Raw genomic sequence first — 113,765 nt, forward strand, 5'->3', positions numbered from 1 at the left:
CAGACGAGGTGTTGCATGAAATACTTCATGCACTGGCTTTTAACACACTGTTGAGTTCTCAAGAAACGGACGCGTTTTTCAGCGGCTCATTTCGTATTTCTATAGTTTCACCCGGTTTGCTTCCTGTCAAATCCGAGAATTTGACGTTTCACAAATTCCGAGCAGCAAGAAACCCTCAAAAACGTACCGTGCCATCATGGGCGTGTCGAATCAACGGAGTTTTCCGGTGGCTCTACGCGTACCCGAGACGGAGTCTCAAGGGGCTTGTGCCCTGGGGCCCGTCCGCCTGACATGGCGTCCGGATCGCTCCCGGGGCGAAAACAAAGACTAGGTCGCGATCGGCGAGACGTCAAATCACCACGTCGGCGCGGCGCCGACCAGCTTCCTGACCTGCGTGGCCGACGTGAACACCTCGGCCGCCATCCCCGCTGCCCGCGCCGCCCGCACGTTCACCTCGCTGTCGTCGAGGAACAGGATCCGCTCCATGGGCACCCCGAGCTGCCCGGCCGCCACCTCGTAGGCACGCGGGTCCGGCTTGGCCACGCCGATCCGGCACGAGAAGGTCCGTGCGGCGAAGCGCTTCAGCCAATCGCTGCGCTCCCACACCGGCACCAGGTCCTCGATGATGTTCGACAGCAGACCGAGGGTGCGGCCCTCGTCGGCCAGTTCGTTCACCAGCGCCACCATCTCGGGGTCGGACTGCGACCAGCTGTCCAGGTCCGCGGCGGTCAGCGCGGGCACGTCGGCGAAGGTGGTCCCGAGCCGGGCGGCCACGTTCTCCCAGTACGCTCCGCTGCCGAGCCCCGCGTCGTAGTCCGGCCGGCAATCCCAGTAGGCAGCCCAGAACCGCTCCCCCGGCACCCCCGCGAGCTCCACGAGGCGCTCGCGCGCCTGCTCAGTCTGTGTGCGGGCGATAACCCCATAAAGGTCGAACAGAATCACGTCGCTCATGTTTCGAGCGTATTCTTCCCCGGTGACTGCCACGATCATCCGCCCAGCCCCGCCGGCGACCCGCTCGTACGCCTGGCTCCCCTGGCCGATGGCCGCACTGGCAGCCGCGGTGGCGCTGTCCGGCTCCGGAGTGGCCTCGCTCAACGGCGACGAACTCGCCACGGTCAGCGCGGCCAGACGCTCCATCTCCGGACTGTGGGAGCTGTCGCAGCACATCGACGGCCATTTCCTGCCGTACTACGTCTTCATGCACCTGTGGGTGAAGCTCGGCACAGCGGAGCTGTGGCTGCGCCTTCCCTCGGCCCTGGCCATCGGTGTCGCCGCCTGGTTCCTGACCGATCTGGGCCGCCGCCTGCACGGCATCACCGCGGGCGTGACGGCGGCGGTGATCTTCACGGCGCTACCCTCCGTGTCCTATTACGGCGCCTTCGCCCGCTCGTACGCGTTCGCCGCCGCCGCGGTGGTCTTCGCCTTCTGGGCGCTGCACCGGGCGATCGAGGAGCCGCGCCGTACCGGCCGCTGGGTCCTTTACGGCGGGGCGGTCGCGCTGGTCTGCTGCACTCATCTGTTCGCCGTGCTCACGCTGCCCGCGCATCTGCTGCTCGCGCGCCGCGCGACCTGGTCGCGCATGCTGGCGGCGCTCGCCATAGGCGGCCTGCCCGCCGTCGCCCTCGGGCTGATCGGGTACGGCGAGCGCCACGCGATCAGCTGGATCCCGCAACGCGGCCCCGACGTGCTGCTGAAGTTCCCCAAGATGGCGGCGGACTCGATGGAGGTCGGCCTGTTGCTGTTCGCGGCCGCCCTGCTCGGGGCGGCTCTGACATGGCGTTCGAAGGAGGCCCCCGCGCTGCTGGCCTGGCTGGTGCTGCCGCCGGTCCTGTTGCTGGCGGTCTCCCATCTGGTGACACCTGTGTACGTCGACCGCTACCTCTTTGTCACCACACCAGCGCTGGCCCTCCTGGCGGGCCTGGCCGCGGCCGGCGTGCCGCGCCTGCCCGTCGTCGCGGGCGCCGTGCTGGCCGGGGTGACGGTCGCGCTGGCCGTACCGACGCATCTGGACGTGCGCGACTACAACGGGCGGTACGCGGACTTCCCCGGAGCCCTCGCCAGGATCAAGCCGCGGCCCGGCGACGCCCTCGTCTACGGCCAGAGCTCCGAACGCAAGGGCGTCCTCTACTACGCCACCAAGCCCCTGCCCGACGACGTGCTCCTGGCCTCGCGGGAGCCAGAGGCGCACGGCTTCGCCTGGCCCGAGCGCGACGACGTCGCCGCCGCGCTGGAGGGGCGCGAACGCGTCTGGATGTTGTGGCGCGGGGCGAGGACGGCGAAACTCCCGCGGATCGCGGCGGTACGGGCGGCCGGCTTCGAGCAGACCTCCGCCTGGCATTCGGCCGAGATCCCCGGCATCACCGTCGCGCTGTTCACGCGTCGCTGAAAACCGCCGGACTCGCACAGTGAAAGAAACCGCCCGACTCGCACCGTGAAAGAAGCCGCCGGGAGCCGGGTTGTCATCGGAAGTTTCGCGATTGTTGGCTCAACCGGAGGTTTCGGTCCTTACCATAATCGCCGCGGTGATCGACCGGTGAGAGTCTCCGGCGATGGCGCCGCAGGGAGTTCCACGTGCGAAAGATCGCAGCGACCACGCTCGCCGTCCTGACCCCTCTCACCGGAGCGGGAGCGAGCGCGGCCACCGCCGCCGACCACCGTCCCGAGCGTTCTCAGGTCGTCGTCATCGGCCACCGCGGCTCGGCCGGGCATCGCCCCGAGCACACCCAGGGCAGCTACGAGCTGGCGGTGGCCATGGGCGCCGACTGGATCGAGCCCGACCTGGTGCCGACCAAGGACCACGTGCTGGTCGTGCGGCACGAGAACGAGATCTCCGGCACCACCGACGTCTCGGCGCGACCGGAGTTCGCCGGGCGCAGGACCACCAAGGTCGTCGACGGGCGCGACGTCACCGGCTGGTTCACCGAGGACTTCACGCTGGCCGAGCTCAAGACGCTGCGCGCCGTGGAACGGCTGCCGGCCATCCGCCAGCGCAACACCGTCTACAACGGCTACTACCAGGTCATGACCTTCCAGGAGGTGCTCGACCTGGCGAAGAAGCTCTCCAAGAGGTACGACCGGGAGGTCGGCGTCTTCCCCGAGACCAAGCATCCGACCTATTTCCGCTCGATCGGCCTGCCGCTGGAGGAGAAGCTGATCGAGACGGTCCGGCGCAACGGGCTGAACCGGCCGCGCGGGCCCGTGGTGGTGCAGTCGTTCGAGCCGTCGAGCCTGAAGCGGGTGGCCGGCGCGCTGCGGGTGCCGCTGTGGCAGGCGCTGGGGACGACGGGCCAGCCGTACGACCTGAAGGCGGCGGGCGACCCCACCACGTACGCCGACATGATGAAGCCCGAAGGACTGGCGAAGATCGCCGGCTATGCCCAGTGGATCGGCCCTGACAAGTCCTCGGCCATCCCCCTGAACCCGGACGGCAGCACCGGCGCGCCCACCTCGCTCGTCTCCGACGCGCACAAGGCCGGGCTCAAGATCGGCGTCTACACGTTCCGGAGCGAGAACCAGTACCTGCCCTCGCAGCTACGCCGCGGGAGCGCGCTCACCGAGCACGGTGACGCGCTGGCGGAGTACCGCGCGCATATCGAGCTGGGCGTGGACGCGTTCGTCACGGACTACCCGGACGCGGCGGTGCTGGCGCGCGGGGAGCGTACCCGCCCGGCCGGGCAGACGCCGGCCGACCAGCTCACCCCGCTCAACGCCGGCGAGCCCGAGGAGGGCCGGCACTAGACGCGGCGAAGAGCGGGCCCTTCCACCGGGGAAGGGCCCGCCCGCGTTCAGCCGACCTCGACGCCGCCGATCGACTTCTTGCCGCGGCGCAGCACCAGGAAGCGTCCCTGCAGCAGGTCCTTGGCCTCGGGCACGTACGCCTCGTCGGTGATCTTCACGTTGTTGAGGTACGCGCCGCCCTCCTTGACCGCGCGCCGCGCCGCCGACTTCGACTCCACCAGCCCGCTTTCGGCCAGCAGGTCGATGAACGGGGCCCCGAGCGCCGGCACGGCCGCCTTGGGCACCTCCGCCAGAGCCGAGCCGAGGGTGGCCGCGTCGAGCTCCTCCAGCGAGCCCTGCCCGAACAGCGCCTTGGACGCCGCCTGCACCTTGGCCAGTTCTCCGGCCCCGTGCAGCAGCGTGGTGAACTCCTCGGCCAGCGCCCGCTGCGCCTCGCGGGCGAAGGGCCGCTCGGCGACGGACTTCTCCAGCTCCTCGATCTCCTCGCGCCCGCGGAAGCTGAAGATCTTGAGGAACTTCACGATGTCGCGGTCGTCGGAGTTGAGCCAGAACTGGTAGAAGGCGTACGGCGAGGTCATCTCGGGGTTGAGCCACACCGCGCCACCGGCCGTCTTGCCGAACTTGGTGCCGTCGGCCTTGGTGATCAGCGGCACGGTCAGGGCGTGCACGTGCGCGCCCTCGACCCGCCTGATGAAGTCGACGCCCGCGGTGATGTTGCCCCACTGGTCGCTGCCGCCGAGCTGCAGCGTGCAGCCGAAGCGGCGGTAGAGCTCCAGATAGTCGTTGGACTGCAGCAACTGGTAGCTGAACTCGGTGTAGCTGAGCCCCTCACCGGCCAGGCGGGCGGCGACCACCTCGCGCGCCAGCATGCGGTTGACCGGGAAGTGCTTGCCCACGTCGCGCAGGAAGTCGATCGCCGACAGCTCGGCGGTCCAGTCGAGGTTGCTGACCATGACGCCGCGCGCCTCGTCGGACAGGTCGAGGAAGCGCTCCACCTGCACCCGGATCTTCGCCACCCACTCGGCGACGACCTCGGCCGGGTTGAGCGCCCGCTCGGTGCTGCGCCCGCCCGGGTCGCCGATCAGGCCGGTGGCGCCGCCGACCAGGCCGATCGCCCGGTGGCCCGCCTGCTGGATCCTGGCCAGCGTGAACAGCGGGACCAGGTTGCCCACGTGCAGGGAGGGCGCGGTCGGGTCGAACCCGCAATAGGCCGTGATCGGACCGGTCGCCAGCGACGCGCGCAGGGCGTCGAGGTCGGTGGACTGCGCGATCAGGCCGCGCCAGGCGAGGTCATCGAGAATGTCGGTCACGATCTCGGCTTTCCGGGTAGTGGATGTCGGTCCCAGCCTGCCCGATCCATACGGATGAGCGCCACTTGGATACGCTCGGTCTCCATGTGGAAGGTCCGTCGCGAGCTGGCCGCTCTCAAGATCCTAGGGGCTGTCGTGTGTGCGGCTCTCGCCGTGTACTGGTGGCTGGAGGGAGACACCCGCGGGCTGATCCTGGCCGTCCCCGCGACGCTGCTGGTCGGCGCCATGGCGCTGCGCGATCTCCTGGTCCCGGTACGGCTGCGCGCCGACGAGAGCGGCATCACGGTCGTCCACGGCTACGCCGGTCACCGGCACGTGCCGTGGGAGCAGATCCAGGACGTCAAGGTGGATGTGCGCACCCGCTTCGGCCTGCGCAGCGAGATGCTGGAGATCGACACCGGCGACGCCCTGCACATCTTCAGCCCTCACGAGCTGGGCGCCTCCCCCACCGAGGTGGCCGCCACGCTGCGCCGCCGGGGGACGTGAGCCTTGTAGGGCGAGACGGTCGGGTCGCCGTCGATCCAGAACCGCCACGGCACCTCTTTGGCGGTGGAGATCCCGGTGCGCGGCCCGGACCGGATGAGCGTGCGATCGGGCGGTTCGCCCGCCAGCACGGCGAGGCTGCCGGATCCGGTGCGGATCGCGTCGAGCCCGTTGTGCTCGCGGTGCAGGCCGAGGGCGACCGCGAGCCGGGCGGGGCCGCGCGCGAGGTCGCGGTCGGGCACCCGCCTGGCCGCCGGGCCGGTGGCGCCGCGCCGGGACCGCGAGATCTCCACGCCGTCCACGATCTCGCCCGCGCGCAGCAGCACCGCCGAGCCGTGCTCCTCCGGCAGGCAGACCAGGTTGGCGCAGTAGTGCATGCCGTAGGTGAAGTACACGTACAGGTGGCCGGGCGGGCCGAACATGACCGCGTTGCGCGGCGTCCTGCCCCGGTAGGTGTGGGCCGCCGGGTCCTCGCCCGGCCCGCCGTACGCCTCGACCTCGGTCAGGCGCAGGGAGACGGGGCCGTGCACCAGGACGCGCCCGAGCAGGTCGGGCGCGACCTCGTGCGAGGGCCGGTCGAAGAAGGAGCGCGGCAGCGGCTTCAGGATCCGGCCGCCCATGCCGCCTGCGCGTCGACCGCCTCCCGCAGCGCGACGAGCTGGTCGCGGACCCGGTCGGGCGCGGTGCCGCCGGGCGCCTTGCGGGCGGCCAGGGCGCCGGGGACGTTGAGGACGTCGCGCACGTCGGGGGTCAGGTGCGGCGAGACCTTGAGCAGGTCCTCGTCGCTGACGTCACCGAGCTCGACGTCGTTGACCTGGCAGTAGACGACCAGGTGGCCGACGGCCTCGTGGGCCTCGCGGAACGCGACGCCCTTGCGGACCAGCAGCTCGGCCAGGTCGGTGGCCAGGGCGAAGCCGTCGGAGGCGGTGGCCTGCAGCCGGGCGGTGTTGACCCGCATGGTGGCCACGAGCCCGGCCATCGCGGGCAGGACGAGCAGGAGCGTGTCGACGGAGTCGAAGACCGGCTCCTTGTCCTCCTGCAGGTCGCGGTTGTAGGTGAGCGGCAGGCCCTTCAGCACGGTCAGGAGGGACACGAGGTTGCCGATCAGGCGGCCGGACTTGCCGCGGGCCAGCTCCGCCACGTCGGGGTTCTTCTTCTGCGGCATGATCGAGGAGCCGGTGGAGTAGGCGTCGTCCATCTCGATCCAGCGGAACTCCTGCGAGGCCCACAGGACGATCTCCTCGCCCAGCCGTGACAGGTGCATGCCGATCATGGCCGCGTCGAAGAGGAACTCGGCGGCGAAGTCGCGCTCGGCGACGGCGTCCATCGAGTTGGGAGCGGCGGAGGAGAAGCCCAGCTCGTCCGCGACCGCCTCGGGGTCCAGCGGCAGCGAGGAGCCGGCCAGGGCGCCGGCGCCGAGCGGGGAGACGGCGGCGCGCTTGTCCCAGTCGGTGAGGCGGTCGATGTCGCGGGCGAAGGCGTGCACGTGGGCGAGCAGCTGGTGGCCGAAGGAGACCGGCTGGGCGTGCTGCAGGTGCGTCATGCCCGGGGCGGCGGTCTCGGCGTGCTGCTCGGCCTGCGCCATGAGCGCCGTCTCCAGCTCCACGAGCCTGAAGACGATCGTGCGCGCGTGGTCGCGCAGGTAGAGCCGCAGGTCGGTGGCGATCTGGTCGTTGCGCGAGCGTCCGGCGCGCAGCTTGCCGCCGAGGGCGCCGAGGCGCTCCAGCAGGCCGCGTTCCAGGGCCGTGTGCACGTCCTCGTCGGCGACGGTCGGCCGGAACTCGCCCGACTTGCAGGCGCGCTCCAGGTCGTCGATCGCGCCGATCATGCGCTCGAGCTCGTCCCGCGTGAGCAGCCCCGCCTTGTGCAGGACCCGCGCGTGCGCCCTGGACGCGGCCAGGTCGTACGGCACGAGCCGCCAGTCGAAGTGCACGCTCACCGACAGCCGGGTCAGCGCGTCGGCCGGACCACCTTCGAAGCGTCCGCCCCACAGCCTCATCGGCTTACCATCACTCACCGTCAGCTCCTCAATCTCCACAGCGAAGTCCTCCGCGACCATAGTGCACCTCAGGCCCGCTTGGCGTCCCGGGCGGCCGCGATCTTCGCGGGCAGCGAGAACAGCTGGACGAACCCCTTGGCCAGGGACTGGTCGAAGGTGTCGCCGGTGTCGTAGGTGGCCAGCGAGAAGTCGTACAGCGACTCCTCGGAACGCCGGCCGGTGACCACGGCCTTGCCGGCGTGCAGCGTCATCCGGATGTCGCCGGTGACGTACTTCTGGGCGTCGTCGATGAGCGACTCCAGGGCGTCCTTGAGCGGCGAGAACCACAGGCCGTCGTAGACGAGTTCGCTCCAGCGCTGGTCCACGCCCCGCTTGAAGCGCGCCAGGTCCCGTTCGACGGTGACGTTCTCCAGCTCCATGTGCGCGGCGATGAGCGCGACGGCGCCGGGCGCCTCGTAGACCTCGCGCGACTTGATGCCGACGAGCCGGTCCTCGACCATGTCGATGCGGCCCACGCCCTGCGCGCCGGCGCGGGCGTTCATCTCCGCGATGATCTGGTACGGCGTCAGCGCCCGCCCGTCGAGCTTGACCGGCACGCCCGCCTCGAACGTGATGACGACCTCGTCGGCCGCGCGCGGCTGGGCCGGGTCGGCGGTGTAGGAGTAGACGTCCTCGGTGGGGCCGTTCCAGATGTCCTCGAGGAAGCCGGTCTCGACGGCGCGGCCCCACAGGTTCTGGTCGATGGAGAACGGGTTCTTCTTGCTGGTCTCGATCGGCAGGTTCTTCGACTCGGCGTACTCGATGGCCTTGTCGCGGGTCCAGGCGAAGTCGCGGGCGGGCGCGACGACGCGCAGGCCGGGCGCGAGGGCGGCGAGGCCGGCCTCGAAGCGGACCTGGTCGTTGCCCTTGCCGGTGCAGCCGTGGGAGACGATCGTGCCGTTGAAGCGCTGGGCGGCGCTCACCAGGTGCTTGACGATGAGCGGGCGCGAGAGCGAGGAGACCAGCGGGTAGCGGTCCATGTAGAGGGCGTTGGCGCGCAGCGCGGGCAGGCAGAAGTCGGCGGCGAACTCCTCCTTGGCGTCGACCACGACGGACTCGGCCGCGCCGCAGTCGAGGGCCCGCTTCTGGATGACGTCCATGTCCTCGCCGCCCTGGCCGAGGTCGACCGCGACGGCGATCACCTCGGCGTTCATCTTCTCGGCGAGGTACGGGATGGCGACGGAGGTGTCGAGGCCGCCGGAATATGCGAGAACTACTCTCTCGGTCATGGTGTTTTCTCCGATTCGGTGACTGATGGTGGCGCGAAGAGCCCGCGGTCAAGCGGGCTAGCTTCGTCGGTCGGCCACCTTCAGCAGCGACTGCGCGACGCCCGCGCCGCCCTGCGGGTCGCGGGCGATGACCAGGACGGTGTCGTCCCCGGCCACGCAGCCGAGGATCGACTCCCAGTCGGCGTGGTCGATCGCCGAGGCGAGGAACTGGGCCGCGCCGGGCGGGGTCTTCACGATGACCAGGTTCGCGCTGGCCTCGGCCGAGACCAGGAGCTCCTCGGCGATGCGGTGCAGCCTGGCGGCCGGCGTCTCGCCGGTGCCGAGCCTGGCCAGCGGGATGCGGCCGCCGCCCTCGCCGGGCAGCGCGTACACCAGCGAGCCGTCCTCGGCACGCAACTTGAGGGCCCCCAGTTCGTCGAGGTCGCGCGAGAGCGTCGCCTGGGTGACCTCGACGCCGCTCTCGGCCAGCAGTTTGGCCAGCTCGGGCTGCGAGCGGACCGCCTGCCGCTGGAGCAGCTCGGTGATCTTCGCCTGGCGGGCGACCTTGGTCATCGGAATGGTCATCTCAGCTGTTCACCAGCCAGTGCAGCAGGGCCTTCTGGGCATGCAGCCGGTTCTCCGCCTGGTCCCACACGGCGCTCTTCGGGCCGTCGAGGACGTCGGCGGTGATCTCGTAGCCCCGGTAGGCGGGCAGACAGTGCAGCACGATCGCGTCGCCGGCGGCGTGGGCCAGCAGTTCGGCGTTGACCTGGAAGGGCATGAGCGTCGCGACGCGCTCGTCCTTGCCGTCCTGGCCCATGGAGACCCAGGTGTCGGTGGCGATCACGTGCGCGCCCCGGACTGCGGCGGCCGGGTCGCTCAGCGAGACCACCGAGCCGCCGGTCCCGGCGGCGATGGCGGCGGCCCGGTCGAGGATGACGGCGTCCGGCTGGTAGCCGTTCGGGGCGCCGATCCGCACGTGCATGCCGGCGGTGGCGCCGCCCAGCAGGTAGGAGTGGGCCATGTTGTTGGCGCCGTCGCCGACGTAAGCGAGGGTCAGGCCCTTCGTGGTGCCGAAGCGCTCACGGACGGTCTGCAGGTCGGCGAGGATCTGGCAGGGGTGGTACTCGTCGGTCAGCGCGTTGACGACCGGGACCGTGGTGCCCTCGGCCATGGCCTCGATGCGCTCCTGGCCCGCGGTGCGCCACACGATGGCGGCGCACTGGCGCTCCAGGACGCGGGCGCTGTCCTCGATGGGTTCGCCGCGGCCCATCTGGGAGGTGCCGCCGTCGATGATCAGGGGCAGGCCGCCCAGTTCGCCGACGCCGACGGCGAAGGAGACGCGGGTCCTGGTGGAGGGCTTGTCGAACAGGACGGCGACGGTCTTGGGCCCCTCGAAGGGGCGGTAGCCGTAGCGGTCCTTCTTCATCGCGGCGGCCAGCTCCAGCACCTCGGCCTGCTCGGCCGGGCTCAGATCGTCGTCCTTGAGGAAGTGTCGCCTGGTCATGGTGCGGCCTCGGTGAGGATCTTGGGGAAGGCGTCCACGAAGGACTGCACCTCGGAGTCGGTGACCACCAGCGGGGGCGCAAGCCGTACCGCGTCGGGCTGCAGGGCGTTGACCAGGAAGCCCGCGTCGGCGGCGGTCTTCTGCACGGCGGCCGAGACGTCGGAGGTGAGGACGGCGCCCAGCCACAGGCCGCGGCCGCGCACGCCCTTCAGCAACGGGTGCTCGATCGCCTCCAGGCCGGTGCGCAGCTGCACGGCGACCTTCTGCACGTGTTCGAGATCGACGTTCTCCAGTACGGCCAGCGCCGCCGCGCACGAGACCGGGTTGCCGCCGAACGTCGAGCCGTGGTCGCCCTTGGCGAACAGCGTGCCGGCCTCGCCGAAGCCGACGCAGGCGCCGATCGGCAGCCCGCCGCCCAGTCCCTTGGCCAGCGTGAGGATGTCGGGGACGACGCCGTCGGCCTGGTGGGCGAACCAGTGGCCGGTGCGTCCGATCGCCGACTGGATCTCGTCGGCGATCATGAGCGCGCCGGTGGAGTCGCAGATCTCCCTGACGGCCTGGAAGTAGCCGTCCGGCGGGGGGACGACGCCGGCCTCACCCTGGGTGGGCTCCAGGAAGACCGCGATGCACTCGCCGCCGACCTCCTGGCGCAGGGCCTCGGCGTCGCCGTAGGGGACGAACCTGACCTCGACCGGGAACGGGCCGAACTGGTCGCGGATGGCCTTCTTGCCGGTCAGCGACAGAGAGCCGATGGTCCGGCCGTGGAAGCCGTTCTCGGCGGCGACGAAGTAGCGGCGGCCTTCGCGCCGGCCGTACTTGAGCGCGAGCTTGTACGCGGCCTCGTTGGCCTCGGTCCCAGAGTTGGCCAGGAAGATCTTGGCCGGTTCCTTGAGCAGCCCGAGCAGTTTCTCGGCGAGCAGGACCTCGGGCTCGTGCACGAACAGGTTGGAGGTGTGGGCCAGCGTGGCGACCTGCCGGGAGACCGCCTCGACCAGGGCCGGGTGGGCGTGGCCGAGCGAGCTGACCGCGATGCCGCCGATGAAGTCGAGGTATCGCCTGCCGTCGACGTCCCACACCGCGCTGCCCTCGCCGCGGACCAGGGCGACCGGCGGGGTGCCGTAGTTCGGCATGAACGACTTCTCGAACCTCTCGAACAGGCTCATCAGGGCATCACCATGGTTCCGATTCCTTCGTCGGTGAAGATCTCTAGCAGCAGGGAGTGCGGGACGCGGCCGTCGAGGACGTGGGCGTGGTTGACGCCGCCCTGGACCGCGGTCAGGCAGGCGCCCATCTTGGGCACCATGCCGCTGGACAGGGCGGGCATCAGCTCTTCGAGCTCGGCGGCCTTGAGCTTGCCGATGACCTCGCTGTCGTCGGGCCAGTTGGCGTACAGGCCTTCGACGTCGGTCAGGACGATGAGCTTCTCCGCCTTGAGTGCCACGGCCAGCGCGGCGGCCGCGGTGTCGGCGTTGACGTTGTAGATCTGGCCGTCCTCGCCGCGGGCGACGCTGGAGACGACCGGGATGCGGCCGTCGTCCATGAGCGCGTGCAGGGCGCCGGGGTCGACGTGGACGATCTCGCCGACCTGGCCGATGTCGACCTTGTCGCCGTCGACGACGGCGTGCTTGCGTTCGGCGGTGAACAGGTTGGCGTCCTCACCGGACAGCCCGACCGCGAACGGGCCGTGCCGGTTGACCAGGCCGACGACCTCGCGGTTGACCTGGCCGACCAGGACCATCCTGACGACGTCCATGGCCTCGGGCGAGGTCACGCGCAGCCCCGCGGTGAAGGTCGACTCGATCCCGTGCAGGTCGAGGGCCTTGCTGATCTGCGGGCCGCCGCCGTGGACGACGACCGGCTTGAGGCCGGCGTAGCGCAGGAAGACGATGTCCTCCGCGAATCCCGCCTTGAGCGACTCTTCGGTCATGGCGTTGCCACCGTACTTGATGACGACGGTGGCGCCCTGGAAGCGGGCCAGCCAGGGCAGCGCCTCGATCAGCGTGGCCGCCTTCGTGAGCGCCGAGGCCGACCTCATGAGGAGTAGGCCGAGTTCTCGTGGACGTAGTCCGCGGTCAGGTCGGTGGTGTGGATGGTGGCCGAGTTGGTGCCCGCCGACAGGTCGATGGTGATGGTGACGTCGCGGGGGCGCATGTCGACCTTGTCGCGGTCGTCGCCGACGGCGCCACCCCGGCAGATCCACACGCCGTTGATGGCGACGTTGAGGCGCTCGGGCTCGAAGACGGCGTCGGTGGTGCCGACCGCGGCCAGGACGCGGCCCCAGTTGGGGTCCTCGCCGTGGATGGCGCATTTGAGCAGGTTCGAGCGGGCGACCGTCCGGCCGACCTTGACCGCGTCGTCCTCGGAGGCGGCGCCGACCACCTCGATGGCGATCGCCTTGGAGGCGCCCTCGGCGTCCACGAGCAGCTGCCTGGCCAGGTCCGCGCAGACCTCGGTGACCTTCTCCTCGAACTCCTTCAGCGCCGGCTTCACCCCGGCGGCGCCGGAGGCGAGCAGGAGCACGGTGTCGTTGGTCGACATGCAGCCGTCGGCGTCGAGCCGGTCGAAGGTCTTCGCGGTGGCCCTGCGCAGGACCGCGTCGAGTTCCTCGCTGGTCAGGTCGGCGTCGGTGGTCAGGACGACGAGCATGGTGGCCAGGGCCGGGGCGAGCATCCCGGCGCCCTTGGCCATGCCGCCGACCATGTAGCCCTCACCGCGCTTGAAGGAGATCTTCGAGACGGTGTCGGTCGTCCTGATGGCGTCGGCGGCGGCCAGGCCGCCATCGCGGGAGAGCTGCTCGGCGGCCGTCTCGACGCCGCCGAGCAGCGCGTCCATGGGCAGTCGCTCGCCGATCAGGCCGGTCGAGCAGACCGCGATCTCGCCCGCGGAGTCGTGGAGCGAGGCGGCCACCCGCTCCGCCGTGGCGTGGGTGTCCTGGAATCCCTCGGGGCCGGTGCAGGCGTTGGCGCCGCCGGAGTTGAGCACGACCGCCCGGACCCGGCCGCCGCGCAGGACCTGCTGCGACCAGATCACGGGGGCGGCCTTCACGCGGTTGGCGGTGAAGACGCCCGCTGCGGCGCGCGAGGGTCCTTCGTTGACGACGAGGGCCAGGTCGCGGTTGCCGGCGGCCTTGATGCCCGCGGCGATACCGGCGGCCTTGAAGCCGAGCGGGGCGGTCACACTCATGGAGCAACTCCTGTCAGGGGGAGGCCGAGCTCTTCCGGCAGGCCGAGGGCGAGGTTGACGCTCTGGATCGCGCCTCCGGCCGTGCCCTTGGTGAGGTTGTCGATGGCGATGACGGCGATCAGGCGCCCGGCGCGCTCGTCGAGCGTCACCTGCAGGGCGGCGGTGTTGGCGCCGTAGGTCATCGCGGTGGCGGGCCAGGTGCCCTCCGGCAGCAGGCTCACGAACGGCTCGATGGCGTACGCCTCGTGGTAGGCGGCGCGCAGCGCCTGCTTGGTCAGCCCGGGTGCGGCGGGAGCCGTACAGGTGGCCAGGATGCCCCGGCTCATCGGGGCCAGCGTCGGGGTGAAGGAGACCCGGACCCCGGTTCCGGCGACGGCGCCGAGGGTCTGTTCCATCTCGGGGGTGTGCCGGTGGCCGCCGCCGACGCCGTAGGCGCTGACCGAGCCCATGACCTCGCTGCCGAGCAGGTTCGCCTTGAGCGACTTGCCCGCGCCGCTGGTGCCGGAGGCGGCGACCACGACGACGTCGGGTTCGGCCAGGCCGGCGGCGAAGGCGGGGAACAGGGCGAGCGTCACCGCGGTCGGGTAGCAGCCGGGTACGGCGATGCGCCGGGCGCCCTTGAGCACCTCGCGCTGGCCGGGCAGCTCCGGCAGCCCGTACGGCCAGCTGCCCGCGTGGGCGCCGCCGTAGAACTCCCGCCACGCGGCGGGGTCGGTGAGCCGGTGATCGGCGCCGCAGTCGACGACAATGGTGTCGGGCCCGAGTCCGGCGGCGACGGCGGCCGAATGGCCATGCGGCAGGGCCAGGAAGACGACGTCGTGGCCGGCGAGGGTCTGGGGGCTGGTTTCCTCGATGACCCGGTCGGCGAGCTGGGGCAGGTGCGGCTGGTGGGCGCCGAGCGTGCTGCCCGCGCTGGCGGCCGCGGTGAGCGCGCCGATCCGCAGCTTGGGGTGGCCGAGCAGCAGGCGGAGCAGCTCTCCGCCGGCGTAGCCGCTGGCACCGGCGATCGCCGCCCTCATCGAACCTCCTGCATGTTCATGCACTGTAACTCATGTTCTTGCTTAGAAAGATGATGCACAACAGAGGATGAACATGCAAGTGAGACCGCCCTTCCCGTCCACATGATGAGATCGGACATATCGCCCATTTAGTGCATAACCACTCACAGAACAAGGCTCTAGCGTCACGTACCTACTGGTCGGTACTGTGATTTATCCGGATCGCCGAGCCACGCGGGAGTTCTGCGCATGACCATCAGCCACGCCCAGGTCCAGGCCCAGCTCACCGGCCCCGGCCAGCTCTTCGAGACCGAGGAGATCGGCGACACGGGCGTCCGTACGTGGAAGCACGCGCCCGGTCACTTCAGGGCGCTGCTGGAGATGAGCCGCTTCCACGGGGAGAAGGTGTTCCTCGTCTACGAGGACGAGCACATCACCTTCGAGGAGCACTTCCGCCGCGCGGCGACTCTCGCCAACCGGCTCGTCACGGACTACGGCGTGGCCAAGGGCGACCGGGTGGCCATCGCCATGCGCAACTACCCGGAATGGGTGGTCTCCTTCTCGGCGGCGCTGGCCGCCGGGGCGATAGCCGTACCCCTGAACGCGTGGTGGACCGAGCAGGAGCTCGCCTACGGCGTGCGCGACTCCGGCGCGAAGGTGCTCATCGCCGACGGCGAGCGCGCGGCACGGCTGACGGGCACGGGCATCCCCCTGATCGTCACCCGGGGCCGGGCGCCCGCGGGCGCGCGCTCCTTCGAGGAGGTCATCGGCGAGGTCGCCGCCGACGTCACGCTGCCCGCCGTCGAGCTGGAGCCCGAGGACCCGGCCACGATCTTCTACACCTCCGGCACGACCGGGCAGCCCAAGGGCGCGCTCGGCAGCCACCGCAACCTGGGCCAGTCGCCGATGACCGTCGCCTACGGGCTGCTGCGCGCGGTCGCGCTGGCCGGGAAGGACATCGGCGCCGCGGCGGGCGTGCGCAGGGTGACGCTGCTGACGGTGCCGCTGTTCCACGTGACGGGGTGCTTCTCCGCGCTGACCACGACCATGTTCACCGGCGGCGGCCTTGTGCTCATGTACAAGTGGGACGCCGGGCAGGCCCTGCAGCTCATCGAGCGCGAGAAGGTCACCGCGATGATCGGCGTGCCGACCAACGCGTGGCAGCTGATGTCGCACGCCGACTTCGGCAAGCGCGACCTGTCCTCGCTGACCACGCTCGGCTACGGCGGCGCCCCCGCCCCGCCCAAGCTGCTGGAGCGCATCAACGAGAACATGCCCGAGCGCTCGGCCTCCAACGGCTACGGCATGACCGAGACCACCGCGCTGGCCGTCGGCAACGGCGGCCCCGACTACGAGGCCAGGCCCGACAGCATCGGCCTGCCCTCGGCGGTCGTGGACGTCAGGGTCGTCGACCCGATGGGCGAGGTGCTGGCCGCGGGCGAGGTCGGCGAACTGTGCGTACGCGGGCCCAACGTCATCATGGGCTACTGGAACAAGCCGCAGGCCACCGCCGAGACCTTCGTCGGCGGCTGGCTCCACACCGGCGACCTGGCCAGGATCGACGAGGAGGGCTTCGTCTACATCGTCGACCGGGCCAAGGACATGGTCATCAGGGGCGGGGAGAACGTCTACTGCGCCGAGGTCGAGGCCGCCCTCTTCGAGCACCCGGCCGTGGACGACGCGGCGGTCATCGGCGTGCCCCACGACGAGCTGGGCGAGGAGGTCGGCGCCGTGCTGCGGCTCAAGCCGGGCACCGCGACCACCGCCGAGGAGGTCCGGTCGTTCCTGGCCGAGCGCATCGCCAAGTTCAAGATCCCGGCCCACTTCTGGTTCCGCGAGGACGAACTGCCCCGCAACCCCGGTGGCAAGATCCTCAAGACGCACCTGCGGCGCGAAGTCCTAGGCGGCTAGCAGGCGTACCTCCGCCCGCGGGAGCTTGGCCCACCAGTGGGCGTAGCGGCGGTAGACGGCGGGGTCGCGGGCCGCCAGGAACTTCACCAGAGCCTCGGCCTCGGCCGCCAGTCCCGTCCAGTCCCGCTCGGACAGCGGCCGGAAGGCGCTCGCCTCGATGCCGCCAGCGGCGGGCCGCCAGACTCCGGCGACCTGCCCGTCGACCAGCAGCGTGGGCAGGACGTCGCCGTTCTGGCGGGTGACCAGGCGCCGCAGATCCGGCGGGATCACCCGGCTGCGGTCGGCGTAGGCCAGCAGGACGCTGTCCCACATGGGCAGCAGCCTCGGCGGCGCCGGTGTGTCCTCCTCCGGGAGATGGCCGTCCGGCACGTCGTACAGCACGGTGCCGTCCGGCCCTTCGAGCTGGTCGAAGCCGGTCACCGCCGCGCGCAGCACCGGCCTGGTCAGCAGGCTGAACTGGGCGATGTCGGCCACCGAGGCCGGCCCGAACGCCTCCAGGTAGCGCCGGACCAGGTGGCGTACCGACTCCTGCCGCTCGTCCGGGCCCATCCGCGGCAGGCGGGTCACGGTGAACGCGCCCCGCGCTTCGAACGACCAGGGCCCGCCGGTCGGGACGTGGTGCAGCGGCGCGAACGTGCGCAGCGCCCACCACATGCGCGGCTGGTGCGCGCCCAGCCGCTCGCGGATCAGCTCCTCGATCTCCGCCTTGGTCCGCGGCGCCGCCGCGAACTCCAGCAGGTGGGGCAGCAGCGCGTCGGCGTCGGCGACGCTCAGCCCGGCCCCGGTGAAACGCCGGTCCCCCAGCCGCGCCCCGCGCAGGCTCGCCACCATCGCGTTGTGGAAGGCCGGGTAGTCCCCGGAGTGGACGGCGTGCAGCGTGATGCGCATCAGCGTGGACTTGACCACCTCGTGGCCGGCGAAGGCGGCGTCGAGATCTGCCGGGTCGAACCCCTCCAGCCTGTTCCACAGGGCCAGGTACGGCGAGGCCGCCTCCTGGGCCTGCAGCGCGGCGACCCGGCGCACGCCCTCGGCCGCGGGCAGGCGTTCACGCCGCAGGAGCAGTTGCCGGGCCAGCGTCGCCCGGTTCAGCCGTCTCATCGTCAGCGCCACGCCCCGCAGCCTACGGCGCCCGGCCGCCGGCGTGCTCGGCGACCGCCCGCGTGGGCGGCACGACCGTGGGCAGGCGCGGGCCGTCGAAGTAGCCGGGCTTGTGCGTGCGCAGCAGCGCCCGCCCGCTGCGCTCCCACAGGAAGCCCGGCCGGCCCAGCAGCCCGGCGAACAGCTCGCCGGCCTTGGCGTGGTCGCGCTCCGCCAGGCGGACGATCGGCACCGGTGAGACGGCGTCGCCCTTGAGGTAGGAGGTGACCAGGTCGCGGCCCTCGCGCCGGACGACCAGGCCGGGCCGGTCGAAGATCTCGGCCAGCCGGGCGAACTCGGCGTAGTAGCCCAGGCCATCGGTCTCGTCGAAGATCAGGGCGACGCTCCCGGCCCGCGACACGTGCTCGGGGATCTCTGCGTCGACCCGCCCGCCGAGCCGTTCGGCCTGGTAGCCGAGATAGCCCTGGATCTTCTGCGCCACCTCCGCACCCGCCACCACCACCTGGTCGGAGCCGAAGTAGGCGATGAAGCAGCGGCGCTGCTCGGCCTGCGTACGCCGGGCCGCGGCCAGCAGGTCCGGATTGCGGTAGGCGGCGGCCGGATTCTCCAGCGCCACGTGCGCGGCCGCCGCGACCAGCCGTTCGCGCGCCTGCGCGGTGTGCACCGACGGAGTGGCGCTGATCAGCCAGTCGCGGCCGAGCGGGATGAGCCTGCCGACCACGAACATGCCCTCGGCCAGCGGCGCGAACGCCTCCTCACCCAGGTTCGACAGCGTGCGGTAGGTCAGCTCGTCCACGTGGTTGAACAGGATGAGCGCCGGGCCGTCGAACCCGGTCACCTCGAAGACGCCCTCGACCACGTCCTTCCAGCCGAGCAGCAGCTCGTGGTCGGCCGCGTCGAGGCCGGGGTGCTCGTCCACGAACCGGTCGAGGACCGTGCCGCCGCCGCCGAGCTTGTGCTGGTGCACGAAGTAGTCGACCGGCAGGAAGGCGTTGGCCTCGTCCTGCGGCATGCCGCCTGCGTAGAAGCGGTCGAGCACGGCGGCCAGCTCGCGCTGGAACCTGCCGGACGTCGCGTAGTGCACCAGCTCGGGCTTGAGCTCCCGCGCGCGGGCCAGCAGATCCATCGGCTCACTCCTCGTGTTCGTGCGATTGCAAAGAGACAGTAACGAGGCGTACGGCGGCGCGGGCCGCTTTCCCGATTTCTCCCGAGAAGTCTCCGCAGGTCAAGGGGTGCATAGCCACCTCCATTACCTGGCGCGTAATCGCACCGGCTATGCCCCCGATGACACGGTTCCTGTGTCGGAAACACCCGCTGTCGGCCAACACCAGCCGCCGGAAACACCCGCGAGGAGAACCGAGATGACCGCCGTACCCGTCACCGCCGACCGGACCAGGTTCCTACGCACCGTGCTCGTCGCCGACGCCCTCGTCACCGGCGCCAACGGCCTGGCCTACCTGGTCGCCGCGCCGCTGCTCAGCGATCTCCTGGGGCCCGGCTCGGGGATGCTGCGGGCCCTCGGCGTCTTCCTGCTCGCGTACGGCGCCGCCGTGGGCGTCCTGGGCACCCGGCGCGAGATCAGTCTCGCGGCCACCAAGGCCGTCGTCGCCATCAACATCGCCTGGACGCTGGCCAGCGTGGCCGCCGTGGCGTTCGGGCTGGTGGAGTTCACCACGATCGGCGCCGTGTGGGCGATCGCCCAGGCGCTGGTGGTCGGCCTGCTGGCCGAACTGCAGATCATGGGCCTGCGCAAGGCCCGCCGCTGATCCGAGAGAGGAAGAATCACCATGGAAAACCTGGTCGAGCGCTATGTGGCCGCCTGGAACGAGACCGACGAGGGCGCCCGCGCCAAGGCCGTCGCCGAGCTGTGGGCCGAGGACGGCGCCTACACCGACCCGCTGGCCGCCGTCACCGGCCATGAGGCGATCGCCGCGGTGATCGCCGGGGCGCAGGGGATGTTCCCCGGCATGGTCTTCACCCCGGGCGAGGTGTTCGAGACCCACCACAACGTGGCCCGCTTCACCTGGCATCTCGGCGCGCCCGGCGGTGAGCCGGTCGCGGTCGGGTTCGACGTGGCGGAGCTGGCCGGGGACGGCAGGATCCAGCGGGTCCTGGGCTTCCTCGACAAGGTCCCCGCCTGAGCCTCGCGGGGAAGGGCCCTTCCGGTCGCCGGGAGGGCCCTTCCTCGCGTCCGGGGAAAAACCGTTTGAGCTCGCGCGCGGGCAGGACGGACAATGTCACCTCGTGTTCTCCCTCATCAAACGCATCGCACCCGACCTGGGCCCGTTGCGCGACTCGCGTGACTACCGGCTGCTGATGGTCTCCGGGGTGATCACGATGTTCGGCACGTTCGTCACCATGGTGGCGCTGCCGTTCCAGATGATGGAGCTGACCGGCGACTACGTCGCCGTGGGACTGATGAGCCTGGCCGAGTTCGTGCCGATGGTCGTGTGCGGGCTGTGGGGCGGGGCGATCGCCGACGCGCTCGACCGGCGCAAGATCGTGCTGTTCAGCGAGGTGGGCCTGCTGGTCACCTCGGGCCTGCTGACCGTCAACGCGATGCTGCCGCGCCCGCAGGTCTGGGTGCTGTACGTGGTCGGCGCGATCGCGATGGGCCTGACCTGCCTGCAGCGGCCCAGCCTTGAGGCGCTCATCCCGCAGGTCGTCCGGCACGACCAGCTGCCGGCGGCGGCGGTGCTGGCCAGCCTGCGCTGGAACATCGGCGCCATCGCCGCGCCCGCCCTGGGCGGCCTGCTCGTGGCCACCCACGGCAGCGCCCTGGCCTACGGGCTGGACACGGCGTCGTTCGCGCTGTCGCTGGTGCTGCTGTGGCGGATGCGCGCGGTGCCGCCGCACGAGGAGGCGCGGCCCGCCTCGCTGAAGACGCTCGCCGAGGGCGTCCGTTACGCCTGGCGCCGCAGCGACCTCATGGGCACCTACCTGGTCGACATCGCGGCGATGGTCTTCGCCATGTCGACGGCGCTGTTCCCGTTCCTGGCCAAGCAGCTGGGCGCGCCGCAGGCGGTCGGCCTGCTCTACTCGGCCAGCGCGGTGGGCGCCCTGATCGCCTCCCTCACCGGCGGCTGGACGGCACGGGTGCACCGGCACGGCCTGGGCGTGATCGTGGCCGCCGGGCTGTGGGGCGTGGCCGTGGCGCTGGCCGCGGTGGTGCCGAACCTGTTCGCGGTCTTCTTCTGCCTCGCGCTGGCGGGCGCCGCCGACATGATCAGCGGCATCTTCCGCTCGACCATGTGGAACCAGACCATCCCGAACGAGCTGCGCGGGCGCCTGGCCGGCATCGAACTGCTGTCGTACGCCAGCGGCCCCATGCTGGGCAACGCCCGTGCCGGAGCGATGGCCGCCTTCGGCGGTGCCCGCTTCGCGCTGGGCGTGGGCGGCCTGCTGTGCGTGGGCGCGGTGGCCGCGCTGGCCGGGGCGTTGCCGAAGTTCCGCCGCTACGACGCCCGCACCGACGAACACGCCCTGGCCGAGAAGGCCCGCCGCGAACTGGCCGCACCCTGACCGGATGCGGCTTCACCGGCCCTCACGCCGCGCGAGGGCTTCACCGGCCCTCGCGCCGGGCGAACGCCGTCAGCGCCACCGCGTCGGAGTAGACCTCCCGCACATACTCCGCGACCCACTCCCCGATCCCGCCGAATCCCGACCCCGCCACCAGCCGGGCCGCCACTTCCGCGGCGTCGAGGGGGGTCCGCCGCAACGTCACCGCCCCGCTGACGGAGTCGAGCAGCGCCCAATGAGCCCCGTCCCTCCCGTACGGCATGCCGACGGACCCCGGGTTCACGATCAGCCGCCGGTCGGCCAGCCGCGCGAACGGCATGTGCGTGTTCCCCAGCACCACCGTGTCTGCCGGCTCACCGTCCAGCACCTCCCGCCACCGCTCCAGCGAACTGTCGACGAGCACGACCTCGTCGTCACTACGCGGTGTCCCGTGCACGAACAGCGTCCGCCCCAGCCGGCCCAGATCCAGCTCTTGCCGGGCGGGCAGAGCGGCGAGCACGTCAACCTGATCCTCTCGCAGCCGCTCCCCCGCCCACCGCGAGATCGCGAACTCCGGCCCCTGCCCCCGGGCCACCTCCACCAGCTCCCGGTCGGCGTTGCCGCCGACCCAGAGCGCCCGCTCCCCCAGCGAGACCAGCAGGTCGATCGTCTCGACCGGCATCGGCCCCGCGGCCACGTCGCCGGTCAGCACCAGCAGGTCCGCGTCCCGCACGTCCGCCTCACCCAGCACCGCCTCCAGGGCGGGCAGCACCCCGTGCACATCGGACAAGACCGCGACACGCATCCGTTCACCCCACGTCGGCTAGAGGCTCTCCCGCCACCCGTCATACTCCTCGGCCAGCACCTCGACCCTGCCGGCCAGCTCCGCGGGCAGGTCCTCGACGACCACGACCCACTGCGCGTCCTCGGCGTCGTCCTCGCCCGCCAGGGTCTCCCGCACCACTCTCGGCACCTCGCCCAGCCACTCCCCCAGCACCTCGGCCACCGCCTCGGCGTCACCCCGCTCACCGAACACCAGCAGGTTTCGCACAGCCCCGTCCTTCATAGATTGCTACCGTAGAACCATGACGGCCGAAGCGGTGAGCATAGATATGCCTGAAAAGCCACCATCGCTTCCCAACTGGGTCTTCCCGCCCCCGGAAGGCTTCGTCGCAGAGGACCTTGATCGCATTCCGGAACTGCCTGCGCACACGGAGTTGATTGACGGAAGCTTGGTCTTCGTGAGCCCTCAGCGAGACTTCCATACCTCCGCGCTCTACCTTCTGGAGAAGGCACTTCGAGGTTCGGCGCCGAGCGACCACCGGGTGCGACGAGAGATGAGCGTACGGCTGTCCGCGACCCAGCGCCCCGAGCCAGATCTGATCATCCTCGGCCCTGGAGCTCGTATCCAGCCCGACGCGACCTTCTACGACGGCGACGACCTTGTCCTGGCTGTCGAGGTCGTCGCCCCGGCCTCCAAGGTTCGGGACAGGGAACGCAAGCCCCTCCTCTACGCCTCGGCCGGAGTTCCGCACTTCTGGCGAGTAGAGGACCAGGAACACCAGCTCATGGTCTGCGTCTACGAGCTCGACCCCGCCACCAAGACCTACGTCATCACCGGCATCTTCCACGACCGGCTCAAGGTGAGCGTCCCCTTCGCCATCGACATCGACCTCACCGAGATCGGCCAGCTCTGAGCGGGGCGGGCACGGCCGAGGCCATGCCCGCTCCTCAAGGATCCCGTCAGGCTCCGCGTAGCGAAGCGCCCACGCGGTCGGCGGCCAGCGCGACCGCCGCGTCACGGGCCGCCGTCGTCTCCTCCACCGTCAGCGTCCGCTCCGGTGCCCGGAAGCGCAGCGTGTAGGCCAGGGACTTGTTCCCCTCGCCCACCTGTGCCCCGGTGTAGACGTCGAACAGCCGGATCGACTCCAGCAGGTCGCCCGCCCCCTCGCGCAGCGCGGCGGCCACCGAGGCTTCCGGGGTGCCGGCGGCGACGATCAGGGCGACGTCCTGGGTGGCCACCGGGTAGGAGGACACGGCTGGCGCGTTCACCGGGCCCCGCAGGTCCAGGCGGGTCAGCTCCAGCTCCATCGCGCAGGTGCGCGGCGGCAGGCCGTAGGCCTCGATGACGCGCGGGTGCAGCTCGCCCGCGTGGCCCACCAGCGTGCCGCCGGCGTAGAGGGCGGCGCAGCGGCCCGGGTGCCACGGCTCGTGCTGGTCGGCGGCGATCCGCAGCTCCACCCCCGCCTGCGCGGCCGCCATCCTGGCCGCCTCCACGGCGTCGGCCCAGGTGGCCTGGCGGCCCTTGCCCCACCAGCCGGAGCGGTCGAACTCACCGGCCAGCACGACGGCCAGCCGTTCCGGCTGGGCGGGCAGCGCCGCCTCCAGCGCGGCGAGCTCCTCCCCGGCCGGGGCGCGCTCCACACCGAAGACCGGCGCGGTCGCCGGGGCGTCGGGCTTGGCGCGGTAGACCAGGCCGGACTCGAACAGCGCCACGTCGGGGAAACCCCGGCCCACGTTGCGTACGAGCGTCTTGAGCAGGCCCGGCAGCAGCGTGGTGCGCATGTACGGCTCGTCGTCGGAGATCGGGTTCGTCAGCCGGGTGGCCCGCCTGCGATCGTCGTCCGCGGGAAGCTGCAGGTTGTCGAGGTCGGCCTGCCCGACGAACGGGTAGGACAGCACCTCGACGTAGCCGTGGTCGGCCAGCACCCGCCCGACGCGCCGGCGCAGGCGCTGGATCTCGGTGAGACCGGCGCCCGCTGGCGCCTTGGGCAGCACCGACGGCAGCCCCTCGTACCCTTCGAGCCGGATGACCTCCTCGGCCAGGTCGGCCGGGTCGGTCAGGTCGGTGCGCCACGACGGCGGCGTCACCGTGATCATGTTGGGACCGGTGACGGCCAGCCTGGCCGCGATCTCGCCGCCGGTGACCACCGCAGTCGGCGCGACGCCGCCCCGGCGGATCGCCGGGTCGTCGCCGTCGGCGACCGTGCAGCCGACCTGCTCCAGGCGCCGCACCACGGTCTCCTTCGGGTACGGCACGCCGCCCACCTGACCCGGGTAGGCGGCCGGGATGGCGATGCGCGCCGGCTCCACCTCGACCTCGGCGTGGGTGAGCCCCGGCTGGATGGTGGCGCCGCCCAGCTCGGCCAGCATGGTGACCGCCCGCCAGGTGGCGACCACCGGCAGTTCCCGGTCGACGCCGCGCTCGAAGCGCTTGGACGACTCCGAGACCAGGTTGTGGGCGCGCGACTCGCGCGAGATGCCGGGCGCGGAGAAGTGCGCCGCCTCGATGACCACGTCGGTGGTCGTCTCGGAGATCTCGGTGGCCAGGCCGCCCATGGTGCCGGCCATCGAGATCGGCCCCGACTGGTCGGTGATGAGGATGTCCTCGGGGTGGAGCTCGCGCACCACGTGGTCGAGGGTCTCCAGGCGCTCGCCGGGCTCGGCGCGGCGTACGACGATCTCGCCGGTGAGCTTGGCCCGGTCGAACGCGTGCAGGGGCTGGCCCATCTCCAGCATCACGTAGTTGGTGATGTCGACGGCCAGCGAGACCGGACGCATGCCGGCGCGCGTCAGCCGTACCCGCATCCAGAGGGGACTCTGCGCGGCCGGGTCGAAGCCGCGCACCTCGCGCAGCACGAACCGGTCGCAGGCGGTGGCGTCGGCGATCCACGCCGGCCACGCCTCCTCGGTGGCGGCGGGCGGCTGGAGCGCGGCGGGGTCGCGGAAGGGCACGCCGAAGGCGATGGCCGCCTCGCGGGCCACGCCGCGCATCGACATCGCGTAGCTGATGTCGGGGGTGATCTCCATCTCGAAGACGTCGTCGCGCAGGCCGAGCAGCTCGACCACGTCGGTGCCGATGGGCGTCTCGGGCGGCAGGACCATGATGCCGTCGTGGTCGTCGCCGAGCCCGAGCTCACGCTCGGAGCAGATCATGCCCTCGGACAGCCGGCCGTAGGTCTTGCGCGAGCCGACCTCGAAACCGCCGGGCAGCACGCCGCCGGGCAGCACGACCGGGACGCGGTCGCCGGCCACGAAGTTGACGGCGCCACAGACGATCTCGCGCGGCGTCGCCTCGCCGACCTCGACCTTGCAGTGGCGGATCGGCTTCTTGAAGCCGGTGAGCTCCTCGATCTCGAGGACCTCGCCGACGACGACGTTCTTGACGTCGTGGCCGTGGGAGATGATCCGCTCCAGCTTGAGCCCGGCCGCGGTCAGCCGGTCGGCGACCTCGTGGGCGGTGACCGGCGGCAGATCGACGTACTCCCGCAGCCAGGAAAGCGGGGCCTTCATCAGATCTCCATTCCGAACGGGAGCGAGAAGCGGACGTCACCCTCGACCATGTCGCGCATGTCCTCGGCGTTGTGGCGGAACATCAGCGTGCGCTCGATGCCCATGCCGAAGGCGAAGCCGCTGTAGCGGGCCGGGTCGACGCCGCCCGCGACGAGCACCCGCGGGTTGACCATGCCGCAGCCGCCCCACTCGATCCAGCCCTCGCTCTTGCAGGTACGGCACGGCGGGTTGCCCGGCACGGCACTGGTGCCGCGGCAGACGAAGCACTTGAGGTCCATCTCGGCCGACGGCTCGGTGAAGGGGAAGTAGTGCGGCCGGAAGCGCGTGGTGATGCCCTCGCCGAACATGACCTCGGCGAAGCGGTCGAGCGTGCCCTTCAGGTGCGCCATCGTCAGGCCCTCGTCGACCGCCAGGCCCTCGACCTGGTGGAAGACCGGGGTGTGGGTGGCGTCGAGCTCGTCGGTGCGGAAGGTCTTGCCCGGCGAGACCACGTAGCACGGCACGCCGCGCTGCAGCAGCGCGCGGATCTGCACCGGTGAGGTCTGCGTGCGCAGCACCATGCCCGAGTCGGCCGACTCCACGAAGAAGGTGTCGTGGTCGGAGCGGGCCGGGTGGTCCTTGGAGATGTTGAGCGCGTCGAAGTTGAACCATTCGCCTTCGAGCTCGGGGCCCTCGGCGACCTCGTAGCCCATGGCGACGAAGGTGTCGGCGATGCGTTCCTGCATCGTGGTCAGGGGGTGACGGGCCCCCTGCGGACGGCGGTCCCACGGGAGGGTGACGTCGACGGTCTCCTCGACGAGGACGCGGGCGTCGCGCTCGGCCTCCAGTTCGGCCTGGCGGGCGGCCAGCGCCTCGCCCACGGCCTTGCGGGCGGCGCCGATGCGCTTGCCCGCCTCGGCTCGCGCGGCCGGGGGCAGCGCGCCGATCTCGCGGTTGGCCAGCGCGATGGGCGAACGGTCGCCGGCGTGGGCCAGGCGTACCTGCTTGAGTTCGTCGAGGCTGCCGGCCGCCTTGATCGCCGTGACGGCGTCCGCCTCCATGCGCGACAGCTCGTCGGCATGCAGGGGCGTGACCTCGACAGGGTCGTAGTCAGACAAGAGAGAGCTCCGTATCCAGGGCTTGAGCGAGACTGAGTCTAGTGCTGGCCCACCGGAGCCGATGACCTACGCGAAGTCAGGCGTGCCGGTGGGCAACATAAATCGGAACTCGGCCCCGCCCTCGGGGGCACGCTGCACGGTGATCGTCCCGCCATGTGCCTCGACCAGGCCCTTGACGATGAACAGGCCCAGCCCGGTGCCGCCGCGCCGGCGGCTGTTGCCGCGCCAGAACTGCCGGAAGACGCGCGTGGCCAGCTCGGGGCGGATGCCCTCACCCTGGTCGCGCACAGACACGGCCACTCCATAGTCGACGGCTTGAACGTCAATGCTCACGGTTCCGCGTCCGTGCCGCAAAGCGTTTTCCACCAGGTTACCGAGAATCTGGTCGATCTTGTCCTGGTCGAGCCACGTCTCGGGCAGGTGGCCGGCGACGGCGAGCCGGAAACGGTCCTCGGGCTCGCCCGCCGCCACGCGCCCGGCGATGACCCGCCGCACCCGCGCGGGCACGTCGACGACCTGGCGGTGCACCTCCATGCGGCCCGACTCGATGCGCGAGACGTCGAGCAGCTCGGTGATCAGCCGGGTGACGCGGTCGGCGTCGGTGTTGATGGTGTCGAGCATGACGCGCTTCTGCTCGTCGGTGAAACGGCTCCACTTGGCCAGCAGCGTCGCGGTGAAGCCCTTGACGCTGGTCAGAGGCGAGCGCAGCTCGTGGGCGACGGTCGAGACCAGGTCGGCGCGGCTGCGTTCCAGCCGGGCTCGGGCGCCGCCGTCGCGCAGCACGATCGTCACCCGTTCGACGTCGCCGCGGCGCTCGGGCTCGCGCACCAGCCGGGCGGTCACGTGAAGCTCCTGGCCGCCGGGCAGATGCAACGGGCGTTCCGGGACGCGGGTACGGGTGCGCAGCCCGCCCTCCGGGTCGAGCGCCTTCCACCACTCGCGGCCGTCGTGGTCGCGCAGCGGGAAGACGTCGTTCATGTGCCGTCCGACGGCCCGTTCGACGGGTACGCCCGTCAGTCTCGCGGCCGCCTTGTTCAGCGCCAGCACCCTGCCGAACCTGTCGGTGACGATGACCCCGTCAGGAAGGTCGTCGATGCCGATCGTGCACACGGAGGCCACCACCCGACCTTCGCTGTCTTCGCCGTGCACGACCCCGCCTCCTCGACTACATGGCCGACAATAGCGGGTTTCCGCGCCCCTAGGGCACCCGCTGAGCCCGTGCGGACGCGTAGAGACACACTGCTGCCGCGGTGGCCAGGTTGAGGCTCTCCGCCTGCCCGTAGATGGGCACCCGCACCACGTCGTCGGCCAGCGCGCGTACCTCTTCCGGCAGCCCCCACGCCTCGTTGCCGAAGATCCACGCCGTCGGCCCCGACAGATCCACGTCGTCGAGGGTGCGCTCGCCCGCGCCGTCGGCGGCCAGCACCCGCAGCCCCTTGTCCTTGAGCGCCCGTACGGCTCCCGCCACCGGGCTGCCGATGACCACCGGCAGGTGGAACAGGCTGCCGGCGCTGGCGCGTACGCACTTGCCGTTGTAGGGGTCCACGGAAGCGTCGGTGAAGACCACGGAGTCGGCCCCCGCGGCGTCGGCCGCCCGCATCACGGTGCCGGCGTTGCCCGGATCGCGCACGTGCGCCAGTACCGCCACCAGGCGGGGGTCGCCACCGAGCGCCTCCTCAAGCGGGACGTGCACGAAGCGGCAGACGGCCAGCAGCCCCTGCGGGGTGACCGTCTGCGAGAGCTCGGCCATCACCTCGCCGCTGGCGCGGTGCACCGGCAGGTCACGCGAGAGCGCCTCGTCGACCAGGTCGGGGTGGCGCTGCTCGGCCTCCGCGGTGGCGAACAGCTCCAGCGTCACGCCGTCGAGCTTGAGCGCCTCGCGCACCGCCTGCGGGCCCTCGGCCACGAACCTGCGGTCCTGGTCGCGGAAGGAGCGCTTGGCCAGACGCCTGGCCGCCTTCACCCGCGGCGCCCTGATGTTGGTCAGCTCCACGTTGTCCCCCAGTGCCATGCAAAAAGGGCCCACCGGAGGTGGGCCCCTTGACCGTAAAACCTCAGCTCGCGGCCGGCGCGTTCACGTTCGCCGGCAGCGCCTTCTTGGCGGCCTCGACGAGCGTGGCGAAGGTCTGGCTGTCGTTCACCGCGAGGTCGGCGAGGATCTTGCGGTCGACCTCGATGTGGGCCAGACGCAGTCCCTGGATCAGGCGGTTGTAAGTCATGCCGTTCTGGCGGGCGGCGGCGTTGATCCGCTGGATCCACAGACGGCGGAACGCACCCTTACGGTCCTTACGGTCCCGGTAGGCGTACGTCATCGAGTGGAGCATCTGCTCCTTGGCCTTGCGGTAGAGCCGCGACCGCTGGCCGCGGTAGCCCGCTGCCCGTTCGAGGACGACCTTGCGCTTCTTCTTGGCGTTGAGCGCCCGCTTCACGCGTGCCATGTTGTATCTCCCCGGGGGTTCGCGCTACTTAGCGAGCAGCTTCTTGATCTTCTTGACGTCATTGTCGGAGACAATCACTTCGCCCTTGAGACGGCGCGTCAGCGTGGAGGACTTCCACTCGTTGTAGTGCGCGCGAGCGGCACGACGGCGCTTGACCTTGCCGGTGCCGGTAAGCCGGAACCGCTTCTTCGCACCGCTGTGCGTCTTCATCTTCGGCATCTCGCCGTCTCTCCCTCAATTCGTCCGTGCCGGTGGCCGGGTCGGTGCAGGCCGACCCGGTCGCGGCGTCTTCGTTACGGCAGTGGCGTCGTTCGGGGGTTGCCGTGTAAGGCTAACCCGAACCGCGGGTCACGCTTCCTGTGCGGAAACTTCCTCACCTGGAACGGAAGCTTCCTCGCCCGGAGAAGGCTCCTCGCCGCCACGCTGCGCCTTGGCTGCGGCCTTTTCGGCCTTGGCCTCGGCCTTCTTCTTGTGCGGACCGATCACCATGATCATGTTTCGGCCGTCCTGCTTGGGCTGGGACTCGACGAAGCCGAGCTCCGTGACATCCTCCGCCAGCTTCTGCAGGAGCCGGAAGCCCAGCTCGGGACGCGACTGCTCACGTCCGCGGAACATGATCGTGACTTTGACCTTGTCTCCCGCCTTGAGAAACCGCACCACGTGACCCTTCTTGGTCTCGTAGTCGTGCGGGTCGATCTTCGGCCGGAGCTTGATCTCCTTGATGATCGTGTGCGCCTGATTCTTGCGCGCCTCGCGCGCCTTCATCGCGGACTCGTACTTGAATTTTCCGTAGTCCATGAGCTTGCACACGGGCGGTCGAGCCGTGGCCGCGACCTCGACGAGGTCGAGGTCGGCCTCCTGGGCGAGCTTGAGGGCGTCGTGAATGGAGACGATGCCGACCTGCTCGCCGTTCGGGCCCACGAGGCGAACCTCGGGAACTCGGATACGCTCGTTGATGCGGGGCTCAGTGCTGATGGGGCCTCCTAGGTTTGCGTCCCTACGTGCTCGTCGTGCCGAGAGCTTCGCACGTACGTGTCTGTACACGCGAAAAGCCCCGCACGTCGCGCATGCGGGGCCACTGAGCTCGTCGGCTTCGTGGCCGTAAGCTCCCCGGAGTAGTCCGGCGTGATCCTGGACCCGGCCGCCGGGCGGCGACTCAGGTGGGAGGGAGACCTCCGCTTGCGCGTCCAGCAAGGCATGCCGGACCGATCAGGGAGTTACGTTACCACAACACACCGAGTTCTTCGAATCATCCCGCGCCGGGAGCGTCGGCTTGCTATCACTGTGTGTTACCGGGCCGACTTGCTAATCTAGACAGACTAGACAGGAGGTGGGTCCATGTCCTCATGGCAGCTCCAGGAGGCCAAGCAGCGCTTCAGCGAGGTGGTGCGGCGGGCACACGACGAAGGACCCCAGATCGTCACCCGGCACGGCGAGGACGTCGCCGTGGTCATCGACATGGCCGAATACCGGCGGCTCAAGGGAGACGAGCCCGACTTCAAGAAGTTCCTGCTCGACGCACCCGACTGGGACGACGACCTCGACTTCCCCCGCCAGCGCGACCTGCCCCGCGAAGTGGACCTCGGCTGGTGAGCGTCGGCTACCTCCTCGACACCAACGTCGTGTCGGAGGCCCGCAAGCGCAACGGCAGCCCGCGGGTGAAGTCGTGGATCGACGGCTCCCTGGGGCCGACGCTCTACCTGAGCACGATGTCCGTCGGGGAGATCCGGTGCGGCATCGAGCTGCGCCGCCAGCGCGACCCCCAGCAGGCGCTCGTCCTGGAGCGCTGGCTGGCCCGCCTCTACCAGTCGTTCCAGGACCGGATCGTCCCCGTCACACCGGAGATCGCCGAGGAGTGGGGCCGCCTCAACAGCGCCCGGCCCCTCCCGACGCCCGACGGCCTGCTCGCGGCCACCGCCAAGGTCCACGGGTGGAGCATCGTCTCCCGCAACGTCAAGGACTTCGCGGGCACGGGCGTCAGCATCATCAACCCGTTCGACTGGCCCGTCTGAGGATCTCCGCCTCGCCGGCCGCGCGCATGGCCTCCACCGGCACGTCCGCGCGGCCGGTCATCAGTTCCACCTGCCGCACCGCCTGGTGCAGCAGCATCGCGAACCCGCCCACCACGCGCCCGCCCGCCTCCCGCACGCTCGCCGCCGCCTTCGTGGGCCACGGCGCGTAGACCACGTCGAACAACGCCGGCACACTCGCCAGCGCCCCCGCGTAACCGTCGGCGGCGCCGCCGGGCAGCGTGGAGACCACCAGGTCCACCCCGAGCAGGTCGTCGAGCTCGTCCAGCGGCGCCACCCGCAGCGCCACCCCCAGCCGCCCGGCCACCGCGGCCGTCCCGGCCGCCCGCCCGGCATCCCGTACGGCCAGCGTCACCCGTTCCAGCCCCAGGTTCCGCAGGGCCGCCAGCGCGGAACCGGCGGTCGCCCCCCCACCCAGCACCAGCGCCGAACCCGGCCGCGGCACGCCCGCCTCGGCCAGCGCCCGCTCGATCCCGTACACGTCGGTGTTCTCACCGTGGGCGGACCCATCCTGGAAGACCACCGTGTTGGCCCCGCCGACCTCGACGGCCAGCTCGGAGACGGAATCCAGCAGGGGCAGCACGGCCCGCTTGAGCGGCATCGTCAGCGACAGCCCCGCCCACTGCCCGGCCTCACCGCGCAGGCCCGCCATCCGCGCGGGCAGCGCCGCCTCGTCGCACTCGAAGGCGTCGTAGGTCCAGTCGTCCAGGCCCATCGCCCGGTAGGCCGCCCTGTGCAGGTACGGCGAGAGCGAATGCGCGATCGGCGAACCGAGAACCGCTGCCCGCATGAAACCCCTCCCTATCCAGCCACAGGACCCTACCCCTGCCACCGATCCGGCCGAAATCGGCGGCCCGGGGAACACCACGTGGCGGGCCAAGGCGGGCCGTCGCGGCGGGGAGTGCGTCCGACGTGAGAAGCGATCCCCCCGACCTGCGCCCGCCCGCGGCGGCGGGTGGCGTCGCGTTGGCTTGCCGTAACGGAAAGCGGCTCTTGGAGAGAGCCAGCCGTGACGGAAAGCGACCCGCGAAAGAGCCCGCCGCAACGGGAAGCGGCCGGTGAAGAGAGCCAGCCACAACGGAAAGCGGCCCGCGAAGAGAACCCGTCACAAAGAACAGCGGCCTGCCGCGGTGGAAGGGGCCTTCGCGGGAAGGCCCCTTCGGAGAGCGCCCGCCGTCAGCCGCCGTTCTTCTTGTACTCGTTCATGAGCACCTGGAACTCCGCTTCCGTGGTGGCGAACTTGGTGACCTGGCTCTTCGGGTCGGTGGCGACGAAGTACAGCCATGTGCCCGGCGTCGGGTTGAGCGCGGCCTCGATCGCGTGGTCGCCCGGGTTGGCGATGGGGCCGGGCGGCAGGCCCAGGTGCAGGTACGTGTTGTACTTCGACGGCGTCTTCGTCTCGGCGAAGGTGGCGGCCGTCTTGTACTTGCCGAGCGCGTACATGACCGTGCTGTCCATCCTCAGGTGCATCTCCGGCTTGTGGGCGAGCCGGTTGTAGACGACGCGGGAGATCTTGCCCATGTCCTCCTGGCGCCCGGCCTCCGCCTGGATGATGCTCGCGATGATCATGATCTCGTGCGGCGTGCGGCCGAGGTCCTTGGCGCCCGCCTCCAGGCCGATCCGGTCGGCGGTCTCCTTGAAGCGGTCGACCATCTTCGTGAGGATCGCGGCCGCGCTCGACTTCGGCGGGAACTGGTAGGTCGCGGGGAACGCGTAGCCCTCCAGGCGGCCCTTGGCGTAGCCGGGCAGGCCCAGGTCGCCGGCCTTCTTGGCGGCGGCGGTGAAGTCCTTGGCGGGGACCTTCGTCTTCTCGGCGAGCTGCGTGAGCGCGTCGCTGAGGCGCAGGCCCTCGGGCAGCGTCACCTGGGTGTACTGCCGGTTGTTCGCGTCGAGTTCGGTGACGGCGTCGGCGGCGCGCATCTGCTTGCGCAGCGTGTAGTGGCCGGGGACGAGCGAGGCGCTCTTGCCGGAGTTGGTGACGGCGTTGATGAAGGCCCTGGAGTCCTTGATGACGCCGAGGCGCTCGAGTTCCTCCGCGACGTCGGTGGCGCTCTGGCCCTGCCTGATCTCCAGGGCGACCGAGCCGCTGCCGGGGCCGGAGAAGTCGCCGGGCACGAGGCGGTCGCTCACCCACAGGTAGCCGTAGTAGCCACCGCCGCCGACGATGCCGAGCAAGACGATGAGCGCGAGCAGCGGCGCCAGGAAGCCGCCGCGATTGCGACGGCGGCGACGGCGGCGCCCGCGCCGGCCGTTGCCCTTCTGGCGGCGCGAGCGTCCGTTGTCGTCCTCGGAGCCGAGGAGCAGGTCCATGTCGAGATCGTTCATAGCTGCGATGGCCAATCTCCCGGTATGACCGGCCTGGCGTCAAGACCGGCGAGGGTTACCGAGCGGAACGGGGGGAACCGCCGGTCACATGCGGATGACCAGCGATGATCACTCTGAGTAGCCATGCTAAGGGACGCGGAGAGTGCGTGCGCCCCTTCCGCGGGGCGGCGCAGGGAGGCTCCCTGCGGGACGGGGGGTGTCCCGACGAGCATCAGTTGGTCCCGAGGTATTCGTTCAGCTCTTCCCGGTATCTCACAAACTCACTCTCTTTATCGGTGAATTTCGTGATTCTATGCTCCGGATCGGTGGTGACAAACCAGTACCAATCACCCTCAGCTGGGTCCAAAGCCGCCATCAGCGCCTTCTCTCCCGGGCTGGAGATCGGCCCCGGTGGCAGCCCCGCGCGCAGGTAGGTGTTGTACGGCGAGCGCACCCGCGTGTCCTTCACCGACACCTTCAACGTCCGGCGGCTCTGGGCGTAGGTCACCGTGCTGTCCATCTGCAGCGGCATCCCCTGCTCCATCCGGTTGTAGATCACCCTGGCGATCTTCGGGTAGTCGGCGTCCCTTCCGCCCTCGGCCTGGACGATGCTGGCCACCGTCACGACCTCCAGCGGCGTCAGGTTCACCTCGGGAGCACGCTGGGCCAGCTTCACCTCGCCGGCCGCCGTCGTGAACCGCTCCACCATCGCCGCGATCACGTCCGTGGCCGAGGAGTCCGGCTCGATCTCGTACGTCGCCGGGAACAGGAACCCCTCGACCCCTCGCGCGTACTCCGGCAGCCCGAGCAGGTCGGTGTCGACCGAGCGCAGCTCGTTCAGCGGCAGCCCGCCCTGGGCCGCCACCCGCCGGAACACCTCCTCGGCCCGCATGCCCTCAGGCACCGACACCTTCTTCACGACCCGCGACCCGGGATGCAGCAGCATGTCCACGGCCGCGCCCGCCGCCATGCCCTTGCGCAGCCGGTAGTGCCCCGGCCGCAGCCGGTCGGCGACCGCCTTCTGCTCGGTGGCGTTGATGAACGAGCGCGCGCTCGCCACCACCCCCGCCGCCGTCAGCGCCGCGCCGACCTCTCCGGCGCTGGAGCCGGGCTGGATGCGCACCGTGACCGCGCCGTTCCCCTGCCCGTCGAAGTCATCGGGCAGCAGGTACGGCTTCGCCACCACATAACCACCGACGCCCACCGCCACCACCGAAGCGGCGAACCCGGCCACCAGCAGCCCCTTGGACCGCCGGGTGAGGCCACGCTGGGCGGGCAGGGGCACGGTCTCCGCCCCGACCTCCTCGGCCACGTCGATCTCCCCACCGGCCAGCAGTTCCGCCGCCAGCGAGCCCGAATCGTCCTTGGCACCGCCCTGGGGCGGAACGGCGGCGGCCAGCCCGGCCCCGTCCCGGGCCCGATCCTGCCCCGCCCTGGACGCCTCGCCTCCAGGTGATCCCTGTTCGGGCACGAAGGCCCCACGCCCGGACCGCTCACCCGCGGACGGCGCACCCGAGGCGGAAGGCTCAGCGGACGGTGCGTCTTCGGATGGCTTCTCGTCGGGCCGGGGGTCCGGGGCCGGGCCTCCGGCCGGGTGCTCGTGTCCGCTCACCGGGCGGTCCCGTCGTCCGCCCCGGCGGGCGGATCGACGGGTCTGCCCGGTGGCTCGCCTGTGGCGCGTTCCCGGTCGAGCGCGTCCTGCAGCAGCACCACGGCTGCCGCCTGGTCGACGACTCCGCGCTGCTTCTTCGCCTTGACCCCGCTGGCCCGCAGCCCCTGCTGGGCGGCGACCGTGGTCAGCCGCTCGTCGTAGAGCCGGACCGGGGTGGGCGCCAGCCGTACCGCAAGCGAACGGGCGAAGGCGCGGGCCAGTTCGGCGGCCTGCCCCTCGCGGCCGGACAGCGAGGTGGGCAGGCCCACGATCACCTCGATCGCCTCGTGCTCGGCGGCGATCGCCGCGATCCTGGTCTGGTCGCCCTTGCCGCGCCTGACCGTTTCGACCGGGGTGGCCAGCAGTCCCGAGGGGTCGCTGCGGGCCACGCCGATGCGTACGGACCCGACGTCGACGCCGAGCCTTGTGCCGAACCTCATGTCAGGTGAGCTGCTCACCGACGGACCGCTCGACAGCCCGCAGCGCGTCGGCGACGGCGCCCGCGTCGGTGCCACCGCCCTGCGCGACATCGTCCTTGCCGCCACCGCCACCCCCAAGTGCCTTGGCGGCGACGCCGACCAGTCGCCCGGCCTTGAGACCACGCTCGCGTCCCGCCTCGTTGACCGCGGCAACCACCACGGGCCGTTCGGTGGGGGCCCCGGCGATCACGACGACCGCCGGGCGGTCGGCCGGGAACCTGCCGCGCACATCAAGCGCGAGCTTACGCAGGTCATCGGCACCGGTTCCATCAGGCGCGCGGTGCGCGACGAAGGAGACTCCGTGCAGGTCACGAGCCTGCGACGCGAGTTCGCCGGCGATCTGGAGCACCTGGGCCGAGCGCAGCTTCTCCAGGTCCTTCTCGGCGGTGCGCAGCCGGGAGACGATGCCCTCGACGCGCTCGGGCAGTTCCTCGCGGCGGGCCTTGAGCTGCTCGGTGAGCTGGGCGACGAGCAGGCTCTCGCGGGCCAGGAAGCGGAAGGCGTCGATGCCGACCAGCGCCTCGACGCGGCGCACGCCGGCGCCGACGGACTGCTCGCCGAGCACCTTGACCAGGCCGAGCTGGCCGGAGCTGTGGACGTGGGTGCCGCCGCACAGCTCGCGGGAGTAGTCGCCGATCTCGACGACGCGGACCTCGTCGCCGTACTTCTCGCCGAACATGGCCAGAGCTCCCATGGCACGCGCCTCGGCCTGCGTGGTGTAGAACGCGTTGACCTGGAGGTCGTTGATGAGGACGGCGTTGACCTCGTCCTCGACGTCGCGCAGCACGCTCTGCGGCACGGCGCCCGCGGCGGTGAAGTCGAAGCGGAAACGGCCGGGCGAGTTCTCCGAGCCGGCCTGCGCCGCGGTCTCGCCGAGCGCGTTCTTGAAGCCGCGGTGGACGAGGTGGGTGGCGCTGTGGCTGCGGGAGATCGCGCGGCGGCGCTCGATGTCGATCTCGGCGTGCGCCTCGTCGCCGGCTCTGATCTCGCCCTCGCGCACGCGCCCGCGGTGGACGACCAGGCCGCCGATGGGCGACTGCACGTCGAGGATCTCGGCCTCGCCGCCGCCGGTGCGGATGACGCCCTGGTCGGCGAGCTGGCCGCCGCCCTCGGCGTAGAAGGGGGTACGGCCCAGCACGATCTCGACCGTGGCGCCCTTGCCGGCGACGGGCACGGAGGCGCCGTCGACGAGGATGCCGAGGATGGTGGAGTCGGCCTCGGTGGCGTCGTAGCCGAGGAACTCGACCTTGCCCGCCTTCTCCAGCAGCGTGCCGAAGACGGAGATGTCGGCGTTGCCGGTCTTCTTGGCCTTCGCGTCGGCCTTGGCGCGCTCGCGCTGCTCCTTCATGAGGCGGCGGAAGCCGTCCTCGTCGACCCGCAGGCCCTGCTCGGCCGCCATCTCCAGGGTGAGGTCGATGGGGAAGCCGTAGGTGTCGTGGAGCTGGAAGGCCTGGTCGCCGGAGAGCGTGCTGCCGGACTTGCGCTTGGTCTCCTCGACGGCGACGTCGAAGATCGCGGTGCCCGTGCGCAGCGTACCGAGGAAGGAGGCCTCCTCCGCGTCCACGACCGCGTGGATCTGCGGGGCGTCGGCCTTGAGCTCGGGGTAGGTCTCGCCCATCGCGTCGATGGTGACGTCGGTGAGCTCGTGCATGTAGCGCTCTTCGCCCGAGCCCAGCAGGCGCAGGTTGCGGATCGAGCGGCGCAGGATGCGGCGCAGCACGTAGCCGCGGCCCTCGTTGCTGGGCGCGACGCCGTCGGCGACCAGCATGGTGCCGGTGCGCACGTGGTCGGCGATCACCCGGAGGCTGATGTCGGCGCGCGGGTCGCGGCCGTAGCGGGTCTTGGTGAGCTCGGCGGCCTTGTCGAGGATTTTGTAGGTGGTGTCGATCTCGTAGAGGTTGTCGACGCCCTGCAGGATCGTCGCCATGCGCTCCAGGCCCATGCCGGTGTCGATGTTCTTGGCCGGCAGCTCGCCGGCGACGTCGAAGTCGGTCTTCGAGCGCACCGCGCTGAGCTGGTACTGCATGAAGACGTTGTTCCAGACCTCGAGGTAGCGGTCCTCGTCGGCCACCGGGCCGCCGTCCCTGCCGTACTCCTGGCCGCGGTCGTAGTAGATCTCCGAGCAGGGACCGCCGGGGCCGGGCACGCCCATGTGCCAGTAGTTGTCCTCCAGGCCGCGGCGCTGGATGCGCTCCATGGGCACGCCGACCTTGTTGTGCCAGATGTCGATCGCCTCGTCGTCGTCGAGGAAGACCGTCACCCAGAGCTTCTCCTCCGGGAAGCCGAAGCCGCCGTCGGACTCGGCGTTGGTCAGCAGCTCCCAGGCGAAGGGGATCGCCTGCTCCTTGAAGTAGTCGCCGAAGGAGAAGTTGCCGAGCATCTGGAAGAACGTCGCGTGGCGCGTGGTCTTGCCGACCTCTTCGATGTCGGGCGTGCGCACGCACTTCTGCACACTGGCCAGCCGGGCCGCCGGAGGCTTGCGCTGCCCCAGGAAGTACGGCTTGAACGGGACCATGCCCGCGGGCACCAGCAGCAACGTGGGGTCTTCGGCGATCAGGCTGGCCGAGGGCACTACTTTGTGCCCACGCTCCTCGAAGAAGCGCAGGAAGCGGCGAGCGATTTCTGCCGACTCCATGTCAGCCATCCTTTGCAATCAGTGGTGGTTGTCACCGTTGTCGAGCCCGAAGCGGGCGCGCAACGTGGTTTCGCGCTCGGCGGCCTCGCCGAGCGCGTCCGAGGTAAAGTCTCTCACCTGCTCCAGGAGCCCCGCCGCGTTGTCCACGGTACGGCGGGCGACATGCTCGGGACGCAGGGCCTGCAGCCTGCGCATCACCCAGACCGCGGTGAACGCGCCGAGCGACAGGTAGAACAGGCGGCGGATCATCGGTGCCGCCTCACCCGGCGGCGCGGACCACGGGCCTGGATCGCCCTGCGCACACCGTAGCTGAGCGCCGAGACCTTGATCAGCGGGCCGGTGAAGATGGTCTGCGTCACCCCGCTGAGCTTGGCCGCGTGCGAGCTGACCTGCTTGACGTCCTTCGTGATCGCCTCGACCGCGACGAGCTGCCGGTTGGCCTCGTTGACCGTGACGGTGACGTCTTCGAGCAACGGCACCACCCGCTCGCTCAGGTCGGAGACCATCTTGGTGGTCTCGGTGAGCAGCCGGGCGAGCTTGACGAGCACCATGGCCAGCACGCAGACCAGGACTATCCAGCCCGTGGCGGCGATCAGCCCGGCGACCTCTCCAGCGGTAAGCACTCCGCTCATCTCCCTCTTACGCTGGGCCGGAACGCCAAGACCCTATCGCGTCCGCCCGGCAGAAGAGGGCATCAAAGGTCGGCGGCAGGCCGCAGCGCGCCCTTCGGTGCCGGTCAGGCCGGTTCGCGGGGGCCGCCGCCCAGCGCGTCCACGCAGAGCTGGGCGAAGCCGTTCAGGCAGGGCAGCTGGAGCAGCCAGCCGGCCAGCGCCCAGCCCAGGTGGACGTGGGTGAGCACGTGCGCGACGGCCGCGACGCCCTGCGCCCGCAGGCCGTCGGCGCGCTCGTAGGTGATGCGGCGCAGCCCGGCCGGGTGGGTCTCCGCGGCGACGACCCGCAGCGCGACCGGGCCGCGCCGCTCGATCCAGGCGCCGACCTGGGAGCACTGCCCGCAGGTGGCCGCCACGTACACGGTCGCGGGCGCCGCGGCGGGCCGCCAGCGCGGCAGCCATGCCCGCACGGCGGCCCGGTAGGCGGCCCAGTCCGCGCCGAAGCGCCGCGTGAGCTGTTCGCCCTCGTGCCACGCCGCCAGCCCGGCGCCGTAGGCGAGGCTGATCGCCGCCGCGGCGAGAAAGCGCACGTCGAGTACGGCCAGCAGCACGTACCCGGCGGTCATCGCCACCTGCATGGGATTGCGCACGTAGGCGTAGGGCCCGCCGGTCACCAGCCGCCGGGGCGGGTCGTAGGGAAAGGGCGTGCCCCCGCCCGTCCTCGCGAACTCCCGCACCGCCGAGGCCCCCATCACGAACGGCACCGCCAGCGCCTGTGCCAGGAGCGCCAGCACCCACGCGGGCTGGCGCCACACCCCGAGCAGCAACACGGGCGCGACGACCCCGAGCCCCGTGGCCAGCACCACCTGAAAGCCGGCGCGGGCCATCGGCAGCGTCCCCCGCACGGTCCAGCGGATCAGCAGCAGTCCGGGCACGAGCGCGAGCCCGGCCGCCACCGCCTCGCCGTACAGCCAGTCCGGCCCGAGCACCACGACGGGCTCGGCCAGCGGCATCACCGCCAGGTCGAACCAGGCCAGCGCCGCCGCGCCGAGCGCCACGGGCGCCTCGGGGAAGGCCAGCGCGGGCAGCGCGCCCCACAGCAGCGCCCAGCCGAGCAGCAGGTCGAGCGGTACCCCGGCCAGCGTGCCGCCCTCGGCGTGGAAGGTCCACCAGCCGCCCTGGTTGACGGCCATGAGCACCATGGCGTTCCAGCCGGTGGCCAGGATGGCGGCGGCCGCGCGCGGCGGCCCGAGCCGGCCGGCGCGCGCGGCCAGCTGGGCCGCCACGAGGACGGCGGCCAGGGGCAGCATCAGGCCGAGCCCCCTGATCAGGGCCGCGCTCACCGCGCACCGGCGAAGGTCTGGGCCAGGTAGCCGGCGGCCTCGGTGGCGGCGTGGCGCTGGATGGGGCCGAAGTACCAGGAGGGGTCGAAGGTCCTGCGGTAGCTCAGCGCGACGGTGAGGCGGCCGCCGTTCCAGGTGAACGCGGCTTCGCGCAGCTCCAGCCAGCGGGCCAGCGTGGTGTCGCGGGCCACTTCGAACACCACCCGGCCCGGGGCGCTCTCCTTCACCCGCAGCGTCATCGAGCGCGGCTCGGGCGTGGCGCCGATGCCCAGGGAGCGGCGCGGGCTGAAGACGATCTCGCGCGTCGCGCCGGTCCCGAGCCCGGTGCCGCTCGCCGACAGCGGCCGCGGGAAGCCGAGCTTGAGCAGGAACGAGGTGTAGGGCGCGAAGCGGGGCGGCGCGGCCAGCGCGGCGGCCACGTCCCCCGGGACGGTGACGGACGCGCTGACCACCTCCTCGCGCGGCATCGACGTGGCCTCGCCCGCCCCTTCGAGCGTGACCAGCAGGAGCAGCGGCACGGCGAGCATCTGCGGGCCCTTGGGCCCCTTGGCGCGCAGATAGTCGGCGAACGCCCCGAACAGCGCCCCCACCAGGTAGAACAGCGGCGCGGCGAACACGAGGCAGACGATCCCCTCACCCAGCAGCGGGCCGGCGAGCGCGAGCGCGACGGTGATGACCGCCATCACCAGCCCGATGGCCGAGCGCGGCTTGGCGACCAGCACCACGGTGATCGCGATGATCGCGGGCACGCCCACGTAGAACACCGCCGTCTGCTCCAATCCCCCGGCGTGCAGCAGCTTGTAGGCCGCCATCGCCGCGAACAGCGCGCTCACCACGCCCACCAAGGTCATGCGGGCGGCATTCCGCTCCATCGCGAACCCCTTAACCGAATGCTTTAATCGAACGCTCAAACCATACGACAGAGCTCGGCCTGGCAGAAGACCCGGGTCGCCCTCAGCCGGTGGCGCGCACCAGTTCGATCTCGAAGCCCGCGGCGTTCTCCAGGTAGGCCGCGTGGTGGGCGGGACCGCCCGCGTAGGGGTGACGGTCGGCGAACAGGAGCGTCCAGCCGTGCTCGCGCGCCTCCTCGGCCATGGCGTCGGGGTCGTCCACGTGGAAGGCGAGGTGGTTGAGCCCGGCGCGCAGCCGGTCGTGGCGGCCGGGTACGCGGGCCGGCGACTCCTCCAGCACCACGTACGTGGCACCGAGCAGCCAGGACCGCCCGCCCTCCCAGCTCTGGAACGGCGCATAGCCCAGCCGCTCGAACAGCCAGGAGAAGCCGGGAAGGACCTCGGCCAGGGAGTCGACCCACAGTTCGACGTGGTGCAGCGTGCCGTGCACGGCGCTCACTCGCCCCGGAGGAAGGCGCGGATCTTGGCCCACCGCTCGGCGACGGGCGCCTCCGCGCCGTGCCTGGTCGGCTCGTAGTAGCGCCGCTCGCGCACCTGCTCCGGCGCGTAGTCCTGGCGGACGAAGCCGTGGTCGAAGTCGTGCGGGTACTTGTAGCCGTCGCCATGGCCTAGCTTGGCCGCGCCCGGATAGTGGGCGTCGCGCAGATGGCCGGGCACCTGGCCGATGAGGCCCTTGCGCACGTCCGTGGCCGCGGCGCCGATGGCCTTCACCACGGCGTTGGACTTGGGTGCCATGGCGCAGTGGATGACCGCGTGCGCCAGGTTGATCTGACCCTCCGGCAGGCCGATGAGCTGGACGGCCTGGGCCACGGCCACCGCGGTCTGCAGGCAGGTGGGGTCGGCCATGCCGACGTCCTCGGAGGCGAAGATGACGATGCGACGGGCGATGAAGCGGGGGTCTTCGCCCGCCTCGATCATGCGGGCCAGGTAGTGGAGCGCGGCGTCGGCGTCGGAGCCGCGCATCGACTTGATGAAGGCGCTGATGACGTCGTAGTGCTGGTCGCCCTGGCGGTCGTAGCGGACGGCCGCCTTGTCGACGGCCTTCTCGACCACCTCGACGGTGATGTCGTCGGCCAGGAGCGCGGCCGCCTCCAGGTAGGTCAGGGAGCGCCGGGCGTCGCCGCCCGCCAGCCGTACGAGATGGTCGAGGGCCTGCGGGGCCAGGCTCGCGCGGCCGCCCAGGCCGCGCTCCTCGGCGACGGCGCGCTCCAGGACCGCGCGGATGTCGTCGTCGGACAGCGACTCCAGGGTCAGCAGCAGCGAGCGCGACAGCAGCGGGGAGATGACGGAGAAGTACGGGTTCTCGGTGGTGGCGCCGATGAAGGTGACCCAGCGGTTCTCGACGGCGGGCAGCAGCGCGTCCTGCTGGGCCTTGTTGAAGCGGTGGACCTCGTCGACGAACAGCACCGTCTGGCGGCCGGTCATGCCGAGCTCGCGCCGGGCGTTGTCGATGGCGGCGCGCACGTCCTTGACGCCCGCCGAGACGGCGGAGATCTCGACGAAGCGGCGCTTGGTGACGTTGGAGACCACGTACGCGAGCGTGGTCTTACCCGTGCCGGGAGGGCCCCAGAGGAACAGCGACATCGGCGCTTCGCTCTCCACCAGCCGCCGCAGCGGCGTGCCGGGACCGAGCAGGTGCCGCTGGCCGATCACCTCGTCGAGGGCGCGGGGTCGCATCCGCACGGCGAGCGGCTGCGGAGTGGCCTCCTCAGCCGCCGAATCGAACAGGCTATCCACAAATCGAGACTACAGGGTCCACACCGCTCTCGCTCCCGAGTCACCGGCGCGGAACACGTAGTACGCGGCCACGAGCGCCGCCACGACCGTGAGCGCGGAAAGGACCAGCCCCACGGTCTTGTTGCGGGCGGCGAAGACCAGCAGCAACGAAAGGACGCCGAGGGCCAGCGTGGACAGCAGCAGCGGGGTGGCGAAGCTCTCGTGGGTGGCGATGCGCCGGCCCAGGTCGCCGTCGGCGGTGGCGAACCGGGCCTCCTTCAGCGCCATGCCGCTCTGCCGGGCCGCGAAGACCGCGCCGGGCGCCAGCACCGACAGGGCCACCACCGCCCAGGCCAGTTGCGGCCGCCAGCGCGAGACCGCGGCGTAGACCACGGAAACGGCCACGAGCAGCGGCGTCAGCACCACGGCGAAGTGGATGATCAGGGGATGGGCGGGGAGCCCGAGGATCTCGTTGAACATGGCAGCACTCCGTTCTCATTTCACCTACGTATGAGGCAAGGACCTGGTTCCCGTCCCTTCCGCCACTTACGTACACCACATAAGGGAGGCCGGTAGCATTCGCGAAGTTGTTTGGTCATGTGTCGGCAAAGATGGAGGACATATCCGTGAGCGGCGACGACCGCCAGAGCGAGCTGGCGCGAGAGCACAAGGAGCGGCAGGCGCGGCGTGCTGCTGGGGAAAACGCCAAGGGCAGGCGTAACACCCTCATCGGCGGCGGTGTGGCCCTGGTCCTGGTCGCCGGCGGCGTCATCGCCGCCACCACCCTCCTCGGCGGGGGCGATGACGACGCCAAGAAGGTCGCGGCGACGTCCTCGCCGTCCCCGTCGTCCAGCGCCTCCTCGGAGCCCGAGCCGTCGATGACGCCGAAGACCGGCCCGATCAGCTGCACGTACACCAAGGACACCCAGGACGTCCCGAAGAAGTTCGTCGGGTTCCCGCCCAAGAAGCCGGGCGACTCCTTGAAGATCAAGACGATGACCGTGGTCACGAACCGCGGCGACATCGTGATCCAGGTGGACCCGAAGTTCACCCCGTGCACGGTCAACTCCATGAACTTCCTGGCCAAGAAGAACTTCTACGACAACACCAAGTGCCACCGCCTGGTCGTGCCGGAGAACTCGGGCCTGTTCCTGCTGCAGTGCGGTGACGCGCTGGCCAAGGCCGACGGCAAGAACCCCACCGACGGCCAGGGCACCGCGGGCTACGTCTACGGCGACGAGGCCGCCGGGGCCATGCCGTACACCCGCGGCGTGGTCTTCCTGACCCAGCCCACCGACGCCCAGGGGCAGAACTCCAGCCAGTTCGCCATCTCGATGTCGGACGAGAACACGCAGCTCGACCCGGCCTACTCGATCCTCGGGACGGTGACCAGCGGCCTCGAGATCATCGACAAGGCGTCGAAGGAGGGCTTCATCGTCAACCCGGACGACATCACGGGTGACGGCGGCTCCACGGCGCCGAAGAACCCCTTCATCATCAAGGATGTCAAGATGTCCACCAAGTGATGGTGATTCCCGTCACAAGCGGCTGATCGGCCGCTTCCGCGGAGCCAGAGTGGATCTGGACCCAAAGGAGTGGCCGTATGCCAGAGAACCTGCCTTTCGAGTTCTTCTTCTCTCCCGAGTTCAGCGCGAACCCGTACCCGATGTACGCGGAGCTGCGCGCCAAGGGCCCGATCCACCGGGTGGACTTCCCGCCGGGCGCCGAGGCGTACGTGGTGGTCGACTACGAGCACGGCCGGGCGGCGCTGGCCGACCCGCGGCTGTCCAAGAACATCGACAGCGGCCCGGAGTGGTTTCGCGACGCGGTCCGCGTCAGCGAGCCGATCCTCGCCGACAACATGCTCATGTCGGATCCTCCCGACCACACACGGCTGCGCAAGGTCGTTCAGCGGGCCTTCACCCCGCGCCGCATCGAGCTGCTGCGGCCCAGGATCGAGCAGATCACCGGCGAGCTCCTCGACGGGATCGAGGGACGGGGCCGGGCCGAGCTCATCTCCGACTTCGCCTTCCCGCTGCCGATCGTCGTCATCTGCGAGCTGATGGGCGTACCGGTCGAGGACCGCGAGCTGTTCCGCGAATGGTCGGGCGCGCTGGTCGATCCCGCGATCGACGAGGAGCAGCAGGCCAGGCGGACGCGGGCCACCGAGTCGCTGCGCGCCTACTTCGCCGACCTGATCGCCGAGCGCCGCGCCGGCCCCGGCGACGACCTGGTCAGCGTGCTCGTCACCAGCCCCGAGCTCGACGACAGGGAACTGCTGTCCACGCTGGCGCTGCTGCTGATCGCCGGCCACGAGACGACCGTCAACCTCATCGGCAACGGCACCCTGGCCCTGCTGCGCGACCCGGAGCAGTTCGCGCTGCTCAAGAGCCGTCCCGAACTGGTGCCGAACGCCGTGGAGGAGTTCCTGCGCTTCGACGCGCCCGTGGAGCGCGGCACGTTCAGGATCGCCGTCGAGGACCTGGAGATCGCCGGAACGCCGATCGGCAAGGGCGCCTTCGTCCACGTCTCCATCGGCGCCGCCGGCCGCGACCCGCTGGCCAACGCGCACCCCGACGGGCTCGACGTGGCCCGCCCGGACACCCGGCACGTCTCCTTCGGCCACGGCATCCACTTCTGCCTGGGCGCGCCACTGGCCCGCCTGGAAGCCCAGGTCGCCTTCGCCATGCTGCTGGAGCGCCTGCCGGACCTGCGGCTCGGCTGCCGCGAGGACGAGCTCTCCTGGCGGCTGAGCGGCTCGATCCTGCGCTCGCTTTCCGCCCTGCCCGTGGCGTTCTAGGGTGATCTCCGTGCCGGAGAAACTACCGTTCGAGTTCCTGTTCGCTCCCGACTTCAACCGCGACCCCTACTCCGCCTACGACGCCCTGCGCGCCGGGGGTCCCGTCCACCCGATCGACTTCCCTCCCGGGATGGACGCCTTCCTGATCATCGACCACGAAGTCGGGCGCGCCGCGCTCAACGACCCCAGGCTGTCGAAGGACATCACGGTCTTCGGCGACTACTTCCGCAAGCTCGCCGACACCAACGACCTGCTGTTCCAGTCGAACATGCTCCAGGTCGACCCGCCCGAGCACACCCGCCTGCGCCGCGTGGTCTCCAGGGACTTCACGCCGCGGCGGGTCGAGGCCCTGCGCCCGCGCGTCCAGGAGATCACCGACGAGCTCATCGACGCCATGGAGATGAACGGCAGCGCGGAGCTGATCGGCGAGTTCGCCTTCCCGCTGCCGATCATCGTCATCTGCGAGCTGCTCGGCGTGCCCGCCGAGGACCGCGAGCTGTTTCGCGAATGGTCGGGGCGGCTGGTCAACCCCAGCTTCGACCCCGAGGGCACCAGGGTGCGGCAGCAGGCGGCCCGCGACACGCACGCCTACTTCGCGCGCCTGGTCGCCCAGCGGCGCGCCGATCCGCGCGAGGACCTGGTCAGCGCCCTGGCCAACGGCGGCGACCTGGACGAGCGCGAGCTGCTGTCCACGCTCACGCTGCTGCTGATCGCCGGGCACGAGACGACGGTCAACCTCATCGGCAACGGCATGCTGGCCCTGCTGCGCGACCCCGACCAGCTCGCGCTGCTGCGCGGCGAGCCGGAGCTGCTGCCGGACGCGATCGAGGAGCTCCTGCGCTTCGACGGGCCGGTCGAGCGCTCCACTCCCCGCTTCGCCGCCGAGGACATGGAGATCGCCGGGGTCGCGGTGCCGCGCGGCGCGATGGTGCACATCTCGCTGGGCGCCGCGGGCCGCGACCCCGCCGCCGTCTCCTCGCCGCGGGAGCTCGACATCACCCGCCGCGACAACCGCCACCTCGCCTTCGGCCACGGCATCCACTTCTGCCTGGGCGCGCCGCTGGCCCGCCTGGAGGGGCGGATCGCCATCGGCACGCTGCTGGCCCGCCTGCCCGGCCTCGCGCTGGACTGCGCGGAGGAGGAGCTGGCGTGGCGGCCGCCGGGCTCGGTGGTGCGGGGCCTGTCGCGCCTTCCCGTCCGCTTCTGATCGCCGGTACGGCTACCGCCCGCCGATCGGGGGCAGCGGCGGGCGAGGCCGTACCCAGTCGCCGGACCGTGCCCGGCACAGAAGCGTGCCCGGCACAGAAGCGTGCCCGGCACAGAAGCGTGCCCGGCGCAGAACCGTGCCCGGCACCGGGCCATGCTCAGCGCCAGGTGACGCGCAGGGCGGTGGCGACGTCCAGTGGCGAGCCGCCCGCCTGCGCGGCCAGGATCCCCGCCCCTTCCGGCGAGCGCGTGTAGACCGGCTCGCCGAGGCTGACCCAGCGGTTCCACGCCTTCGCGAACGCCTGCGCGTCCTTCCTGCGCTCGCCGAGGGCCTCGGGCACCGCGTGGTGGACGACCGCGTTCGGCTCCGGGCGGCCCGCCATGAGCGCCCGCCCCTGCCGGCGTCCCGGCTCGACCAGGTACCGGGGCACCAGGTAGCGCGGCGCGACCGGCGCGGTCAGCACCTCGTCCAGCGCGAGGCTGAAGCGCCGCGAGGCCGCCTCGGGGACGCCGCGCAGCTCGATCCAGTAGGCGCCGGCGCCGTCCGGCTCCACGTGCACCGCCCGCGCGCCCTCGGGCACCCGCCCGGCCGCGTGCAGGGCGTCGGCCACGGCGCAGGCGATCGCGGGCAGGTCGAACAGCTCCGCCACCTCGCGCAGCGCCGCCTGTCCCGCGGTGGCGCGGCGGGCGCGCCGTACCAGGAGGAAGGCGGCGGCGCCGAGCGGCAGCCCGCCGGGGAGCGCCAGCGGCAACGCGTCGGCGACCAGGACGGCGGGCGCCTCGGCGAACCCCGCGGCGAGCCAGGCGGCGGTGCCCGCGACCCACCCGGCGGCGCCCGCGAGCAGGTGCGGGCGGCGATCCAGACGGGGGCGCGGGCTGATGCCGCGCTCGGCGGGCACCGCGCGCGGCGGGTCGGGACGGCTCACCGCGGGGCGGGCGGCGGCGCGGGCGGGCTCGACGCGCAGGCTGTGCACCGGCAGGTCCTCATACGGCGAGCCGACCCGCCACAACTCCCGCACCCTGGCCCGATCGGCCGCCCGTTCCAGCATCGAGACGTTGAACCGGTCGAAGCCGGACACCGGAGGCGGCGCGTAGGGCGACAGCTCGGGATGCACGTGCGCGACCCCGGCGGCGATCGTCCCGGAGTCGGTCAGCCCGAAGTAGCCGTCGTGCTTGCGGACGAACCGCTCCCAGTCGGCCGACCCCTTGGGGTGCTCGGCGCTGACGCACACCACGGACCAGGTGTTGGCCACCTTCTCCGGCCACGCCGGGTCCGCGCGCAGCCCGCGCCCGCGCATCTGCACGACCGCGCCGGCCGTCGTGGCCTCGGTGAGGTCGACGACCGTGTTGACGCCCTTGGCGTCCCAGCCCTCGCCGAGCATCGCCCGGGTGCCGACCAGGACCGAGCAGCCGCCGGACTCCAGGAAGCGGGTGGCGAGGGCGACCCAGTCGCGGCTGTTCCAGGAGCCGGTCACCTCGACCACGCCCTGCGCGCCGGGCGCGATCGCGTCCAGGCGGGCCGTACCCGCGCAGAACGCGACGAAGGCCGCGGCCGTCGCGGCCGGGGCGGCGACCGTGCGGCCGGTGACGAGCATGGGGTGCAGCCGCGCGGTACGCGGGTCGGCGGCCAGCGTCTCCAGCACCAGCCTGGCCGACCCGGCCTGCTCGTCCAGCACGCCCGTCAGGCGCGCGGGCAGCGTGGCGGTGGCCCGCTCGTGGTCGCACAGCACCAGCGCGCGCATCCGCTCCCCCAGCGCGGCGTGCTCGGCGGCCAGGATCTCCGCCACCGCCACCGTCTTGGCCTCGCTGCGCGCCACGACCCGGTCGACCGGGGTACGGCCGGCCCGCACGCCACGCGCCGTCAGCTGGTAGCCGATCGACGGCAGCGCCAGCCGGATCGCCTCGACGGCCGCCGCGTCCGCGGGCTCGCCGCCCCGCCGCAGGCAGCGGCGCACGTAGTCGTCGAGCAGGCAGACCCAGTCGCCGGCCGTGGGCCGGTGGCGGTGCTCCTCACGGACGCGGGCGCCTTCCGGCAGCGGCAGCAGCCCGGCGTGGTGCAGGCGCAGGGCGGCGGCGGCCAGCGCGGGCTCGCGGCGTTCGAGCCGCTGCCAGGTCATCGCGTCGTCGCCGCGGTGGACGAGGCGGCGGTCGAGCCACTGCAGGAAGCCCACGGTGGCGAAGCCGGGGTCGAGCAGGTCGGTGATGAGCTCGGCGAAGCGCTCTGCCTCGGCGGCCAGCCACGCCTGCTCGTGCGCGGTCGGGCAGGTCAGCCACGCCAGCTCCGCGTACGGGGCCAGGTGGCCCTCGCGGACCACGGCCGGGATCGAAGGACCGCGCACCACCGGCCCGAACAGCTCCTCGACCAGCTCGGCCTGCGCCGGAGTGAGCCGGTCGGGCGGAGTGGCGGTCAGCCCGATCACGGTGGCCTCCGGCAGCCGCCGCAGGACCTCGGCCAGCAGCTCGCCCCAGGTGTCGAGCAGGTGGTGGCACTCGTCGAGCAGCAGCGTCACCCGGCCGAGCGCGGCCAGGCGGTCCACCAGCTCGCGGCCCGCCGGGCGCAGCCGGTCCAGGTGGGAGGGCCGCCGTCCGCCCTCCTCGTCGATCTCGGCGTCGGGGTCGAAGCTGGCCAGCGCCTGGTAGGTCAGGACGGTGACGTCCTCGCCGAGCAGGCGCGAGGTGCCGGCGCGCGCCTTCTCGCCGAAGGCACGCCACTCGGCCAGCCACTGGCCCTGGATGGCGGTGTTGGGGCCGAAGGCCACGATCGGGGCGCCCAGCCTCCTGGCCGCCTCCAGGCCCGTGAGCGTCTTACCGGTGCCGGGCGGTAACACGACCCAGGCCCGGCGCCGTCCGGCCGCGAACGCCGCCTCCAGCTCGTTCAGGGCCTGTCGCTGGTGGCGGCGCAGCGGCTTGGGGACGGCGAGATCGGCATATCTCACGCGGACCTCACGCTCGCGGCTACTCCTTGGGCTTGGCGTCGACGCCGGCTTCCTTGCGCTGCTCGGCCGTGATGGCGGTCGGGGCGCCGGTCAGCGGGTCGAAGCCGGAGGCCGTCTTGGGGAAGGCGATCACGTCGCGGATCGACTCGCCACCGGCCAGCAGCATGCAGATGCGGTCCCAGCCGTAGGCGATGCCGCCGTGCGGGGGCGGGCCGTACTGGAAGGCGTCGAGCAGGAAGCCGAACTTGCTCTCGGCCTCCTCCTTGGAGATGCCGAGCACGTCGAAGACGCGCTGCTGCATCTCGGCCCGGTGGATACGGATCGAGCCGCCGCCGATCTCCATGCCGTTGCAGACCATGTCGTAGGCGTAGGCCAGGGCTTCGCCCGGCTTGTCCTGGAAGTCGGCGGCGTACTCCGGCTTGGGGCCGGTGAAGGGGTGGTGGACCGCGGTCCAGCCGCCCTCGCCGTCCTCCTCGAACATGGGGGCGTCGACGACCCAGAGGAAGGCCCACTGCGACCGGTCGATGAGGTCGCAGCGGCGGCCGATCTCCAGGCGGGCGGCGCCCAGCAGGTCGCGCGAGGAGTTGCGGGCCCCGGCGGCGAAGAAGATCGCGTCGCCGGGGGCCGCCTTGACGAAGGCGGCGAGCCCGTCGAGCTCCTGCGCGGAGAGGTTCTTCGCCACCGGGCCGCCGAGCGTGCCGTCCTCCTGCACCAGCACGTAGGCCAGGCCCCTGGCGCCGCGCGACTTGGCCCAGTCCTGCCAGCCGTCGAGCTCCTTGCGGGTCTGGGAGGCGCCGCCCGGCATGACGACCGCGCCCACGTAGTCGGCCTGGAAGACGCGGAACGTGGTGTCCTTGAAGTACGCGGTGACATCGACGAGCTCCTGGCCGAAGCGCAGGTCGGGCTTGTCGGAGCCGTAGCGGGCCATCGCGTCGGCGTAGGTCATCCGCGGCAGCGGGGTGGGGATCTCGTAGCCGAGGATCTCCTTCCACACGCGGCCGATCAGCGCCTCGCCGACGGCGATGACGTCCTCCTGGTCGACGAAGGACATCTCGATGTCGATCTGGGTGAACTCCGGCTGCCGGTCGGCGCGCAGGTCCTCGTCGCGGTAGCACTTGGCCAGCTGGTAGTAGCGCTCCAGCCCGGCCACCTGCAGGAGCTGCTTGAACAGCTGGGGCGACTGCGGCAGCGCGTACCAGTTGGACGGCTGCAGTCGCACCGGCACCAGGAAGTCGCGGGCGCCCTCGGGCGTGGAGCGGGTCAGCGTGGGCGTCTCGACGTAGACGAAGCCGAGCTCGTCCATGACCTGGTTGGCCAGGAAGGTGGCCTTGGAGCGCACCCGCATGGCGTTGCCGACCTGCTGGCGGCGGATGTCGAGGTAGCGGTACTTCAGCCGCGCCTCCTCCGACACCCCGGTGCTGCCCTCGATGGGGAAGGGCAGCGGCGCCGACTCGCTGAGCACCTCGACCTGGGTGGCGACGACCTCGATGTCGCCGGTGGGCAGTTCGGGGTTGGCGTTGCCCTCGGGCCGCACGCGTACCTCGCCGACCACCTTCACGCAGTACTCGGCGCGCAGGTCGTGGGCGTGGTCCTCCTCGCGGAAGACCACCTGGGCAGAGCCGGAGGCGTCACGCAGGTCGATGAAGACCACGCCGCCGTGGTCGCGGCGCCGGGCCACCCATCCTGCGAGCGTCACCTGCTGCCCGGCGTGCTCCTTGCGGAGCTCCCCGGCCTTATGCGTGCGGATCACTGCACTTTCCCCTTCAGAACGTCCACGACCTGGGCCAACGGCACCTCGGTCTGCTCAGCGGTGGTCAGGTCTTTCAGTTGTACGGCTTGCGCCGCCAGGTCACGCTCACCCAGGATCAGCGCGAAACGGGCGCCGGATCGGTCCGCGCCCTTCATCGCACCCTTGAGCCCCTTGCCGCCGAAGGACATGTCGGCGGCGACGCCCGCCGCGCGCAGGTCGCCGAGGAGCTTGAACATGGTCCGGGCGGCCTCCTCGCCCAGCGCCACACCGTACACCTCGCAGCGCGCCGGGGTGGCGAGCTCGATGCCCTCACGGCCGAGGGCGATGACGGTGCGGTCCAGGCCGAGCCCGAAGCCGATGCCGGGCAGCCGCGGCCCGCCGATGGCCTCCGACAGGCCGTCGTAGCGGCCGCCGCCGCCGATGCCGGACTGCGCGCCCAGCAGCGGGTGGTCGAACTCGAAGGTGGTGCGGGTGTAGTAGTCGAGGCCGCGCACCATCCTGGGGTCGTCCTGCCACGGGATGTCCAGGTCGGCCAGGTGCTGCTTGACGCGGTCGTGGTAGGCCTTGCAGTCGCCGCACAGGTGGTCGCCGATGAGCGGCGCGTCCTCGAGCTGCTCGCGCACCTCGGGCCGCCGGTCGTCGAGCACGCGCAGCGGGTTGATCTCGATCCGGGCCCTGGTGGCCTCGTCGAGGTCGAGGCCGCGCAGGAAGTCCTGCAGGCGGGTGCGGTAGAGGGGGCGGCACTCGGAGCAGCCCAGCGAGTTGAGCAGCAGGCGGACCTGGGTCAGGCCGAGCGCGGTGTACCACTGCCAGGCCAGCGCGATGGTCTCGGCGTCGACGGCCGGGTCCTCGCTGCCGACGGCCTCGAGGTCGAGCTGGTAGAACTGCCGGTAGCGGCCCTCCTGGGGCGCCTCGGCGCGGAAGACCGGGCCACCGGTCCAGACCTTGACCGGCAGCTGCCCGCGGTGCAGGCCGTACTCCAGGACCGCGCGCAGCACTCCGGCGGTGAACTCCGGGCGCAACGTGAGCGAGCGGCCGCCGCGGTCGGTGAAGGTGTACATCTCCTTGCTGACGACGTCGGTGGACTCGCCGACGCCGCGGGCGAACAGCTGGGTGTCCTCGAAGACCGCGGTCTCCAGGTAGGAGTAGCCGGCGCGCCTGGCGGTCTCCGCGAACGCCTGGCGGATGGCGTAGAACGTCGAGGCCTGCGGAGGAACGTACTCCTTGACGCCCTTTGGTGCTTGGAAGCTCATTAGATCCCTCGTGTGGGACCGGCGTGCGGCGCTGCTTCCTTGAGGTAAGGATTGGTGGCGCGCTCGCGGCCGATCGTGGTCTGTGGTCCGTGGCCCGGCAGGACGATCGTCTCATCAGGCAGCGGCAGGCACTTGGCGGCCAGGCTGCGCAGGATCGTCGGATAGTCGCCGCCCGGCAGGTCGGTGCGGCCGATGGAGCCGGCGAACAGCAGGTCACCGGAGAACATGATCTCGTCCTCGGGCAGCCGGAAGCTCACCGACCCCCTGGTATGGCCGGGGGTGTGGTCCACGACGAGCTCGAGTCCCGCGAGCTTCAGCACGGCGCCGTCGGACAGCTCCTTCACCTCGTCCGGCTCGCTCAGCGTGATGCCGCCGAACAGCTGCGCGGAGGTATCGGACCACCCTTTGGCGGGATCGCTCAGCAGATCGCGGTCTTCCGGGTGGATCCACGCGGGAATGTCACGCGCGCCGCACACCGGGGCCACGGACCAGACGTGGTCGAGGTGCCCGTGGGTCAGCACGACGGCGACCGGCTTCAGCCGGTGCTCGCGCAGCAGCTCGTCTACGCCGTCCACGGCGTCCTGACCAGGGTCGACGATCACACATTCCTCGCCGGCGGCGGGCGCGACGACGTAACAGTTGGTCTGGAAGGCCCCTGCGGGGAACCCTGCGATGAGCATCTGCCTCAGCTGATCTCGTTGAAAAAGCCAATGGGAATGTAACCGAAGGGTACCGGTGCGGGTCGCCGGGCTGCGAACCATTGCCCTTTGGCCGATACGATTCGCCCACCTCAGTTGATTGACTATGGGAGGCAAAGCGGTGGCCACGGGGAAGGACCGGCAGAAGCAGCTGGCTCGTGAGCACTACGAGCGGCAGATGCAGCGCCGCATCGAGCGCGAGCAGCGTAACAAGCGCACTGCGATCATCGGCTCCAGCATAGGCGTCGTCGTAGTGGTCGGCGGCATCGTCGCCGCCGTGGCCCTGTTCAACGGGGAGCCAGGCACGGAGGCGGCGGCCTCGCCCACGCCGTCGGCTTCCGACTCGGCCCAGCCGAGCACCTCGCCGAGTCAGGTCGCGGCGGCCGCGCCGTTCGACCCGAAGACCGGCAAGTGCGGCTATGTGGCTGACAAGAATGGGAACGTGAAGGATGTCGGCATGCCCCCGGCCAAGGCGAGCGTGAAGCCGGCGACCAGGACGCTGACGTTCGCCACGAACCTGGGCGACATCCAGGTGGAGCTGAACAACGCCAAGGCGCCGTGCACCGTCAACTCGCTGGAGTTCCTGGCGAAGAAGAACTACTACGACGGCAGCAAGTGCCACCGGCTGGGCAACGAGAAGTTCCCGATGCTGCAGTGCGGCGACCCGACGGCCAAGGCCGACGGTAAGAGCCAGACCGACGGCATGGGCGGCCCCGGCTACGTGATGGCCGAGGAGAACCTCCAGGGCGCCGCCTACAAGCGCGGGGTGATGGCCATGGCCAAGACGAGCGCGCCCGGGTCGACCGGCAGCCAGTTCTTCCTGGTATATGGCGACATCGGACTCACCCCGGATTACACGCCAGTCGGTACGATCACCAAGGGGCTCGACATTCTCGACAAGGTGAACAAGGCGGGCGTTATCACGCCGGGTCCGGACGGAACGGGAGCGCCCAAGGAAACCCTCCAACTCAAAGACGTGACAATCTCTGGCAAGAGCTGACGTAATACAACTAGGGACGGGTAGTCCCGAAGGGTCTGATGGAAAGTGCGGGAGGACACGGTGAGCACCGACCCGTGGGGCCGGGTAGACGACGACGGCACCGTCTACGTGCGTACGGCTGAGGGAGAGCGGGCCGTCGGCTCCTGGCAGGCCGGTGAACCCGAGGAAGCGCTGGCCTACTTCCATCGCAAGTACGACGAGCTGGCCGGGCAGGTGCAGCTGCTGGAGCAGCGGCTCAAGGGCACCGACCTGGCGCCGGCCCAGGCCGAGGCCAGCATCGTCAAGCTGCGCGAGGCCGTCGCCGACGCCCACGCCATCGGCGACCTGGCCGCGCTGACGGCCCGCCTCGACGGGCTGTCGGAGCTGGTCGCGCACCGCCGCGAGGAGGTCAAGGCCGCCCGCGAGCACGCGCGCGTGGAGGCCAAGGCGGTCAAGGAGCGCATCGTCGCCGAGGCCGAGCGCATCGCCGAGGAGACCACCCACTGGAAGTCCGGCGGCGAGCGGCTTCGCCAGCTCGTCGAGGAGTGGAAGGCCGCCGACCGCATCGACCGCGCCACCGAGGCCGGCCTGTGGAAGCGGCTCTCCGCGGCCCGTACGGCCTTCGCCAAGCGCCGCAAGACCTACTTCGCCGGGCTCGACGAGCAGCGCGAAGGCGTGCGCGCCGAGAAGGAGCGCATCGTCGCCGAGGCCGAGGCGCTGGCGGAGTCCACCGACTGGGGCCCCACCGCCTCGGTCTACCGCGAGCTGATGCAGCGCTGGAAGGCGGCCGGACGGGCCTCCCGCGACGCCGAGGACGAGCTGTGGGCCCGCTTCAAGGCCGCGCAGGACGTGTTCTTCCAGGCCCGTTCCGCGGTCTTCGCCGAGCGGGACGCGTCGCTGGCCGCCAACGCGGAGGCCAAGGAGGTGCTGCTCGTCGAGGCCGAGAAGATCCTCCCGGTCACCGACGCGCGGGCCGCCCGCGGCGCGCTGCGCCACATGCTGGAGCGCTGGGAGGCCGTCGGTCCCGTGCCGCGCGAGCAGCGCGACCGGCTGGAAGGCGGGCTGCGCAAGATCGACGAGGCCGTGCGCAAGGCCGAGGACGCGGAGTGGAAGCGCTCCAACCCCGAGGCCCGCGCCCGTGCGCAGAGCACCGTCGACCAGCTCCGCACCTCCATCGAGCAGCTGGAGAAGCGCCTGGCCAAGGCCGAGGCCGCCGGCCGGGCCAAGGACGTCAAGGAGGCCGAGGAGGCCCTGACGGCACGCCGTTCCTGGCTGGAGGAGGCCGAGCGCACGCTCGCCGAGTTCAGCTGATCGCCACGACGAAACGCCGGCCGGTCACTTCCGGCCGGCGTTTCGCGCGCTCCCCGAGCCGCTCCCCAACCGGGGCCGTCCGCCTGCGCGGCGGGGTCGAGGTCCGACCGCGTGGGAAGGTGGCCGCCATGGACGCCTTCCACCGCAAGCTCCACCACATCGCCCCCGGCCTGCTGACGGCCGACACCGCGCAGACCGGGGGCATGCGCCGCCTGGCCGCCATCAGCGGCGCCTCCGTGGGCTCCAGCCGCCTGTGGATGGGGCAGACGCACGTCGCCCCGTCCACGGCCTCGGCCGACCACCACCACGGCGAGTCCGAGACCGCCATCTTCGTCGTCAGCGGCACTCCGTGCTTCGTCTTCCTCGACCCCGACGGCGGGGAGGAGGTGCGCATCGAGGCCAAGGCCGGTGACTACATCTACGTGCCGCCGTTCGTCCCGCATCGCGAGGAGAACCCCGACCCCTCGCGGGAGGCCGTCGTGGTCATCGCCCGCAGCACCCAGGAGGCCATCGTCGTCAACCTGCCCGGCCTGCGGTAGCTCTGATCTTGCCTTCCATGCGAACATGTGTTCGTGAGCGAAGCGACGATCCTCCACGCCGACCTCGACGCCTTCTACGCCTCGGTCGAGCAGCGTGACGACCCGCGCCTGCGTGGCCGTCCGGTCATCGTCGGCGGCGGCGTGGTCCTGGCGGCCAGCTACGAGGCCAAGGCCTGCGGGGTGCGCACCGCGATGAGCGGCGGCCAGGCCCGCCGCCTGTGCCCGCGCGCGATCGTGGTCGAGCCCCGCATGTCCGCCTACTCCGAGGCCAGCAAGGCCGTCTTCGACGTCTTCGAGCGCACCACGCCGCTGGTCGAGGGCCTGTCCATCGACGAGGCCTTCCTCGACGTCGGCGGCCTGCGCGAGATCTCCGGCCCGCCCGGCCACATCGCCGCCAAGCTCCGCCGCGACGTACGCGAGCAGGTGGGCCTGCCCATCACCGTCGGGGTGGCCCGCACCAAGTTCCTGGCCAAGGTGGCCAGCGGCGTCGCCAAGCCCGACGGCCTGCTCGTCGTCCCGCCGGACCGAGAGCTGGACTTCCTCCATCCGCTGCCGGTCGAACGCCTGTGGGGCGTGGGCCCCGTCACCGCCCGCAAACTCCACGCGCTGGGCATCACCACCGTGGGCGAGGTGGCCGCCCTGCGGGAGTCCACGCTGACCGCCCGCCTCGGCCCCGCCGCCGGACGCCACCTGCTCGCCCTCGCGCTCAACCACGACCCCCGCCCCGTGCGGACGGGCCGCCGGCGGCGCTCCATCGGCGCCCAGCGCGCTCTGGGCCGCACCCGGCGCACCCGAGGGGAGCTCGACGCCATCACCGTCGGCCTGATCGACCGCGTCTCGCGCCGCCTGCGCGCCGCGGGCCGCTGTGCCCGCACGGTGGTCCTGCGCCTGCGCTTCGAGGACTTCACCCGGGTGACCCGCTCCCACACCGTCCCGCAGGCCACCGACGAGACCTCGGCCCTGCTGGCGAGCGCCCGCCGCCTCCTGGCCGCCGCCGGGCCCCTGATCGACGAGCGCGGCATCACGCTGCTGGGCTTCGCGCTCACCAACCTCAGCGACTCCGCCGCCCTGCAGCTCGCCCTCCCCTTCGACGAGCCGCGCGCCCTGGACACGACGGTCGACTCGCTCCGCCTGCGCTTCGGCTCCGCCGCCGTGACGCGCGCCGTCCTCCTCGGCCGCGACGACGGCCCCGCCGTCCCCCTCCTGCCCGATTAGAGGTACGGCCCCGCTCCCCTGCCCTCCGAAACCTCCGGCACGGCCTTGGGAAGCCCCCCGGCACGGCCTTGGGAAGCCCTCGGCACGGCCCTGGGAAGCCCTAAGTACCCCGCGAGCGCGCCGGCTCCCGCCCACGGGGGCGACGCCCGGCCCAGGCGCTGTTCATGGGCCCGCCCTGTTCCGCGTCAGGGCTCCGGCGTCGCGGGTGTGGACTCCGGCCCAACGCACCGGCCTGCCGTACCCGGAGAGGGGTCAGCTGCCGGCGCCGCTGACGCGGTAGACGTCGAAGACGCCCTGGATGCTGCGGACCGCCTTCAGCACGTGCCCCAGGTGCTTGGGGTCGCCCATCTCGAAGGTGAACTTGCTGATCGCCACCCGGTCCCGCGACGTGGTCACGGACGCGGACAGGATGTTGACGTGCTGGTCGGACAGCGTGCGGGTGACGTCGGACAGCAGGCGGGGCCGGTCGAGCGCCTCCACCTGGATGGCCACCAGGAAGACCGAGTCCTCGCTGGGCGACCAGCTGACCTCGACGAGCCGGTCCGGCTGCTCCTTGAGCTGCTGGACGTTGGTGCAGTCGGCCCGGTGCACCGAGACGCCGTGGCCGCGGGTGACGAAGCCGACGATGTCGTCTCCCGGCACGGGGGTGCAGCATTTGGACAGGCGTACCCACACGTCGGCGTCGCCCGCCACGACCACGCCGGCGCCACCGCCGCCGCGCGGGCGGCCCTTGAGCCGGGTGGGCAGCGAGGTCTCGGCGATGTCCTCCTCGGCGCTCTCGACGCCGCCGATGGAGGCCACGAGCTTCTGCACGACCGACTGGGCGGCGATGTGGCCCTCGCCGACGGCGGCGTAGAGGGCGGAGACGTCGGGGTAGCGCAGGTCGCGTGACAGGGCCAGCAGCGCCTCGCCGGACATCAGGCGCTGCAGGGGCAGCCCCTGCTTGCGCATGGCGCGGCCGATGGCCTCCTTGCCGGCCTCGATCGCGGTCTCGCGGCGTTCCTTGGAGAACCACTGCCGGATCTTGTTGCGGGCACGGCCGGACTTGACGAACTTCAGCCAGTCGCGCGAGGGGCCGGCGTCGGGCGACTTGGAGGTGAAGATCTCGACGGTGTCGCCATTGCCCAGCCGCGACTCCAGCGGCACGAGGCGGCCGTTGACGCGGGCGCCGATACATCGGTGGCCGACCTCGGTGTGGACGGCGTAGGCGAAGTCGACCGGGGTCGCGCCCTCGGGCAGTGCCACGACCTGGCCGCGCGGGGTGAAGACGTAGACCTCGGAGACCGACAGGTCGAAGCGGAGCGACTCCAGGAACTCGCCCGGGTCGGAGGTCTCCTTCTGCCAGTCGAGGAGCTGGCGCAGCCAGGCCATGTCGCTGCCCGGCTTGACCTTGCCGGGCGGGGCGGTGGCGCCGACCTCCTCCTTGTACTTCCAGTGGGCGGCCACGCCGTACTCGGCGCGATGGTGCATGGCGTGGGTGCGGATCTGCAGCTCGACGGGCTTGCCCTCGGGGCCGATCACCGTGGTGTGCAGCGACTGGTACATGTTGAACTTGGGCATCGCGATGTAGTCCTTGAACCGGCCGGGCACCGGGTTCCATCGCGCGTGGATCGTTCCGAGGGCCGCATAGCAGTCGCGCACGCTGTCGACGAGCACGCGGATGCCCACCAGGTCGTAGATGTCGTCGAAGGCGACGTCCCTGGCGATCATCTTCTGGTAGACGGAGTAGTAGTGCTTGGGCCGGCCCTTGACCACCGCGCGGATCTTCGCCTCGCGCAGGTCGCCGGAGACCTTCTCGATGACCTCCTGCAGGAACAGGTCGCGCCGCGGGGCGCGCTCCGACACCATGCGCGCGATCTCGTCGTAGCGCTTGGGGTAGAGCATCGCGAAGGCGAGGTCCTCCAGCTCCCACTTGATCGTGTTCATGCCCAGGCGGTGGGCGAGCGGCGCGAAGATCTCCAGCGTCTCGCGGGACTTCTGCTGCCGCTTGTGCTCGGGCAGGTAGCGCATCGTGCGCATGTTGTGGAGGCGGTCGGCCAGCTTGATGATCAGCACGCGGATGTCGCGCGACATGGCCACGACCATCTTGCGCACGGTCTCGGCCTGCGCGGCGTCCCCGAACTTGACCTTGTCCAGCTTGGTGACGCCGTCGACCAGCGAGCCGATCGTGTCGCCGAAGTCGCCGCGCAGCTCCTCCAGGCCGTAGGCGGTGTCCTCGACGGTGTCGTGGAGGAGCGCGGCGCACAGGGTCTCGTCGTCGGTGCCGAGCTCGGCCAGGATCGTGGCCACGGCGAGCGGGTGCGTGATGTAGGGGTCGCCGCTCTTGCGCTTCTGATCGCGGTGATGGTACGCGGCCACGTCGTAGGCACGCTCGATCAGGCGCAGGTCAGCCTTGGGATGGGTAGCCCTGACCGTCCGGAACAAGGGTTCCAGCACCGGGTTCATGGCCCCACCCCCAAACCGCCGCCGACGCGTCGAAGACTCGGTTACGTCGGGCACGACCACATCACGGGGCACACAGACTCCTTTACGTGTGAGTCCAGGCCCCCCAGTGTATCCAGGTGGCGAACTCAGACGGTCAGCAGGGCGCGTACCTCTACTCCCGGCAGGCGCGCACGCCCCTCAAGAAAGGCAAGCTCCATCAGTACGGCCACGCCCACGACGTCGGCCCCGGCGCGCCGCACCAGCTCCACCGTGGCCGCGGCGGTGCCGCCCGTGGCCAGCACGTCGTCCACGATCAGCACCCGGTCACCCGGCGCGAAGGCGTCCCGGTGCACCTCGATGGTGGCCGAGCCGTACTCCAGATCGTAGGACTCTTCCAGGGTTTCGGCGGGCAGTTTGCCCTTCTTTCTGACTGGCACGAACCCGGCATGAGCTTTGTACGCCACCGGCGCCGCCAGAATGAAGCCCCGCGCCTCGATCCCGACGATCTTGTCCGCCTCGAACAGCCCGGCGATCTCGTCCACCATGGCCGCGAACCCGTCGGCGTCGCCCAGCAGCGGTGTGATGTCCTTGAACAGCACACCCGGCTTGGGATAGTCGGGCACGTCCCTGATCAGCTCGTTCATGAAATCCCCTCCTGTGGGACAAGCGAAGCCCCCGCCCCGTCGAAGCGGAGCGGGGGCCATGCCGGAAAATCGTCAGCCCTTGGCCGCGGCCGCCTTCTTGGCGCCCTTGCCGCCGCCGGTGGAGGCCAGCCTCCTGGCGATCGCCTGGTACTTCGGCTCGCGCTCCTTGAGCGTCACCAGCAGCGGTGTGGCGACGCACAGCGAGGAGTACGTGCCGACGACCATGCCGACGAACAGGGCCAGCGCCAGGTCCTTCAGCGTGCCGGCGCCGAGCAGCGTGGTGCCGATGAACAGGATCGCCGCCACCGGAAGGATGGCCACCAGTGAGGTGTTCAGCGATCGGATCAGCGTGTGGTTCAGCGCGTCGTTGGCCGCCTGGGTGTAGGTCTTCTTCGACGTGGTGCCCAGCTTGGCCGTGACTTCCTTGATCATGTCGAAGACGACGACCGCGTCGTACAGCGAATATCCGAGGATCGTCAGGAAGCCCAGCACGGTCGCCGGTGTGACCTCGAAGCCCGACCAGGCGTAGACGCCCGCGGTGATGACCAGGTCGTGCACCAGCGCCACGATGGCGGCCAGCGCCATCTTCGGCTCGAACGCCATGCTGAGATAAAGGATGATCGCCAGCATGAAGACGCCCAGGCCGATCAGGGCCTTCTGCGACACCTCGCCGCCCCAGGAGGCGCCGATGGACTGGATGTCCACCTGCGAGACCGGGATCTTGTAGTCGGCGACGACGGCGTTCTGCACCTGGGTCACCTTGGCTTCGGGCAGCGTCTCGGTGGTCACGCGCCACCGGTCGCCGGCCGTCTGCACGATCGCCTGGTGCACGCCCTCGTCGGTGAAGGTCGAGCGGACCTCGTCGATGCCGGCCGCGGGGGCCTTGAAGGAGAAGACCGATCCGCCCTTGAACTCAACGCCCAGGTTGAGGGGGCTGCCCGTGTTCACCGCGCTGAAGATCAGACCGGCGATCGAGAACACCAGCAGAAGGCCCGACAGCGAGTACCAGAGCTTCTGCTTGCCGACGAAGTCGACGTCGATCTCGCCACGGTAGAGGCGACGCCCGAGTCCCATGTCAGGCCTCCTGCGGGGTGTTGGTGCGGGCGGGCTCGGACGCCATGCGCTCGGCGTCGAGACCGGACAGCGGATGCCCCTTGGAGAAGAACTTCAGTCTCGCCAGCAGGGCGATGAACGGCTTCGTGAACAGGAACACCACGACCACGTCGATCAGCGTGGTCAGGCCCATCGCGAAGGCGAACCCGGCCACACCGCCCACGGCCAGGAAGTACAGCACGACCGCGGCGATGAACATCACGGCGTCGGCGATCAGGATCGTGCGCCGGGCACGGACCCAGGCCACCTCGACGGCCGCACGAAGCGTCCGCCGACCTTCCTTCATCTCATCACGGATACGTTCGAAATACACGATGAAGGAGTCGGCGGTGATACCGATCGATACCACCAAGCCGATGATGTGCGGCAGCGAGAGGGCGAAGCCTCCGTTGGCGCCGAGGACCACCACCGACTCGTACGTGAGCACCGTGGCGATCACCAGGCTCAGCACCGCGACGAGGCCGAGGCCCCGGTAGTAGAACAGGCAGTAGAGGACCACGAGGGCCAGGCCGATGCCGCCGGCGATCAGACCGCCCCTGAGCTGGTCGGAGCCGAGCGTCGAGGAGATCGTCTCCACCGAGCTGCGGTTGAACTTCAGCGGCAGCGCGCCGTACTTGAGCTGGTCGGCCAGGTCGGTCGAGGTCTTCTGGTTGAAGCCGCCGGTGATCTCGGCGCGGCCGCCGGGGATCGGGCCCTGGATGACCGGCGCGGTGATGACCAGGCCGTCGAGGACGACCGCCACCTGGTTGCGCGGGGCCTGCGAGTTGAACGCGACGGAGGTGAGCTTGCTCCACTCCGTGGCGCCGGCGCTCTTGAAGTCGAGCTGGACGACCCAGTCGGTGCTGCCGGGCCGCACGCCCGAAGACGCGGTGTCGATGTCGGTGCCGACGACCTTGGCCACGTCCAGGATGTACTTGGCGGTGCCGTCGTCGGAACAGGCCGCGAACTGCTTCTTCGGGTCGTCCTGCACGCCCTGGCCGCGGGTCTTGGGGTCGGTGCAGTTGAGCGCCTGGTACTGCTTCAGCACGGCCGGGTCGACGCCGGTCGTGTCGATCTGCGGCTGCTGTTCCTGCTGCGGCTGCGAAGGCTGGGCGGAGGGCGAGCCCGACGGGGTCGGGGTGGCCTTCTGGTCCTTCTTCTTGTCGTCCTTGGCCGAGGGGGTCGGCGTCGTGGGCGAGGTCAGCGCCGAGGACAGGGCCTTGCCGGTCGGCGAGGCCTTGGGGGTCTCCTGCGGGGCGTTGGCCGACGGCTTCGCGCTCGGCTCCTTGGCCGACGGCGAGCCACTCGGCTTCGCGGTGCCGCTCGGGCTGGTGCTCGGCTTGGGCGCCTCGGTGCTGAGCTGCTCCGGGGCGGCGGCCTCGACCGCGAGCACCTGGCGGAAGCGCAGCTCCGCCGTGGTGCCGACCAGCTTGATGACCTCCTCCTGGCCCTTGCCGGGAACGGAGATGATGATGTTGTCGCCGGACTTGGCGACCTCCGCGTCGGAGATGCCTGTGCCGTTCACCCGGTCACGGATGATGCTGACGGCACGGTCGAGCGACTCCTGGGGGGGAGCCGCGCCGCTGAGCGTGACGGGTGACAGGGTCACCGTCGTTCCGCCGGCGAGGTCGAGGCCCAGCTTGGGCGTGAACGCCTTCTGCAGGAGCATCGTCCCGCCCAGGGCGAGGATGAGCGCCAGGAGAATCAGGAGCGTGCGCCCCGGATTGCTGTGGCGGCTGGTCGGTCGGGCCACGGGTCGTCAGTTCTTTCGGATTAGAGGTGTCTGTCGCAGCCTAGTCAGGACTGCTTCGTGCTCGAGTCGCCGTTCTTCGTTTCGTCCTTGACGTCCTCGGTCTTGACCTCGTCGGCGACGGGCTCATCCTCGACGGGGGCGTCACCCGGGGTCACGACGCGGCCGATGGCCGCCTTGACCCAGCGGGTCTCGATGCCGGGCGCCACCTCAAGGATCACGTCCTCATTGTCGACCGTCACCACGGTGGCGAACAGCCCCGTCGTGGTCATCACTCGCGTACCGGGGGTGAGCGAGTTCTGCATTTTGACGGCTTCCTGCTGCCGCTTGCGCTGCGGGCGGATGAGCAGGAAATAGAACACCACCACCAGAAGTACCAGCGGCAGGATGCTTCCGAGTGATCCCATGTCCATAAGGGGCGACCTTCCATTGTCGTACAAGAAGTTGACACCGGCCTCGCGCCGGAAATTCCGTGCGTTGCGTTCGGGCCGCGCCGCTCAGCCCGTCAGCCTACACAGCCAGCCAAGCCACGGAGTGTAGGCGGTTGTTGCGAAACGCGGCAACGAGGCAGCGATTCGGCGCGCGGGGAAGTTCCCAATTCGCAATGGTTGCAACCGTTCTGTGACCCGTGGGTTTGGCGGGGCGCGTGCCGTTCCGTGTCATAGGTCCGCGGGGCCGAACAGCGGGGCGCCGAACGCGTCCGGCGGCGGGGTGAGACCCAGATGGGTCCAGGCCGCGGCGGTCGCGACACGGCCGCGCGGGGTGCGGGCCAGCAGACCCTGGCGCACCAGGAACGGCTCCGCCACCACCTCGACCGTCTCCGGCTCCTCCCCCACCGCCACGGCCAGCGTGGACAGCCCGACCGGGCCGCCGCCGAACTTGCGCAGCAGTACCCCGAGCACCGCCCGGTCGAGGCGGTCGAGCCCCCACGCGTCGACCTCGTAGAGGTTGAGCGCGGCGGCGGCCAGGTCGCGGGTGATGACGCCGTCGGCGCGCACCTCGGCGAAGTCGCGCACCCGGCGCAGCAGCCGGTTGGCGATGCGGGGCGTGCCGCGCGAACGGCGGGCGATCTCGTGCCCGGCGTCGTCCGGCAGGTGCACGCCGAGCAGGCGGGACGAGCGGGCCAGCACCTGTTCGAGCTCGGGGACCTCGTAGAAGTCCATGTGGGCGGTGAAGCCGAAGCGGTCGCGCAGCGGCGCGGGCAGCAGTCCGGCCCTGGTGGTGGCGCCGACCAGCGTGAACGTCGCGATGTCCAGCGGGATCGCGGTCGCCCCCGGGCCCTTGCCGACGACGATGTCGACCCGGAAGTCCTCCATCGCGAGGTAGAGCATCTCCTCGGCGGGGCGGGCCATCCGGTGGATCTCGTCGATGAACAGCACCTCGCCCTCGGCCAGCGTCGACAGGATCGCCGCGAGGTCGCCGGCGCGTTCGAGCGCGGGCCCCGAGGTGATGCGCAGCGGCGCGCCCAGTTCCGCGGCGATGATCATCGCCAGCGTGGTCTTCCCGAGGCCGGGCGAGCCGCTCATCAGCACGTGGTCCGGCGGGCGTTGCCGTCTGAGCGCGCTTTCGAGCACCAGCGAGAGCTGCTCGCGCACCCGCCCCTGGCCGATGAACTCCGCCAGCCGCTTGGGCCGCAGCGCCGCCTCGATCTGCTGCTCGTCGCCGCCGGCCTCCGGCGCGACCAGTTCGCGCTCCAGATCGCCCAGGTCGTCCCAGTCGCTCATCGCACGCTCAACGCCCTCAGCGCCGCCTTGAGCAGCGCGGCGACCTGCGGCTGCCGTCCCTCGGCGAGCGCGACGTCGGCCTCGGGCGCCACGACGGCGACCGCCTCGTCGGCGTCCTTGCCGGAGTAGCCGAGCCCGACCAGGCCGGAGTGGACCTGCTCACGCCAGGCGGGCCTGCCCGCGTTGCCGCCGATCGCGGCGTTGACGGCCTCCTCGGGGGTGCCGAGCCGGTCCTTGAGCTCCAGGACGATGCGCTGGGCGCCCTTCTGCCCGATGCCCGGCACCTGGGTGAGCGCCTTGAGGTCCGCGCTCGCGACCGCCACGCGCAGCGCGTTGGGCGTGTGCACGGCCAGCATCGCCAGCGCCAGCTTGGGCCCGACGCCGCTGGCCGTCTGGAGCATCTCGAACACGGTCCGCTCATCCTCGGTCCCGAACCCGAACAGGGTCAGCGACTCCTCCCGCACCACCAGCGAGGTCGCCAGCCTGGCCGCCTCCCCGACCCGCAGCCCGGCCAGGGTGCCAGGGGTACAGTGCACCAGAATCCCCACCCCGCCGACCTCGACGACGGCGCCGTCTGGGGCGAGCGCCGCCACCTTCCCCGCCACGGACGCGATCACAACCCCACACCCTTTCCGGTGGTACGGCCGGCAGCGCCGGCTTCAGAACCCTCGTTTACCCGGGAACCGCCGGTCGCACCGGAGCCCGATCCGGCGCCGGACCCCGCCTCGGCGCCCGGGCCCCGGCCGATGTCCGGGCCCTGACCGGTGTCCGGGCGTGGCGGCTGCCCGGAAGGCGAGCCTAGAGCCTGGCCGGGCGGCTGGGACGCCGCCGTGCCGCGCGAGGTCCGGCCGGGGGCGGCGGTGTGCAGGGCGGCCGAGCGTGTGGGCGTCCCGCCGCCGGTGGCACCCGAGGTGGCGGGTGTCCCGGTGGCGCCGCCGGGCTCGTCGGGGGAAGCGGACGTTCCGTGCGACGGGCCGGCGGCGGTGTCACGTGACCTGCGGGAGGCGGCTGCCGAGCCGGCCGGGGCGCCGGAGGATCCGGCGGGTGTGGCGGGCGGGCCGGCCGGGGCGGGGCGGGTGCCGGTGGGTGTGGCGGGCGGGTTCGGCGAGGTGGCGCGGGCGGACGCGTCCGGCGGGGGCTGGGGGGAGGAGGTGCGATGGGCCTGTGGGGGGATGGAGGTGCGGGGTTGGGGGGTACGGCGCTGGGACTGGGCTCGGGCCACGGCCTGGGCGAGGCGATGCTGGTTGCCGCCGCGCCAGACGTGGCAGATGGCCAGGGCCAGGGCGTCGGCGGCGTCGGCGGGCCTGGGCATCTCCGGCAACCGCAGCAAGCGGGTGACCATGGCGCCGATCTGCTTCTTGTCGGCGGTGCCGCTGCCGGTGATGGCGGCCTTGACCTCGGACGGGGTGTGCAGCGCCACGGGCAGGCCACGGCGGGCGGCGCACAGGACGGCGATGCCGGCCGCCTGGGCGGTGCCCATCACGGTGCGGACGTTGTGCTGGCTGAAGACGCGCTCCACGGCCACGGCGTCGGGACGGACGTCGTCGAGCCACCGCTCGATGCCCTCCTCGATCCCGACCAGGCGGGTGCCCAGGTCGTCGTCGGGTGAGGTGCGGACCACGCCGACCGCCACCAGGGAGAGCGCGGTGCCCGGCCGCCCCTCGACGGCCCCGAGGCCGCATCTGGTCAACCCGGGATCGACGCCCATCACCCGCACCCGCACGCCCCCTCAACCGCCGAACACCTGTTCGGCACGGAACTCTACCCGTGTTCCCCCGCCCGCGCACCGCGAACACACCCCCTTCCACCCCGGTGACCCGGCCCATCGACCGCGCCGGAAGTCCCGGGCCCTGGGGCAGAGGCGCGGCGCGGGGACGTCCGGAGCGAAGGACCCCCGGGGTGAGGAGAACCCGGGGACAGGCCCGTCGGCTAGAAGTAGTCCAGCATGTACGGCCGGGCCGCGAACACCGCGTCCAGGGCGTCGTCCGAGGTGCCTGGCCCGGTCATCAAGCCGGAGCGGCGGAGCGTGGACGTGGGCACACCGGCGTACAGGGCAGCCATGCCGTTGGCCGTCAGGTGGGGGCCGTCGGCCGAGGTGGTGGCGGTGGCCGTACCGGATCCTGAGGAGACGTCGAGGCGCCACGCGCCCGAGTTGTCCGGGCGCTGGGGGTCGGTGACCTCGACGACGGCGGAGGCGGACACCGCGGCCGGGTAGCCGCGGCGGGCCACGGCCAGGGGCAGGTCGATGAGACGGTGCATCCAGCGGACCTGCTTGACCGTCTCCTTGGCGCGCTCGCCCACCAGCCACAGCATCGGGTCGTCGGGGGCGACGGCGGCGGTGACGTGGGCGGCGATGGAGGAGGAACTGCCGATGAGGGACCACAACGCCCTGCTGGTCTCCGGGGAGCCGGCGACCACGGCGTCGACCTCGATGCCGCCGTCCGACCAGCGGTAGATGGCGTAGCCGTCGTCGGCGAGGTAGAGGAAGTCGTTCTCCTCGGCGAGCCACACGCGCCAGGTGCGTTCGTCCCAGGTGATGGGGCCGCTGGCGCGGGCGGCGGCGTGGGCGCGGCCGATGACGGACAGGAGTTCGGAGGCGTCGCCGGGGCCCATGCGGCGCAGCTTCACCTGGCCGGAATGGCGGATGCGGCGCAGCGCCTCGGTGGGGAGCGTGATGAGGTTCTGGGCGCCGGCGTGCTCGTAGCCGAGGGAGCGGTAGATGGGGGTGGTGGCCGGGTAGAGGGCGGAGACGGCCTCGCCCAGCTCGGCGGCGCGGGAGATCAGCGCGGTCATGAGGAGGGTGCCCACGCCGCGGCCGCGGTCCTCGGGGTTGACGGTGACGCCGGCGACGCCGGCCATCGGCTGCGCCCGTCCGTGCCACCACTGGGTGAAGGAGCGGATGCGGCCTGCCGCCGACAGGCGTTCGCCGTCGAAGACGCCCAGGTAGCGGCCCGCGGCCATGACCGGAGGCATGGCCTTGAGCCATTGCTCGCGCTCGCCGGGCGACAGCACGCCGAAGGAGCGCTTGCGGATGTCGAGCACGGCGTCGAGGTCGTCCAGGGTCAGCTCACGTGTGTCCACCGGACAAACCTACGCGCTCCTCCCCATCGTGATCGCCAGCCGGTCGAGGTAGAGCAGTTGCGCGGCGACCACGGCGGCGAGGGCGAGCAGCATGACGGGCAGCGGCGTCGTCACGCCGACGTCGACGGTGGTGCCCCGGTAGGAGTTGAGGCTCTGGCTCAGCAGCATCGTGGCGGGGCCGTTGGACGGCCGCTGGAAGACCATGAGCGGCCACAGGCCGTCCTGGGCGTTCACGAGCGTGATGCCGCCGGTGAGGACGCCGGCCATGGGCAGCGAGGGCAGCACGACGCCGCGCAGGAATCCGGCCTGCGCGCGTTCGGCCAGGCCGCGGCAGAGGAGCGTGAGCACGACGAGGGCGGGCACGCTGACGAGCATGGGCGGGACGAGGGCGATGAGCGTGTCCATCAGGCCGAGGTCGCGGACGTAGGTCCAGGTGGCCAGGCTGAACGGGCCGACTCCGGCCAGCGCCCACGGCGCGAACGGCAGCAGCAGCCACTCGCTGTGGCGCCCCAGTGGCCGCAGTCCGCCGATGCCGAGCGCGGCCACGTAGGCGACGGCCACGGACACCAGCGCGCCGGCGAGGGCGGGCAGCCACGTCCGCACGTACGTGCCCAGGGTCACCGGGAGCGTCTCTTCCCCGCCGGACAGGGCGGTGATCCACGGCCAGGCGAGCACCAGCCCGACGGCGACCACCACGACCAGGGCGAGCACGCCGGCCACGGGCCGCGACGGTCCGGCGGGCCGTGGCGACAGGTGCAGGCGCATCCCGCCCAGCACCACCACGGCCACCGCGGCGAGGCCGAGCCCGCCGATCAGCACGCCGGTCAGCGTCGCCGCCGCGGCTGCCGGCCCCAGCCGGCCCGCGGCCAGCCCCTCGAACAGCATGTACGCGCCCAGCGTCCGCGTACCCCCGGACCCGCCCCGCGACAGGGCCGAGCTGAAGGTGAACGCCTGCAGCCCGACGGCGAGCAGGGTGAGCACGACCAGGGCGGCCACGGCGAGCATCGCGGGTGTCACGGTGCCGCCGCGCAGCGCGGGCAGGAACGCCAGCGTGGCCAGCGCGCACACCACGCCGAACGTCATCGCCGCCACGACGAGCGGGAACGTCAGGGCGGCGCCCTCCCCCGCAACACCGCGGACCAGCGTGGCCAGGCCCGTGGCGTCGGGACGCAGGCCGCGCGTCCAGGCGGCGACCACCGCGATCGGGGAGAACGTGATGACCGCCAGCGAGAGCACGACCCTCCCGGTGCGCCGGACCCCGGTGCCGCCGAGGTCGAGCGCGAGCGCCAGCGGGGGTGCCACGACCACGGCCACCAGGAGCGGCACGAGGGTCACGAGCAGCGAGAACGCCAGCGCCCGCCAGAACCCCTCGTCCCCGAGCACAGCGGCGTAGTTGGCGAGGCCGACGGGCTCGTCCCGACGTGCGAGCAGGCGCACCGATCGCGTGCTCATCACGACGGTGTGCACGCTGGGCACGACCAGGCAGGCGAGCGCCGCGAACGCCGCGGGCGCCAGGAGTAACCAGCCGAGCGCTGCGGGCGGGCGGGGAGCGGGCGGGGCCGGGATCATGGCCCACCACCCTAGCGAGGGGCGAGTCCTCCGAAGAAGTCGCGGATGTCGGCTGCCAGCGGGCCGGGCACGGCCATGGCGAGCATGTGGCTGGGGTGGTCGAGATCGTTCCAGCGCACGATCGTGTTCTTGCGCTCGGCGATGCGCCGGAAGGTCTCGGGGCCGCCGTGGGAGACGCCGGTGGGGACGGCGTCCTGGTCGATCGGCAGTCCGGCCGCGCCCTCGTAGTACGTCCACGACGACGAGCCGCCGGTGCCGGTCAGCCAGTAGAGGCTGGCGTTGGTGAGGATGAGGTCGCGCTCGATGGGGTCGGTGGAGCCCGCCTGGTCCCAGCCGTCGAACTCCTTGAAGCGCTCGACGAGGTAGGCGAGCTGGGCGACGGGCGAGTCGCTGAAGCCGTAGGAGAGCGTCTGGGGCCGGGCGGCCAGATAGGGGGCGTACCCGCTGCCCGCGGCGCCGCTGAGCATGTCGACGACCCAGGCGTCCACGCCCTCCTGGTCCTCCGGCTCGGTGGGCATGCCGAGCCCGCCGGTGATGTGCACGCCGACGACGTGCTCGGGGAAGAGGGCGGCCAGTTGCGGGGAGACCAGCGCGCCCGCGTCGTTGCCGTGGGCGCCGTAGCGCTCGTACCCCAGGCGGCTCATCAGCTCGGCCCAGGTACGCGCGACGCGCTCGACGCTCCACGGCCGCTCGTCGGCGGGCTCGGGGAACGGCGAGAAGCCGAAGCCGGGCAGCGAGGGCGCGACCACGTGGAAGTGCTCCGACAGCGGCCCGAGCAACTCGGTGAACTCGGCGACGGAGTTCGGCCAGCTGTGGGTGAGGATCAGCGGCAGCGCGCCGGGGTCGGCGGAGCGTACGTGGAAGAAGTGGATCGGCTGGCCGTCGATCTCGGTGGTGAACTGCGGGAAGGCGTTCATTTTCGTCTCCCAGGCGCGCCAGTCGTAGCCGTCGGCCCAGTGGCCGGCGAGCTCACGCAGGTGGGCGACGGGGACGCCGCGGCTCCACTCGGCTCCGGGGAGCCGAGCGGGCCAGCGGGTGCGGGCCAGGCGCTCGCGGAGGTCGTCGAGGTCGGCCTGCGGGACGTCGATGGTGAAAGGCTTGATCATGCCTTCACGCTACGAGGCAATGCGGAAAGGTTCGTTCCGCGTTAAGCGTCGAGCTTCTCCATGATCTCGTCGGAGACGTCGAAGTTGGCGAAGACGTTCTGCACGTCGTCGCTGTCCTCCAGCGCGTCGATGAGACGGAAGACCTTGCGCGCGCCGTCCTCGTCGAGCTGCACGCTCATGGTCGGCAGGAACCCGGACTCGGCCGAGTCGTAGTCGATGCCCGCCTCCTGCAGCGCCTTGCGCACCGGGACCAGGTCGCCGGCCTCGGAGACGACCTCGAAGGACTCGCCCAGGTCGTTGACCTCCTCGGCGCCCGCGTCCAGGACCGCGGTCAGCACGTCGTCCTCGTCGAGGCCGTTCTTGGGGACGAGCACGACGCCCTTGCGGTGGAACATGTACGACACCGAGCCGGGGTCGGCCAGCGAGCCGCCGTTGCGGGTCAGCGCGACGCGTACCTCGGAGGCGGCGCGGTTGCGGTTGTCGGTGAGGCACTCGATGAGCACCGCGACGCCGCCGGGCGCGTAGCCCTCGTACATGATGGTCTGCCAGTCGGCGCCGCCGGCCTCCAGGCCGCCGCCGCGCTTGCGGGCCCGCTCGATGTTGTCGTTGGGCACCGAGTTCTTCTTCGCCTTGAAGATGGCGTCGAAGAGGGTGGGGTTGGCGTCCGGGTCAGGGCCACCGGTCCGTGCCGCCACCTCGATGTTCTTGATGAGCTTCGCGAAAAGCTTGCCGCGCTTGGCGTCGAGCGCGGCCTTCTTGTGCTTCGTCGTCGCCCATTTGGAGTGGCCGGACATTACCTAGAGCTCCCTCACCATGTTTACGAAGTATTCGTGCACGCGAGTGTCCCCGGTCAGCTCGGGATGGAACGATGTCGCGAGCAGAGGCCCTTGGCGGACCGCGACGATCCTATCCCCCGGCGGCGCGGTAGCCAGCACTTCGACCTCCGAACCCACCGATTCCACCCACGGCGCGCGGATGAACACGGCGTGGACGGGGCCGCCGGCGAAGGTCAGGTCGGCCTCGAAGGAGTCGACCTGGCGGCCGAAGGCGTTGCGCCGCACGACCATGTCGAGACCGCCGATGGTCTGCTGGCCGTCGACGCCGTCCTCGATCCGGTCGGCCAGCATGATCATGCCGGCGCAGGAGCCGTAGGCGGGCAGTCCGTCCTTGATCCGCAGGCGCAGGGGTTCGAGCATCTCGAAGATCTCGGCCAGCTTCCACATCGTGGTGGACTCCCCGCCGGGGATCACGAGCCCGTCGACCGCCTCCAGCTCCGCGGGGCGGCGCACGGGGGTCGCGCCGGCGCCGGCCGCCTCCAGCATCGCGACGTGTTCGCGCACGTCTCCCTGGAGGGCGAGTACACCGATCGTGGGCACGCTGGTCCTTCCGTCATGGTCCGGAGTTCGCATCATTCAACACCACGAGGGCCCGGCGTCTTCCTACAGGGCGGCACGGAGATGGAGCGGCTGGTGGTCGGAGACGGTGGTGCGGGTGTCCACGCGGCAGCCGAGCACCCGCGTGGTGAAGAGGTAGTCGAGCTTCTTGGCCCGCATGGTCGGCCGCCGCCGCGGGTCGCACTCCTGGTAGCGGGCGTAGACGGGGGCGAGCGCGCGGCTGCCCGGCCGCAGGTTGAGGTCGCCGCCGAAGACGGGCGTGCGGCCCGGCGCGGTGAGCGCGAAGAGCTCGCGCACCTGTTTGGTCCGGTACGGCGCGCCGGGCCCGCGGTCGTCGTAGGGCAGGCCCACGGACAGGTGGCTGGTACAGGCTCGCACCCGGCGCGCGGGCAGGTCGGCGCAGAGCGCGGCCCGTTTCACCGACCAGGGCGGCGAGCTCAGGGCGTGGGTCTCGAAGGTGGCCCGGCCGGCGACGGCGACGGTGACGCTCTGGGTTCCGCGCGGGCGGCCGAGCAGGTCGGGATGGCAGGCGTACGGCGTGCCGTGCTGCGACAGGAGTCCCCACGAGCGCACGGTCCAGGCGCGGCCGGTGGCGTTCTCCAGCCAGCCCTCCAGCGCCGCGTCCGCGCCCGTGCAGAACTCCTGAAGGAACAGCACGTCGGTGCCACGCCCGGCCTGGGTGCCGACGGCGCGGGCGATCTCGGGGGCGGTGCGGCGGTAGAGAGAGCAGGAGGCGTTCGTGCCCGCGCAGACGTTCCACGTCATGACCGATATTTCCGGGCGTAACGCGACGGCGGGGCTGACCGCCAGCCCGGCCGCCACGAGGGCGTGTCCGATCATGCCTGCTATGCAACCACGGCGTCCTCCAGGGCGTGGTCGGTGTCGACGCGACGCAGGGCGAGAAGGTGGTGGCGCCTGCCGTACAGGATGGCCATGGCGACGACGCAGCAGGCCGCGCCGGCGAGGTACGGCACCGCGATCCCGAGTTCCTCGCCCATCTTGGTGGCCACGAACGGGGCCAGCGCGCCGCCCATCCAGCGCACGAAGTTGTAGCCGGCGGAGGCGACCGGCCGGGGCGCGTCGGAGACCTCCATGGCCGACTCGGTGAAAACGGTGTTGCCGAGCCCGATCGGGATGCCGGAAAGGACGGTGAACGCGATGATGCCGGCGTGGATGCCCGCGTTGCCGGACAGCGCGATGCCGATCTGGCACAGCGCGAGCAGGGCCAGCGCCAGGTGCAGCACGTTGACCGAGCCGAGCCTGCGTTGCAGCGGCGGCGCCCCGAACACCGAGGCCAGCGCCACGCACACGCCCCAGCCGAAGAAGACGGCGCCGATGCCGTAGGCCGGCATGCCCAGGATGAACGGCGTGAACGCCAGCACGGTGAAGAAGGCGAAGTTGTAGAACAGGGCCGTGAAGGCGGTGGTGGACAGCCCGCCGTGGGCCAGGGCCCGGAGGGGGGCGCTGAGCCGGGTTCTGACCTCGGGTCTGGGCGTGTTCTTCAGCAGGGTGGCGATCAGCACGAATCCCACGGCCATCAGCGTGGCGGTGCCGAAGAACGGGGCCCGCCAGTTCCAGTCGCCGAGCAGGGCGCCGACCAGCGGGCCGAGGGAGATGCCGAGGCCGAGCGCCGCCTCGTAGAGGATGATCGCGGCTTCGGCGCCGCCGGCGGCCGCGCCCACGATGACCGCGAGCGCGGTGGCGACGAACAACGCGTTGCCCAGGCCCCATCCGGCGCGGAAGCCGATCAGCTCGCCCACGCTGCCGGACGTCCCGGCCAGCGCGGCGAAGACGACGACCAGCGCGAGTCCGGCCATCAGGGTCTTCTTGCCGCCGATCCGGCTGGAGACCCAGCCGGTGACCAGCATCGCCACGGCGGTGACCAGGAAGTAGCTGGTGAACAGCAGGGACACCTGGCTGGGGCCGGCGTTGAGCCCCTGGGCGATGGAGGGCAGGATCGGATCGACGAGCCCGATGCCCATGAAGGCGACGACCGCGGCGAACGCGGTGGCCCAGACGGACATCGGCTGGCGCAGTATGCCGCCACCGGATGACATGACACTCCTTCGTGCGTCTCAGCCGAGCTTGGCCAGCACCGGGAGCGCCGCCGCGAGGGCGGCGCGCTCGTCCGGTGTGAGCGCGGCCAGTTCGTGGGCGAGGTGCGCGATCCTGGCGCGCTGTACGGCCAGCAGCCGCGTACGGCCCTCGCCGGTCAGCCCGACCGTCCTGACCCTGGCGTCGGCCGGGTCGCCGCCCCTGGCCACCAGGCCGGCCTCTTCGAGCCGGTTGATCTGGACCGTCATGGTCGGCAGCTGGACGGCGTGCTCCTCGGCCAGCTCGGTCATCCGGCGCGGCCCCTGCTTGAGCGAGCCGAGGACGGCGTACTGCTGGCTGGTGACGGGCTGGCCGGCGACGGTACGGCGCAGCAGCAGGACCAGATGGCGCAGCACCACGGACATCTGCTCGGCCAGCGCGTCAGGATCGTCCCTCATACTTAGCCAGACTAACTTAGTTGTGCTAAGTATTCAAAACGAAGCGCCCCGGCCCCCTTGCGGCTTGGGGGCCGGGGCGGACCGGTGGGTCAGGGGCGTTCGGTCTCCAGGCGGACCGTCTCCTCGATGGTCGTCTCGCCGAGCGCCTTGAGCGCCGGGTCGACCGGGCGCAGGTAGGTCTGCTTCACGCCCGGGACGCGGTCCTCGATGACGAACGTGGCCTTGGTGTGGACGCCCGAGCCCGGCTCCTGCACCTTCGGCACCACCCGGAAGTCGGCGGTCATGAGGTCCCGCTCGATCTTGGTCAGGACGTAGCCGCGCTGGTTGTTGTAGAACTTCAGGTGCGGGTTGATCTTCAGGAACGGCTGTGTCTGCGGGTCGGAGTCCTTGCCGTCGCCGCCGGTGCTGATGGAGGTGGCCACCAGTTCCGAGCCGACCGACGGGCCCGTGGGGTCGTCGTAGTCGAGCTTCAGGTCGCTGGCCCAGTGCGCGTGCACGTCACCGGTGAGCACGACGGGGTTGCGGACGCGGGCGTCGAGCCAGCCCTGGGTGATGCGCCCGCGCGAGGCGGCGTAGCCGTCCCAGGCGTCCTGCGAGGTGATCTTCTGGGGCCCGGCGTTGTTGTCGCGCTGGGCGAAGAAGACCTGCTGGCCGAGGATGTCCCACTGGGCGCGGGAGTGGCGGAAGCCGTCCAGCAGCCAGGCCTCCTGCTCGTTGCCGGTGATCGAGCGGGCCGGGTCGATCGCCGCCGGGCAGTCGCGGTAGCCGTCCCCGCAGCCCTGGTCGTCGCGGTACTGCCGGGTGTCGAGCATGTGGAAGGTGGCCAGGCGGCCCCAGCGCACACGGCGGTAGAGCTGCATGTCGATGCCGCGCGGGACCGAGGAACGGCGCAGCGGCATGTTCTCGTAGTAGGCGCGGAAGGCGGCCTCGCGGCGCCGGAGGAAGTTCGGCTGCGGGATCTCGGGCTTCTCCGGGACCTCGTCGGCCCAGTTGTTGTCCAGCTCGTGGTCGTCCCACACCACCAGCCAGGGGGCCGCGGCGTGGGCGGCCTGCAGGTCGGCGTCGGCCTTGTACTGGGCGTGGCGCTGGCGGTAGTTGGCCAGCGTCTCTGTCTCGGGGCCGTCGTGGTGGCGGACGTTGCCGCCGGGGATGACGTAGGTGTTCTTGGTGTACTCGTACTGGTAGTCGCCCAGGTGCAGGATCAGGTCGGGGTTCTCCTCGGCCAGGCGGCGGTAGCTGGTGAAGTAGCCGTGCTCGTACTGGGCGCAGGAGACGAAGGCCATCGACATGGGCCCGCCGTACTGGAAGGGGTGGGGGGCGGTGCGGGCGCGGCCGAGCGGGGAGACGTGGCGGCCGGTCTTGAAGCGGTACCAGTACTCGCGGCCGGGGGCCAGGCCGGCGACCTCGACGTGCACGCTGTGGCCCCACTCGGGGACCGCGCGGGTGACGCCCGCGCGCACGGTGCGCCTGCCGCGTTCGTCGGCGTAGATCTGCCACTGGACGGTGACCGGGCGCGCGGGCATGCCACCCATGCCGTCCTCGGCCATGGGGGTGAGCGCGAGCCGGGTCCAGATGACGAAGCCGTGGTGGTCGGGGTCGCCGCTGGCGACGCCGAGGGTGAAGGGGTTGGCGGCCGGTTCCCTGCCACGGGTGGCGGCCTCGGCCCCGGTGGGCAGCCCGGCGGCGGCTCCCGCGGCCAGGCCGGTGACAAGGAAGTGGCGGCGGTTGAGGTTGCGCACGGGGGTGGCTCCCTGTCGATCAAGGGTGAGGGACGCCCGTAGCCTGACTGAGGCTCATGACTCACGGGTGAACGCCACCTAACACGAAAAAGACGACATCCAGCGGGATGTCGTCCCTTTCGGCATATCTTGCGGCGGAGAGCATGGTTTTGCGCTAAAGGGGATCTTCCTTCTCGTCGAGGCGTGCCTGCAACGCGGCGCCCTCCTCCGGGGTGAGCCAGGAGTGGGAGTAGAGGTCGAGCAGCACCCGGGCGAGCAGTTCGTCCCCGGCGGGGCTGAAGATCTGCACGCCGAGCCGCCGGGAGATGTGCTCCTGCAGCACGGAGACGGCCAGCGCCATCGCGGTGCCGACGGTGGCGCGCGCCCTGACCGGGACCACGGGCGGGTCGGGGCGGCTCTTGTCGGCCTCGGCCAGCCATCGCTCGCCGAGTTCCGCGATCGCGTCGAAGACCTCGGCCGCCGAGCCCTCCGCCAGCGCTCGGGACATGTAGCGCTGGTAGGGACCGAAGACGGCGCGGGAGACGGCGACGTAGTTGTGCCCGGCGTCGGCGCGGACCTCGTCGTTGAGCGTGCGGATCGCCTTGGCCAGGTACTCGTCGCAGGCCTCGCGCAGGCCCTGCTTCGAGCCGAAGTGGTGGCGCACCAGCCCGGAGGAGACGCCCGCGCCGTCGGCGATCCCCCGGATGGTGGCCCGCTCGAAGCCGTGCTCGCCGAAGTGGCGCATCGCGGCGTCCCTGATGCGGGCGCGCGCGGTGAGGTCTTCCGGGTCGGGTGTGGTCATCGTTTCTTCCTGTCCACGGGCTTAGCCGACTATACGCATGTGTAGCCGTGGTTCAGCGGATGCGCAGCGCCAGCAGGCAGACGTCGTCGTGGGTGTCCAGCCCGATGCGGTCCAGGACGCAGCCGATGGCCGCCTCGGGATCGTCGAGCGGGCAGTCGTCGGCCGCCTCCAGCAGCGACTTCAGACCGGCGTCGAGATCCTGGTCGCGGCGCTCGATGACGCCGTCGGTGTACAGGAACAGCGTGTCGCCGGGGTGGAGCTGCGTGGTGGTCAGCTCGTAGGCGACCGACTCCAGGGCGCCCAGCATCAGCCCTGGCGGCGGCTCCAGCAGCGCCGCGACCCCGTCGCGCACCAGCAGCGGCGGCGGGTGGCCGGCGCTGGTCCAGGACAGCAGCCTGCTGCCGGGGTCGAAGTGGCCGATGACGGCGGTGCCCGTCGCGGCCACGGTCTCGCTGTTGTGGTAGATGAGGTCGTTCAGCCAGGTGGCCAGCTGGGCGGCGTCGGCCTTGGTGTAGGCGAGCCCGGCCAGGCCGAAGCGCATCTGCGCCATCAGTCCGACGGCGGCCAGGCCATGGCCCATCGCGTCGCCGATGGCCACCAGGACCCGGCCGTCGGGCAGAATCCTGGCCTTGAACCAGTCGCCGCCGAGCCGGCCGACGTCTTCCGCGGGCAGGTAGCGTACGGCGATCCGGACGCCCGGCACGTCGAGGACGCCGCTGCGGCCGGGCTGGATGGCGTCCTGGAGGCGGTGGGCGACGCGCTGTTCCTCCTCGGCCCGGCGGCGCTGCCTGATCGCCTGCGCGTGGGCCGCCGACAGGGCGCGTTCGCGGCGGCGTCCCCGGGTGATGTCCTGGACGAGCATCCTGACCAGCACCGGAGTGCCGCTGTCGTCGAGGACGGGCTCGCTGACCGTGCGCACCTGCCGTACGCCGTGGCGCTGCCTGATCCTGAACTCGCTGTCGGCCGCCTCGCCGTGTTCGAGCAGGGTGGACATGAGCTCGCCCACCAGCGGCACGTCCGCGTCGACCACGGCTCCGGGCAGTTCCTCCAGGGGCATCGGGCCGTCGGCGGGGTCGCGGCCGAAGATCCCGTACATCTGGGTGGTCCAGTAGGTGTGGCCGGTGGTGAGCGTCCACTCGGCCCAGCCGAGCTCGGCCTCGCGCTGGGCGCGGTCCCACCGGCTGATCAGCCGCTCGTCCTCGTCGAGCGCGCGCCAGCTCGCCAGGACGCCCTCGTGCAGCGGTACGGCCCGCACGGTCAGCGACGCGGGCCAGAGCTTGTGGTCGCGCACCTCCACGTACTCCACCGGGTCGAGCTTGAGCGGCCGGCCCCCGAGGTGTACCCGGAAGTACGCCTCCAGCAGCCCGGACTTCACCACCCCCGGACAGGCCTGGACGAGGCGCTCGCCGGCGAGTTCACCGGCGCCGCGGCCGGTCACGTCGCGGGCCTGCTCGTTCGCCGCGGCGATCACGAAGTCGACCGGCCGGTCGTCGTCGTCGATGACCGGCACGAGGTAGGCGGCGGAGACGTGCACGGCCTGCAGCACCGCCAGCACCCATCCGGGCACCGGCGGCGGCGTGGCCGGGCGCGGCGCGGGCTCGATCGTGGCGGCCAGGTCCAGGAGTTCCATGCCGGAACCGTCGGCGAGCCGGCCGAGGTGGCGCGCCGCCTCGTCGGGGCGGATGTTCTGGCGCGCGGCCATGCGGCTGACGGCCTCGTCGATGACGGCCTCGCGGCGCATGCGCGCGCGCAGGGTGCCCAGCCGTTCCCTGATTCCGGCCGTGACGTCGTCGCTGTCCCTGCTCACAGGGGTTGAGCTGCCCTGAGGCAGGCAAAGGCACCGGTATGGGGGTAAAGATCAAGCTAGGTGAAGTCGAGGCCGGCGAAGTCGCCTGACGTACGCCATTGCTCCAGATAGGCGAAGTAGGCGCCGGCCCCGAGCGGATAGCCGAGGCTCAGCCAGCCCTTCCTCCCCGGGTCCTGGCCCTCGTTGTTGTAGTAGCCGGGGGTGCAGTCGGCGCCGCCGAGCAGGGTGCCGGGACCGGACATGAGCAGGTCAAGCCACGCGTCCTCGGCCTGCTTGCTCGCCTCCACCCGGACGTGGCCGCGGTCGAGGGCGTGCCTGACGATCATCGCGATCGTCAGGCCCGACTCGGTCAGGTTGTGCGGGATGTTCGAGACGAGGTTGGCGCCCTGGGCCGGCTGGACGATGAAGACGTTCGGGAAGCCGTGCACGTGGGTGCCGTGCAGCGTGCGCATCCCCTCCTGCCAGTACGCCGACAGCCTGACCCCGCCCCGCCCGGTCACGTCGTAGCCGGCGCGCCGCGTGTAGTCGGTGCCCACCTCGAAGCCGGAGGCGTAGATCACGCAGTCCACGCCGTACTCCCGGCCCGCGACCACCACGCCCGTCTCCGTGACGCGCTCGACGCCCTTGCCGTCGGTGTCGACCAGGTGGACGCCCGGCAGGTTGAACGCCTGCAGGTACTGGTCGTGGAAGCACGGCCGCTTGCACAGCTGCCGGTACCAGGCCTTGAGCCGGTCGGCGGTCCGCGGATCGCGCACGATGGCGTCGACGCGGGCGCGGATCTCCTCCATCTTCTCGAAGTCGGAGTCCTCGAACGCCTCCAGCATCCGCTCGACCGTCCGCGCTTCCTGCGGCAGGGCGGCGATCCGGTCGCGCACGCGGCGGGCGATGTCGGTCCAGCCGTCCATCACCAGGTCCTCCTCGGCGCCGCCGCCGGCCTGGTTGGCGGTGAAGTTCTCCAGCCAGCGCCGCTGCCAGCCGGGGGTGGCGATCTCCGCGAACCAGCGGGGGTCGGTCGGCCGGTTGTCACGCACGTCCACCGAGGACGGGGTGCGCTGGAACACGTACAGCTCGGCGCAGGCCCGCGCCAGGTGCGGCACGCACTGCACCGCCGTCGCGCCGGTGCCGATGACCGCGACCCGCCTGCCGGCCAGCCGGTCCATGGGCGCGCCCGCCGGGTCGCCGCCGGTGTAGTCGTAGTCCCAGCGGCTGGTGTGGAAGGAGTGGCCGCCGAAGGAGTCGATCCCGGGGATGCCGGGCAGCTTGGGCACGTGCAGCGGCCCGACGCCCATGGCCACGAACCGCGCGGTGAACCGGTCGCCCCGGTCGGTGGTGACGGTCCACAGCGCGCGCTCGTCGTCCCATTCCATGCCGGTGACCTCGGTGTGGAAGAGCGCGTTGTCGTACAGGCCGTAGTGCTTGCCGATGCGCCGGCAGTGCTCCAGGATCTCGGGCGCGTGGGCGTACTTCTCCGTCGGCATGTGGCCGAGTTCTTCGAGCAGCGGCATGTAGACGAAGGAGGCGGTGTCGCACTGGGCTCCGGGGTAGCGGTTCCAGTACCAGGTGCCGCCGAAGTCGCCGCCCTTCTCCACGATCCTGACGTCGGCCACCCCGGCCTCCTTCAGCCGCGCCCCGGTGACCAGCCCGGCGAACCCGCCGCCGACGAACGCCACGGTGACGTGGTCGTTCTTCGGCTCCCGGGGGGCTCTGGGGGTGTACGGGTCGTCGGCGTAGGAGGCGAACCGGCCGGTCAGGCGCAGGTACTGGTCGTTGCCGTCGGGGCGGAGGCGCTTGTCGCGTTCCTGGCGGTATCGGGCGCGGAGGGCGTGCTTGTCGACGGTCATGGAACCAGAATGACATTCTGGAATCTTGTTCTTCAATGGCTCACGACGGCGCCGGTGACGGGCGGCCCGCCCGCACGGGCACGCGGATCGTGACCGTCCCCGCCGTGGGGAAGCGGAAGGTGACGGGGATCGTGGTGTTGCCGAGCTGCCGGTTCGTGCCCACCAGTTCCAGGTACGGCCGGCCGTTCCCCTTCTGCAGGGACAGCTCCCCCTTCGGCGGGATGACCACCCGCATGCGCTCCACGGGCGCGTCGGGGCCCGCGCGGTAGACGACCTTCTTCGCCTCCACGGTGCTCACCGCGTCCAAGACCTGCTCCACGGCCGCGTCGTTGAACAGCGTCAGGTAGAGCGGCAGCGTGCCGCCGGGCTTCTGCTCGTCCATGGGCGGCGCCTCGATGTTGACGTGCACGAGCCGGACCGGGCCCACCTGGCCGTCGGTCTGGTTGGTGCGCCACCAGTCCGGCTGGTTGCCCGAGGTGCAGGCGGTGGCCAGCAGCAAGGTGGCGCAGATCAGGACGATTCTCATGGATTTCCTCCCGGGGGGAGGTTCAGACGGCGTCGCGTTCGATCGGGCAGGTCATGCAGTGGGCGCCGCCGCGGCCCTTGCCGAGTTCGAAGCCCTCGATCTCGATGACGTCGACCCCGTGCTCGCGCAGCTTGCGGTTGGTGAACTGGTTCTTGTGGTAGCCGACCACGACCCCGGGCGCGAGGGCGAAGAAGTTGTTGCCGGAGTCCCACTGCTCGCGGGCCTGCTGGTAGTCGTCGCCGCCGGTCGGGATCACCTCCAGCCGGCCGATCCCGAGCGACTCCTCCAGGGCGCCGACGAAGGAGGCGTCGCGGCGCACGTCCAGCGTCGCCGGCTTGTCTCCGGGGCGCAGCGAGTACGTAGTGGCGGTCTCCAGGAACGGCGGGTAGGCGGTGGCCTTGTCGGCGTCCAGGAAGGTGAAGACGGTGTCGAGGTGCATGTAGGAGCGGCGCTTGGGGATGTTGACCGCGATCACCCGCTCGGCGGCGCCCGCGGCGAAGAGCGACAGCGCGATGTGCTCGACGGTGCGGGCGGTGGTGCGCTCGGACAGGCCGATGGCGACGGTCTTGTTGCCGATGGGCATCATGTCGCCGCCCTCCATGGCGGCGGTGCCGTAGTCCTCCTCGTGGAAGCGGTCGTCCTCGCCCGCGTCGGGGTACCAGAAGGCGAAGCGCTCCTCGGTGAACATCGGGTGGTAGTGGTAGATCGTCGACTGGTTCATGGTCTCCAGGAGACGGGCGTGGTAGTACATCGGATTCAGTGAGACTCCTCCGTACAGCCAGGCCGAGGGGTCGCGCTGGTACAGGGAGTTCGGCAGCGGCGGCAGGATGAACTCCCCCGGCAGCGCCGCGGCGGCCACCAGTGACCTCTCGTCCAGGGCGGCGGTGCCGTACTCCTGCTTGGTGAGGCCGCCGATGAGATGGGTGGCCAGCTTCTCGCCGCTCCACCCGGCCAGCGTCTCGCGGATGGTGTCGACCAGGGCGGGGCCGACGGTCAGGTGGGTGACGGCCTGCTCGATGGCGTGCTGCTTGGCGTCGAAGCGCGACTCCAGCGCCTCGGCGAGCAGCCGCCGGTGGTCGTAGACCTCGATGCCGCGCCCGCGCATCATCGCCACGAAGGCGTCGTGCTCGCGCTGCGCCTGCTCGACCCAGAGGATGTCGTCGAACAGCAGCCGGTCGTTGTTGGCCGGGGTGAGGCGTCTCATGCTCAGCTCCGGCCGGTGCACGATGACCTTGCGCAGCATCCCGACCTCGGAATGCACACCCAGCGTCATGGCTTCCTCCTTCTCAGATGGTGATCCAGCCCGCGGCCAGGCCGATGACGCCGATGACCGCCCCGGCGGCGACCAGGACGAACAGGATCAGCTCCGGCAGCGTGAACGCGCGCCGGCCCCGCTCGCGCCTGGTCATGACGAACAGGATCGTGCCGGGGGCGTAGATGATGCACGACAGCAGCAGGAACTCCAGCCCCGCGGCGAAGACCAGGAAGGCGGTGTAGACGACGGCCAGCGCCGCCACGGCCACCTGTCTGGCGGTGCCGCGCAGCTTGAGCGCGTACCCCGCGGCGAGCAGGTACGGCACCAGCGAGAGCGAACTGCACAGCTTCAGCGTGAACGTGAACGCGTCATCCGACCACAGGGTGACCGCCAGCACCGCGGTGATCAGGACGCTGGTCATGACCAGGGCCGCCACCGGGGCGCCCTGCCGGTTCTCCCGCCGCAGGAAGCGCGGCATGTCGTCGTCCTTGGCCGCCACGAACAACACCTCGGCGGCCATCAGCGTCCAGGCCAGGTAGGCGCCGAGCACCGAGACGATCAGGCCGGCGCTGATGAACACCGAGCCCCAAGGGCCCACGACCGACTCCATCACCCCGGCCATGGACGGCTGGCGGACCTGGGCCAGGTCGCCTTGGGGCAGCACGCCGTACGAGAAGATCGACACTGAGGCGAACAGCGCGAGCACGCTGACGAAGCCCAGCACCGTGGCACGCCCGACGTCCTCGCGGCGGCGCGCGTAGCGGGAGTAGACGCTGGCGCCCTCGACGCCGAGGAAGACGAAGACGGTCACCAGCATCGTGGCCTTGACCTGGTCGAACAGGCCCCCTGTCGTGCCCGGGAAGTTCGCGGAGAAGGTGGCCGACTTGAGGGCGACGGCGACGATCACGATGAACAGCACGATCGGGACGAGCTTGGCGACGGTGACGATCCGGTTGATCGCCGCCGCCTCGCGCACGCCGCGCACGATCATGAAGTGGAACGCCCACACGCCCACCGCGCTGATGACCACGGCCAGGATCGTGTCGCCCTCGCCGAAGCCGGGGATGGCCGCGCCCAGCGTGGACTTGATCAGCACCCAGTAGGAGACGTTGCCCACGCAGGCGCTGGCCCAGTAGCCGAACGCCGACAGGAACCCCGGGAACTCGCCGAACCCGGCCTTGGCGTAGGCGTACACGCCGGCGTTCAGGTCGGGCTTGCGTACGGCCAGCGTCTGGAAGACGAAGGCCAGCATGAGCATGCCCACCCCGGCCACCGCCCACGCGACCAGCGCCCCGAGCACTCCGGTGGCCTGCGCGAAGTTGCGCGGCAGCGAGAAGACCCCGGCGCCGACCATCGACCCGACCACCATCGCGGTCAGCGTCGGCAGCGACAGCTTCTGGGACGCCGCCTGTGCCTCCGTGGCCGTCATCGCCCACCCCCGTCCACCTGGGTGGTCATTCCTCCACATCATTTGACGTAGTCCGACAAATCATGGTCTTTGCCCAAGCTTGCCGGTCAGCGGGTGATCTTGAGCGTGAGGTAGTCGTACTCGCCCTCGCCCGCCCGTTTGAACGCCTTGTCGCCGTTCAGGTCGATGAAGGCGGCCAGGTACAGCGTCCCGCCGAAGCCGGCCAGCGGCGTGTCCGCCCCGTCGCGGAAGACCTTGGAGACGAACACCTTGTCCTGGGTGGCCGACTGCGCGGCGACCCGGTTGCCGGCCAGGTAGTTGTGGCCGTCGTTGTTGTTCAGGTACAGGGTGCCCGAGCCGTACTCGTAGTCGGCGACGCCGGTTCCGGGGCGGAAGCACGGGTGGCTGTCGACTTTGGCCCCGTCCTCGATGGAGAAGACCGACTTGTCGGTCCACGCGCAGACCTGCAGCGCCCGCCCTTCGGCGAGCTTCGGGAAGCGCAGCTCGAACGGCGCCGCCCTGAGCTGGGCCACGGTCACCGGGGAGTCCAGGTCGTCGAGCGACAGGGCCACCGGCTTGTCGTCCTGCCAGACCTCCAGGCCCAGCCGGGGCGAACGGGTCACGTCGCCGACGGGCGTACCGGTGTCCTGGCTCGTCCTGGGGCTGGGGCTCTTGATCAGGGTGGGGGTCGTGGTCACCCGGGTGCCCGTGGCGTCCGGCCTGGTAGCGACATAGACCGCCGTCGCCGACCCCAGCACGAGCACCGCCGCCACCGCCGCGCCCACCGTCACGCGGGCCGTCCTGCTGCCCGGCCGGGTCTGGCCGGGCAGACGCGGCGGCAGCGACGGCGGTCCGTGCACCGGCCCCGGCGGCAACGAGGACCCGTGGACCGGCCTGGGCGGGGGCGGGCCGCCGGCGATCGGCTGGGCGTGGGGCGGCGGGGGCGGGAGCGTCCCCCTCGGCGCCTGCTCCATCAGCCCGAGCAGCACCTGCCTGGCCGACGGCCGCCGCGCCGGGTCCTTCTCCAGGCACGCGGCCACGAACCCGCGCAGCCGCCCGTCCATCCGCCCCAGGTCGGGCTGGGCGTTGAGGATCCGGTTGATGACCACCGGCAGCGTCTCGTCACCGAACGGCGGGCGGCCGTTGGCCGCGTACGCCATCGTGCACGCCCACGCGAACATGTCCATCGGCGGCCCGGCCGGATGCCCGGACAACTGCTCGGGCGCCATGTAGGCCGGGGTGCCGACGGCGGAGCTGACGGTGGCGGCGGTGGCGTCCATGGGCCGGGCGATGCCGAAGTCGATGACGCGCGGGCCGTCGGCGGCCAGCAGCACGTTCGCCGGCTTGAAGTCGCGGTGCACGACGCCCGCCGCGTGGATGGCGCCGAGCGCGGTGGCGGTCGCGACGGCCAGCCGGTCGAGCTCGGCCCCCGCCAGGACGCCGCGCGCGCGGATCACCTCCTGCAGGGAGGGCCCGTCGATGTACTCGCTGATCACGTACGGCGGGTCCGCGTCGGGGTCGGCCGCCAGCACGCGCGCCGTGCAGAACGAGGCGACCCGGCGCAGGGCGTTCAGCTCGCGTTGCAGGTAGCGCCTGGCCTCGCCGTCCTCGGTGCTCCGGGCGTGCAGCACCTTGACCGCCGCGAGCGAGCCGTCCGCGGCGGCGCCGAGGAACACCGTGCCCTGGCCGCCCTCGCCCAGCCTGCCGCGCAGCGCGTACCCGTGTACTTCTCGAGGATCGGACGAGCGAAGCGGACGTACCTGCATCAAGCACCCTCAGGATCTCGGTGACCGCACCATCCCCGACGATACTGGCTCCATCACCACCGGAGCGGCGTGGATCATCTCTGTACGGCCTTGTCCGGATAACTCCGGACGCGTTCCCCGGCGGCCAGAGCGTCACCGATCGTCGGACTGACGAAGGGAGCGCAACGTGCTGGCAACTGCCCGTACACGACGGTGGACCGCGGTGATCGCCGCGGCACTGGCACTGGTTCTGGCGTATCCCACCGGCGCGCAGGCGGCGGTGGGCGATCTCGGTTTCGTGCGGACGATCTCCTACAACGTGCCGGGAGCCGTGCACATCGGCCCGGTCAACCCGCTCGACTGGGCGTCGGCGGCGACCATGCGGCCCAACGGCGACACCGTCTACGTGGTGGCCGGCAGTGACGGCGGGTCGGGCACCGCCATGCCGGCGATCTCCTCCTTCCGCCGCGACGCCGGCGACCGGCTGACCCTCACCGGCTGCATGGGCGGCGTCACCGGCTGCCGCCCGACCAGGGCGGGCGACGTGGTGCTGCCCGACCGCCTGTACGCCGCCAGCTCCGTGGTGGCCGTGGGATCCCACGTGTACGCCACCACCCCCGCGGCCGTGGCCGGCTTCCGCACGGCGGCCAACGGCGACCTCGACACCGACTTCTGCGTGTGGGACCACGCGTGCGGCGACGTCTCCGCCCTGCCCGGCCTGACCCCCTGGTCCACCGCGGACCACACGCTGACCGCGACCGCCGACGGCCGCGACCTCTACCTGTACGCCGCGAGCTCCACCAAGGGCGCGGTCTACCACCTGCGCCGCGACAACGCCACCGGCCGCCTGGCCTTCCACGGCTGCGTCGGCGAGGCGATGCCGGGGTGCACCCCGATCGGCCGCACCGGCGTCATGAAGTCCTCGGGCGACGCCGTGCTCAGCGCCGACGGGCGCAGCCTCTACGTCGTGGCCCGCAACCCCGGCTCCGTGACGCACCTGCGCCGCGACCCGGCCTCCGGCTCGCTGGCCGAGGTGGGCTGCGTCTCCGAGACGGGCACCGGCGGCTGCAACGTGCCCGTCACCCACGGCCTGTACCGCGCCACCCGGGCCGCGATCACCCCGGCCGGCGACAGCCTGTACGTGTCCGGCGCCGGCGGCGTCACCCACCTGCGCCGCAACACCGTCAACGGAGACCTCGCCTACCACGGCTGCATCGGGTTCGCCACCGGGTGCCGGGGCGACGGCCCGCGGGGGACGTACATGGACGTGGCGGTGTCGCCGGACGGCGCGAGCGTCTACGGCAACGTCCAGGACGCGGGCGCCACGTGGGGCGCGGTCGCCCACCTGCGCCGCGCATCCGACGGCGGCCTCACCTACGCGGGGTGCGTCGGGGAAGGCCAGCCGGCGCTGTGCCGGCAGATCGGGCCGACCGGCGTGATGAACCACGCGGGGCCGCTCCTGGCCCCCGGCTCACGCGTGCTCTACAGCCTGGGCGTGCACTGGCGCGGGGCCTTGAGCCAGTTCACGCGCCAGACCTCGTAGGGCATGGGCGTGGCCCCGCCCCAGCCGGGGGCGGGGCCACGTTCGGCGCTCTACCAGCCGCGCTCGGCCAGGCGGTGCGGCTGCGGGATCTCGTCGACGTTGATGCCGACCATGGCCTCGCCGAGTCCGCGCGAGACCTTCGCCACGACGTCGGGGTCGTCGAAGAAGGTGGTGGCCTTGACGATGGCGGCGGCGCGCTTGGCCGGGTCGCCGGACTTGAAGATGCCCGAGCCCACGAAGACGCCCTCGGCACCGAGCTGCATCATCATGGCCGCGTCCGCCGGGGTCGCGATGCCGCCCGCGGTGAACAGCACGACGGGGAGCTTGCCGGTCTTGGCGACCTCGGCGACGAGCTCGTACGGGGCCTGCAGTTCCTTGGCCGCCACGTACAGCTCGTCCTCGGGCAGCGTGGTCAGCCGCCTGAGCTCGCCCCGGATGGTGCGCATGTGGGTGACGGCGTTGGAGACGTCGCCCGTGCCGGCCTCGCCCTTGGAGCGGATCATGGCCGCGCCCTCGGTGATGCGGCGCATGGCCTCGCCGAGGTTGGTGGCGCCGCAGACGAAGGGCACCGTGAAGCGGAACTTGTCGATGTGGTTGGCGTAGTCGGCCGGGGTCAGGACCTCCGACTCGTCGACGTAGTCCACGCCGAGCGCCTGGAGGAGCTGCGCCTCCACGAAGTGGCCGATGCGGGCCTTGGCCATCACGGGGATCGAGACGGCGCTGATGATGCCCTCGATCATGTCGGGGTCGCTCATCCGGGAGACGCCGCCCTGGGCTCGGATGTCGGCGGGCACGCGCTCAAGGGCCATCACGGCGACGGCGCCGGCGTCCTCAGCGATCTTCGCCTGCTCAGGGGTGACGACGTCCATGATGACGCCGCCCTTGAGCATCTCGGCCATGCCGCGCTTGACGCGGGCGGTTCCGGTGACGGCAGTGGTTTCTGGCGTGCTGCTGGACACGGTCTTCCTCACGGGCTCTCTCGGCTGGTCCGCCTGCGCGAACACATACGGGCTCTCGGACGGGTTGCGCCCCGGCGCACCCGCCTGGGCGAACGGTAAGCTATCAAGCCCATCGTAGGTCCTGGAGCGCCCCTCCCCCGACATGCCACCATGTCAGGATTTGTCCGCTCTTTTGTACGGCCCGCCCAAACGTCGGCGGGCGGTCAGGGAGTGACGGGCTTGCGGCTGGCCAGCGCGATCCACACCTGACCCGGCGCGAAGTTCATCGGCTCACCCTCCGCAGTGGTGAACGTCGTGCCGGACTCCTCCGATTCCCGCTCCCACTTGGCCTTGTACGCCTTGCCGTCCCGCAGCACGATCGCCGAGCCCTTGCCGGTGCTGTGCACGAGCGGCGTGTAGCTCTGGTTCTTGTCGTGGAACTGCGACCGGACCGTCTTGGTGTACTGGATCACGATGGTCGGCGCGCTCAGCTGCCCGCCCTCGGCCGCCATGTCCTTCTTGCCGTCCTGCCAGATCATCCACTGCTTCTTGGCATCGGACCAGTTGAAGGTGAAGCGCGCGGCCGGCCAGCGCACCGTCCACGACTTCTTGTCCACGCCGCCCTCGGCGGGGGCCTCGCCGAAGGTGAAGCCGATGTCCTTGGCTTTGGACGCCTTGGGCGCGGCCGACAGCAGCTTCTTGGTGTTGGCGAACAGGTTGTAGGGGGCGAAGCGGCCAGGCTGGCGGAAGTAGGCGCCGCCGTTCCTGGTGTCGCCGACGTCGAACAGGGACGCCTCGGCGATCAGCGGCAGCATCTTGGTCTGCGCGCCGGAGTAGGCGAAGGCGGGCTTGCCGAACTGCGGCGCGATGTGCAGGTCGGAGATGCGGGCGCTGCGCACGGGGCCCACCTTGGCCGGGATCTTCGAGGAGAAGATGGCCATGAGCCGGGTCAGCCCCGCCTCGACCTGCTCGACGTAGACGATGTCCGCGCTCTTCAGGCCCATCTGCGGCTTCCCGGCGGCGGTGTTTTCGATCTTCACCGCCAGTACGGGCTTGCGCGCCTCGTCCGGCAACCCGGTGAACGGATGACCGGGGCCGGCGTCCGGTGTCTCACTGGGGGCGGCCGTGGCGGCCTGCGGCGCCGCTGGAGGGGCGGGCTTTTCCGACGAGCACGCCGCGACCGGCAGCAAGACCGCCGTTCCCGCCAGCGTCACGGTGATCATCCGCGGTAGCCGCACCTGTCCACTCCTCCGCCTTTAGCTCCTAGAACGGACGAAGCTTACCGGCGATGAACAAATTCGGTCATTCAGTTGCCATACTCTTCGGCGGATCATCATCAATCTCGAAAAATCGGGGAAAATCGGTGTGACCCGCGAGGCGCAGGGTCTTGGCCAGCCAGCGCTGCTGCGCCGTACGCGTGACGCCGACGGCGTTGTTGTGGAAGCGGCGCGAGTAGACCACCTTCGTCACCACCGCGTCGAGCTCCTCCAGCAGGTCCGCGCCGCCCGGCGCCTCGGCCAGCTTCTCCCTGAAGCGGTCCTGGTCCACCACCGCGCGGATCGTGCGCGACAGGTCGCTCTCGGCCCGCTCCCGCTCCTCGGGACCGGCGATCCTGGCCTCCTGGGCCGCGGTGGCCAGCATGAGCGAGGTGGCCGGATCGAGGATGCGCGAACCGGCCAGCAGCAGCACCGCCGAGCGGCGCTGCAGCAGCGCCGCGTCCAGTGCCTGCCCCGCCAGCTCCAGCCGGATGTGCAGGCGGTCCAGCCGGCCGGCCCGCCAGGAGACGTAGACGGCCGTGAGCACCACGACGATGCCCACGATCAGGATGATCACCGTGGAGGTCACTACGCGTCCTCCTCCACCCGGCCGGCGCCGCCCGCCGTCACCGTCTCGTACACCCGCACCACGTCCCGTGCCACCGTCGACCAGTCGTACTTGCGCACCGCCACCAGGGCCTCGGCGGCCAGCTTGGCCCGCCGTTCCGGCGCCGCCAGCAGCGCCCGCGCCTCCTCGGCCAGCGAGGCGGGGTCGCCGTTCCTGAACAGCGCGCCCGCCTGCCCCTCGCCCAGCACCCGGCGGAAGGCCGGGATGTCGCTGGCCAGCACGGTCGCCCCCGAGGCCATCGCCTCGGCCAGCACGATGCCGAAGCTCTCCCCGCGCGTGTTCGGCGCGCAGAAGACGTCCACCGAGTGGTACGCGCGGATCTTGTCCGCCTCGCTCACCATGCCCAGCACCGTCACCCGGTCACGCAGCTCCTTGGGCACCTTCACCTCGCCGGGCCCGGCGATGAGCAGCTTGGCGTCCGGGATCGACTTCAGCGCCTCCATCAGGATCGGCAGGCCCTTGCGCTCCTCGTCCACCCGCCCGAGGAAGCCGATCGTCGAGCCGTCGGGGCCCCAGCCGTCCAGCGGCTCCGCCTCGGTGTAGCGCGCGACCGTCACCCCGTTGGGAATCAGCACCGTGTCCCCGCCGAACTGCTCCACCAGGCTCTTGCGCGCCGCGTCGGAGACCGCGATGCGCCCATGAAGCTTCTCCAGCGCGCTGCGCAGCAGCGGCTCGGCCACCGCGATCGCCCGCGAGCGGGTGAAGGAGGCGTGGAACGTGGCCACGATCGGCCCCTTGGCCGCCCAGCAGGCCAGCACCCCGAGACTCGGGATCAGCGGCTCGTGGATGTGCAGCACGTCGAACCCGCCGTCGCGCACCCACCTGCGCACCCGCGCCGCCGAGATGAAGCCGAACGACATCCGCGCCACCGACCCGTTGTACGGCACCGGGATCGCCCGGCCCGCCCCGGTCACGTACGGCGGCAGCTCGTCGTCGTCGGCAGCCGGCGCGATCACCGACACCTCGTGGTCCTGCGCGATCAGCGCCTGCGCCAGGTCGTCGATGTGCTGCTTGACGCCACCCGGCATGTCCCACGAATAGGGGCAGACGATGCCGATTCTCATCGCGTCAAGTCCTCCAGCCACAGTCGTTGCAGCATGTGCCAGTCCTCCGGATGCTGCGCGATCCCCTTCTCGAACACGTCCGCCAGCCCCTGCGCGACCGCCGCGACCTTCTCCTGGCGGGTGCCCTCGCCGGGCACCGGCACCTCGGGGTGGATGTCGATCCCCCAGTCGTCGCCGTCGAAGTAGACGATGGCGGGCAGCAGGGCGCACCCGGTCTGCACGGCCAGCAGCGGCGGCCCGGCGGGCACCTTCGTGGTGGCGCCGAAGAAGCGCACCTCGACGCCGCTCTTGGTCAGGTCGCGCTCGGCGGGCAGGCAGACGACCCCGCCCCGCCGTACCCGCGTCGCGAGGGTCCCGAAGTTGTGGCCGTCGCCGCCCGTGAGCGGCAGCACCTCCATGCCCAGACCCTCGCGGAAGGCCACGTAACGGCGGAACAGCGACTCGGGCTTGAGGCGCTCGGCCACGGTCGTGAACGGGTGCCCGACCCCGACCAGCCACGCGCCCGCCTGGTCCCAGTTGCCCATGTGCGGCAGCGCGAGCACCACGCCGCGCCCCGCGGCCACGTTGTCGTGGACGTGCTCGGCGCCGGTCACGTGGGTGCGCCCGACCACCTCGGCGCGGTCCATGGACGGCAGCCGGAAGATCTCGTGGAAGTAGCGGAAGTAGGAGCGCATGCCCCGGCGGGTGAGCTCGCCCAGTTCCGTGCTGCCGACCGGCAGGCCGGTGACCCGGCTCAGGTTCGACTCCAGGCGGCGCACCGACCTGCCGCGCTTGCGCCACACCCGGTCGGCCATGAAGCGGAAGACCGCCGCCGTCGGCTTCCACGGCAGGTACGGCACCAGCGTCCACCCCGCGGCGAACCCGGCGGCCACCGCCCGGTCGGCGACCGACGTCTTCTCGCTCATGACACCCCCGACTGTCGGTAGACGTGCACGACCCGCTGCACCACGGTGATCGCGCTGGCCACGGCCAGCAGCCACATGCCGATCGCCAGCACGTGGGGAACGAACCAGAAGCACGCCGCCACCAGCCCGACGACCAGCCGCTCCGGCCGCTCCGCCAGGCCGACGTCGCACTCGATGCCGAGTCCCTCGGCCCGCGCCTTGGCATAGGACACCAGCACGCCGGCGACCACGTTGAACAACGTGACCGCCACCATGGTGATATTGCCCTCAATCGCGAAATAGAGGGTCAAACCGCCAAAAATAGCCGCGTCGGCCACCCGGTCGAGTGTGGAGTCGAGGAAGGCTCCCCATTTCGTGCCGCCACTGCCGCCCAGGCGCGCCACCACGCCGTCGAGCAGGTCGAACAGCACGAACACGGTGATCACCAGGGCGCCCACGGTGAGCATGCCCATCGGGAAGAAGAACAGGGCCGACACCACGGTGCCGAGCGTGCCGATCGCGGTGACGGCGTCAGGGCCGATCCCGCGGCGGACAAGGGCCCTGCCCAGCGGGGTGAGGATCCGGGTCATGGCCGGGCGCAGGAGTTTCAGCATCGCGCTCCGATCGTAGGCCATAAGAGCCCGCTGGACTTTCTTTGCCTCACCCCCCTTGTGATATTCGCCACAGGGGTATTTGGTGAACACACCGCGTCCATGCGGTTTCTGAACCCTTCCGCGCGGGCGCGGCGTTGGAACCCCCACCCAACGACGCGGGAGGCAATGTGGCAGAAAAGAATCCCGGCGGCCATGCGGGAGCCGCGGGCAGGGCACCCACGGCCGACAGTGCGGACGCCATACGCAATGTCGTGCTGGTCGGCCATTCAGGAGCGGGCAAGACGACCCTGGTCGAGCACTTGCTGGCGGCGACGGGCACCATCCAGCGCACCGGCCGGGTCGAGGACGGCAACACGGTCACCGACTTCGACGAGGTCGAGGTACGCCAGCAACGTTCGGTGAACCTCGCACTGGCGCCCCTGGTCTACAACGACATCAAGATCAACCTTCTGGACACCCCCGGGTACGCCGACTTCGTCGGGGACCTGCGCGCCGGGCTGCGCGCCGCGGACGCCGCCCTGTTCGTGGTCTCGGCCTCCGAGGGCGTCGACGGCCTGACGCAGATGCTGTGGGAGGAGTGCGCCCAGGTCGCGATGCCGAGAGCGGTGGTCATCACCAAGATCGACCATCAGCGGGCCGACTTCGACGAGGTCCTGGCCACCTGCCAGGACATCTTCGGCGACGGCGTGGCCCCCCTCTACCTGCCCGTCATCACCAACGGGCACGTCAACGGACTCATCGGGCTGCTGTCGCAGAAGTTCTTCAACTACGCCACCGGCAACCGCTCGGAGAAGGATCCGGGCCCGGAGTACCAGGCGCAGATCGCCGAGCACCGGGACTCGCTCATCGAGGGCATCATCCAGGAGAGCGAAGACGAGTCGCTCATGGAGCGCTACCTCGAAGGCGAGCCGATCGACACCAAGGTCCTCATCGAGGACCTGGAGAAGGCGGTCGCCCGAGGCAGCTTCTACCCGGTCCTGTGCTCGGGGACCGGCGTCGGCGCGATCGAGCTCCTGGAGATCATCACCCAGGGCTTCCCCGCCCCGGCCGAGCACCCGATGCCCGAGATCACCACCCTCGACGGCAAGCCGGTCAAGGGCATCGCCTGTGACGCCGACGGCCCGCTCGTGGCCGAAGTGGTCAAAACCACCTCCGACCCCTACGTGGGCCGCATCAGCCTCGTCCGCGTCTTCTCCGGCACCCTGCGCCCGGACATGACCGTCCACGTCTCCGGCCACGGCCTGGCCGACCGCGGGCACGAGGACCACGACGTCGACGAGCGCATCGGCACGCTCACCTCGCCGCTGGGCAAGCAGCAGCGCGGCGTGGCCAAGGGCGTGGCCGGCGACATCGTCGCGGTCGCCAAGCTGTCGCGCGCCGAGACCGGGGACACACTCTCCGAGGTCGACAACCCGCTGCTCATGACGTCCTGGACGATGCCGGACCCGCTCCTGCCCGTCGCCATCCAGGCCAAGTCGAAAGCCGACGAGGACAAGCTCTCGCAGGCCCTGGGCCGCCTGGTCGCCGAGGACCCGACGCTGAGACTGGAGAACAACGCCGAGACCCGCCAGCTCGTCCTGTGGTGCATGGGAGAGGCCCACACCGACGTGCTGCTCGACCGCCTGGCCAAACGGCACGGCGTCGAGGTCGAACGGATAGAACTACGCGTGCCGCTGCGCGAGACGTTCGGCGGCCAGTGCAAGGCCATGGGCCGCAACGTCAAGCAGACCGGCGGCCACGGCCAGTACGCCATCTGCCATCTGCAGGTCGAGCCCCTGCCCTCCGGCGGGGGCTTCGAGTTCGTGGACAAGATCGTGGGCGGCGTGGTGCCCCGGCAGTTCATCCCCTCCGTCGAAAAGGGCGTGCGGGCCCAGATGGAGCGGGGCGTCGTGGCCGGGTATCCGATGGTCGACGTGCGGGTCACCCTCTACGACGGCAAGGCGCACTCGGTCGACTCCTCCGACATGGCCTTCCAGATCGCCGGGCAGCTGGCGCTCAAGGAGGCCGCGACGAAGGTGCCGACCCTCCTGCTCGAACCCGTCGACGAGCTCGCGGTCCTGGTGGCCGACGACTACGTCGGATCCGTCATGTCCGATCTGTCGTCGCGGCGCGGCAGGGTCCTCGGCACCGAACCCGTGGGCACCGGCCGCACCCTGGTCAAGGCGGAGGTTCCCGAACTGGAGCTCGTCCGCTACGCCATCGACCTGCGGTCGATGTCGCACGGCACCGGCATGTTCACGCGCACCTTCCTGCGTTACGAGCCGCTGCCGTCGCACCTGGCGGGCAAACTGGCCGCCGCCGAGTGAGGCTCGGTGTGTCTGTTGGTACGGCCGGCCGCCGTCACACGCGGCACGGCCGTACCAACAGTCACACAAACATCACGAATCCATTTCGTTTTTTGGGCCAAAGCACGTCAGTGGCGATGCCAGACTGAGGAACCATGCGAACCGGACGACCTCTGTTTGCCGCCGTCACGATCGCCGTCGTCACCGCCGGCGCCGCCTACGCCCTTGGGCCGGGGACCGCGGAGAAGACCGCCAGTGGCGCGGCGAAGAAGGCCACCACGGCCGCCGCTCCCGCCGCCTGCACGCCCGACGCGCGCTATCCCAAGCGGCAGTTGCGCGGCGTCTGGATCGCCACCGTGCGCAACATCGACTGGCCCTCGCGCACCGGGCTGAGCCCGGACCGGCAGAAGGCCGAGTACGTGAAGATCCTCGACGCGGCGGCCAAGCGGCGGCTCAACGCGGTCTTCGTCCAGGTCCGTCCGGCTTCCGACGCGCTGTACAAGTCCTCGCTGGAGCCCTGGTCGCAGTACCTGACCGGCACCGCGGGCAAGGACCCCGGCTGGGACCCGCTGCCGTTCCTCATCGACGAGGCGCGCAAGCGGGGCATGGAGTTCCACGCCTGGTTCAACCCCTACCGCGCCTCCTACGACGCCAACGCCGCCAAGCTGCCGGCCGGCCACCCCGCGCGCGTGCACCCCGACTGGATCGTCAAGTACGGCGACCGCCTCTACTACAACCCGGGCCTGCCCCAGGTGCGCGAGCACGTCACCAAGGTCATCACCGACGTGGTCAAGCGCTACGACGTGGACGGGGTCCACTTCGACGACTACTTCTACCCGTATCCGGGCGAGGGCGGCACGTTCAACGACAAGGCCGCCTTTACAAAGTATCGTTCGGGCAAGAACCTCGCCGACTGGCGGCGCGACAACGTCAACAAGCTCATCGCCCAGATCGACAAGGCGGTGCACGAGACCCGGTCGTCGGTGAAGTTCGGCATCAGCCCGTTCGGCATCTGGCGCAACAAGGCACAGGACCCGACCGGCTCCGCCACCTCCGGCATGTCGGCCTATGACTCGATCTACGCGGACGCGCGGCACTGGATCAAGAACGGCACCGTCGACTACGTGATGCCGCAGCTGTACTGGCCGCGCGGGCTCAAGGTCGCCGACTACAAGGCGCTGGCACCCTGGTGGGCCAAGGAGGTCAAGGGCACCGGCGTCGACCTCTACATCGGCCAGGCCCTCTACCGCGTCGGCGCCAAGGACGACAAGGCCTGGACCAGGCCCGGCGAACTGTCGGCCCACCTCACGCTCAACCGCAGGCATCCCCAGATCGACGGCGACGTCTACTTCAGCGCCAAGCAGTTCCTGACCAACCCGCTGAAGGCCATCGACAAGGTCGCCGCCGACCACTACGCGCGCCCCGCCCTGCTGCCCCTCATCAAGGAGCGCGGCGGCCGGGCCCCGGCCAAGCCCGCCGGAGCCAAGGCGAGTGGCGGCACCCTGACCTGGACCGCCTCGCCCGGCGCCCGCGCGTACGCGGTCTACCGGGTCCCCGACAAGGGCGAGGCCTGCCAGGGCGCCGACGCCCGCAGCCTGGCCGCGGTCGTCACCGCCCCGTCCTTCGCCGCGGCGCGGCCCGGCACGTACCTGATCACCTCGCTGGACCGCCTCCACAACGAGTCGAAGCCGGTGAAGGTCACGGTCGCCCCGGTCTGACCTCCTCCGGCTCCTGCGGTGAGCCCGCGTGGTCCGGCGATGCGTGAGACTATGTCGTGCCACACACGGGCTCTACCGCGGGAGGACATACGGTGAGGCGGGCGCTGGTCATCGTGACCATGCTGATGGGTCAGCTGCTGCTGGCGGGGGCGCTCGCCCCCGCGGGACTGGCGGCCCCACCTCCCGCCGCGCGGGTGGCGCTGATCGGGATCCCCGGTCTGCACTGGAACGACATCACCCAGCAGGACACCCCCAACCTCTTCACGCTCTCCCAGAACAGCGCGATCGGGTCGATGTCCGTCCGGACCGTGGGCAGCGTCACCTGTCCCTACGACGGCTGGCTGACCATCTCGGCGGGCATCCGCTCCGCCTCGGGCGGCAGCTGCGGCGCCCCGCCCGTGCCGGAGCAGCGCGGCGCCGGCGCGGTCATCCCCGGCTTCCGCTCCCTCATCGACGTGGGCGGGCAGAAGAACGCCGGCGCGCTGGGCGAGACGCTGAAGAAGGCGGGCACCTCCACGATCGCGATCGGACCCGGTGCCGCGCTGGCGCTGGCCGACACCACCGGCGCGGTGCCCGTCTACCACTCCTCGCCGCTGCAGGTGAAGACGGCCGACCTGCAGAGCGTCCGGCTCGTCGCCATGGAGGTCGACGACCTGATCCGCCCCTACCTGCCCGGCGGCCGCATCGCGCGGGTGCCCGACCTGCTCGGCGCCGAGGACCGCCGCAACGCCCTGCACCTGGCCGACGCCAAGGCCGAGGCGCTCCTGTCGATCCTGCCGCCCGGCACCACGGTGATGCTGGCGGGCATCTCCGACCACGGCAGCGTCCCGCACCTGCGGGCGGCGATGCTGAGCGAGCCGGGCGCGGCGGGCCGCGCGCTGGGCGCCGCCTCCACCCGGCGCGACGACATCTCGATCCTGCCCGACCTGACCACCACCGTGCTGACCAAGCTGGGCGTGGCCGTACCTGCGACGATCATCGGTCAGCTGTGGGAGACGGGAGCCACGGGCGCGACCCCGCGGCACATGGCCGACGCCGACGAGAGCGCCCAGACCATGCGCTCGGTCAAGGGCCCCTACTTCACGGTCCTGGCCGTGCTGCAGGTCCTGTTCTACGTGCTCGCCTTCCTCCTGCTGCGCCGCCGCAAGGGCCTTTCCTGGGTACGGCTGGCCGCGGTCGCCCTGGCCGCGCTCCCGGTCACCTCGTTCCTGGTGAACCTGCTGCCGTGGTCGTCGCACCTGGAGTTGTTCGGCGGGATGGCCGCCTTCTGGGCCGCGCTGACCGTGCTGGCGCTGGCCGGCCCGTGGCGCCGCCACCCGCTGGGCCCGCTGGCCGTGGTCGCCGGCGTCACGACGCTGACGCTGGCCGGCGACCTGCTGACCGGCACCACGCTGCAGCTCAACAGCTTCATGGGCTTCAGCGCCGAACAGGGCGCCCGCTACTACGGCCTCGGCAACATCCCGTTCGCGCTGCTGGCCACCGGCACGCTGCTGACCACGACCGTGATCGCCCACCGCTTCCCCGGCAAGATCGGTGCCGCCGTCGTGGCGGTGCTCGGCGCGTTCGCCATGGTGCTGGGCGGCTCGGGGCTCGGCAGCGACTTCGGCGGCGTCATCGCCTTCGTGCCGGGCATCGCGGTGACCGCCCTGCTCATCCTGGGCAAGCGGATCTCGGTGCTGAAGCTGGCGCTGTTCTGCGTGGCGGGCGGGCTGGCGGTCACGGCCTTCGCGGTCGCCAACTACCTGAGGCCGCCCAGCGAGCAGTCGCACCTCGGGCGTTTCGTCGGCCAGGTCCTGAACGGCGAGGCCGTCGAGGTGGTCTGGCGCAAGTTCGAGGCGATGATCAGCACACTCATCAACCCGAACCTGGTGCCGATCGTGCTGGCGGCGCTGGGATTCCTGATCTACGCGATCCTGCGTCCGGAGAAGGCGTCGGCGGGCGTGGTGCCCGCGGCCTTCGCCTACTCCCCCGCGCTGAAGGCCGGGCTGATCGGAACGCTGGTGAGCGGCGTGGTGGGCATGCTGGTCAACGACTCGGGGGCGGCGATCCTGTCGATGGCGCTGGCCATGGCGATTCCGCTGCTGCTGTCGGTGGGCATCGCCGTACTGCCGGGGACCCGCGAACCCGTGAAGGACCCCGACGAACACCTGGCCACCAGCGGCACCTGAAGCCGGTTTCAGGCGTCCCAGGCGCCGGCGAGCAGGTCGCGGGTGTCGCGCAGCATCTGCGGCAGGACCTTGGTCTGCGCGACGACGGGCATGAAGTTCGTGTCGCCGCCCCACCGGGGCACCACGTGCTGGTGGAGGTGGGCGGCGATGCCCGCCCCCGCGACGTGGCCGAGGTTCATGCCGACGTTGAAGCCCTGGGCGCCGCTGGCCTTGCGCAGCGCGCGCAGCGAACGCTGGGTGAAGTCACCGAGCTCCTCCGTCTCGGCCGGGTCGAGCTCGTCGTAGTCGGAGACGTGCCGGAACGGCACCACCATCAGGTGGCCGGAGTTGTAGGGGTAGAGGTTCAGCACCGCGTACACGACGGCGCCGCGCGCCACGATCAGGCCGTCCTCGTCGCTCATCTTGGGGATCTCGCAGAACGGGCAGCCGTCGCCGGGACCGGAACCGGACGGCTTGTTCTCGCCCTTGATGTAGGCCATGCGATGAGGGGTCCACAGCCGCTGGAAGTTGTCGGGCTCCCCGGCCCCTGCCTGATCGTGCATAGGTAGCAGCATAGGCCCCCGGCTTACCGGACAACTGGGGCACATATCCGCCACAATCCCCCCATGAGCGAAGTAGTAGCGGAACAGACGGAGCCCACGTCCGCCCCCGCCGCCGTGAAGGGCCGGATCAAGGTAGCCGACGAGGTCGTGGAAAAGGTCGCCGCCCTGGCCGCCCTGGAAGTCGCCGGGGTGGCCGACATGGGCGGCGACCTGGCCAGGGCCTTCGAGTCCGTACGCGACCGGATCGGCATCGGCTCGCGCCGCGGCACCCAGGGCGTCAGCGCCGAGATCCAGGACCGGCAGGTGGCGGTCAACCTGGTGATCGTCGTGGAGTACGGCCACGTGGTCATGGAGGTCGCCGCCGAGGTCAAGACCAACGTGGCCCGCACGGTCGGCCGCATGCTCGGCATGCGCGTCACCGAGGTCAACGTCACCGTCGACGACGTCCGCCTCCCCGGCGAGCCCCGCCCCACCCCACCAGACCCGGACCCCCTCCCCGAACTCTGACCTTCCGCCGCTGCACCCGCCCCCGCACCGGCTCCCCTCGCACGCCCGCCCCATTCGCCGCTTCCCGCCCCACTCACCCCCTTCCCGGACTATTCGCCCCTTTCACGGCCATCGCCCGGCCGCCGTAAGTTCTCCTGTCCGTCTCCTCCCTCACAGCCAGCCGCCGTGCGTCCCATCCGTCACGGCCGGCCGCCATGAACCTCCCATCCGTTACGGCAAGCCACCTTGGCGCCTCCCACCGACCATGGCCGGGCTCCGCCGAACCACGCTCCTCCGGTGATGACGCCGCGCCGCCATAACGCGGCACGTCACCCCCGGCCGTGGCCCGTCGTCACCCGGAGCGCCGGACCCCACGGCCACACGCGGGACCGGTGACCATTCCCGGGAACGGGGGTGCGCGAGGGTGGGGGTGGGCGTCTAAGGTGTGGGCATGGTTGATCAGCTTGAGCCCATGCCCGAGGACTGGACCCGTGCGCTCGCGATCGTCGCGCACCCCGACGACCTCGAGTACGGGTGCGCCTCTGCCGTGGCCACCTGGACCGACGGAGGCCGTGAGGTCGCGTACGTGATCGTGTCCAGCGGCGAGGCCGGCATCGACTCCATCGAACCGACCAAGTCGGGCCCGCTGCGTGAGCAGGAGGAGCGGGCCAGCGCGGCCGTGGTCGGGGTGTCCAGCGTGGAGTTCCTGGGCTACCAGGACGGCGTGATCGAGTACGGGCTCCCCCTGCGCCGGGACATCGCGGCGGCGATCCGCCGGCATCGTCCGGAGCTGGTGATCACGCTCAACCCCGACGACACCTGGGGCGGCACGATCTGGAACACCCCCGACCACCGAGCCGTCGGCCGAGCGGTCCTGGACGCCGCCGGTGACGCCGGAAATCGATGGATCTTCCCGGACGCCGGCGAGCGCTGGGACGGCGTCCGCTGGGTGGCCATCAACGGCACGCCCGACCCCACCCACGCCGTCGACGTCACCACGGGCCTGGAGCGCGGGGTCGCCTCCCTCATGGAGCACCGCGCCTACATCGAGGCCCTGACCGACGAGGACGTGGAGTCCTACGCCCGCTCGATCGTCGAACGCTTCCCCAGGGAAAGCGCCCCCCGGTACGGCGACCGCCCCGCCGTCACCTTCCGCCTCTACCCCCGCTGACCATCCGGCCGCCCACCAGGCCCGCCCTGCCCAGACGACCTCACCGCCGGGTGCGGGTGGTGCCTGTCCTGGCTGGTGCGGGCCTGCCACAGGGCGCAAGAGGCTGCTCTGGCATCGGCGACGGCGGATCACTCGGCTCCCGGTGTCCGGCCTTTCGTGTCGCCGTCTCAGTCCTGGCCGCCTCGGACGGGTGGGGACCGCTAGTCCGTCGAGGTCAGCCCCTCAGCGATCTTGCGTAGCTCGCGGTTGACGGCCTCGGAGGTGCGCAGGTCCTTCGCGTAGACCGGGCTGAACATGATCTCGGCCCGGCGCCGCTCGCCCATGTTCAGGAAGAACGTGGGAGTGCCCTTCATGCCGTCCTCGCCGACGTTCGCCACGACCGCGTAGCCGCTGCGGTCGCCGACGGTCACCTCCTCCCCCTCTCCCTCCTGCCGGTGAACGCTGATGCGGTCGTCGACCTCCAGTACGGCGTCGCCTTCGTACACGAAGATCTGGACGCAGTAGAAGCCGTTCTTGTCGCCGGCGTAGTCGAAGGAGGTCGTGTACGCGTCGCCATGGTCCAGAGACCAGCGACGCCACCTGAGGCCCTCGGGCAGGTAGCCCAATCTGACGTGCCCGAACGCTCTTCCGTCGCCCAGGTCCCCGAGGCTCTTGCTCGGGGGTGTGGCCGAGGAGGGAAGATCGTCGATGGCGGGCGGGGCCGGTGTAGCGGTGACGATCGGCGTCGGACCGGAGCCCGGAGCCGCGGCCAGGTAGAAGGGAGTGGTGGCGACGACGGCCACCGTGGCGGCCAGCGCGGCGAGCGCGCCTCGTCTCCTCTTCCGCTTCGTAGCGCGGATGACCCGCTCCCCGAGGTCGGGCGCGGCGTGCATGCTCGCCGTCTCCTCCGCCATGAGGTGGCGGATCTGGTCCTCAAGCGCGGGCATTGCCGATCACTCCTTCCAAGGATTCCTCGCCGAGCGCCGTACGCAACTTGGCCAATGCCTTCGAGCTCTGGCTCTTGACCGTTCCGATCGTGCAGCCGAGCACCTCCGCCGTCTGGTGCTCGCTCAGGTCCTCCCAGTACCGCAGGACGACCACCGCGCGCTGCCGGGGCGGTAAGGCACGCAGCGCGTCCATGAGCACCCCGCGCAGGTCGGTGTCGGCCGAACGCACGGGGGTGTCCGGCGGCGTCCGCACGGGGACGATCCGCAGGATCGCCCGGCGCCGGGCCCGGCTGATGGCGGTGTTCACGATCACACGGCGTACGTAGGGTTCGGGGCTGTCGTGCCGCACCCTGTCCCAGTGCCTGAAGGTGCGCTCCAGCGCCGTCTGCAGCAGATCCTCCGCCTCCAGCTGGTCCCCGCAGGCGAGGTAGGCGACCCGCAACAGGGTCGTGGCCCTCGCGGCCACGAACGCGCCGAAGTCATGTTCCGCGCCGCCGCTCACGGCTCTCTGTCCCTTTTCACGCCCCCTTATACGCCTCGGCCGCCCGTACAGTTGCCCGGATGCCGCAGGCAACCTCGCAGGGCGTCCAAGCGTATGTGGGGGCATCACCACGGAATCCCGGAGGATGCATATGAAGCTGACGACCGTACCAGGGTGGCGGCTGACCGTCGCGGGGACCGGCCTGGCGGTTGCGGCCGCCACGCTGCTCACGCTGCCGGGCGCGGCCAAGGCGCCGCTCACGAGGCCGGTGGCCGCGTCGGCGCCGGAGGGCACCTACTGGCACACCCGGATGTTGTCGCGTAGCACCAACTTCCGCCAGGTCGGCAGCCGGGCGAACCCTTACTGGGTGGTTCACCAGCGGCTCACCGAGAAGTGGCACACCACGGACGGCAGGAGCTGGATCGGATACCGGGAGCCGGGCGCGTACCCGAGGAGTGCGAAGGACCGGGAGGCCTGGCGGCGCGACGGCTCGCCCGTCAAGTGGACCCGCGACGTGGCCGGCCAGACCGTGGTGCTGTCCACGCGGCCGACCAGGGGTCACGTCACCCCGGCACGCGGTCAGGGCACGAAGTTCTTCCTCGCCGGGCAGATGCTGACGTACGAGGAGGTACAGCGGCTGCCGGCCGACCCGGCCGCGCTGAGATCCTGGCTGACGAAGGCCGCCCAGGTGTCGGAGGGCAGGCAGATCGACCCCTTCGTCACCGGCTCGCTGCCCGACCTGCTCCACCGCCTCCCGGCGCCGAAGGAGGTCCGCGCCGCGGCGTACCAGGTGCTGCTGACCATGCCCGGCGTGCACGTCGATGGTGCGGCGCGCGATGACCTGGGCAGGAACGGCACCGCTGTGTCGATCAGCCGGCCACAGCCCATCGCCCAGAAGGCCGGAGAGGGGAAGATCATGAGGAAGCTGATCGTGGACACCGCCACCATGATCCTGCTGTCGGACGAGTCCGCGGGTCAGCACCCGGGCGGGAGCACTACCAATCTCCTCCTGCGGGCCGGCTGGACGGACACCACTCCCGCGGTGCCCGCCCTGCCCTGAGCCGGACGAAGTCGTCACCAGCCGTCGGCGCTACTCACTCCACCACTCGATCTCCAGCCCGTCGGGCGCGCCGGCCGCCCGCAGGCACGCGTAAGCCCCACCGGCCTCGACGTCCAGCACGTTCCAGGTCGTGGTGGGCAGCCACTCGACCACCGCGAGATCCTCCCAGGGCCCGTCGGCCGCGGGCGCTCCCTGGAACCTGGTCCCGCGCACCGCGTCCAGCGCCCGCCACACCGGCTCCGGCCACTTCCCGCCCACGGCCCGCGCGCCGGAGGGCACCGCGGGCCGGAAGCGCACCCGCCGGACGCGGGCGGGCCCGCCCAAAGCCACGACCGGCCCTCCCCCGCCCACCGAGCCCACCTCGCCGACCGACCTCACCTCACCAACCGGCCGCAGCCCCGTGCCCGGCCGTAGCTCGGCGACCGGCCGTAGCGGCGCGCTTCCCGGGTACGGCAGCGCGTCCACCACGGACAGGTAGTCGTCCACGTCGCCCGGCGGTGGCCCGCCCCACAACCGGTCGGCCAGGACCTCCAGCGGACGGGTGGCGTACCAGTCGAAGTAGGCGTCGGGCTGTTCCTCGGCCCAGTCGGCCCACACGCACAGCTGGTACCCGGTGACCTGCGACGGTGTCCAGTCGTGGTAGAGGTGGCGCGGGTCGGCCGTGACGTAGTTGACGCCGGCGCGGTTGCCCGGGGCGGTGCGCGGGGTGACGTAGTGGCTGACGGCCGGGGCGGCGATCACGTCGTAGCCGTCGTCGGAGAAGGCGCGTACCTCGGCCTCGGTGTCCGGCCAGGCGGTGAGGCGGATGTCGCGGGCGGGGCTGATCCGGTGGGTGCCGCCGGAGGCGTACTCCCACCAGTTCCACATCTCCGGCCGTTTCCCATGATCCCGGACGACCTGGGCGAGCTCGTTGACGAAGGCGATGAGCGCGTCGCTGGGGCCGAGGTCGGGGTGGATCGAGCGGGCGTACGCCACCAGGGCGGGGGCGGCCGACAGGGCGGGCTCGACCGGCCATTCGTCGGCGCCGATGTGGATGGCGGGGGTGTCGAAGGCGGCGCAGAACGCGGCCAGCAGGCCCTTGATCCACTCACGGTTGGCGGGCCGGGTGATGTCCATGGTCCAGGCGTCGGTGGTGTGCCCGGTCCAGTGGGCGCCGTCGTTGAGGGCGGAGTCGGCCGGACGTAGCTCGGGACGGCGGGCGATGAGGTGGGAGGCGTGGGCGGGCAGGTCGATCTCCGGCACGACCTCGATCCGCAGCGAACGGGCGTAGCCGATCAGCGCGGTCAGCTCGTCGAGGCCGTACGCGGGCTCGGTGGCCAGATCCTCGTGGCCGGGCAGGCGGACGCGGAAGCCGTTCCACTCGGTGAGGTGGAGCTGGAGGCGGTTGTAGCCGAGCCAGGCCATCCGGCGCACGAACCGGCGCAGGTAGGCGGGATCCCAGTGACGGCGGCCGAGGTCGAGCATGACGCCGCGGACGGCGACCGCCGGGCCGTCGGTGATCGTGACCTTGGGCAGGTACCGGCCGGACAGGAGTTTCAGCACGGTCTGCAGGCCGTAGAAGGCGCCGGCGGGATCGGCGGAGCGCACCCGGACCCGGTCGGCGATCTCCAGGACGTAGGACTGCGGCGCGATCGCGCGGTCGGTGGTGAGTTCGAGGTCGGCGCCGCGTTCGCGCTCGGGAAGGGGCAGCCCGGTCGCGGCGCGCAGTTCGGCGAGCAGCGGCCCGGCGCCGGGGCTGATCGTGGTGTGCGGGCCGAGAGGCAGGCGGTCGCCGCCGGCGCTCAGCCGGTGAGGGGTGGGAACGAGCGGGATCACACACTCTCCGTAGATCGAGATGCCGTGCGAATGACCTTAACCATCGTTTCCGGGCATCCGGCACTTCACCGGGAACATCATTTCGCGCACGATGGAAGTCCCTCTGACGTAAGGAGTGCCCCATGACCGTGCACCCGCTTGCGATGATCACCGCTGACGAGGTCCACGCCGCGCGCCGCATCCTGGGTACGGCGGGGCACCTGGGCCAGGACGTGCGCTTCGCCTACCTCGGCCCGGAAGAGCCCGCCAAGGCCGACCTGCTGGCCCACACCCCGGGCGACCTCGTGGACCGGCGCCTGCGCGTGCTGCTGCTCGACCGGGCCACCGGCGCCGCCTCCTCCCTGCTGGTCTCCGTCACCCGCGGCGTCGTGGACCACGTCGAGAAGCTCGACCCGGCCGTGTCCGGCCAGCCGCCCATCATGGTCGAGGAGTTCGAGGCGGTGCAGCGCATCCTCGACACCGATCCGGCGTGGGGCAAGGCGCTGGCCAGGCGCGGCCTCACCCCGGACACCGTACGCGCCTGCCCGCTGTCGGCCGGCCACTACGGCTACCCGGAGGAGTCGGGCCGCCGCATCATCCGCAGCTTCGGCTTCCACCAGGACCACGAGCACGACCACCCGTGGGCCCACCCGGTCGACGGCCTGGTCGCCTACGTCGACCTCGTCGCGGGCACCGTCATCAAGGTGATCGACGAGGAGCTGACGGAGGTGCCGCGCGAGCCCGGCAACTTCCATGACCCCGGCTACACCGGCCCCGCCCGCACCAGCCTCCGCCCCATCGAGATCACCCAGCCGGAAGGCCCCAGCTTCACCGTCGAGGACGGGCTCGTCCACTGGGAGAACTGGAGCCTGCGCATCGGCTTCAACGTGCGCGAGGGCCTCACGCTGCACCAGATCAGCTTCCGCGACCAGGGCCGCGACCGGCCGGTCGTGCACCGCGCCTCGATCGCCGAGATGGTCGTCCCCTACGCCGACCCGTCACCGGTGCGGTTCTGGCAGAACTACTTCGACCAGGGCGAGTACCTGTTCGGCCGCTTCACCAACTCCCTCGAACTGGGCTGCGACTGCCTCGGCGAGATCCACTACACCGACGTCGTCGTCGCCGACGAGCAGGGCGAGCCCGCCACGATCCGCAACGCGATCTGCATGCACGAGGAGGACTACGGCGTGCTGTGGAAGCACTCCGACATGTTCGCCGGCTCGAACGAGACCCGCCGCCAGCGCCGCCTGGTGATCTCCTTCTTCACCACCGTCGGCAACTACGACTACGGCTTCTACTGGTACCTCTACCTGGACGGCACCATCGGCTGCGAGTGCAAGGCCACCGGCGTGCTGTTCACCTCCGCCTACCCGCCCGGGGGCCGCGAGTACGCCGCCCAGGTCGCCCCCGGCCTGGCCGCCCCCTTCCACCAGCACCTGTTCTCCGCCCGCCTGGACATGGCGGTCGACGGCCACACCAACGCGGTGGACGAGATCGACGCCGTGAGCGTGCCGATCGGCGAGGGCAACCCGTACGGCAACGCCTTCGCCCGCCAGGTCACCCGCCTGGCCACGGAGAGCCAGGCCCAGCGCCTGGCCGACCCGTCGCGCGGCCGCGTCTGGCAGGTCGTCAACCCCCAGGTCACCAACCGTCTGGGCGCGCCGGTCGGTTACACCCTCATCCCGGAGCCCCGTCCGACGCTGCTGGCCGACCCGGCCTCCTCCATCGCCGCCCGCGCCGCCTTCGCCACCCGCCACCTGTGGGTCACCCGGCACGCCGACGACGAGCGGTTCCCGGCCGGCGACCTGATCAACCAGCACCCGGGCGGCGGTGGCCTGCCCGCCTGGACCGCCGCCGACCGGAGCCTGGACGGCGAGGACATCGTGCTGTGGCACACCTTCGGCGTGACACACTTCCCGCGCACCGAGGACTGGCCGGTCATGCCGGTGGACCACATCGGGTTCTCGCTCAAGCCGACCGGCTTCTTCGACCGCAACCCGACGCTGGACGTGCCACGTTCGACCGGCGGCCACTGCCACCCGCAGTGATCAGCCGAGTCACCCGTGCGGGGCGGCGCGCACCCGGGAGGCGGAGCCGTGTTCGCCCGGCCGGTCTTCTCCCGCCCGGCCCCGGCGCGTCACACCTGGATGCGGCGCTCCACCGCGTCGACGATCTCGGCGACGGCCACGTCGACGGGGACGCCGTTCTTCTGCTCGCCGCTGCGGTAGCGGAAGGAGACCGCGCCTGCCGCGATGTCCTCGTCACCGGCCAGCAGCATGAACGGCACCTTGGCCTTCTGCGCGTTTCTGATCTTCTTCTGCATGCGGTCGTCGGCGCTGTCGACCTCGACCCGGATGCCGCGCTCGCGCAGCTTCTTGGCCACGTCCTGCAGGTAGGCGATGTGCGCCTCGGCGATCGGGATGCCGACCACCTGGACCGGCGACAGCCACGCCGGGAAGGCGCCCGCGTAGTGCTCGACGAGCACGCCCATGAACCGCTCGACCGACCCGAACAGCGCCCGGTGGATCATGACCGGCGTCTGCCGCGAACCGTCGGCGGCCTGGTACTCAAGGCCGAACCGCTTGGGCTGGTTGAAGTCGAGCTGGATGGTCGAAAGCTGCCACGTGCGCCCGATGGCGTCCTTGACCTGCACCGAGATCTTGGGCCCGTAGAAGGCGGCGCCGCCGGGGTCGGCCACGAGCTCGAGGCCGGACTCCTCGGCCGCCTGGCGCAACGACTCGGTGGCCTCGTCCCAGTCGGCCTGCTCGCCGATGAACTTGTCGGAGTCGTCGCGGGTGGACAGCTCCAGGTAGAACTCCTCCAGGCCGAAGTCGCGCAGCACACTCAGCACGAAGGCCAGCAGCGACTTGATCTCATCGCCCATCTGCTCCTGGGTGGTGTAGATGTGCGAGTCGTCCTGCGTCATGCCGCGGACGCGGGTCAGGCCGTGGACCACACCGGACTTCTCATACCGGTAGACCGAGCCGAACTCGCACAGCCGCAGCGGCAGCTCCCGGTAGGACCGCCCGCGCGCCCGGAAGATCAGGTTGTGCATCGGGCAGTTCATCGGCTTGACGCGGTAGTCGGTGCCGTCGAGCTCGAAGGGCGGGAACATGTCCTCGCCGTACCACGGCAGGTGCCCGGAGGTCTCGAATAGCGACGACTTGGTCAGATGCGGCGTGTTGACGAACTCGTAGCCCGCCTCCAGCTGCCGCTTGCGCATGTAGTCTTCCATCTCCTTGCGGATGATCCCGCCCTTGGGATGGAAGACCGGCAGCCCGGAGCCGAGCTCCGGCGGGAAGCTGAACAGGTCGAGCTCGGCACCGAGGCGCCGGTGGTCGCGCTTCTCGGCCTCCTCCAGCAGCTTGAGGTATTCGTCCTGCTTGTCGCGGGACTCCCAGGCGGTGCCGTAGATGCGCTGGAGCTGCGGGTTCTTCTCGCTGCCCCGCCAGTAGGCGCCGCCGGTGCGCATGAGCTTGAAGGCCGGGATCGACTTGGTGGAGGGCACGTGCGGCCCGCGGCACAGGTCCTTCCAGCACAGCTCGCCCGTCTTGGGGTCGAGGTTGTCGTAGATGGTCAGCTCGGCGCCGCCGATCTCCACGCTCTCCTCGTCCGCGGCCCCGCCCTTGAGCCCGATGAGCTCCAGCTTGTACGGCTCCGCCGCCAGCTCGGCCCGCGCCTCGTCGTCGGAGACCACGCGGCGCGAGAACAGCTGCCCCTGCTTGACGATCTCCCGCATGCGCTTCTCCACGCGCTTGAGGTCGTCGGGGTGGAAGGCCTGCGGAACGTCGAAGTCGTAGTAGAAGCCGTTCTCGACCGGCGGGCCGATGCCCAGCTTGGCCTCGGGGAACAGCTCCTGAACCGCCTGCGCCATGACGTGGGCGGTGGAGTGGCGGACGATGGCCCGACCGTCGGCGCTGCCGGCCTCGACCGGCTCGACCACGTCGCCGGGGACCGCGTGCGCGGCCAGGTCGCGCAGCTCGCCGTTGACCCGGGCGGCGACGACCGAGCGGCCGTCGGCCTCCAGCGCGTCGCCGTACGTCGTGCCGGCCGCGACCACACGCTCGGCTCCGGCGAGGGTGATGCGTAGCTCGGCTGACACGGTGACTCCCTTGGATGGCGATGAAACGGGTGCACCGAATGCTATCGCGGGTCGAAGCCCAGCCTGGTCAGCTCCTCCCGGCTGCCGTGGAAGACGTTGCGGTCGAGCGGGCTGTTGGAGTGCTGGTGAATCGTCCAGGCCGTCCATGGTCCCGGCACGATCGGGCGGCCGCGCGGCTGCTGGGGCGAGGCGATCCACAGGGGATATTCGCCCAGGCCCGCGCAGTTGCCCGACCTGGCGAACCACAGGAAGGTGTAGATGAACGGCCGCACGCCCGCCTCGCGCTCGATGAAGCGGCACCAGCGGCGCGCGTAGCGTGCCACCCGGTCGGGCGGCAGCCCGTCGTTGGTCTCCAGGTCGAGGGCGATCAGGTCGCCCCTGCGCAGCCCGCCCGCGGCCTGGACGGTGCGCAGGAAGTGCCGGGCGTGCTCGGCCGGATCGCCTTTGGGCCGCCCGAAGTGGTAGGCGCCGCTGACGATCCAGCTTTCGCGCATGCCGTTCCAGTTGCGGCGGAAGAACCGGTCGCTCCAGTCTCCGCCCTCGGTGGCCTTGGCGAAGGCGAAGGCCACGCCGGACTTGGCGTGCGCGCCCCAGTCCACCGCACCCTGCCAGTTGGACACGTCGATGCCATGCAGCAAGCGCTTCACCGCGCCCCTTTCGTCGGCGCGGCGAAGCTTGTCCTGCTCTGCCTGCCGCTTCGCCCGCTCACCTTGCCGGATCTTATTGAGCCATCCTCCGGCCGGCCCCGCGCCGCGCCGTACACGCTATTGAACTAGGCCCTTGAGGAACTGTCGCGTACGTTCCCGCCCGGAGTACTCCGAGGCGATGAAGTCGGTGACGCCCGCCTCGGCGAGCCGCCGGATCTGGGCGCCGACGGCGTCCTCGTCGCCGACCACGGCCACGTCGCCGGGGCCTCCCGCGCCCTCCTTGTCGAGCATCGCCCGGTAGGAGGGCAGCTGGCCGTACACCGAGAAGACCTCTTCGGCGCGCGCCCGCGCGGCGGCGGGGTCGTCGGTGACGCAGACGGGCAGGGCGCAGACGATGCGCGGCGCGGGACGGCCGGCCTCCTCGGCGGCGGCGGTCACGGCGGGCGCGACGTGCTCGACGACGGTCTTGGGGCCGGTCATCCACAGGACGGTGCCGTCGGCCACGGCGCCGGCCAGGTGGAGCATGCGCGGGGCCAGGGCGGCGATGAGGACCTGAAGGCCACGCCCGGGAGTGCTCAGGCGCACGTCGGCCTTGAGCGTCTCGCCCTGGAAGCTGACCTCGCCCTCGCGCACCAGCGGCAGCAGCACCGACAGGTACTCGCTCATGTGGCGGGCGGGCTTGTCGTAGCTGTAGCCGTACATGTTCTCGATGACGACCTTGTGCGACAGGCCGATGCCCAGCGTCAGGCGGCCGCCGAGCGCGGCGTTGGCGGTCAGCGCCTGCTGGGCGAGGACGGCCGGGTGGCGCGGGTAGGTCGGCACGACGGCGGTGCCGAGTTCGAGGCCGGGCGCGGCGCCGCCCGCTGCGGTCAGGGCGGTCAGCGCGTCGAGGCCGAAGATGTTGGAGATCCAGGCCGAGGCGAAGCCGTCGGCGGCGGCGCCGGCCAGGCGTTCGCGCAGCTCGGCGATGGGGTCATCACCCCGGGGCTCATTGAGGAACAGTCCGATCCGCATCGCTACCGAACTCCATTCTAGTTTTTCCGGCCATCATAGGCTTGCTTCCATGACCCACGATCGCGCAGGACAACCCGCTCAGCCGGCCGACCTGGTCGACGTCTCCCGGCTGGTTACCGCCTACTACGCCCTGCATCCGGATCCCGGCGATCCCGGTCAGCGCGTGGCGTTCGGCACCTCGGGGCATCGCGGGTCGGCGCTGAAGAGCGCGTTCAACGAAGATCACATCTTGGCGACCAGCCAGGCCATCTGCGAGTACCGCGCGGCACAGGGCGTGTCGGGGCCGCTGTTCCTCGGCATCGACACGCACGCGCTGTCCGAGCCCGCCCGGGTCTCCGCGCTGGAGGTCTTCGCCGCCAACGAGGTCGAGGTGCGCATCGACAGCCGCGACGGCTACACGCCGACGCCCGCCGTCTCCCACGCCATCCTCACCCATCCGGGCTCCGACGGGGTCGTGGTCACGCCGTCGCACAACCCGCCCGCCGACGGGGGCTTCAAGTACAACCCGCCCAACGGCGGTCCCGCCGGCACCGACGCCACCGGGTGGGTTCAGGAGCGGGCCAACGCGCTGCTCGCCGCGGGTCTCAAGGGGGTACGGCGGGTGCCGTACACCCGGGCTCTTGAGGCGGAGACGACACGCCGGCACGACTTCATGGGCGCGTACGTGGACGACCTGCCCTCGGTCCTCGACCTCGACGCCATCCGCGGCGCGGGCGTGCGCGTCGGCGCCGACCCGCTCGGCGGGGCGAGCGTCGCCTACTGGGCGGAGATCGCCGAGCGGCACCGGCTCGACCTGACCGTGGTCAACCCGCTCGTCGACCCGACCTGGCGGTTCATGACCCTCGACTGGGACGGCAAGATCCGCATGGACTGCTCCTCCCCCTACGCGATGGCCTCCCTGATCGACAACCGCTCCCGCTACGACATCTCCACGGGCAACGACGCCGACGCCGACCGGCACGGCATCGTGACACCCGACGGCGGGCTGCTCAACCCGAACCACTACCTCGCCGTCGCCATCTCCTACCTGTACGAGCACCGCACCGGCTGGCCGGGCGAGGCCGGGGTCGGCAAGACCATGGTCAGCAGCAGCATGATCGACCGGGTGACGGAGTCGCTGGGACGGCGGCTGGTGGAGGTGCCGGTCGGGTTCAAGTGGTTCGTACCGGGGCTGCTGGACGGCTCGCTCGGGTTCGGCGGGGAGGAGAGCGCGGGGGCGTCGTTCCTGCGGCGGGACGGCTCGGTGTGGACGACCGACAAGGACGGGCTCATCCTGGCGCTGCTGGCCGCCGAGATCCTGGCCGTGACCGGGTCCTCGCCCAGCGAGCACTACACCAAGCTGACCGAGCGCTTCGGCGCGCCCGCCTACGCCCGGGTGGACGCGCCCGCGACCCGCGAGGAGAAGGCGGTGCTGGGCAAGCTGTCGGCCTCGCAGATCACCGCCCGTGCTTTGGCCGGCGATCCCATCACGGCGGTCCAGACCGAGGCGCCCGGCAACGGTTCGGCGCTGGGCGGGGTGAAGGTGTCCACGGACCACGCCTGGTTCGCCGCCCGCCCTTCCGGGACCGAGGACGTCTACAAGATCTACGCCGAGTCCTTCAAGGGCCCTGACCACCTGGCCGAGGTCCAGGAGGAGGCCAGGGCAGTGGTCTCCGCCGCCCTGACCTAGCTCGCGGGTGACTCCTGGGCGGCGAGTTCCTCGGCCAGTTCCATGCAGCGCAGGCGGGCCGGGGAGAAGTCGTAGGGCATCCTGCCGATGGCTTCGAGCGCGCTCATGGACGCGTGCCCGCCCTCATCAGCGGGGGCGGGGTGCGAGGCGTCCCAGGAGTCGAAGAGCGCGTCGTCGCTCTCCGCCAGGCCGGAGTCCCGGATGACGGCATGCAGCGTCTTTTCGAAGGCGTGCCGTTCGGCGGCCACCCGGGCCACGCGGGGGTCGTCGACGGCGACCGTGTCATCGAGTGCCTGCTCGGCGGCATCGACACGGTCGGAGTCCTCCCGCAGATCCGGGTGGGTGGCCAGGGCGATGAAACGGGTGGCCTGGACGGCCGCGCCGAGTGGGCCGAAGATCCGCTCGGTGACCAGCAGGCTGTCCAGGTCCGCCTGGCGCAGGGAGCCCTCGGGCAGGCTCTTGAGGCGGCCGGCGACGAAGCCGGAGAGCAGGCCCGTCCTGCCGCCCTCGGTGCGCATGCGGCGCACGGCGGTCCGTTGCCGCCGCAGTTCTTCTTCCTGGGCGAGGAGGGTCTCCTCCAGCCGTTCCAGGGTGCTCGTGATGCCGTCGCCGCCGGCACCGGCGGAGGCCGTGTCGGCGAAGGCGTCACGGATGTCGTCCAGGGCGATCCCGGCATCGGCCATCTTGCGGATCCACAGCAGCCGGATCATGTCGTCGTAGCCGTAGCGGCGGCGATCGTCACCGCCCCGCACGGGCTCGGGAAGCAGGCCGATCTCGTGGTAGTGGCGGATCGCCCGCGGTGTGGTGCCGGCGAAGGCCGCCGCGTCGCCGATCTTGACCTGGCGCGGCGGGATGAACGACGAATACATGAGCAGGAGCCTTCCTCAGCGGGCGGACGTCAGTCCACCGCACCACATGCCGCCACGGAAGGTGCAAGGCGCGCGGGTCAGGGGGTGTTGGTGAGGATGCGGTCGTCGTCCTTGACGGCGGGGAAGGAGCCGGTGTCGACGATGCCGTGCTCCTGGTACAGGGCCTCGATGATGGCGTGCGCCTGCGGTTCGAGCTTCCACAGGGCGCGCCACTCCCGGGCCATGCCCACCGCGATGCCGACCTCCTGCGCGATGTCCACGGTGCGCGGCACGATGCGCTTTTCGATCTGGCGGTCCCAGTACCGCCGGGCGGCGCGCATCAGCCGTGCCCGCTCGGCCGTGTCGAGCACCTGCGGTGTCG

101 protein-coding genes and 2 pseudogenes (1 of these 103 running past the window's edge) are annotated in these 113,765 nt (G+C 71.2%); 26 read left to right on the forward strand and 77 right to left on the reverse strand.

What is annotated here, in order from left to right; genetic code table 11:
* Positions 1-354 precede the first annotated feature (354 nt).
* On the reverse strand, positions 355-951 hold the full coding sequence (locus ACIBKY_RS13070) for an HAD-IA family hydrolase (RefSeq protein WP_397096876.1): 597 nt from the start codon (positions 949-951) through the stop codon (positions 355-357).
* Positions 952-973: 22 nt separating this feature from the next.
* Here ACIBKY_RS13070 and ACIBKY_RS13075 point away from each other — a divergent pair, with 22 nt between their 5' ends.
* Together ACIBKY_RS13075 and ACIBKY_RS13080 are read left to right on the forward strand one after the other, a co-directional pair.
* The gene (locus ACIBKY_RS13075) at positions 974-2,386 is read left to right on the forward strand and encodes a glycosyltransferase family 39 protein (RefSeq protein WP_397096877.1); all 1,413 of its coding nucleotides are present in this window, start codon (positions 974-976) and stop codon (positions 2,384-2,386) included.
* Positions 2,387-2,571: 185 nt separating this feature from the next.
* Positions 2,572-3,738, forward strand: a complete 1,167-nt coding sequence (locus tag ACIBKY_RS13080) for a glycerophosphodiester phosphodiesterase (RefSeq protein ID WP_397096878.1) — start codon at positions 2,572-2,574, stop codon at positions 3,736-3,738.
* 47 nt (positions 3,739-3,785) lie between these two features.
* On the opposite strand, the gene tyrS is transcribed toward ACIBKY_RS13080, so the two are convergent.
* Positions 3,786-5,048 (reverse strand): tyrosine--tRNA ligase, encoded by a 1,263-nt coding sequence (tyrS, locus tag ACIBKY_RS13085; RefSeq protein ID WP_397096879.1) that lies wholly within the window; start codon positions 5,046-5,048, stop codon positions 3,786-3,788.
* Between the two features lie 84 nt (positions 5,049-5,132).
* Between tyrS and ACIBKY_RS13090 the strand changes: the two genes are divergently transcribed.
* Positions 5,133-5,534 (forward strand): PH domain-containing protein, encoded by a 402-nt coding sequence (locus tag ACIBKY_RS13090; protein WP_397096880.1) that lies wholly within the window; start codon positions 5,133-5,135, stop codon positions 5,532-5,534.
* Here the strand turns inward: ACIBKY_RS13090 and ACIBKY_RS13095 are convergent.
* From ACIBKY_RS13095 to argC, 9 genes are read right to left on the reverse strand one after another with little or no spacing between them, the layout of a single operon-like run.
* Positions 5,474-6,151 (reverse strand): DNA-3-methyladenine glycosylase, encoded by a 678-nt coding sequence (locus ACIBKY_RS13095; protein WP_397096881.1) that lies wholly within the window; start codon positions 6,149-6,151, stop codon positions 5,474-5,476. The two genes, ACIBKY_RS13090 and ACIBKY_RS13095, sit on opposite strands and share 61 nt — an antisense overlap.
* Positions 6,133-7,590, reverse strand: coding sequence for an argininosuccinate lyase (gene argH, locus ACIBKY_RS13100; protein WP_397096882.1), 1,458 nt, complete (start codon positions 7,588-7,590; stop codon positions 6,133-6,135). The genes ACIBKY_RS13095 and argH overlap by 19 nt, the downstream gene beginning before the upstream one ends.
* A gap of 8 nt (positions 7,591-7,598) precedes the next feature.
* Positions 7,599-8,798 carry an argininosuccinate synthase gene (locus ACIBKY_RS13105; RefSeq protein ID WP_397096883.1) on the reverse strand — a complete coding sequence of 400 codons (1,200 nt, stop codon included), beginning with the start codon at positions 8,796-8,798 and terminating at the stop codon, positions 7,599-7,601.
* Between the two features lie 57 nt (positions 8,799-8,855).
* Positions 8,856-9,362: an arginine repressor gene (locus ACIBKY_RS13110; RefSeq protein WP_379627459.1), complete on the reverse strand. Its 507-nt coding sequence runs from the start codon at positions 9,360-9,362 to the stop codon at positions 8,856-8,858.
* Position 9,363: 1 nt separating this feature from the next.
* Positions 9,364-10,284 (reverse strand): ornithine carbamoyltransferase, encoded by a 921-nt coding sequence (argF, locus tag ACIBKY_RS13115; RefSeq protein WP_397096884.1) that lies wholly within the window; start codon positions 10,282-10,284, stop codon positions 9,364-9,366.
* Positions 10,281-11,447, reverse strand: a complete 1,167-nt coding sequence (locus tag ACIBKY_RS13120) for an acetylornithine transaminase (protein ID WP_397096885.1) — start codon at positions 11,445-11,447, stop codon at positions 10,281-10,283. Before ACIBKY_RS13120 ends, argF begins: the two co-directional genes overlap by 4 nt.
* Positions 11,447-12,319 carry an acetylglutamate kinase gene (gene argB / locus ACIBKY_RS13125; RefSeq protein WP_397096886.1) on the reverse strand — a complete coding sequence of 291 codons (873 nt, stop codon included), beginning with the start codon at positions 12,317-12,319 and terminating at the stop codon, positions 11,447-11,449. The genes ACIBKY_RS13120 and argB overlap by 1 nt, the downstream gene beginning before the upstream one ends.
* Positions 12,316-13,467, reverse strand: coding sequence for a bifunctional glutamate N-acetyltransferase/amino-acid acetyltransferase ArgJ (gene argJ, locus ACIBKY_RS13130; protein ID WP_397096887.1), 1,152 nt, complete (start codon positions 13,465-13,467; stop codon positions 12,316-12,318). Before argJ ends, argB begins: the two co-directional genes overlap by 4 nt.
* The gene (gene argC, locus ACIBKY_RS13135; protein ID WP_397096888.1) at positions 13,464-14,486 is read right to left on the reverse strand and encodes an N-acetyl-gamma-glutamyl-phosphate reductase; all 1,023 of its coding nucleotides are present in this window, start codon (positions 14,484-14,486) and stop codon (positions 13,464-13,466) included. Before argC ends, argJ begins: the two co-directional genes overlap by 4 nt.
* Positions 14,487-14,714: 228 nt before the next feature.
* Here argC and ACIBKY_RS13140 point away from each other — a divergent pair, with 228 nt between their 5' ends.
* Positions 14,715-16,376: a class I adenylate-forming enzyme family protein gene (locus ACIBKY_RS13140; RefSeq protein ID WP_397096889.1), complete on the forward strand. Its 1,662-nt coding sequence runs from the start codon at positions 14,715-14,717 to the stop codon at positions 16,374-16,376.
* Here the strand turns inward: ACIBKY_RS13140 and ACIBKY_RS13145 are convergent.
* A complete protein-coding gene (locus ACIBKY_RS13145) occupies positions 16,365-17,486 on the reverse strand; it encodes a winged helix DNA-binding domain-containing protein (RefSeq protein WP_397096890.1) in 1,122 nt (373 codons plus the stop codon). The two genes, ACIBKY_RS13140 and ACIBKY_RS13145, sit on opposite strands and share 12 nt — an antisense overlap.
* Positions 17,487-17,496: 10 nt before the next feature.
* On the reverse strand, positions 17,497-18,600 hold the full coding sequence (locus ACIBKY_RS13150) for a hypothetical protein (RefSeq protein ID WP_397096891.1): 1,104 nt from the start codon (positions 18,598-18,600) through the stop codon (positions 17,497-17,499).
* Between the two features lie 235 nt (positions 18,601-18,835).
* On the opposite strand from ACIBKY_RS13150, the gene ACIBKY_RS13155 reads away from it, so the two are divergent.
* From ACIBKY_RS13155 to ACIBKY_RS13165, 3 genes are all read left to right on the forward strand, one after another.
* Positions 18,836-19,240 carry a hypothetical protein gene (locus ACIBKY_RS13155; protein WP_397096892.1) on the forward strand — a complete coding sequence of 135 codons (405 nt, stop codon included), beginning with the start codon at positions 18,836-18,838 and terminating at the stop codon, positions 19,238-19,240.
* Between the two features lie 21 nt (positions 19,241-19,261).
* Positions 19,262-19,615, forward strand: a complete 354-nt coding sequence (locus tag ACIBKY_RS13160) for a nuclear transport factor 2 family protein (protein WP_397096893.1) — start codon at positions 19,262-19,264, stop codon at positions 19,613-19,615.
* Positions 19,616-19,718: 103 nt separating this feature from the next.
* Positions 19,719-20,996 (forward strand): MFS transporter, encoded by a 1,278-nt coding sequence (locus ACIBKY_RS13165; protein ID WP_397096894.1) that lies wholly within the window; start codon positions 19,719-19,721, stop codon positions 20,994-20,996.
* Positions 20,997-21,036: 40 nt separating this feature from the next.
* Here ACIBKY_RS13165 and ACIBKY_RS13170 read toward each other — a convergent pair whose 3' ends face one another.
* Together ACIBKY_RS13170 and ACIBKY_RS13175 are read right to left on the reverse strand one after the other, a co-directional pair.
* Positions 21,037-21,777 carry a metallophosphoesterase family protein gene (locus tag ACIBKY_RS13170; protein WP_397096895.1) on the reverse strand — a complete coding sequence of 247 codons (741 nt, stop codon included), beginning with the start codon at positions 21,775-21,777 and terminating at the stop codon, positions 21,037-21,039.
* Positions 21,778-21,795: 18 nt separating this feature from the next.
* The gene (locus ACIBKY_RS13175) at positions 21,796-22,023 is read right to left on the reverse strand and encodes a hypothetical protein (protein ID WP_397096896.1); all 228 of its coding nucleotides are present in this window, start codon (positions 22,021-22,023) and stop codon (positions 21,796-21,798) included.
* 61 nt (positions 22,024-22,084) lie between these two features.
* Here ACIBKY_RS13175 and ACIBKY_RS13180 point away from each other — a divergent pair, with 61 nt between their 5' ends.
* On the forward strand, positions 22,085-22,669 hold the full coding sequence (locus ACIBKY_RS13180) for a Uma2 family endonuclease (protein ID WP_397097670.1): 585 nt from the start codon (positions 22,085-22,087) through the stop codon (positions 22,667-22,669).
* A 46-nt stretch (positions 22,670-22,715) separates the two neighbouring features.
* Here ACIBKY_RS13180 and ACIBKY_RS13185 read toward each other — a convergent pair whose 3' ends face one another.
* The 7 genes and pseudogenes from ACIBKY_RS13185 to infC form a co-directional block, all read right to left on the reverse strand.
* Positions 22,716-25,265, reverse strand: coding sequence for a phenylalanine--tRNA ligase subunit beta (locus tag ACIBKY_RS13185; RefSeq protein ID WP_397096897.1), 2,550 nt, complete (start codon positions 25,263-25,265; stop codon positions 22,716-22,718).
* Positions 25,265-26,305: a phenylalanine--tRNA ligase subunit alpha gene (gene pheS, locus ACIBKY_RS13190; protein WP_379636452.1), complete on the reverse strand. Its 1,041-nt coding sequence runs from the start codon at positions 26,303-26,305 to the stop codon at positions 25,265-25,267. The genes ACIBKY_RS13185 and pheS overlap by 1 nt, the downstream gene beginning before the upstream one ends.
* A gap of 123 nt (positions 26,306-26,428) precedes the next feature.
* Positions 26,429-27,511: an ATP-binding protein gene (locus ACIBKY_RS13195; protein ID WP_397096898.1), complete on the reverse strand. Its 1,083-nt coding sequence runs from the start codon at positions 27,509-27,511 to the stop codon at positions 26,429-26,431.
* A gap of 49 nt (positions 27,512-27,560) precedes the next feature.
* Positions 27,561-28,373, reverse strand: a complete 813-nt coding sequence (locus ACIBKY_RS13200) for a TrmH family RNA methyltransferase (RefSeq protein ID WP_397096899.1) — start codon at positions 28,371-28,373, stop codon at positions 27,561-27,563.
* Positions 28,374-28,416: 43 nt separating this feature from the next.
* On the reverse strand, positions 28,417-28,800 hold the full coding sequence (rplT, locus tag ACIBKY_RS13205) for a 50S ribosomal protein L20 (protein WP_184961802.1): 384 nt from the start codon (positions 28,798-28,800) through the stop codon (positions 28,417-28,419).
* Between the two features lie 24 nt (positions 28,801-28,824).
* Complete coding sequence (gene rpmI / locus ACIBKY_RS13210; protein WP_379624731.1) at positions 28,825-29,019, reverse strand: 50S ribosomal protein L35; 195 nt, start codon at positions 29,017-29,019, stop codon at positions 28,825-28,827.
* A gap of 243 nt (positions 29,020-29,262) precedes the next feature.
* Positions 29,263-29,775, reverse strand: a pseudogene (gene infC, locus ACIBKY_RS13215) (translation initiation factor IF-3); the annotation flags it as partial.
* 363 nt (positions 29,776-30,138) lie between these two features.
* Between infC and ACIBKY_RS13220 the strand changes: the two are divergent.
* Together ACIBKY_RS13220 and ACIBKY_RS13225 are read left to right on the forward strand one after the other, a co-directional pair.
* Entirely contained in the window at positions 30,139-30,393 is a 255-nt protein-coding gene (locus ACIBKY_RS13220) for a type II toxin-antitoxin system Phd/YefM family antitoxin (protein ID WP_397096900.1), read from the forward strand.
* Positions 30,390-30,812: a type II toxin-antitoxin system VapC family toxin gene (locus ACIBKY_RS13225; RefSeq protein ID WP_397096901.1), complete on the forward strand. Its 423-nt coding sequence runs from the start codon at positions 30,390-30,392 to the stop codon at positions 30,810-30,812. The genes ACIBKY_RS13220 and ACIBKY_RS13225 overlap by 4 nt, the downstream gene beginning before the upstream one ends.
* Here the strand turns inward: ACIBKY_RS13225 and ACIBKY_RS13230 are convergent.
* The 12 genes from ACIBKY_RS13230 to ACIBKY_RS13285 form a co-directional block, all read right to left on the reverse strand.
* Positions 30,787-31,620, reverse strand: coding sequence for a shikimate dehydrogenase (locus ACIBKY_RS13230; protein ID WP_397096902.1), 834 nt, complete (start codon positions 31,618-31,620; stop codon positions 30,787-30,789). The two genes, ACIBKY_RS13225 and ACIBKY_RS13230, sit on opposite strands and share 26 nt — an antisense overlap.
* A 386-nt stretch (positions 31,621-32,006) precedes the next feature.
* On the reverse strand, positions 32,007-33,155 hold the full coding sequence (mltG, locus tag ACIBKY_RS13235) for an endolytic transglycosylase MltG (RefSeq protein WP_397096903.1): 1,149 nt from the start codon (positions 33,153-33,155) through the stop codon (positions 32,007-32,009).
* A 211-nt stretch (positions 33,156-33,366) separates the two neighbouring features.
* Positions 33,367-34,605 carry an endolytic transglycosylase MltG gene (gene mltG, locus ACIBKY_RS13240; protein WP_397096904.1) on the reverse strand — a complete coding sequence of 413 codons (1,239 nt, stop codon included), beginning with the start codon at positions 34,603-34,605 and terminating at the stop codon, positions 33,367-33,369.
* Positions 34,606-34,742: 137 nt separating this feature from the next.
* On the reverse strand, positions 34,743-35,225 hold the full coding sequence (gene ruvX / locus ACIBKY_RS13245; protein WP_397096905.1) for a Holliday junction resolvase RuvX: 483 nt from the start codon (positions 35,223-35,225) through the stop codon (positions 34,743-34,745).
* Between the two features lies 1 nt (position 35,226).
* Positions 35,227-37,899: an alanine--tRNA ligase gene (alaS, locus tag ACIBKY_RS13250; protein ID WP_397096906.1), complete on the reverse strand. Its 2,673-nt coding sequence runs from the start codon at positions 37,897-37,899 to the stop codon at positions 35,227-35,229.
* 18 nt (positions 37,900-37,917) lie between these two features.
* Positions 37,918-38,148, reverse strand: a complete 231-nt coding sequence (locus ACIBKY_RS13255) for a hypothetical protein (RefSeq protein ID WP_397096907.1) — start codon at positions 38,146-38,148, stop codon at positions 37,918-37,920.
* Positions 38,145-38,531, reverse strand: coding sequence for a DUF948 domain-containing protein (locus ACIBKY_RS13260; protein ID WP_397096908.1), 387 nt, complete (start codon positions 38,529-38,531; stop codon positions 38,145-38,147). Before ACIBKY_RS13260 ends, ACIBKY_RS13255 begins: the two co-directional genes overlap by 4 nt.
* Positions 38,532-38,635: 104 nt before the next feature.
* A complete protein-coding gene (locus ACIBKY_RS13265) occupies positions 38,636-39,853 on the reverse strand; it encodes a methyltransferase family protein (protein ID WP_397096909.1) in 1,218 nt (405 codons plus the stop codon).
* Positions 39,850-40,725: a hypothetical protein gene (locus ACIBKY_RS13270; protein ID WP_397096910.1), complete on the reverse strand. Its 876-nt coding sequence runs from the start codon at positions 40,723-40,725 to the stop codon at positions 39,850-39,852. Before ACIBKY_RS13270 ends, ACIBKY_RS13265 begins: the two co-directional genes overlap by 4 nt.
* Positions 40,726-40,807: 82 nt before the next feature.
* The gene (locus ACIBKY_RS13275) at positions 40,808-41,203 is read right to left on the reverse strand and encodes a VOC family protein (RefSeq protein WP_397096911.1); all 396 of its coding nucleotides are present in this window, start codon (positions 41,201-41,203) and stop codon (positions 40,808-40,810) included.
* Positions 41,200-42,441, reverse strand: coding sequence for a replication-associated recombination protein A (locus ACIBKY_RS13280; RefSeq protein ID WP_397097671.1), 1,242 nt, complete (start codon positions 42,439-42,441; stop codon positions 41,200-41,202). Before ACIBKY_RS13280 ends, ACIBKY_RS13275 begins: the two co-directional genes overlap by 4 nt.
* A gap of 69 nt (positions 42,442-42,510) precedes the next feature.
* The gene (locus tag ACIBKY_RS13285) at positions 42,511-42,960 is read right to left on the reverse strand and encodes a DUF2231 domain-containing protein (protein WP_397096912.1); all 450 of its coding nucleotides are present in this window, start codon (positions 42,958-42,960) and stop codon (positions 42,511-42,513) included.
* A 146-nt stretch (positions 42,961-43,106) separates the two neighbouring features.
* Between ACIBKY_RS13285 and ACIBKY_RS13290 the strand changes: the two genes are divergently transcribed.
* From ACIBKY_RS13290 to ACIBKY_RS13300, 3 genes are all read left to right on the forward strand, one after another.
* On the forward strand, positions 43,107-44,006 hold the full coding sequence (locus ACIBKY_RS13290) for a peptidylprolyl isomerase (RefSeq protein ID WP_397096913.1): 900 nt from the start codon (positions 43,107-43,109) through the stop codon (positions 44,004-44,006).
* 77 nt (positions 44,007-44,083) lie between these two features.
* Complete coding sequence (locus ACIBKY_RS13295; protein ID WP_397096914.1) at positions 44,084-45,280, forward strand: cytochrome P450; 1,197 nt, start codon at positions 44,084-44,086, stop codon at positions 45,278-45,280.
* 10 nt (positions 45,281-45,290) lie between these two features.
* Complete coding sequence (locus ACIBKY_RS13300) at positions 45,291-46,487, forward strand: cytochrome P450 (protein WP_397096915.1); 1,197 nt, start codon at positions 45,291-45,293, stop codon at positions 46,485-46,487.
* A gap of 157 nt (positions 46,488-46,644) precedes the next feature.
* On the opposite strand, the gene ACIBKY_RS13305 is transcribed toward ACIBKY_RS13300, so the two are convergent.
* Genes ACIBKY_RS13305 through ACIBKY_RS13320 form a run of 4 tightly spaced genes read right to left on the reverse strand, consistent with a single transcriptional unit; the run spans position 46,645 to position 53,105 of the window.
* Positions 46,645-49,422 carry a DEAD/DEAH box helicase family protein gene (locus ACIBKY_RS13305; RefSeq protein ID WP_397096916.1) on the reverse strand — a complete coding sequence of 926 codons (2,778 nt, stop codon included), beginning with the start codon at positions 49,420-49,422 and terminating at the stop codon, positions 46,645-46,647.
* Between the two features lie 19 nt (positions 49,423-49,441).
* Positions 49,442-51,172: an aspartate--tRNA ligase gene (aspS, locus tag ACIBKY_RS13310; RefSeq protein ID WP_397096917.1), complete on the reverse strand. Its 1,731-nt coding sequence runs from the start codon at positions 51,170-51,172 to the stop codon at positions 49,442-49,444.
* A complete protein-coding gene (gene hisS, locus ACIBKY_RS13315) occupies positions 51,169-52,425 on the reverse strand; it encodes a histidine--tRNA ligase (protein ID WP_397096918.1) in 1,257 nt (418 codons plus the stop codon). Before hisS ends, aspS begins: the two co-directional genes overlap by 4 nt.
* A complete protein-coding gene (locus tag ACIBKY_RS13320; RefSeq protein ID WP_397096919.1) occupies positions 52,425-53,105 on the reverse strand; it encodes an MBL fold metallo-hydrolase in 681 nt (226 codons plus the stop codon). The genes hisS and ACIBKY_RS13320 overlap by 1 nt, the downstream gene beginning before the upstream one ends.
* Positions 53,106-53,244: 139 nt before the next feature.
* Here ACIBKY_RS13320 and ACIBKY_RS13325 point away from each other — a divergent pair, with 139 nt between their 5' ends.
* From ACIBKY_RS13325 to dinB, 4 genes are all read left to right on the forward strand, one after another.
* Positions 53,245-54,123, forward strand: coding sequence for a peptidylprolyl isomerase (locus ACIBKY_RS13325; RefSeq protein ID WP_397096920.1), 879 nt, complete (start codon positions 53,245-53,247; stop codon positions 54,121-54,123).
* Between the two features lie 60 nt (positions 54,124-54,183).
* A complete protein-coding gene (locus ACIBKY_RS13330; RefSeq protein WP_397096921.1) occupies positions 54,184-55,413 on the forward strand; it encodes a DUF349 domain-containing protein in 1,230 nt (409 codons plus the stop codon).
* Positions 55,414-55,541: 128 nt separating this feature from the next.
* On the forward strand, positions 55,542-55,952 hold the full coding sequence (locus ACIBKY_RS13335; RefSeq protein ID WP_397096922.1) for a cupin domain-containing protein: 411 nt from the start codon (positions 55,542-55,544) through the stop codon (positions 55,950-55,952).
* Between the two features lie 33 nt (positions 55,953-55,985).
* Positions 55,986-57,167, forward strand: a complete 1,182-nt coding sequence (gene dinB, locus ACIBKY_RS13340; protein ID WP_397096923.1) for a DNA polymerase IV — start codon at positions 55,986-55,988, stop codon at positions 57,165-57,167.
* Positions 57,168-57,419: 252 nt separating this feature from the next.
* On the opposite strand, the gene ACIBKY_RS13345 is transcribed toward dinB, so the two are convergent.
* From ACIBKY_RS13345 to ACIBKY_RS13460, 24 genes and pseudogenes are all read right to left on the reverse strand, one after another.
* On the reverse strand, positions 57,420-59,612 hold the full coding sequence (locus ACIBKY_RS13345) for a bifunctional (p)ppGpp synthetase/guanosine-3',5'-bis(diphosphate) 3'-pyrophosphohydrolase (RefSeq protein ID WP_184961847.1): 2,193 nt from the start codon (positions 59,610-59,612) through the stop codon (positions 57,420-57,422).
* A 125-nt stretch (positions 59,613-59,737) separates the two neighbouring features.
* Positions 59,738-60,235 (reverse strand): adenine phosphoribosyltransferase, encoded by a 498-nt coding sequence (locus ACIBKY_RS13350; RefSeq protein WP_379622493.1) that lies wholly within the window; start codon positions 60,233-60,235, stop codon positions 59,738-59,740.
* A 72-nt stretch (positions 60,236-60,307) separates the two neighbouring features.
* Positions 60,308-61,309, reverse strand: coding sequence for a protein translocase subunit SecF (gene secF / locus ACIBKY_RS13355; RefSeq protein WP_397096924.1), 1,002 nt, complete (start codon positions 61,307-61,309; stop codon positions 60,308-60,310).
* A gap of 1 nt (position 61,310) precedes the next feature.
* Positions 61,311-63,080 carry a protein translocase subunit SecD gene (gene secD, locus ACIBKY_RS13360; RefSeq protein ID WP_397096925.1) on the reverse strand — a complete coding sequence of 590 codons (1,770 nt, stop codon included), beginning with the start codon at positions 63,078-63,080 and terminating at the stop codon, positions 61,311-61,313.
* A 44-nt stretch (positions 63,081-63,124) separates the two neighbouring features.
* Positions 63,125-63,484 (reverse strand): preprotein translocase subunit YajC, encoded by a 360-nt coding sequence (gene yajC / locus ACIBKY_RS13365; RefSeq protein ID WP_397096926.1) that lies wholly within the window; start codon positions 63,482-63,484, stop codon positions 63,125-63,127.
* Between the two features lie 252 nt (positions 63,485-63,736).
* Positions 63,737-64,801: a Holliday junction branch migration DNA helicase RuvB gene (gene ruvB / locus ACIBKY_RS13370; RefSeq protein ID WP_397096927.1), complete on the reverse strand. Its 1,065-nt coding sequence runs from the start codon at positions 64,799-64,801 to the stop codon at positions 63,737-63,739.
* Entirely contained in the window at positions 64,798-65,418 is a 621-nt protein-coding gene (gene ruvA, locus ACIBKY_RS13375; RefSeq protein ID WP_397096928.1) for a Holliday junction branch migration protein RuvA, read from the reverse strand. The genes ruvB and ruvA overlap by 4 nt, the downstream gene beginning before the upstream one ends.
* A 605-nt stretch (positions 65,419-66,023) precedes the next feature.
* Positions 66,024-66,518, reverse strand: a pseudogene (ruvC, locus tag ACIBKY_RS13380) (crossover junction endodeoxyribonuclease RuvC); the annotation flags it as partial.
* Between the two features lie 212 nt (positions 66,519-66,730).
* Entirely contained in the window at positions 66,731-67,882 is a 1,152-nt protein-coding gene (eis, locus tag ACIBKY_RS13385) for an enhanced intracellular survival protein Eis (protein WP_397096929.1), read from the reverse strand.
* Positions 67,883-67,891: 9 nt separating this feature from the next.
* Complete coding sequence (locus ACIBKY_RS13390; RefSeq protein ID WP_397096930.1) at positions 67,892-69,451, reverse strand: hypothetical protein; 1,560 nt, start codon at positions 69,449-69,451, stop codon at positions 67,892-67,894.
* Between the two features lie 11 nt (positions 69,452-69,462).
* Positions 69,463-70,557, reverse strand: a complete 1,095-nt coding sequence (locus ACIBKY_RS13395; protein ID WP_397096931.1) for an epoxide hydrolase family protein — start codon at positions 70,555-70,557, stop codon at positions 69,463-69,465.
* 41 nt (positions 70,558-70,598) lie between these two features.
* Positions 70,599-71,351, reverse strand: a complete 753-nt coding sequence (locus tag ACIBKY_RS13400; RefSeq protein WP_397096932.1) for a YebC/PmpR family DNA-binding transcriptional regulator — start codon at positions 71,349-71,351, stop codon at positions 70,599-70,601.
* A 3-nt stretch (positions 71,352-71,354) separates the two neighbouring features.
* A complete protein-coding gene (pdxT, locus tag ACIBKY_RS13405) occupies positions 71,355-71,966 on the reverse strand; it encodes a pyridoxal 5'-phosphate synthase glutaminase subunit PdxT (RefSeq protein ID WP_379622505.1) in 612 nt (203 codons plus the stop codon).
* A gap of 30 nt (positions 71,967-71,996) precedes the next feature.
* Positions 71,997-72,791, reverse strand: coding sequence for an endonuclease/exonuclease/phosphatase family protein (locus ACIBKY_RS13410; RefSeq protein WP_397096933.1), 795 nt, complete (start codon positions 72,789-72,791; stop codon positions 71,997-71,999).
* 5 nt (positions 72,792-72,796) lie between these two features.
* Positions 72,797-74,008 (reverse strand): MFS transporter, encoded by a 1,212-nt coding sequence (locus ACIBKY_RS13415; RefSeq protein ID WP_397096934.1) that lies wholly within the window; start codon positions 74,006-74,008, stop codon positions 72,797-72,799.
* Between the two features lie 18 nt (positions 74,009-74,026).
* Positions 74,027-74,443: a MarR family winged helix-turn-helix transcriptional regulator gene (locus ACIBKY_RS13420; protein WP_397096935.1), complete on the reverse strand. Its 417-nt coding sequence runs from the start codon at positions 74,441-74,443 to the stop codon at positions 74,027-74,029.
* A gap of 89 nt (positions 74,444-74,532) precedes the next feature.
* Positions 74,533-76,182 carry an alkaline phosphatase D family protein gene (locus tag ACIBKY_RS13425; protein WP_397096936.1) on the reverse strand — a complete coding sequence of 550 codons (1,650 nt, stop codon included), beginning with the start codon at positions 76,180-76,182 and terminating at the stop codon, positions 74,533-74,535.
* Between the two features lie 154 nt (positions 76,183-76,336).
* A complete protein-coding gene (locus tag ACIBKY_RS13430; RefSeq protein WP_397096937.1) occupies positions 76,337-76,963 on the reverse strand; it encodes a TetR/AcrR family transcriptional regulator in 627 nt (208 codons plus the stop codon).
* A gap of 52 nt (positions 76,964-77,015) precedes the next feature.
* Positions 77,016-78,770: a PP2C family protein-serine/threonine phosphatase gene (locus ACIBKY_RS13435; RefSeq protein WP_397096938.1), complete on the reverse strand. Its 1,755-nt coding sequence runs from the start codon at positions 78,768-78,770 to the stop codon at positions 77,016-77,018.
* A gap of 56 nt (positions 78,771-78,826) precedes the next feature.
* The gene (locus ACIBKY_RS13440) at positions 78,827-80,611 is read right to left on the reverse strand and encodes a flavin-containing monooxygenase (RefSeq protein ID WP_397096939.1); all 1,785 of its coding nucleotides are present in this window, start codon (positions 80,609-80,611) and stop codon (positions 78,827-78,829) included.
* A gap of 40 nt (positions 80,612-80,651) precedes the next feature.
* Positions 80,652-81,137 carry a hypothetical protein gene (locus ACIBKY_RS13445; protein WP_397096940.1) on the reverse strand — a complete coding sequence of 162 codons (486 nt, stop codon included), beginning with the start codon at positions 81,135-81,137 and terminating at the stop codon, positions 80,652-80,654.
* Between the two features lie 22 nt (positions 81,138-81,159).
* Positions 81,160-82,410 (reverse strand): arginine deiminase, encoded by a 1,251-nt coding sequence (locus ACIBKY_RS13450; protein WP_397096941.1) that lies wholly within the window; start codon positions 82,408-82,410, stop codon positions 81,160-81,162.
* A gap of 13 nt (positions 82,411-82,423) precedes the next feature.
* Positions 82,424-83,821, reverse strand: a complete 1,398-nt coding sequence (locus ACIBKY_RS13455) for a basic amino acid/polyamine antiporter (RefSeq protein ID WP_397096942.1) — start codon at positions 83,819-83,821, stop codon at positions 82,424-82,426.
* 86 nt (positions 83,822-83,907) lie between these two features.
* On the reverse strand, positions 83,908-85,566 hold the full coding sequence (locus tag ACIBKY_RS13460) for a serine/threonine-protein kinase (RefSeq protein ID WP_397096943.1): 1,659 nt from the start codon (positions 85,564-85,566) through the stop codon (positions 83,908-83,910).
* Positions 85,567-85,732: 166 nt separating this feature from the next.
* On the opposite strand from ACIBKY_RS13460, the gene ACIBKY_RS13465 reads away from it, so the two are divergent.
* Complete coding sequence (locus ACIBKY_RS13465; RefSeq protein ID WP_397096944.1) at positions 85,733-87,088, forward strand: hypothetical protein; 1,356 nt, start codon at positions 85,733-85,735, stop codon at positions 87,086-87,088.
* A 50-nt stretch (positions 87,089-87,138) separates the two neighbouring features.
* Here ACIBKY_RS13465 and pdxS read toward each other — a convergent pair whose 3' ends face one another.
* The 6 genes from pdxS to pgsA all read right to left on the reverse strand — a co-directional run bounded on the left by pdxS (position 87,139) and on the right by pgsA (position 92,472).
* Positions 87,139-88,047, reverse strand: a complete 909-nt coding sequence (pdxS, locus tag ACIBKY_RS13470) for a pyridoxal 5'-phosphate synthase lyase subunit PdxS (protein ID WP_312896419.1) — start codon at positions 88,045-88,047, stop codon at positions 87,139-87,141.
* Between the two features lie 203 nt (positions 88,048-88,250).
* Positions 88,251-89,264, reverse strand: coding sequence for a DUF3048 domain-containing protein (locus ACIBKY_RS13475; protein ID WP_397096945.1), 1,014 nt, complete (start codon positions 89,262-89,264; stop codon positions 88,251-88,253).
* A gap of 64 nt (positions 89,265-89,328) precedes the next feature.
* Positions 89,329-89,871: a hypothetical protein gene (locus ACIBKY_RS13480; RefSeq protein WP_397096946.1), complete on the reverse strand. Its 543-nt coding sequence runs from the start codon at positions 89,869-89,871 to the stop codon at positions 89,329-89,331.
* Entirely contained in the window at positions 89,871-90,974 is a 1,104-nt protein-coding gene (locus ACIBKY_RS13485) for a glycosyltransferase family 4 protein (protein WP_397096947.1), read from the reverse strand. Before ACIBKY_RS13485 ends, ACIBKY_RS13480 begins: the two co-directional genes overlap by 1 nt.
* Entirely contained in the window at positions 90,971-91,879 is a 909-nt protein-coding gene (locus tag ACIBKY_RS13490; protein ID WP_397096948.1) for a phosphatidylinositol mannoside acyltransferase, read from the reverse strand. Before ACIBKY_RS13490 ends, ACIBKY_RS13485 begins: the two co-directional genes overlap by 4 nt.
* Positions 91,876-92,472, reverse strand: a complete 597-nt coding sequence (gene pgsA / locus ACIBKY_RS13495; protein WP_397096949.1) for a phosphatidylinositol phosphate synthase — start codon at positions 92,470-92,472, stop codon at positions 91,876-91,878. Before pgsA ends, ACIBKY_RS13490 begins: the two co-directional genes overlap by 4 nt.
* Before the next feature lie 167 nt (positions 92,473-92,639).
* On the opposite strand from pgsA, the gene ACIBKY_RS13500 reads away from it, so the two are divergent.
* The 3 genes from ACIBKY_RS13500 to ACIBKY_RS13510 all read left to right on the forward strand — a co-directional run bounded on the left by ACIBKY_RS13500 (position 92,640) and on the right by ACIBKY_RS13510 (position 98,643).
* Complete coding sequence (locus ACIBKY_RS13500; protein ID WP_397096950.1) at positions 92,640-94,778, forward strand: elongation factor G-like protein EF-G2; 2,139 nt, start codon at positions 92,640-92,642, stop codon at positions 94,776-94,778.
* Between the two features lie 134 nt (positions 94,779-94,912).
* Complete coding sequence (locus ACIBKY_RS13505; protein ID WP_397096951.1) at positions 94,913-96,475, forward strand: glycoside hydrolase family 10 protein; 1,563 nt, start codon at positions 94,913-94,915, stop codon at positions 96,473-96,475.
* A gap of 92 nt (positions 96,476-96,567) precedes the next feature.
* The gene (locus ACIBKY_RS13510) at positions 96,568-98,643 is read left to right on the forward strand and encodes a hypothetical protein (RefSeq protein ID WP_397096952.1); all 2,076 of its coding nucleotides are present in this window, start codon (positions 96,568-96,570) and stop codon (positions 98,641-98,643) included.
* An 8-nt stretch (positions 98,644-98,651) separates the two neighbouring features.
* Here the strand turns inward: ACIBKY_RS13510 and ACIBKY_RS13515 are convergent, their stop codons facing one another.
* A complete protein-coding gene (locus ACIBKY_RS13515; RefSeq protein ID WP_397096953.1) occupies positions 98,652-99,185 on the reverse strand; it encodes an HIT family protein in 534 nt (177 codons plus the stop codon).
* A 63-nt stretch (positions 99,186-99,248) separates the two neighbouring features.
* Between ACIBKY_RS13515 and ACIBKY_RS13520 the strand changes: the two genes are divergently transcribed.
* Entirely contained in the window at positions 99,249-99,692 is a 444-nt protein-coding gene (locus ACIBKY_RS13520; protein WP_397096954.1) for an Asp23/Gls24 family envelope stress response protein, read from the forward strand.
* Positions 99,693-100,122: 430 nt separating this feature from the next.
* Positions 100,123-100,842 carry a PIG-L deacetylase family protein gene (locus ACIBKY_RS13525; RefSeq protein ID WP_397096955.1) on the forward strand — a complete coding sequence of 240 codons (720 nt, stop codon included), beginning with the start codon at positions 100,123-100,125 and terminating at the stop codon, positions 100,840-100,842.
* A gap of 200 nt (positions 100,843-101,042) precedes the next feature.
* On the opposite strand, the gene ACIBKY_RS13530 is transcribed toward ACIBKY_RS13525, so the two are convergent.
* Both ACIBKY_RS13530 and ACIBKY_RS13535 read right to left on the reverse strand, forming a co-directional pair.
* On the reverse strand, positions 101,043-101,768 hold the full coding sequence (locus tag ACIBKY_RS13530) for a hypothetical protein (protein WP_397096956.1): 726 nt from the start codon (positions 101,766-101,768) through the stop codon (positions 101,043-101,045).
* Entirely contained in the window at positions 101,755-102,270 is a 516-nt protein-coding gene (locus ACIBKY_RS13535) for a SigE family RNA polymerase sigma factor (RefSeq protein WP_397096957.1), read from the reverse strand. The genes ACIBKY_RS13530 and ACIBKY_RS13535 overlap by 14 nt, the downstream gene beginning before the upstream one ends.
* A 130-nt stretch (positions 102,271-102,400) precedes the next feature.
* On the opposite strand from ACIBKY_RS13535, the gene ACIBKY_RS13540 reads away from it, so the two are divergent.
* Positions 102,401-103,309, forward strand: a complete 909-nt coding sequence (locus ACIBKY_RS13540; RefSeq protein ID WP_397096958.1) for a hypothetical protein — start codon at positions 102,401-102,403, stop codon at positions 103,307-103,309.
* A gap of 30 nt (positions 103,310-103,339) precedes the next feature.
* Here ACIBKY_RS13540 and ACIBKY_RS13545 read toward each other — a convergent pair whose 3' ends face one another.
* On the reverse strand, positions 103,340-105,124 hold the full coding sequence (locus ACIBKY_RS13545; RefSeq protein ID WP_397096959.1) for a family 20 glycosylhydrolase: 1,785 nt from the start codon (positions 105,122-105,124) through the stop codon (positions 103,340-103,342).
* Between the two features lie 122 nt (positions 105,125-105,246).
* On the opposite strand from ACIBKY_RS13545, the gene ACIBKY_RS13550 reads away from it, so the two are divergent.
* Positions 105,247-107,151 (forward strand): primary-amine oxidase, encoded by a 1,905-nt coding sequence (locus ACIBKY_RS13550; RefSeq protein WP_397096960.1) that lies wholly within the window; start codon positions 105,247-105,249, stop codon positions 107,149-107,151.
* Between the two features lie 89 nt (positions 107,152-107,240).
* Here ACIBKY_RS13550 and thrS read toward each other — a convergent pair whose 3' ends face one another.
* From thrS to ACIBKY_RS13565, 3 genes are all read right to left on the reverse strand, one after another.
* Positions 107,241-109,205: a threonine--tRNA ligase gene (gene thrS, locus ACIBKY_RS13555; protein WP_397096961.1), complete on the reverse strand. Its 1,965-nt coding sequence runs from the start codon at positions 109,203-109,205 to the stop codon at positions 107,241-107,243.
* Positions 109,206-109,246: 41 nt separating this feature from the next.
* On the reverse strand, positions 109,247-109,852 hold the full coding sequence (locus ACIBKY_RS13560; RefSeq protein ID WP_379622421.1) for a glycoside hydrolase family 25 protein: 606 nt from the start codon (positions 109,850-109,852) through the stop codon (positions 109,247-109,249).
* A gap of 117 nt (positions 109,853-109,969) precedes the next feature.
* Positions 109,970-110,866, reverse strand: coding sequence for a TIGR03564 family F420-dependent LLM class oxidoreductase (locus tag ACIBKY_RS13565; RefSeq protein WP_397096962.1), 897 nt, complete (start codon positions 110,864-110,866; stop codon positions 109,970-109,972).
* Positions 110,867-110,915: 49 nt separating this feature from the next.
* On the opposite strand from ACIBKY_RS13565, the gene pgm reads away from it, so the two are divergent.
* Complete coding sequence (gene pgm / locus ACIBKY_RS13570) at positions 110,916-112,535, forward strand: phosphoglucomutase (alpha-D-glucose-1,6-bisphosphate-dependent) (protein ID WP_397096963.1); 1,620 nt, start codon at positions 110,916-110,918, stop codon at positions 112,533-112,535.
* On the opposite strand, the gene ACIBKY_RS13575 is transcribed toward pgm, so the two are convergent.
* Positions 112,532-113,404 carry a MerR family transcriptional regulator gene (locus ACIBKY_RS13575; protein ID WP_397096964.1) on the reverse strand — a complete coding sequence of 291 codons (873 nt, stop codon included), beginning with the start codon at positions 113,402-113,404 and terminating at the stop codon, positions 112,532-112,534. The genes pgm and ACIBKY_RS13575 overlap by 4 nt on opposite strands.
* A gap of 77 nt (positions 113,405-113,481) precedes the next feature.
* Positions 113,482-113,765, reverse strand: the 3' end of a protein-coding gene (locus ACIBKY_RS13580; RefSeq protein ID WP_397096965.1) for a hypothetical protein. Its footprint extends 901 nt past the window's final position; 284 of the gene's 1,185 nt are visible here — the last part of the coding sequence; its start codon lies beyond the right edge, outside the window — the gene reads right to left on this strand; the stop codon is at positions 113,482-113,484.

This window comes from Nonomuraea sp. NPDC050394 (assembly GCF_044459065.1).
In the GTDB taxonomy this organism is placed as follows: Bacteria; Actinomycetota; Actinomycetes; order Streptosporangiales; family Streptosporangiaceae; genus Nonomuraea.

What these genes read in the sequence shown, in the direction of transcription:
- ACIBKY_RS13070 (WP_397096876.1), bottom strand. Translation starts at nt 951, where the DNA reads ATGAGCGACGTGATTCTGTTCGACCTTTATGGGGTTATCGCCCGCACA.
- ACIBKY_RS13090 (WP_397096880.1), top strand. Translation starts at nt 5,133, where the DNA reads ATGTGGAAGGTCCGTCGCGAGCTGGCCGCTCTCAAGATCCTAGGGGCT.
- ACIBKY_RS13095 (WP_397096881.1), bottom strand. Translation starts at nt 6,151, where the DNA reads ATGGGCGGCCGGATCCTGAAGCCGCTGCCGCGCTCCTTCTTCGACCGG.
- argH (WP_397096882.1), bottom strand. Translation starts at nt 7,590, where the DNA reads ATGGTCGCGGAGGACTTCGCTGTGGAGATTGAGGAGCTGACGGTGAGT.
- ACIBKY_RS13105 (WP_397096883.1), bottom strand. Translation starts at nt 8,798, where the DNA reads ATGACCGAGAGAGTAGTTCTCGCATATTCCGGCGGCCTCGACACCTCC.
- ACIBKY_RS13110 (WP_379627459.1), bottom strand. Translation starts at nt 9,362, where the DNA reads ATGACCATTCCGATGACCAAGGTCGCCCGCCAGGCGAAGATCACCGAG.
- argF (WP_397096884.1), bottom strand. Translation starts at nt 10,284, where the DNA reads ATGACCAGGCGACACTTCCTCAAGGACGACGATCTGAGCCCGGCCGAG.
- ACIBKY_RS13120 (WP_397096885.1), bottom strand. Translation starts at nt 11,447, where the DNA reads ATGAGCCTGTTCGAGAGGTTCGAGAAGTCGTTCATGCCGAACTACGGC.
- argB (WP_397096886.1), bottom strand. Translation starts at nt 12,319, where the DNA reads ATGAGGTCGGCCTCGGCGCTCACGAAGGCGGCCACGCTGATCGAGGCG.
- argJ (WP_397096887.1), bottom strand. Translation starts at nt 13,467, where the DNA reads ATGAGTGTGACCGCCCCGCTCGGCTTCAAGGCCGCCGGTATCGCCGCG.
- argC (WP_397096888.1), bottom strand. Translation starts at nt 14,486, where the DNA reads ATGAGGGCGGCGATCGCCGGTGCCAGCGGCTACGCCGGCGGAGAGCTG.
- ACIBKY_RS13140 (WP_397096889.1), top strand. Translation starts at nt 14,715, where the DNA reads ATGACCATCAGCCACGCCCAGGTCCAGGCCCAGCTCACCGGCCCCGGC.
- ACIBKY_RS13150 (WP_397096891.1), bottom strand. Translation starts at nt 18,600, where the DNA reads ATGGATCTGCTGGCCCGCGCGCGGGAGCTCAAGCCCGAGCTGGTGCAC.
- ACIBKY_RS13155 (WP_397096892.1), top strand. Translation starts at nt 18,836, where the DNA reads ATGACCGCCGTACCCGTCACCGCCGACCGGACCAGGTTCCTACGCACC.
- ACIBKY_RS13160 (WP_397096893.1), top strand. Translation starts at nt 19,262, where the DNA reads ATGGAAAACCTGGTCGAGCGCTATGTGGCCGCCTGGAACGAGACCGAC.
- ACIBKY_RS13170 (WP_397096895.1), bottom strand. Translation starts at nt 21,777, where the DNA reads ATGCGTGTCGCGGTCTTGTCCGATGTGCACGGGGTGCTGCCCGCCCTG.
- ACIBKY_RS13180 (WP_397097670.1), top strand. Translation starts at nt 22,085, where the DNA reads ATGCCTGAAAAGCCACCATCGCTTCCCAACTGGGTCTTCCCGCCCCCG.
- ACIBKY_RS13185 (WP_397096897.1), bottom strand. Translation starts at nt 25,265, where the DNA reads ATGAAGGCCCCGCTTTCCTGGCTGCGGGAGTACGTCGATCTGCCGCCG.
- pheS (WP_379636452.1), bottom strand. Translation starts at nt 26,305, where the DNA reads ATGGAGGCGGACGCCGTCACGGCGATCAAGGCGGCCGGCAGCCTCGAC.
- ACIBKY_RS13200 (WP_397096899.1), bottom strand. Translation starts at nt 28,373, where the DNA reads ATGGCACTGGGGGACAACGTGGAGCTGACCAACATCAGGGCGCCGCGG.
- rplT (WP_184961802.1), bottom strand. Translation starts at nt 28,800, where the DNA reads ATGGCACGCGTGAAGCGGGCGCTCAACGCCAAGAAGAAGCGCAAGGTC.
- rpmI (WP_379624731.1), bottom strand. Translation starts at nt 29,019, where the DNA reads ATGCCGAAGATGAAGACGCACAGCGGTGCGAAGAAGCGGTTCCGGCTT.
- ACIBKY_RS13220 (WP_397096900.1), top strand. Translation starts at nt 30,139, where the DNA reads ATGTCCTCATGGCAGCTCCAGGAGGCCAAGCAGCGCTTCAGCGAGGTG.
- ACIBKY_RS13230 (WP_397096902.1), bottom strand. Translation starts at nt 31,620, where the DNA reads ATGCGGGCAGCGGTTCTCGGTTCGCCGATCGCGCATTCGCTCTCGCCG.
- mltG (WP_397096903.1), bottom strand. Translation starts at nt 33,155, where the DNA reads ATGAACGATCTCGACATGGACCTGCTCCTCGGCTCCGAGGACGACAAC.
- ruvX (WP_397096905.1), bottom strand. Translation starts at nt 35,225, where the DNA reads ATGAGGTTCGGCACAAGGCTCGGCGTCGACGTCGGGTCCGTACGCATC.
- alaS (WP_397096906.1), bottom strand. Translation starts at nt 37,899, where the DNA reads ATGGAGTCGGCAGAAATCGCTCGCCGCTTCCTGCGCTTCTTCGAGGAG.
- ACIBKY_RS13255 (WP_397096907.1), bottom strand. Translation starts at nt 38,148, where the DNA reads ATGATCCGCCGCCTGTTCTACCTGTCGCTCGGCGCGTTCACCGCGGTC.
- ACIBKY_RS13260 (WP_397096908.1), bottom strand. Translation starts at nt 38,531, where the DNA reads ATGAGCGGAGTGCTTACCGCTGGAGAGGTCGCCGGGCTGATCGCCGCC.
- ACIBKY_RS13270 (WP_397096910.1), bottom strand. Translation starts at nt 40,725, where the DNA reads ATGGAGCGGAATGCCGCCCGCATGACCTTGGTGGGCGTGGTGAGCGCG.
- ACIBKY_RS13280 (WP_397097671.1), bottom strand. Translation starts at nt 42,441, where the DNA reads ATGCGACCCCGCGCCCTCGACGAGGTGATCGGCCAGCGGCACCTGCTC.
- ACIBKY_RS13285 (WP_397096912.1), bottom strand. Translation starts at nt 42,960, where the DNA reads ATGTTCAACGAGATCCTCGGGCTCCCCGCCCATCCCCTGATCATCCAC.
- ACIBKY_RS13295 (WP_397096914.1), top strand. Translation starts at nt 44,084, where the DNA reads ATGCCAGAGAACCTGCCTTTCGAGTTCTTCTTCTCTCCCGAGTTCAGC.
- hisS (WP_397096918.1), bottom strand. Translation starts at nt 52,425, where the DNA reads ATGAGCTTCCAAGCACCAAAGGGCGTCAAGGAGTACGTTCCTCCGCAG.
- ACIBKY_RS13320 (WP_397096919.1), bottom strand. Translation starts at nt 53,105, where the DNA reads ATGCTCATCGCAGGGTTCCCCGCAGGGGCCTTCCAGACCAACTGTTAC.
- ACIBKY_RS13335 (WP_397096922.1), top strand. Translation starts at nt 55,542, where the DNA reads ATGGACGCCTTCCACCGCAAGCTCCACCACATCGCCCCCGGCCTGCTG.
- ACIBKY_RS13345 (WP_184961847.1), bottom strand. Translation starts at nt 59,612, where the DNA reads ATGAACCCGGTGCTGGAACCCTTGTTCCGGACGGTCAGGGCTACCCAT.
- ACIBKY_RS13350 (WP_379622493.1), bottom strand. Translation starts at nt 60,235, where the DNA reads ATGAACGAGCTGATCAGGGACGTGCCCGACTATCCCAAGCCGGGTGTG.
- secF (WP_397096924.1), bottom strand. Translation starts at nt 61,309, where the DNA reads ATGGGACTCGGGCGTCGCCTCTACCGTGGCGAGATCGACGTCGACTTC.
- yajC (WP_397096926.1), bottom strand. Translation starts at nt 63,484, where the DNA reads ATGGGATCACTCGGAAGCATCCTGCCGCTGGTACTTCTGGTGGTGGTG.
- ruvB (WP_397096927.1), bottom strand. Translation starts at nt 64,801, where the DNA reads ATGAGCGACTGGGACGACCTGGGCGATCTGGAGCGCGAACTGGTCGCG.
- ACIBKY_RS13390 (WP_397096930.1), bottom strand. Translation starts at nt 69,451, where the DNA reads ATGATCCCGGCCCCGCCCGCTCCCCGCCCGCCCGCAGCGCTCGGCTGG.
- ACIBKY_RS13395 (WP_397096931.1), bottom strand. Translation starts at nt 70,557, where the DNA reads ATGATCAAGCCTTTCACCATCGACGTCCCGCAGGCCGACCTCGACGAC.
- ACIBKY_RS13400 (WP_397096932.1), bottom strand. Translation starts at nt 71,351, where the DNA reads ATGTCCGGCCACTCCAAATGGGCGACGACGAAGCACAAGAAGGCCGCG.
- pdxT (WP_379622505.1), bottom strand. Translation starts at nt 71,966, where the DNA reads ATGCGAACTCCGGACCATGACGGAAGGACCAGCGTGCCCACGATCGGT.
- ACIBKY_RS13410 (WP_397096933.1), bottom strand. Translation starts at nt 72,791, where the DNA reads ATGATCGGACACGCCCTCGTGGCGGCCGGGCTGGCGGTCAGCCCCGCC.
- ACIBKY_RS13415 (WP_397096934.1), bottom strand. Translation starts at nt 74,008, where the DNA reads ATGTCATCCGGTGGCGGCATACTGCGCCAGCCGATGTCCGTCTGGGCC.
- ACIBKY_RS13420 (WP_397096935.1), bottom strand. Translation starts at nt 74,443, where the DNA reads ATGAGGGACGATCCTGACGCGCTGGCCGAGCAGATGTCCGTGGTGCTG.
- ACIBKY_RS13430 (WP_397096937.1), bottom strand. Translation starts at nt 76,963, where the DNA reads ATGACCACACCCGACCCGGAAGACCTCACCGCGCGCGCCCGCATCAGG.
- ACIBKY_RS13440 (WP_397096939.1), bottom strand. Translation starts at nt 80,611, where the DNA reads ATGACCGTCGACAAGCACGCCCTCCGCGCCCGATACCGCCAGGAACGC.
- ACIBKY_RS13445 (WP_397096940.1), bottom strand. Translation starts at nt 81,137, where the DNA reads ATGAGAATCGTCCTGATCTGCGCCACCTTGCTGCTGGCCACCGCCTGC.
- ACIBKY_RS13450 (WP_397096941.1), bottom strand. Translation starts at nt 82,410, where the DNA reads ATGACGCTGGGTGTGCATTCCGAGGTCGGGATGCTGCGCAAGGTCATC.
- ACIBKY_RS13455 (WP_397096942.1), bottom strand. Translation starts at nt 83,821, where the DNA reads ATGACGGCCACGGAGGCACAGGCGGCGTCCCAGAAGCTGTCGCTGCCG.
- ACIBKY_RS13460 (WP_397096943.1), bottom strand. Translation starts at nt 85,566, where the DNA reads ATGCAGGTACGTCCGCTTCGCTCGTCCGATCCTCGAGAAGTACACGGG.
- ACIBKY_RS13485 (WP_397096947.1), bottom strand. Translation starts at nt 90,974, where the DNA reads ATGAGAATCGGCATCGTCTGCCCCTATTCGTGGGACATGCCGGGTGGC.
- ACIBKY_RS13490 (WP_397096948.1), bottom strand. Translation starts at nt 91,879, where the DNA reads ATGAGCGAGAAGACGTCGGTCGCCGACCGGGCGGTGGCCGCCGGGTTC.
- pgsA (WP_397096949.1), bottom strand. Translation starts at nt 92,472, where the DNA reads ATGCTGAAACTCCTGCGCCCGGCCATGACCCGGATCCTCACCCCGCTG.
- ACIBKY_RS13505 (WP_397096951.1), top strand. Translation starts at nt 94,913, where the DNA reads ATGCGAACCGGACGACCTCTGTTTGCCGCCGTCACGATCGCCGTCGTC.
- ACIBKY_RS13515 (WP_397096953.1), bottom strand. Translation starts at nt 99,185, where the DNA reads ATGCACGATCAGGCAGGGGCCGGGGAGCCCGACAACTTCCAGCGGCTG.
- ACIBKY_RS13520 (WP_397096954.1), top strand. Translation starts at nt 99,249, where the DNA reads ATGAGCGAAGTAGTAGCGGAACAGACGGAGCCCACGTCCGCCCCCGCC.
- ACIBKY_RS13525 (WP_397096955.1), top strand. Translation starts at nt 100,123, where the DNA reads ATGGTTGATCAGCTTGAGCCCATGCCCGAGGACTGGACCCGTGCGCTC.
- ACIBKY_RS13530 (WP_397096956.1), bottom strand. Translation starts at nt 101,768, where the DNA reads ATGCCCGCGCTTGAGGACCAGATCCGCCACCTCATGGCGGAGGAGACG.
- ACIBKY_RS13540 (WP_397096958.1), top strand. Translation starts at nt 102,401, where the DNA reads ATGAAGCTGACGACCGTACCAGGGTGGCGGCTGACCGTCGCGGGGACC.
- ACIBKY_RS13550 (WP_397096960.1), top strand. Translation starts at nt 105,247, where the DNA reads ATGACCGTGCACCCGCTTGCGATGATCACCGCTGACGAGGTCCACGCC.
- ACIBKY_RS13565 (WP_397096962.1), bottom strand. Translation starts at nt 110,866, where the DNA reads ATGCGGATCGGACTGTTCCTCAATGAGCCCCGGGGTGATGACCCCATC.
- pgm (WP_397096963.1), top strand. Translation starts at nt 110,916, where the DNA reads ATGACCCACGATCGCGCAGGACAACCCGCTCAGCCGGCCGACCTGGTC.
- ACIBKY_RS13575 (WP_397096964.1), bottom strand. Translation starts at nt 113,404, where the DNA reads ATGTATTCGTCGTTCATCCCGCCGCGCCAGGTCAAGATCGGCGACGCG.